General features: G+C 72.6%; 102 protein-coding genes, 1 pseudogene and 2 riboswitches (2 of these 105 cut by a window edge). Of the genes and pseudogenes, 43 read left to right on the forward strand and 60 right to left on the reverse strand.

Annotation, left to right across the window (positions count from 1 at the left end):
• From CTE05_RS00255 to CTE05_RS00300, 10 genes are all read left to right on the forward strand, one after another.
• Positions 1-22, forward strand: the end of a protein-coding gene (locus CTE05_RS00255) for a DeoR/GlpR family DNA-binding transcription regulator (protein ID WP_146844135.1). It extends 764 nt beyond the left edge of the window; only the last 22 of its 786 coding nucleotides appear in the window; its start codon lies off the left edge, out of view; the stop codon is at positions 20-22.
• A complete protein-coding gene (gene galT, locus CTE05_RS00260; RefSeq protein WP_146844136.1) occupies positions 19-1,200 on the forward strand; it encodes a galactose-1-phosphate uridylyltransferase in 1,182 nt (393 codons plus the stop codon). Before CTE05_RS00255 ends, galT begins: the two co-directional genes overlap by 4 nt.
• Positions 1,197-2,402 (forward strand): galactokinase, encoded by a 1,206-nt coding sequence (gene galK / locus CTE05_RS00265; protein WP_146844137.1) that lies wholly within the window; start codon positions 1,197-1,199, stop codon positions 2,400-2,402. The genes galT and galK overlap by 4 nt, the downstream gene beginning before the upstream one ends.
• A 214-nt stretch (positions 2,403-2,616) precedes the next feature.
• Positions 2,617-3,636, forward strand: coding sequence for a permuted SH3 domain-containing protein (locus CTE05_RS00270; protein ID WP_146844138.1), 1,020 nt, complete (start codon positions 2,617-2,619; stop codon positions 3,634-3,636).
• A complete protein-coding gene (locus CTE05_RS00275) occupies positions 3,633-4,412 on the forward strand; it encodes an ABC transporter ATP-binding protein (RefSeq protein ID WP_146844139.1) in 780 nt (259 codons plus the stop codon). The genes CTE05_RS00270 and CTE05_RS00275 overlap by 4 nt, the downstream gene beginning before the upstream one ends.
• Positions 4,409-5,653 carry an ABC transporter permease gene (locus CTE05_RS00280; RefSeq protein ID WP_146844140.1) on the forward strand — a complete coding sequence of 415 codons (1,245 nt, stop codon included), beginning with the start codon at positions 4,409-4,411 and terminating at the stop codon, positions 5,651-5,653. Before CTE05_RS00275 ends, CTE05_RS00280 begins: the two co-directional genes overlap by 4 nt.
• A 258-nt stretch (positions 5,654-5,911) precedes the next feature.
• Positions 5,912-6,907, forward strand: a complete 996-nt coding sequence (locus tag CTE05_RS00285) for a hypothetical protein (protein ID WP_146844141.1) — start codon at positions 5,912-5,914, stop codon at positions 6,905-6,907.
• Entirely contained in the window at positions 6,904-8,508 is a 1,605-nt protein-coding gene (locus CTE05_RS00290; protein ID WP_246123167.1) for a hypothetical protein, read from the forward strand. Before CTE05_RS00285 ends, CTE05_RS00290 begins: the two co-directional genes overlap by 4 nt.
• On the forward strand, positions 8,505-9,224 hold the full coding sequence (locus tag CTE05_RS00295; protein WP_146844142.1) for an ABC transporter ATP-binding protein: 720 nt from the start codon (positions 8,505-8,507) through the stop codon (positions 9,222-9,224). The genes CTE05_RS00290 and CTE05_RS00295 overlap by 4 nt, the downstream gene beginning before the upstream one ends.
• Complete coding sequence (locus CTE05_RS00300; RefSeq protein WP_146844143.1) at positions 9,221-10,468, forward strand: ABC transporter permease; 1,248 nt, start codon at positions 9,221-9,223, stop codon at positions 10,466-10,468. Before CTE05_RS00295 ends, CTE05_RS00300 begins: the two co-directional genes overlap by 4 nt.
• On the opposite strand, the gene CTE05_RS00305 is transcribed toward CTE05_RS00300, so the two are convergent.
• A complete protein-coding gene (locus tag CTE05_RS00305; protein ID WP_146844144.1) occupies positions 10,408-10,974 on the reverse strand; it encodes an ArsR/SmtB family transcription factor in 567 nt (188 codons plus the stop codon). The two genes, CTE05_RS00300 and CTE05_RS00305, sit on opposite strands and share 61 nt — an antisense overlap.
• A 57-nt stretch (positions 10,975-11,031) precedes the next feature.
• Here CTE05_RS00305 and CTE05_RS00310 point away from each other — a divergent pair, with 57 nt between their 5' ends.
• A complete protein-coding gene (locus CTE05_RS00310; protein WP_246123168.1) occupies positions 11,032-12,315 on the forward strand; it encodes an MFS transporter in 1,284 nt (427 codons plus the stop codon).
• A gap of 20 nt (positions 12,316-12,335) precedes the next feature.
• Here CTE05_RS00310 and CTE05_RS00315 read toward each other — a convergent pair whose 3' ends face one another.
• The 7 genes from CTE05_RS00315 to CTE05_RS00345 form a co-directional block, all read right to left on the reverse strand.
• Entirely contained in the window at positions 12,336-15,002 is a 2,667-nt protein-coding gene (locus CTE05_RS00315; protein WP_146844146.1) for an Ig-like domain-containing protein, read from the reverse strand.
• Between the two features lie 139 nt (positions 15,003-15,141).
• A complete protein-coding gene (locus CTE05_RS00320; protein ID WP_146844147.1) occupies positions 15,142-15,954 on the reverse strand; it encodes an exodeoxyribonuclease III in 813 nt (270 codons plus the stop codon).
• Positions 15,955-15,988: 34 nt separating this feature from the next.
• Positions 15,989-16,468, reverse strand: a complete 480-nt coding sequence (locus tag CTE05_RS00325; RefSeq protein ID WP_146844148.1) for a VOC family protein — start codon at positions 16,466-16,468, stop codon at positions 15,989-15,991.
• A gap of 69 nt (positions 16,469-16,537) precedes the next feature.
• On the reverse strand, positions 16,538-17,419 hold the full coding sequence (locus tag CTE05_RS00330; RefSeq protein ID WP_146844149.1) for a bifunctional methylenetetrahydrofolate dehydrogenase/methenyltetrahydrofolate cyclohydrolase: 882 nt from the start codon (positions 17,417-17,419) through the stop codon (positions 16,538-16,540).
• Complete coding sequence (gene glyA, locus CTE05_RS00335) at positions 17,419-18,708, reverse strand: serine hydroxymethyltransferase (RefSeq protein ID WP_146844150.1); 1,290 nt, start codon at positions 18,706-18,708, stop codon at positions 17,419-17,421. Before glyA ends, CTE05_RS00330 begins: the two co-directional genes overlap by 1 nt.
• Before the next feature lie 65 nt (positions 18,709-18,773).
• Positions 18,774-18,863: riboswitch (ZMP/ZTP riboswitch) on the reverse strand.
• 82 nt (positions 18,864-18,945) lie between these two features.
• Positions 18,946-20,394, reverse strand: coding sequence for a hypothetical protein (locus tag CTE05_RS00340; RefSeq protein WP_146844151.1), 1,449 nt, complete (start codon positions 20,392-20,394; stop codon positions 18,946-18,948).
• A 103-nt stretch (positions 20,395-20,497) separates the two neighbouring features.
• Positions 20,498-21,001: a GNAT family N-acetyltransferase gene (locus tag CTE05_RS00345; protein ID WP_146844152.1), complete on the reverse strand. Its 504-nt coding sequence runs from the start codon at positions 20,999-21,001 to the stop codon at positions 20,498-20,500.
• A 48-nt stretch (positions 21,002-21,049) separates the two neighbouring features.
• Between CTE05_RS00345 and purU the strand changes: the two genes are divergently transcribed.
• A complete protein-coding gene (gene purU / locus CTE05_RS00350; protein WP_146844153.1) occupies positions 21,050-21,913 on the forward strand; it encodes a formyltetrahydrofolate deformylase in 864 nt (287 codons plus the stop codon).
• A gap of 104 nt (positions 21,914-22,017) precedes the next feature.
• Complete coding sequence (locus tag CTE05_RS00355; RefSeq protein WP_146844154.1) at positions 22,018-23,388, forward strand: extracellular catalytic domain type 1 short-chain-length polyhydroxyalkanoate depolymerase; 1,371 nt, start codon at positions 22,018-22,020, stop codon at positions 23,386-23,388.
• 46 nt (positions 23,389-23,434) lie between these two features.
• Here CTE05_RS00355 and CTE05_RS00360 read toward each other — a convergent pair whose 3' ends face one another.
• From CTE05_RS00360 to CTE05_RS00380, 5 genes are all read right to left on the reverse strand, one after another.
• On the reverse strand, positions 23,435-24,448 hold the full coding sequence (locus CTE05_RS00360; RefSeq protein ID WP_146844155.1) for a hypothetical protein: 1,014 nt from the start codon (positions 24,446-24,448) through the stop codon (positions 23,435-23,437).
• Positions 24,449-24,580: 132 nt separating this feature from the next.
• Positions 24,581-25,753, reverse strand: a complete 1,173-nt coding sequence (locus tag CTE05_RS00365; protein ID WP_146844156.1) for a sugar ABC transporter permease — start codon at positions 25,751-25,753, stop codon at positions 24,581-24,583.
• Entirely contained in the window at positions 25,750-26,490 is a 741-nt protein-coding gene (locus CTE05_RS00370; protein WP_146844157.1) for an ATP-binding cassette domain-containing protein, read from the reverse strand. Before CTE05_RS00370 ends, CTE05_RS00365 begins: the two co-directional genes overlap by 4 nt.
• Positions 26,487-27,563 (reverse strand): substrate-binding domain-containing protein, encoded by a 1,077-nt coding sequence (locus CTE05_RS00375; RefSeq protein WP_222595388.1) that lies wholly within the window; start codon positions 27,561-27,563, stop codon positions 26,487-26,489. The genes CTE05_RS00370 and CTE05_RS00375 overlap by 4 nt, the downstream gene beginning before the upstream one ends.
• A complete protein-coding gene (locus CTE05_RS00380; RefSeq protein WP_146844158.1) occupies positions 27,560-28,744 on the reverse strand; it encodes an ROK family transcriptional regulator in 1,185 nt (394 codons plus the stop codon). The genes CTE05_RS00375 and CTE05_RS00380 overlap by 4 nt, the downstream gene beginning before the upstream one ends.
• 406 nt (positions 28,745-29,150) lie before the next feature.
• Between CTE05_RS00380 and CTE05_RS00385 the strand changes: the two genes are divergently transcribed.
• The 3 genes from CTE05_RS00385 (at position 29,151) to CTE05_RS00395 (ending at position 32,365) form a co-directional block, all read left to right on the forward strand.
• Positions 29,151-30,443, forward strand: a complete 1,293-nt coding sequence (locus tag CTE05_RS00385; RefSeq protein WP_146844159.1) for an ABC transporter substrate-binding protein — start codon at positions 29,151-29,153, stop codon at positions 30,441-30,443.
• Between the two features lie 123 nt (positions 30,444-30,566).
• Complete coding sequence (locus CTE05_RS00390) at positions 30,567-31,469, forward strand: carbohydrate ABC transporter permease (RefSeq protein ID WP_146844160.1); 903 nt, start codon at positions 30,567-30,569, stop codon at positions 31,467-31,469.
• On the forward strand, positions 31,469-32,365 hold the full coding sequence (locus CTE05_RS00395) for a carbohydrate ABC transporter permease (RefSeq protein WP_146844161.1): 897 nt from the start codon (positions 31,469-31,471) through the stop codon (positions 32,363-32,365). The genes CTE05_RS00390 and CTE05_RS00395 overlap by 1 nt, the downstream gene beginning before the upstream one ends.
• A gap of 97 nt (positions 32,366-32,462) precedes the next feature.
• Here CTE05_RS00395 and CTE05_RS00400 read toward each other — a convergent pair whose 3' ends face one another.
• From CTE05_RS00400 to CTE05_RS00455, 12 genes are all read right to left on the reverse strand, one after another.
• Positions 32,463-33,245, reverse strand: a complete 783-nt coding sequence (locus tag CTE05_RS00400) for an ATP-binding cassette domain-containing protein (RefSeq protein ID WP_146844162.1) — start codon at positions 33,243-33,245, stop codon at positions 32,463-32,465.
• A gap of 59 nt (positions 33,246-33,304) precedes the next feature.
• Positions 33,305-34,513: an ROK family transcriptional regulator gene (locus tag CTE05_RS00405; protein ID WP_146844459.1), complete on the reverse strand. Its 1,209-nt coding sequence runs from the start codon at positions 34,511-34,513 to the stop codon at positions 33,305-33,307.
• Between the two features lie 70 nt (positions 34,514-34,583).
• Positions 34,584-35,765 carry a multiple monosaccharide ABC transporter permease gene (gene mmsB / locus CTE05_RS00410; RefSeq protein ID WP_146844163.1) on the reverse strand — a complete coding sequence of 394 codons (1,182 nt, stop codon included), beginning with the start codon at positions 35,763-35,765 and terminating at the stop codon, positions 34,584-34,586.
• Positions 35,762-37,300 carry a multiple monosaccharide ABC transporter ATP-binding protein gene (gene mmsA / locus CTE05_RS00415; protein WP_146844164.1) on the reverse strand — a complete coding sequence of 513 codons (1,539 nt, stop codon included), beginning with the start codon at positions 37,298-37,300 and terminating at the stop codon, positions 35,762-35,764. Before mmsA ends, mmsB begins: the two co-directional genes overlap by 4 nt.
• Positions 37,301-37,420: 120 nt before the next feature.
• The gene (gene chvE / locus CTE05_RS00420) at positions 37,421-38,563 is read right to left on the reverse strand and encodes a multiple monosaccharide ABC transporter substrate-binding protein (RefSeq protein WP_146844165.1); all 1,143 of its coding nucleotides are present in this window, start codon (positions 38,561-38,563) and stop codon (positions 37,421-37,423) included.
• A 341-nt stretch (positions 38,564-38,904) separates the two neighbouring features.
• Entirely contained in the window at positions 38,905-44,694 is a 5,790-nt protein-coding gene (gene pulA, locus CTE05_RS00425) for a pullulanase-type alpha-1,6-glucosidase (protein WP_146844166.1), read from the reverse strand.
• A gap of 245 nt (positions 44,695-44,939) precedes the next feature.
• Positions 44,940-45,668 carry a biuret amidohydrolase gene (biuH, locus tag CTE05_RS00430; RefSeq protein WP_146844167.1) on the reverse strand — a complete coding sequence of 243 codons (729 nt, stop codon included), beginning with the start codon at positions 45,666-45,668 and terminating at the stop codon, positions 44,940-44,942.
• On the reverse strand, positions 45,665-46,225 hold the full coding sequence (locus tag CTE05_RS00435) for a cysteine hydrolase family protein (protein ID WP_146844168.1): 561 nt from the start codon (positions 46,223-46,225) through the stop codon (positions 45,665-45,667). The genes biuH and CTE05_RS00435 overlap by 4 nt, the downstream gene beginning before the upstream one ends.
• A 50-nt stretch (positions 46,226-46,275) precedes the next feature.
• Positions 46,276-47,427: a BMP family ABC transporter substrate-binding protein gene (locus CTE05_RS00440; RefSeq protein ID WP_146844169.1), complete on the reverse strand. Its 1,152-nt coding sequence runs from the start codon at positions 47,425-47,427 to the stop codon at positions 46,276-46,278.
• Positions 47,428-47,459: 32 nt separating this feature from the next.
• Positions 47,460-48,371: an ABC transporter permease gene (locus CTE05_RS00445; RefSeq protein WP_222595389.1), complete on the reverse strand. Its 912-nt coding sequence runs from the start codon at positions 48,369-48,371 to the stop codon at positions 47,460-47,462.
• Positions 48,368-49,459 carry an ABC transporter permease gene (locus tag CTE05_RS00450; RefSeq protein WP_146844170.1) on the reverse strand — a complete coding sequence of 364 codons (1,092 nt, stop codon included), beginning with the start codon at positions 49,457-49,459 and terminating at the stop codon, positions 48,368-48,370. Before CTE05_RS00450 ends, CTE05_RS00445 begins: the two co-directional genes overlap by 4 nt.
• The gene (locus CTE05_RS00455) at positions 49,456-50,973 is read right to left on the reverse strand and encodes an ABC transporter ATP-binding protein (protein WP_146844171.1); all 1,518 of its coding nucleotides are present in this window, start codon (positions 50,971-50,973) and stop codon (positions 49,456-49,458) included. The genes CTE05_RS00450 and CTE05_RS00455 overlap by 4 nt, the downstream gene beginning before the upstream one ends.
• A gap of 136 nt (positions 50,974-51,109) precedes the next feature.
• On the opposite strand from CTE05_RS00455, the gene CTE05_RS00460 reads away from it, so the two are divergent.
• The gene (locus CTE05_RS00460) at positions 51,110-51,766 is read left to right on the forward strand and encodes an alpha/beta fold hydrolase (RefSeq protein ID WP_146844172.1); all 657 of its coding nucleotides are present in this window, start codon (positions 51,110-51,112) and stop codon (positions 51,764-51,766) included.
• A 119-nt stretch (positions 51,767-51,885) separates the two neighbouring features.
• Here CTE05_RS00460 and CTE05_RS00465 read toward each other — a convergent pair whose 3' ends face one another.
• From CTE05_RS00465 to CTE05_RS00475, 3 genes are all read right to left on the reverse strand, one after another.
• Complete coding sequence (locus CTE05_RS00465; RefSeq protein WP_146844173.1) at positions 51,886-52,275, reverse strand: hypothetical protein; 390 nt, start codon at positions 52,273-52,275, stop codon at positions 51,886-51,888.
• A 2-nt stretch (positions 52,276-52,277) separates the two neighbouring features.
• Entirely contained in the window at positions 52,278-53,267 is a 990-nt protein-coding gene (locus CTE05_RS00470; protein ID WP_146844174.1) for a malate dehydrogenase, read from the reverse strand.
• Positions 53,268-53,369: 102 nt separating this feature from the next.
• A complete protein-coding gene (locus CTE05_RS00475; protein ID WP_146844175.1) occupies positions 53,370-54,587 on the reverse strand; it encodes an NADP-dependent isocitrate dehydrogenase in 1,218 nt (405 codons plus the stop codon).
• 270 nt (positions 54,588-54,857) lie between these two features.
• Between CTE05_RS00475 and CTE05_RS00480 the strand changes: the two genes are divergently transcribed.
• A complete protein-coding gene (locus CTE05_RS00480; RefSeq protein WP_146844176.1) occupies positions 54,858-55,889 on the forward strand; it encodes an aquaporin in 1,032 nt (343 codons plus the stop codon).
• 63 nt (positions 55,890-55,952) lie between these two features.
• Here the strand turns inward: CTE05_RS00480 and CTE05_RS00485 are convergent, their stop codons facing one another.
• Positions 55,953-56,384, reverse strand: coding sequence for a DUF3017 domain-containing protein (locus CTE05_RS00485; protein WP_146844177.1), 432 nt, complete (start codon positions 56,382-56,384; stop codon positions 55,953-55,955).
• A gap of 53 nt (positions 56,385-56,437) precedes the next feature.
• On the opposite strand from CTE05_RS00485, the gene CTE05_RS00490 reads away from it, so the two are divergent.
• Positions 56,438-57,697: an NAD(P)/FAD-dependent oxidoreductase gene (locus CTE05_RS00490; RefSeq protein WP_246123169.1), complete on the forward strand. Its 1,260-nt coding sequence runs from the start codon at positions 56,438-56,440 to the stop codon at positions 57,695-57,697.
• A 13-nt stretch (positions 57,698-57,710) separates the two neighbouring features.
• Here CTE05_RS00490 and purH read toward each other — a convergent pair whose 3' ends face one another.
• The gene (gene purH / locus CTE05_RS00495) at positions 57,711-59,303 is read right to left on the reverse strand and encodes a bifunctional phosphoribosylaminoimidazolecarboxamide formyltransferase/IMP cyclohydrolase (RefSeq protein ID WP_146844178.1); all 1,593 of its coding nucleotides are present in this window, start codon (positions 59,301-59,303) and stop codon (positions 57,711-57,713) included.
• Positions 59,304-59,341: 38 nt separating this feature from the next.
• A riboswitch (ZMP/ZTP riboswitch) is annotated at positions 59,342-59,429 on the reverse strand.
• Between the two features lie 24 nt (positions 59,430-59,453).
• Positions 59,454-60,101, reverse strand: a complete 648-nt coding sequence (gene purN / locus CTE05_RS00500) for a phosphoribosylglycinamide formyltransferase (protein WP_146844179.1) — start codon at positions 60,099-60,101, stop codon at positions 59,454-59,456.
• Positions 60,102-60,163: 62 nt separating this feature from the next.
• Here purN and CTE05_RS00505 point away from each other — a divergent pair, with 62 nt between their 5' ends.
• The gene (locus CTE05_RS00505; RefSeq protein ID WP_146844180.1) at positions 60,164-60,691 is read left to right on the forward strand and encodes a hypothetical protein; all 528 of its coding nucleotides are present in this window, start codon (positions 60,164-60,166) and stop codon (positions 60,689-60,691) included.
• 1 nt (position 60,692) lies between these two features.
• Here the strand turns inward: CTE05_RS00505 and CTE05_RS00510 are convergent, their stop codons facing one another.
• From CTE05_RS00510 to sucC, 3 genes are all read right to left on the reverse strand, one after another.
• Positions 60,693-61,976 (reverse strand): cell division protein PerM, encoded by a 1,284-nt coding sequence (locus CTE05_RS00510; protein WP_146844181.1) that lies wholly within the window; start codon positions 61,974-61,976, stop codon positions 60,693-60,695.
• A 109-nt stretch (positions 61,977-62,085) separates the two neighbouring features.
• Entirely contained in the window at positions 62,086-62,961 is an 876-nt protein-coding gene (gene sucD / locus CTE05_RS00515) for a succinate--CoA ligase subunit alpha (protein ID WP_146844182.1), read from the reverse strand.
• Between the two features lie 32 nt (positions 62,962-62,993).
• Positions 62,994-64,175: an ADP-forming succinate--CoA ligase subunit beta gene (gene sucC, locus CTE05_RS00520; protein WP_146844183.1), complete on the reverse strand. Its 1,182-nt coding sequence runs from the start codon at positions 64,173-64,175 to the stop codon at positions 62,994-62,996.
• A gap of 212 nt (positions 64,176-64,387) precedes the next feature.
• Here sucC and CTE05_RS00525 point away from each other — a divergent pair, with 212 nt between their 5' ends.
• The 3 genes from CTE05_RS00525 to CTE05_RS00535 all read left to right on the forward strand — a co-directional run bounded on the left by CTE05_RS00525 (position 64,388) and on the right by CTE05_RS00535 (position 66,025).
• Positions 64,388-65,080 carry a nucleoside/nucleotide kinase family protein gene (locus tag CTE05_RS00525; protein WP_246123170.1) on the forward strand — a complete coding sequence of 231 codons (693 nt, stop codon included), beginning with the start codon at positions 64,388-64,390 and terminating at the stop codon, positions 65,078-65,080.
• Between the two features lie 184 nt (positions 65,081-65,264).
• Positions 65,265-65,477, forward strand: a complete 213-nt coding sequence (locus CTE05_RS00530; RefSeq protein ID WP_146844185.1) for an RNA polymerase subunit sigma-70 — start codon at positions 65,265-65,267, stop codon at positions 65,475-65,477.
• Entirely contained in the window at positions 65,477-66,025 is a 549-nt protein-coding gene (locus CTE05_RS00535) for a Clp protease N-terminal domain-containing protein (RefSeq protein ID WP_146844186.1), read from the forward strand. Before CTE05_RS00530 ends, CTE05_RS00535 begins: the two co-directional genes overlap by 1 nt.
• Positions 66,026-66,145: 120 nt before the next feature.
• On the opposite strand, the gene pcrA is transcribed toward CTE05_RS00535, so the two are convergent.
• From pcrA to CTE05_RS00550, 3 genes are all read right to left on the reverse strand, one after another.
• Positions 66,146-68,584: a DNA helicase PcrA gene (pcrA, locus tag CTE05_RS00540; protein WP_146844187.1), complete on the reverse strand. Its 2,439-nt coding sequence runs from the start codon at positions 68,582-68,584 to the stop codon at positions 66,146-66,148.
• A 70-nt stretch (positions 68,585-68,654) separates the two neighbouring features.
• Positions 68,655-69,137 (reverse strand): DUF456 domain-containing protein, encoded by a 483-nt coding sequence (locus tag CTE05_RS00545; protein WP_146844188.1) that lies wholly within the window; start codon positions 69,135-69,137, stop codon positions 68,655-68,657.
• Between the two features lie 29 nt (positions 69,138-69,166).
• Positions 69,167-69,514: a hypothetical protein gene (locus tag CTE05_RS00550; RefSeq protein WP_146844189.1), complete on the reverse strand. Its 348-nt coding sequence runs from the start codon at positions 69,512-69,514 to the stop codon at positions 69,167-69,169.
• A gap of 105 nt (positions 69,515-69,619) precedes the next feature.
• Between CTE05_RS00550 and CTE05_RS00555 the strand changes: the two genes are divergently transcribed.
• The 9 genes from CTE05_RS00555 (at position 69,620) to CTE05_RS00595 (ending at position 77,472) form a co-directional block, all read left to right on the forward strand.
• Positions 69,620-70,372, forward strand: a complete 753-nt coding sequence (locus tag CTE05_RS00555; RefSeq protein WP_146844190.1) for an SDR family oxidoreductase — start codon at positions 69,620-69,622, stop codon at positions 70,370-70,372.
• Positions 70,373-70,397: 25 nt separating this feature from the next.
• On the forward strand, positions 70,398-70,973 hold the full coding sequence (locus CTE05_RS00560; RefSeq protein WP_146844191.1) for a TetR/AcrR family transcriptional regulator: 576 nt from the start codon (positions 70,398-70,400) through the stop codon (positions 70,971-70,973).
• A 22-nt stretch (positions 70,974-70,995) separates the two neighbouring features.
• Entirely contained in the window at positions 70,996-71,955 is a 960-nt protein-coding gene (locus tag CTE05_RS00565) for an NADPH:quinone oxidoreductase family protein (RefSeq protein WP_246123171.1), read from the forward strand.
• Positions 71,952-72,683: a glucose 1-dehydrogenase gene (locus CTE05_RS00570; RefSeq protein ID WP_146844193.1), complete on the forward strand. Its 732-nt coding sequence runs from the start codon at positions 71,952-71,954 to the stop codon at positions 72,681-72,683. The genes CTE05_RS00565 and CTE05_RS00570 overlap by 4 nt, the downstream gene beginning before the upstream one ends.
• A 98-nt stretch (positions 72,684-72,781) precedes the next feature.
• Positions 72,782-73,525 carry an ABC transporter ATP-binding protein gene (locus CTE05_RS00575; protein WP_146844194.1) on the forward strand — a complete coding sequence of 248 codons (744 nt, stop codon included), beginning with the start codon at positions 72,782-72,784 and terminating at the stop codon, positions 73,523-73,525.
• Complete coding sequence (locus CTE05_RS00580) at positions 73,522-74,232, forward strand: ABC transporter ATP-binding protein (RefSeq protein WP_146844195.1); 711 nt, start codon at positions 73,522-73,524, stop codon at positions 74,230-74,232. The genes CTE05_RS00575 and CTE05_RS00580 overlap by 4 nt, the downstream gene beginning before the upstream one ends.
• Positions 74,232-75,110: a branched-chain amino acid ABC transporter permease gene (locus CTE05_RS00585; protein WP_146844196.1), complete on the forward strand. Its 879-nt coding sequence runs from the start codon at positions 74,232-74,234 to the stop codon at positions 75,108-75,110. Before CTE05_RS00580 ends, CTE05_RS00585 begins: the two co-directional genes overlap by 1 nt.
• Entirely contained in the window at positions 75,107-76,201 is a 1,095-nt protein-coding gene (locus CTE05_RS00590) for a branched-chain amino acid ABC transporter permease (protein WP_146844197.1), read from the forward strand. The genes CTE05_RS00585 and CTE05_RS00590 overlap by 4 nt, the downstream gene beginning before the upstream one ends.
• Positions 76,202-76,206: 5 nt before the next feature.
• Positions 76,207-77,472 (forward strand): ABC transporter substrate-binding protein, encoded by a 1,266-nt coding sequence (locus CTE05_RS00595; protein ID WP_146844198.1) that lies wholly within the window; start codon positions 76,207-76,209, stop codon positions 77,470-77,472.
• 53 nt (positions 77,473-77,525) lie between these two features.
• Here the strand turns inward: CTE05_RS00595 and CTE05_RS00600 are convergent, their stop codons facing one another.
• Genes CTE05_RS00600 through CTE05_RS00620 form a run of 5 tightly spaced genes read right to left on the reverse strand, consistent with a single transcriptional unit; the run spans position 77,526 to position 82,458 of the window.
• Positions 77,526-79,106: a long-chain-fatty-acid--CoA ligase gene (locus tag CTE05_RS00600; RefSeq protein WP_146844199.1), complete on the reverse strand. Its 1,581-nt coding sequence runs from the start codon at positions 79,104-79,106 to the stop codon at positions 77,526-77,528.
• Positions 79,103-80,311, reverse strand: a complete 1,209-nt coding sequence (locus CTE05_RS00605) for an acyl-CoA dehydrogenase family protein (protein ID WP_146844200.1) — start codon at positions 80,309-80,311, stop codon at positions 79,103-79,105. Before CTE05_RS00605 ends, CTE05_RS00600 begins: the two co-directional genes overlap by 4 nt.
• Complete coding sequence (locus CTE05_RS00610) at positions 80,311-81,360, reverse strand: phosphotransferase family protein (protein WP_246123172.1); 1,050 nt, start codon at positions 81,358-81,360, stop codon at positions 80,311-80,313. Before CTE05_RS00610 ends, CTE05_RS00605 begins: the two co-directional genes overlap by 1 nt.
• Positions 81,361-81,418: 58 nt before the next feature.
• Entirely contained in the window at positions 81,419-81,823 is a 405-nt protein-coding gene (locus tag CTE05_RS00615) for an acyl-CoA thioesterase (protein WP_146844201.1), read from the reverse strand.
• Positions 81,820-82,458, reverse strand: a complete 639-nt coding sequence (locus tag CTE05_RS00620) for a QsdR family transcriptional regulator (RefSeq protein WP_146844202.1) — start codon at positions 82,456-82,458, stop codon at positions 81,820-81,822. The genes CTE05_RS00615 and CTE05_RS00620 overlap by 4 nt, the downstream gene beginning before the upstream one ends.
• A gap of 101 nt (positions 82,459-82,559) precedes the next feature.
• On the opposite strand from CTE05_RS00620, the gene CTE05_RS00625 reads away from it, so the two are divergent.
• Together CTE05_RS00625 and CTE05_RS00630 are read left to right on the forward strand one after the other, a co-directional pair.
• Positions 82,560-83,753 carry an acyl-CoA dehydrogenase family protein gene (locus CTE05_RS00625; RefSeq protein ID WP_246123173.1) on the forward strand — a complete coding sequence of 398 codons (1,194 nt, stop codon included), beginning with the start codon at positions 82,560-82,562 and terminating at the stop codon, positions 83,751-83,753.
• A complete protein-coding gene (locus CTE05_RS00630) occupies positions 83,753-84,976 on the forward strand; it encodes an acetyl-CoA C-acetyltransferase (RefSeq protein WP_146844204.1) in 1,224 nt (407 codons plus the stop codon). The genes CTE05_RS00625 and CTE05_RS00630 overlap by 1 nt, the downstream gene beginning before the upstream one ends.
• A gap of 60 nt (positions 84,977-85,036) precedes the next feature.
• Here the strand turns inward: CTE05_RS00630 and CTE05_RS00635 are convergent, their stop codons facing one another.
• From CTE05_RS00635 to CTE05_RS00645, 3 genes are read right to left on the reverse strand one after another with little or no spacing between them, the layout of a single operon-like run.
• On the reverse strand, positions 85,037-85,492 hold the full coding sequence (locus CTE05_RS00635; protein ID WP_146844205.1) for a MaoC family dehydratase: 456 nt from the start codon (positions 85,490-85,492) through the stop codon (positions 85,037-85,039).
• On the reverse strand, positions 85,489-86,238 hold the full coding sequence (gene fabG, locus CTE05_RS00640; RefSeq protein ID WP_146844206.1) for a 3-oxoacyl-ACP reductase FabG: 750 nt from the start codon (positions 86,236-86,238) through the stop codon (positions 85,489-85,491). The genes CTE05_RS00635 and fabG overlap by 4 nt, the downstream gene beginning before the upstream one ends.
• The gene (locus CTE05_RS00645; RefSeq protein ID WP_146844463.1) at positions 86,235-87,347 is read right to left on the reverse strand and encodes an alcohol dehydrogenase catalytic domain-containing protein; all 1,113 of its coding nucleotides are present in this window, start codon (positions 87,345-87,347) and stop codon (positions 86,235-86,237) included. Before CTE05_RS00645 ends, fabG begins: the two co-directional genes overlap by 4 nt.
• 100 nt (positions 87,348-87,447) lie before the next feature.
• Between CTE05_RS00645 and CTE05_RS00650 the strand changes: the two genes are divergently transcribed.
• The gene (locus CTE05_RS00650) at positions 87,448-88,581 is read left to right on the forward strand and encodes a serine hydrolase domain-containing protein (RefSeq protein WP_146844207.1); all 1,134 of its coding nucleotides are present in this window, start codon (positions 87,448-87,450) and stop codon (positions 88,579-88,581) included.
• Positions 88,582-88,673: 92 nt separating this feature from the next.
• Here CTE05_RS00650 and CTE05_RS00655 read toward each other — a convergent pair.
• The 4 genes and pseudogenes from CTE05_RS00655 to CTE05_RS00670 form a co-directional block, all read right to left on the reverse strand.
• A pseudogene (locus CTE05_RS00655) lies at positions 88,674-89,084 on the reverse strand (NUDIX hydrolase); the annotation flags it as partial.
• Positions 89,085-89,125: 41 nt separating this feature from the next.
• Positions 89,126-89,602, reverse strand: a complete 477-nt coding sequence (locus CTE05_RS00660; protein ID WP_307724274.1) for an NUDIX hydrolase — start codon at positions 89,600-89,602, stop codon at positions 89,126-89,128.
• A gap of 14 nt (positions 89,603-89,616) precedes the next feature.
• Positions 89,617-90,273, reverse strand: a complete 657-nt coding sequence (locus CTE05_RS00665; RefSeq protein WP_146844210.1) for a LuxR C-terminal-related transcriptional regulator — start codon at positions 90,271-90,273, stop codon at positions 89,617-89,619.
• Positions 90,270-91,574: an ATP-binding protein gene (locus tag CTE05_RS00670; RefSeq protein ID WP_146844211.1), complete on the reverse strand. Its 1,305-nt coding sequence runs from the start codon at positions 91,572-91,574 to the stop codon at positions 90,270-90,272. Before CTE05_RS00670 ends, CTE05_RS00665 begins: the two co-directional genes overlap by 4 nt.
• A 136-nt stretch (positions 91,575-91,710) precedes the next feature.
• On the opposite strand from CTE05_RS00670, the gene CTE05_RS00675 reads away from it, so the two are divergent.
• Positions 91,711-93,138 carry a PspC domain-containing protein gene (locus CTE05_RS00675; protein ID WP_186814685.1) on the forward strand — a complete coding sequence of 476 codons (1,428 nt, stop codon included), beginning with the start codon at positions 91,711-91,713 and terminating at the stop codon, positions 93,136-93,138.
• A complete protein-coding gene (locus tag CTE05_RS00680) occupies positions 93,138-93,779 on the forward strand; it encodes a hypothetical protein (RefSeq protein ID WP_146844213.1) in 642 nt (213 codons plus the stop codon). Before CTE05_RS00675 ends, CTE05_RS00680 begins: the two co-directional genes overlap by 1 nt.
• A gap of 72 nt (positions 93,780-93,851) precedes the next feature.
• Here CTE05_RS00680 and CTE05_RS00685 read toward each other — a convergent pair whose 3' ends face one another.
• From CTE05_RS00685 to guaA, 4 genes are all read right to left on the reverse strand, one after another.
• A complete protein-coding gene (locus tag CTE05_RS00685; RefSeq protein WP_307724275.1) occupies positions 93,852-94,424 on the reverse strand; it encodes an aromatic ring-opening dioxygenase LigA in 573 nt (190 codons plus the stop codon).
• A gap of 139 nt (positions 94,425-94,563) precedes the next feature.
• Positions 94,564-95,703, reverse strand: a complete 1,140-nt coding sequence (locus CTE05_RS00690) for a glycosyltransferase family 4 protein (RefSeq protein WP_146844214.1) — start codon at positions 95,701-95,703, stop codon at positions 94,564-94,566.
• Positions 95,704-95,754: 51 nt separating this feature from the next.
• The gene (locus tag CTE05_RS00695; protein ID WP_246123174.1) at positions 95,755-96,147 is read right to left on the reverse strand and encodes a DUF3817 domain-containing protein; all 393 of its coding nucleotides are present in this window, start codon (positions 96,145-96,147) and stop codon (positions 95,755-95,757) included.
• A 7-nt stretch (positions 96,148-96,154) separates the two neighbouring features.
• Positions 96,155-97,759, reverse strand: coding sequence for a glutamine-hydrolyzing GMP synthase (gene guaA, locus CTE05_RS00700; protein ID WP_146844215.1), 1,605 nt, complete (start codon positions 97,757-97,759; stop codon positions 96,155-96,157).
• An 88-nt stretch (positions 97,760-97,847) separates the two neighbouring features.
• On the opposite strand from guaA, the gene CTE05_RS00705 reads away from it, so the two are divergent.
• From CTE05_RS00705 to arfB, 3 genes are read left to right on the forward strand one after another with little or no spacing between them, the layout of a single operon-like run.
• Complete coding sequence (locus tag CTE05_RS00705) at positions 97,848-99,668, forward strand: ABC transporter ATP-binding protein (RefSeq protein ID WP_146844216.1); 1,821 nt, start codon at positions 97,848-97,850, stop codon at positions 99,666-99,668.
• A complete protein-coding gene (locus CTE05_RS00710; RefSeq protein ID WP_146844217.1) occupies positions 99,665-101,398 on the forward strand; it encodes an ABC transporter ATP-binding protein in 1,734 nt (577 codons plus the stop codon). Before CTE05_RS00705 ends, CTE05_RS00710 begins: the two co-directional genes overlap by 4 nt.
• 1 nt (position 101,399) lies before the next feature.
• Positions 101,400-101,828 carry an alternative ribosome rescue aminoacyl-tRNA hydrolase ArfB gene (gene arfB / locus CTE05_RS00715; protein WP_146844218.1) on the forward strand — a complete coding sequence of 143 codons (429 nt, stop codon included), beginning with the start codon at positions 101,400-101,402 and terminating at the stop codon, positions 101,826-101,828.
• A gap of 15 nt (positions 101,829-101,843) precedes the next feature.
• Here the strand turns inward: arfB and CTE05_RS00720 are convergent, their stop codons facing one another.
• The gene (locus CTE05_RS00720; RefSeq protein WP_246123175.1) at positions 101,844-102,749 is read right to left on the reverse strand and encodes an SURF1 family protein; all 906 of its coding nucleotides are present in this window, start codon (positions 102,747-102,749) and stop codon (positions 101,844-101,846) included.
• Positions 102,750-103,028: 279 nt separating this feature from the next.
• On the opposite strand from CTE05_RS00720, the gene CTE05_RS00725 reads away from it, so the two are divergent.
• The 3 genes from CTE05_RS00725 to CTE05_RS00735 all read left to right on the forward strand — a co-directional run bounded on the left by CTE05_RS00725 (position 103,029) and on the right by CTE05_RS00735 (position 108,952).
• A complete protein-coding gene (locus CTE05_RS00725; protein WP_146844219.1) occupies positions 103,029-105,506 on the forward strand; it encodes a phosphoketolase family protein in 2,478 nt (825 codons plus the stop codon).
• Between the two features lie 81 nt (positions 105,507-105,587).
• On the forward strand, positions 105,588-107,660 hold the full coding sequence (pta, locus tag CTE05_RS00730) for a phosphate acetyltransferase (RefSeq protein ID WP_146844220.1): 2,073 nt from the start codon (positions 105,588-105,590) through the stop codon (positions 107,658-107,660).
• Entirely contained in the window at positions 107,657-108,952 is a 1,296-nt protein-coding gene (locus CTE05_RS00735) for an acetate/propionate family kinase (protein WP_146844221.1), read from the forward strand. The genes pta and CTE05_RS00735 overlap by 4 nt, the downstream gene beginning before the upstream one ends.
• Before the next feature lie 158 nt (positions 108,953-109,110).
• Here CTE05_RS00735 and CTE05_RS00740 read toward each other — a convergent pair whose 3' ends face one another.
• The 6 genes from CTE05_RS00740 to pfkB form a co-directional block, all read right to left on the reverse strand.
• Complete coding sequence (locus CTE05_RS00740; RefSeq protein WP_146844222.1) at positions 109,111-110,742, reverse strand: succinic semialdehyde dehydrogenase; 1,632 nt, start codon at positions 110,740-110,742, stop codon at positions 109,111-109,113.
• A 108-nt stretch (positions 110,743-110,850) separates the two neighbouring features.
• Positions 110,851-112,569 (reverse strand): phosphoenolpyruvate--protein phosphotransferase, encoded by a 1,719-nt coding sequence (gene ptsP, locus CTE05_RS00745; protein WP_146844223.1) that lies wholly within the window; start codon positions 112,567-112,569, stop codon positions 110,851-110,853.
• The gene (locus CTE05_RS00750) at positions 112,566-112,844 is read right to left on the reverse strand and encodes an HPr family phosphocarrier protein (protein ID WP_146844224.1); all 279 of its coding nucleotides are present in this window, start codon (positions 112,842-112,844) and stop codon (positions 112,566-112,568) included. Before CTE05_RS00750 ends, ptsP begins: the two co-directional genes overlap by 4 nt.
• A gap of 26 nt (positions 112,845-112,870) precedes the next feature.
• A complete protein-coding gene (locus tag CTE05_RS00755) occupies positions 112,871-114,385 on the reverse strand; it encodes a PTS fructose transporter subunit IIC (RefSeq protein ID WP_146844225.1) in 1,515 nt (504 codons plus the stop codon).
• A complete protein-coding gene (locus CTE05_RS00760; protein WP_146844226.1) occupies positions 114,382-114,837 on the reverse strand; it encodes a PTS sugar transporter subunit IIA in 456 nt (151 codons plus the stop codon). Before CTE05_RS00760 ends, CTE05_RS00755 begins: the two co-directional genes overlap by 4 nt.
• Position 114,838: 1 nt before the next feature.
• Positions 114,839-115,343 carry the 3' portion of a 1-phosphofructokinase gene (gene pfkB, locus CTE05_RS00765; RefSeq protein WP_146844227.1) on the reverse strand. 443 nt of this gene lie beyond the right edge of the window, so the window shows 505 of its 948 coding nt (coding positions 444-948); its start codon lies beyond the right edge, outside the window; it ends in the stop codon at positions 114,839-114,841.

Genomic DNA, 115,343 nt, shown 5'->3' on the forward strand with positions numbered 1-115,343 from the left:
CATCCCCGGAGCCGCCCCGTGACCGCACCCGTCCGCATCACCCCGACCACGCTCGCCGACGGCCGCGAGCTGATCTACTTCGACGACTCCGAGCCGTACGTCTCGGGCGGCGCGACGCGCACCCTGACCGACGCGCGGCCACTCGTCGACCGGTTCGCCCCCGTGCCCGACGCGGACGGCGTGCCGCAGCCGGTCACCGGCCCGGAGCTGCGCCGCGACCCGCTGACCGGCGAGTGGATCCCGATGGCGGCGCACCGGATGAACCGCACGTTCCTGCCCCCGGCCGACGCCAACCCGCTGGCACCCGCGAAGCCCGGTGCGGTCTACCAGGACGGCGAGATCCCCGCCGAGGACTACGACGTCGTCGTGTTCGAGAACCGCTTCCCGTCGCTGCTCGCCGTCCCCGGCGTCCCGGACGCACCCGTGCAGCGCGACGGTGAGCCGCTCTGGACCGTCCGGCCCGCCGCGGGCCGCTGCGAGGTCATCTGCTTCTCGTCGGACTCGACCGCGTCGCTCAGCACCGTGACCCCGCGCCGGATGCGCACGATCGTCGAGGCCTGGGCGCAGCGGACCGAGGCGCTGAGCGCGCTGCCCGGCATCGAGCAGGTGTTCGTGTTCGAGAACCGCGGCAAGGAGATCGGCGTCACGCTGCACCACCCGCACGGGCAGATCTACGCGTTCCCGTACGTCACGCCGCGGACCACCGCGATGCTCGCCGAGGCGAACGCCCACCACGAGCGGACCGGCCGCCTGCTGGGCCGGGACGTGCTGGACGCCGAGCTGGCCCACGGGGAGCGCATCGTCCTGGAGTCGGAGCACTGGGTGGCGTACGTGCCGTTCGCGGCGCGCTGGCCCGTCGAGGTGCACCTGGCCCCGCGGCGCGACGTGCCCGACCTGCCGGCCCTGACCGACGCGGAGCGCGAGGACCTCTCGACCGTCTACCTGTCGCTGCTGCAGCGGCTGGACCGGTTCTTCGTCGGCCCCGACGGCGAGGCCATCCCCCTGCCCTACATCTCCGGCTGGCACCAGGCCCCGACCCGCGAGGGTCGCGACGTCTCCCGCCTGCACCTCCAGCTGTTCTCGGTGCTGCGCGCACCGGGCAGGCTCAAGTACCTGGCCGGCGTCGAGTCCGGCATGGGCGCCTGGATCAGCGACACCACCCCCGAGCGCATCGCGACCCGACTGCAGGAGCTGGCATGACCGCCGAGGTGACCTGGCTGGACGTCTGGACCCCGCAGGAGGGCGCCGACCGGGTCCGCGCCCTGTTCGCGGGCACGTTCGAGGCCGAGCCGGAGGGCACGTGGTCGGCGCCCGGCCGCGTGAACCTCATCGGTGAGCACACCGACTACAACGGCGGCCTGTGCCTGCCCATCGCGCTCCCCCACCGCACGTACGCGGCGGTGCGGCGCCGCGACGACGGCGTGGTGCGACTCGTCAGCGCGCAGGAGCCGACCGGCATCCGGACCGTCGACCTCGCAGACGTGGCCCCGGGCACCGTCGACGGCTGGGCGGGCTACGCCGTGGGTGTCGCGTGGGCGCTGCGGCAGGCGGGTCACCCCGTCGCCGGCTTCGACGTCGCCGTCGACTCGTGCGTGCCGTACGGCGCCGGGCTGTCGTCGTCGGCGGCGCTGGAGGCGTCCACCGCGGTCGCGCTCGATGAGGTGTTCGGCCTGGGTCTGACCGGCTCGGACGAGGGACGCGCCGCGCTGGCCGCCCTGTGCGTGCGCGCCGAGAACGAGATCGCCGGGGCGCCCACCGGCGGCATGGACCAGGCGGCGTCGCTGCGCTCGCAGGACGGGCACGCGCTGCTCCTCGACTGCCTCGACGGCTCCGTCCGTCAGGTCCCGTTCGACCTCGCGGCGCACGACCTGGCGCTGCTCGTGGTGGACACCCGCGCCGAGCACGCCCTCGTCGACGGGCAGTACGCCGCCCGGCGGGCGTCGTGCGAGGCGGCGGCCGCACGGCTCGAGGTCGCGACGCTGCGCGAGATCTCCGACGACCCGCGCGGGCTGGAGTGGGCCCTGGACAAGCTCGACGACGAGGTCCAGGTCCGCCGCGTCCGGCACGTCGTGAACGAGATCGACCGCGTGACCTGGTTCGTCGCACTGCTCGACGCCGGGGAGGTCGGTCTGGTCGGGACGCTGATGAACGCGTCCCACGCCTCGCTGCGCGACGACTACGAGGTGTCGTGCCGCGAGCTGGACCTGGTGGTCGACACGGCCCGGGCGACCGGTGCCGTGGGCGCGCGGATGACCGGCGGCGGGTTCGGCGGGTCGGCGATCGCGCTGGTCGCCGCCGACGAGGTGGACCGGGTCGCGCAGGCGGTCGCCGACGCGTTCGCGGCGGAGGGTCTGCGAGCGCCGGCGTTCCTGGTGGCGACGGCGGCCGGCCCGGCCCTCTGAGACCAGGCAGGCACCGTGAGCTCGCGGGGCGTGCAGCCACGGCCTCCGACACGCGCGATCGGCGCTTGACCGCTAGTGCGCGTCGCACAGTAGTGTCTGGCGCACGGTAACGGGCTCGCTCCTCGACCACGTCATCCTCACGACGGATCCCCTGGTCACGGCGCACTCGGTACGTTCCGTCGCAGCCCGTCCCACCAGCCAGAGGAGCCCGACCGTGGGGGTCACCCGCCGGATCATCTTCCCGACCGTCCGCCTGATCCTGTGGGCGGTCATCGCGGCCGCCCTGGTGAAGATCGCCTTCGCCGGAGCGGACGTCAGCACGGTCGACACGTCACTGCAGCCCACCGGCGCCGTGGTCGAGCCCACGGTCGAGGTGTCCACCGCGACCGTGACCAACGCGGTCACGGTGCAGGCCTCGGTGACGGCAGACCCGTCCGTCGTCGTGCGCGCCACGCTCGCCGGCACGGTGTCCAAGCTGCTCGCCGCCGACGGCGCCGTGGTCGCGGCCGGGGCGCCGGTCCTCGAGATCCGGCAGGAGACCCCGCAGGACCCCGTCGTCCGGACGGACCCCACGACGGGCGAGCAGACCACGACCGAGCGACGGCCCAAGGTCACGGTCGAGACCGTGAAGGCGCCCGTCGCCGGCACGCTGACCCTGCCGACCCTGAAGGACCAGGTGGTCTCCGTCGGCGACGAGGTCGGTAAAGTCGCACCCGGCACGCTGTCGGTGACGGGCACGCTGACGCCCGACCAGCAGTACCGGCTGGTCGGCGCACCGACACAGGGCGCCGTGACCCTCACGGGTGGGCCGGCGCCGTTCGAGTGCACCGGCCTGCGCGTGGGCGCGGCACCCACCACCGAGACCCAGCAGGTCGCCGAGGGGACGACGAGCGCGTCCGGCACCGTCACCTGCGCGATCCCCGCAGGGATCACGGCGTTCCCCGGCCTCGGGGCGACGATCGAGATCACGAACGGCACGGCGGCCGACGCCGTGGTCGTCCCGGTCACCGCGGTGCAGGGTACCGTGCAGGCGGGGAACGTCTGGGTCGTCTCCGCCGACGGCAGCAACGAGAAGCGCGCGGTGGCGCTGGGGCTCACCGACGGGAAGAACGTGCAGGTCACCGAGGGCCTGGCCGCCGGCGACACCGTCCTGGAGTTCATCCCGGTGCCGGGCGGCACGGGCAAGCAGGTCGACTGCAGCGTCGACTACGACCCGACGGTCTGCGGCGGATGAGCCTCCTCGAGCTCACCGACGTCACCCGGTCGGTCCGGCTGCCCGACGAGCGGCTGCTGCACATCCTGCAGGGCGTCACCGTCGCGGTCGACGCCGGCGAGCACGTCGCGATCGTCGGCCGCTCCGGGACCGGCAAGTCGACCCTGCTCAACATCCTCGGCCTGCTCGACGCGCCGACCTCGGGGCAGTACCTGCTCGAGGGCGTGCCCATCGGGACGCTGTCGAACGGGGCGCGCACCAAGCGCCGCGGTCGCGACTTCGGCTTCGTGTTCCAGCAGTTCAACCTGCTGCCCGGCCGCACGGCCCTGGAGAACGTGTCCGCTCCCCTGCTCTATGCGCGCGGGCGCCAGTTCTGGTCCCGCACGCGGTTGGCCGCGGAGATGCTCGAGCGGGTCGGCCTGGGCGACCGCGTCGACACGTTGCCCGACAAGCTCTCGGGAGGCGAGCAGCAGCGTGTTGCCATCGCGCGCGCGCTCGTGCGCGGACCCCGGGTGATCCTCGCCGACGAGCCCACCGGCGCGCTCGACGTCGAGACCGGCGGCGAGGTCATGGACCTCCTCGACGAGATCGCGTCGCAGACCGGCGCCGCCCTGGTGACGATCACGCACGACCTGGCCGTCGCCGCCCGCGCCGAGCGCCAGTACCGGCTCGCCGACGGGATCCTCGTGCCCATCAGCCTGGACACGACGGCCGAGTGGGTGGGCGACGTGCCGCTCGTCGCCGACCGGTCGTCGCACACCGAACGGCGCCTGCCCGACGCGGGGGTGCGCGCGTGACCGGCGTCGTGGGTGCGATCGTCGAGGCCTGGGGCGAGCTGCGGATCCACAAGCTGCGCGTGCTGCTGGCGCTCGTCGGGGTGGCGTGCGCGGTCACCGCCATCACCGGCGTCACCGCGCTCGTGTCCATGCTCAACCAGTCCTTCACCGAGCAGACCGAGCGCCAGTCGGGTCGCAGGGTGACGCTCAACGTCAACGCCTGGCCCCAGGGCGCGCAGGCCACGACGCCGGCGGGGTGGGACGAGGCGTTCGGGCGCGTGCTCGAGCGCTACGACATCACCTATGCCAGCCGCGACGAGTGGACGCAGGCGACGATGCGGTTCCCCGACGGCACCCGTCCCACACAGGTGCGCGCCGTGGACGCGGACCTGGGCGTCATCAACCGGATCGTGCCCGAGCAGGGCCGCTGGTTCACCGCGGCCGACGAGGAGGCCCTCGCGCCGACCCTCGTCGTCAACCGGGCGTTCCTGCGCGCGTACGGGCTCACGGACCTGTCGTCGCACCCGACGGTGCCGCTGGGCGACCGGGCGCCGGTCACGGCGACCGTCGTCGGCGTCCTGCGCGACGAGTGGCCCGGCGCCGAGCCGCAGGCCTTCGTGCTGTACGAGCAGTTCCACCGCTGGATCGGCGCGGACGGTTCTGGAGCGCAGTCGGGCGGTCCGGGGCCGGGGGTCGTGGACCCGATGATGGGCGTCCAGGTGCCGGCGATGCTCCTGTGGGTGCCCGCCGACCGGTCCGCGGAGATCGGGGAGAGCGTCCGGCGCGACCTGCAGGCGACCGCCCCGGGCTGGCAGGTGGAGGTCATGGACAACCACTGGGACGACGGCGGGCTCGACCGGGCGACGACGTGGGTCGGCATCGGTGTCGGGGGCTTCGCTCTGCTGCTCGGGGGACTCGGGCTGGTCAACATCGCGCTGGTGACCGTGCGGTACCGGATCCGGGAGATCGGCATCCGCCGCTCGTTCGGCGCGACGTCCGGACGCGTGTTCTTCGGGGTGCTGCTCGAGTCGGTCGTGGCGACCGTGGTGGCCGGGCTCGTCGGTGTGGTGCTGGCCGTCGCGATCATCAAGAACATCCCCGTCGAGCGGGTGTTCGGCGGGGGGATCCAGGACATGCCCCCGTTCCCGTTCAGCGCCGCGATGGTCGGGATGGCCGCCGCCGTCGCGGTCGGCGCGCTGGCCGGCCTGATCCCCGCGACGTTCGCCGTCCGGGTCAAGGTCATCGACGCCATCCGCTACTGACGTATGACGTCCCGGAAAGGTTGTGCACCCTGCGGTGGATGTCTCGCCGCCGACCCTCTCCCTACGCTCGGACCTGCACGGCGGCACACCTGAGGACCGCGCCGGGCGCCCGCGGAGGGCGGGTGCCCGGCGTCCTCCCGGCGGTGCAGCGAGATCACCCCACGGGATGATCTTTGTCCCGTTCTCGCCCGATATCGTCCTGGGCGACACACCAGTGAGAGCGACTGTGACTCCCCCCTGCCGAAAGGGCACGCCACGATGAGAACGACGCCGACCTTCACCGCGATCGCCACGGGGGTCGTCGCCCTGGCCCTCCTCACAGGGTGCTCCTCCGGCGGCGGACCGACGGGTGACGCGACGCTGACGTACGAGGACAGCCCGCTCGCGGCGTACTGGGAGAAGCTCGGCGGGTCGCAGGACGAGGCCGAGATGGACGCCCAGATGGCCCGCTCCGAGGAGATCGTGGCCGCCTGCATGCAGGACGAGGGCTTCGAGTACACGCCTCAGGACACCTCGGGCATGAGCAAGGCCGTGGAGGACAGCGACGACGAGATGCCTGCGTGGGACTCGCTGGAGTACGCCGAGCAGTACGGGTACGGCGCCACGACGTCGCAGGACATGCCGATGAACGACGGCGCCGACGAGGAGTGGGTGGACCCGAACGCCGACTACGTCGCCACGATGAGCGAGTCCGAGCAGCAGGCGTTCTGGGAGGCCCTCTACGGCGCCCAGGCCATGTCGGAGGAGCCCGTCGACGAGGAGACCGCCGAGGCGGAGGTCGAGGAGTACGACTGGACCACCGCCGGCTGCCAGGGCAAGGCCCAGCACGAGGTCTACGAGGCGGGCCAGGTCTGGGACGACCCGGAGTTCGCGGACCTGACGGAAGCGATGAACGAGCTGTGGCAGGACACGCAGACCGACGAGCGGACGACGCAGGCGTACGCGAAGTGGGCCGACTGCATGGCCGACGAGGGCTACGACTTCGCCAACCCGCAGGAGGCGCAGGACAGCATCTACAAGCTGACCGGTGAGATCCCCTACGACGAGGAGACCGGGACGCAGGACGAGGCCGCCCTGGCCGAGATCCGCGACCAGGAGATCGCCACCGCCGTCGCCGACCGCACCTGCCAGGACAGCACCGGTGCGGCCCGCGCCGCTCTCGAGGCGCAGTTCGCCATCGAGCAGGAGTTCATCGACGCGCACAAGGACGAGCTCGACGCCATGGTCGAGAAGGCGGCCCAGGCGTCCAAGTGAGCAACCGCATCGTGAGCACGCAGGTCACCGGAGGGCGTCGCACCATCGTGGTGATGGCGGTCGTCGCCGTCGTCTGCCTCGCCGCAGGGGTCCTCCTGAGCCGGCTGATCGTGTCGCCGGGCAAGGCCGCCGCCGACGCGGCACCCCCGACGGCCGGTCCCATCACGGTGCCGGTGGAGAGCCGGGTCATCGCGAACGAGCTCGTCATCCGTGGTGACATCGGGTACGACGACCCCGTCGCCCTGCGGGTGGAGACCGGGGACCTGGGCGGCCCGGCCGTCGTCACCGGCCAGGTGCCGGTGGTCGGCGCGGAGATCGGCCCGGCGTCGGTCGCGCTCGAGATCGTCGGCCGGCCGGTCATCGTCCTGCCCGGCGACCTGCCGACGTACCGCTCGCTGCGGGCGGGGGTCTCCGGGCCCGACGTCCGCCAGCTCAAGGCCGCGCTCGTCGGCCTCGGCATCGACCCCGGCAACGCCGGGAGCGACGCGTACGACGCCGCGACCGCTGCGGGCGTCCGCGCGCTGTACCAGAGGGTCGGGTACGAGCCGCCGTCCGCGGGTGAGGAGCTCCAGGACGCGGTCGCCGCGGCACGCGACGGTGTCCGGGCGGCGCAGGACGCCCTCAGCGCCGCCCAGCGCGAGCTGGCCGCCGCGGCCGTGGGCCCGCTGCAGTCGGAGATCATCGGCCTGGACACGTCGGTCACGGTCGCCCAGGCGACGCTCGACCAGGAGCAGGCCCGGTGCACCGCCCCGACCGAGGAGGCCCCGTGCAGCCCCGTCGCGGTGGTGGAGGCGCAGGGCGCGCTCGCCCAGGCGAAGGCGGCGCGGGCCGAGGCGGGCAACCCGGCGGACACCGGTGCGCAGCGGGCCGCCGTCGCGTCGGCGCAGTCGCAGCTGGCGGCGGCCCGGGAGGACCAGTCCGAGGCGCAGGCCGCGACGCTGACCCCGCTGCCGGCGAGCGAGATCGTGTTCGTGCCGTCGCTCCCCCGCCGCGTGGACGTCGTCGACGCGACCCGCGGCGGGACCATCACCGGTGAGTTCATGAGCGTGTCCGGGGCGACGATCCAGATCACCGGCAGCGCGACGCGTGCGGACGCCGAGCTCCTCGCGGTGGGCACGGTCGGGTCGATCGTGCTCGACGACCAGGAGCTGCCCGTCACCGTCGCCGAGGTCACCGACCCCAGGGCGACGCCCACGTCGACCGAGGGCGAGACGGAGGGCGAGGAGCAGGAGCAGGAGAACGAGCCGAAGGGTGACCGCCGGACGGTGGTCTTCACGCTCGGCGACCTCACGCAGGAGCAGGTCCTCGCGCTGCAGAACACCAACGTCCGTGTCCGGGTGCCGGTGAGCTCGACGGAGGGCGAGGTTCTGGCCGTGCCGCTCGCGGCGCTGACCGCCGGACCGGGCGGGGAGTCGCGCGTCGAGCTCGCCGGGAGCGGGGGCACGGCCAGCTCGCTCGTCACGGTCACCACCGGGCTCGCCGCCGACGGGTACGTCGAGATCGTGGGCTCGGAGACACCGCTCACCGCGGGCGACCTGGTGGTGGTGGGCGTGGCCGGAACCGACGAGAAGTCGGCCGACGCCGAGGCGGGCGACGAGTGACGGTCCTCGACCTGCTCGGCCCCGCCGAGAGCCTCGAGCCGGTCCCTCCGGTGCTGGAGCTGCGCGGCGCTGCCCGGCAGTTCCCGGGCGACCCGCCGGTCCACGCGCTGCACCCGGCCGACCTCGTGGTGGGCTCCGGCGACTACCTGTCGGTCGTCGGACCGTCGGGCTCCGGCAAGTCCACGCTCCTGAACCTCCTCGGCCTGCTGGACAAGCCGACCGACGGCGAGTACCTGCTCGACGGCATCCCGACGGCCGGCGCCGGCGAGCGCGAGCGCGCCGCCCTGCGGGCCGGTCACATCGGGTTCGTGTTCCAGGCGTTCCACCTCATGCCGCACCGGACCGTGCTGGAGAACGTGCTGCTCGCCACCCTGTACAGCGGGGTGCCCCGGGCGGAGCGGCGAGACCGCGCACTGGCCGCGCTGGACCGGGTGGGGCTGAGCCACCGCATCGACTTCGTCCCGACCGTGCTGTCCGGTGGTGAGCGGCAGCGGGCGGCCGTCGCGCGGGCGGTCGTCGCCCAGCCTCGCGTGCTGCTGGCCGACGAGCCGACGGGCAACCTCGACTCGGAGAGCTCGGCGAGCGTCCTCGACCTGTTCGACGAGCTGCACGCGGGCGGGCTGACCCTGCTGGTCATCACGCACGACGACGAGGTGTCGGTGCGCGCTCAGCGCCGGGTCCGGATCGCCGACGGGTACCTGCAGGAGATCGCATGACCGCGGTGACCGAGCGCGTGGCGCGGTCCGACCGGTTCGGGCTGCGGGACCTGCTCGCGGAGGCCGCCGCCGGCATCGGTGCGCGGCCGGGACGGCTGCTCCTGACCATCCTGGGCACCGTGCTCGGCATCGCCTCGGTCGTGGTGACGGTCGGGCTGGCGCAGACCGCGTCGGGGCAGATCAACAAGCAGTTCGACGCCGTCGCGGCGACGCAGGCGGTGGCCGAGCCGGAGACCAGCAACGGCTGGGACGGTTCCGCGCGCGCCCTCGGGTCGCTGCCGTGGGACGCGTCGGCCCGCGCGGAGCGGCTCGCCGGCGTCGAGGCCGCCGGGACCTTCTCGACCGTGGACGTCGGCGGCGCCGAGATCACCGCGGTCCCCGTGCACGACCCGTCGGCCGCCCGGACGGTCGCGCCGGACGTCGTCGCGACCTCCCCGGGGGCGCTGGAGGCCGTGCGCGGCCGCATCGTGCAGGGCCGCTACTTCGACGCGGGTCACGACGCCCGCGCCGACCGGGTCGTCGTGCTGGGTGCCGCCGCGGCCGAGCGGCTCGGCGTGGTCCGGGTGGATCGGCAGCCGTCGATCTTCATCGGCGACCGCGCCTACCAGGTCATCGGCATCGTCGACGACGTGCAGCGACGGTCCGACGTGCTCACCTCGGTCCTGATGCCCGAGGGGACCGCTCGCGCGGACTTCGCGCTGGCGTCACCGGACCAGCTGCACCTGCACCTCGCGGTCGGCGCCGGTCCCGTCGTCGGCAGCCAGCTGCCGACCGCCCTGAGCCCGAACGCCCCCGAGACGATCGACGTCCAGACCCCGCCCGCCACCTCCACGGTGCGGCAGAGCGTGCAGGCGGACGTCAACACGATCTTCCTGGCCCTCGGTGGCGTAGCGCTGCTGATCGGTGGGGTCGGGATCGCGAACGTGACCCTGCTGTCGGTGCTGGAGCGCGTCGGTGAGATCGGTCTGCGGCGGGCGCTCGGGGCGACGCGGCGCGACATCGGTGCGCAGTTCATGGTCGAGTCGGTGGTGGTCGGGCTGCTCGGCGGGATGCTGGGCGCCGCGCTCGGGGTCGCCGTCGTCGTCGGGGTCAGCGCCGCCCAGGAGTGGACCCCGATCCTCGACCTGCGGATGGTCGGGGTCGCCGCGCTGGCGGGTGGGGTGATCGGTCTGCTGGCCGGGCTCTACCCGTCGCTCAAGGCCGCGTCGATCGAGCCCATCGCGGCCTTGCGCGGCGGGGTCTGACGCGACACGTCCTCGTGCAGGGCCCAGAAGATCGAGTACGGGGTGCCGTCCGGGGTGGGTGGCCGCTGGGCGAAGTCGTCGAAGACGGCGCCGACCCGGGTGGCCAGCTCCTCGTACCCGGCGGCGTCGAGCCGCAGGCCGAGGCGGGTGGCGACGATGTCCTGCGGGTCGACGAGCGCGACCTCCTCGAGGAACGCGTCGATGAGGACGCGGCCCATGCCGGGGCCGCCGGGGGTCCGCCACGACTTGCCGGTGGCCCGGTAGGGCACCTCGCGCGACCCACGGGTCCCGCGCCGGGCGGGCTGCGCCGCGAGGAAGCCGCGGTCGACGAGCGTGCGGACGTGGTGCAGGACGGTGGCGGGGTTGCGGTCCAGGCGCTCGGCGATCTCGCGGTTGGTCAGGGCCTCGTCGAGGCACAGCCGCAGGATGCGGATGCGGACGGTGCTCGCGAGGGCGCGCGCGTCGGCGTCGATCTCCGCCGTGTCCCGGGGGGCTGGCTCGGTCATGGGTCGATCCTCCCACAGTGATTGACATTTCCCAATCAGTTGTCGATGCTGGGCCGCGTGAGCACCCCCGACGCCACGGCCACCCGGTCGCTGATCCACCACCCGGACTTCCGCCGGCTCTGGACCGGAGACGCCCTGGGTCAGCTGGGCGCGCAGCTGACCGCTCTGGTGCTCCCGATCTTCGCCGTCCAGCAGCTCGCCGCGACCGAGTGGGAGATGGGCGTCCTCAACGCCGCCGAGCACGCCGCGTTCCTGGTCATCGGCCTGCCCGCGGGCGCCTGGGTGGACCGGATGCGCAAGCGGCGGGTGCTCATCGTCGCGGACCTGGTGCGCGCGGCCGTGCTCGCCACGGTCGTCGTGACCGCGGCCACGGGGCACGCCACCGTCCCCCTGCTGATCGTCGCTGCGCTGATCATCAGCGTGGCGACCGTGTTCTTCGACGTGTCCCATCAGAGCTACATCCCCGGCCTCGTCGGCCTCGACCACCTCGTCGAGGGCAACTCCAAGCTGCAGGCGACCGCGTCCGTCGCCCAGGTCGTGGGACCCGCGCTCGGCGGCCTGCTGCTGCGGGTCATCGCGGCACCGGCGCTCATCGCGGTGACCGTGGTGACCTACCTGGTCTCCGCGTTCGCCGTCGGGCGGATCCGGCAGCAGGAGACGCCGCCGCACCCCGACACCCGCCGCCCGCTGCGCGTCGAGATCGCCGAGGGCCTGCGCTTCGTGGTGCACGAGCCGTACCTGCGGCGGATCGTCGCCTGCACGTCGCTGGCCAACTTCGCGAACGCGGTCGGCGGCGCCGTCCTCGTGATCTACGTCCTGCGGACCCTCGGCCTGGGGACCGCCGCCTACGGTGCGATCCTGTCCGCGTCCGCGATCGGCGGACTGGTCGGCGCCGTCGTCGCGGGCCGGCTCGCCCAGTGGGTCGGGGAGGGCCGGATCATCCCGCTGTCCGCGCTCGTCACCGCACCCGCGGTGGCCCTCACCCCGCTCGCCGCCACGGGCGTGGCCCCTGCGTGGCCGCTGCTCGTCGCGGGAGGCGCGACCTTCGGCTTCGCCGTCATCGTCTACAACGTGGCGCAGGTCAGCTTCCGGCAGCGCGTGTGCCCTCCTCCGCTGCTCGGACGCATGAACGCCTCCGTGCGCTTCATCGTGTGGGGCTCGATGCCGATCGGCGGGCTGCTCGGCGGCTGGCTGGGCACCTCCTTCGGCGTGCTGCCGACGCTGTGGGTGTCCGTCGGCATCACGGCGCTCGCCGCGCTGCCCGTCGTCTTCTCGCCCCTGCTGCGGATGCGCGACCTGCCGGGCGCTCCCGTCGTCGACGAGGTGCCGCCCACCGCCTGAGCCCGACCAGGGACCGACAGCTACGCGCGACGGCGGGCCACCACGAGCAGGACCCCGCCGACGAGGAGGAGCACCGCGCCCGCCAGCAGCAGCGGTGCGGGCCCGGCCCCCGTCACCGCCAGTGCGCCGCCACCCGCGGGCGGAGCCGGGGTCGGCTCCGGTGCGGGCGGCGCCGGCGCGGCGGCGACCGTGACCGTCACGGTCGTCGTCGCGCAGAGGTCCGGGGCAGTCGAGGCGCAGATCGTGTACGTGAACGTGTCGGTCCCCACGAACCCTGCGGCAGGCACGTACCGAGCCGTCCCCCCCGCGAAGGCCACCGTCCCGCGGGAGGGCGGCGAGGCGAGGGACGGAGCCGCGACGTCGCCCAGGTCGTTGCCGATAACGGCGACGTCCACCGCGGTGTCCTGCTGCGTCGTCGCGGCGTCCGGTGCGGCCACCGGGTAGACGTCGACCGTCGCGGGGCCCGTCGTGCACAGCTGCGGCGTCCCGTCGTCGCAGACGAAGACACCGAACGAGTCGCGGCCCGCGAAGCCCGCGCGGGGTGCGTAGGTCGTCGTCCCGTCGCCGGCCACGACCGCCGTGCCGGTGCGGGGCGGCACCCCGCGGAACGACGTCACCACGTCCCCGGCGTCGGGGTCACCGACGACGAGGCTGCCGGTCACCGGCGTGCCCGTCGTCGTCACGAGCGCGAGCGGCTCGACCGTCGGCGGGTTGTTGGCGGGTCGCACCGTGATCGTCACGGTCGCCGTGTCGCACAACGCGGGAGCCGTGGGCGAGCAGATGCGGTACACGAACGTGTCGACCCCCTCGAAGCCCGGGTCGGGCGTGTACGTCGCCTGCCCGGTCGCGGGGTCGAGAGTCACGGAACCGTTCGCCGGTGGCGTCGCGGGTGCCGCGTCGAGCGGTGCCCCATCGGTGTCGTTCGTGAGCACCGGGACCGTCACGGGGACGTCGACGAACGTCTCCGCGAGGTCGTCCGACGCCCGCGGCCGGACGTTGATCGTCACCGTCGCCGTGTCGCACGCCACGGGAGTCCCGTTGTCGCAGACCTGGTAGGTGAACGTGTCGATCCCGGCGAAGTCCGAGTCCGAGACGTAGACGAACCCACCGCTCGGGCCGAGGTAGAGCAGCCCGTTCGTAGGCCGGACGAGCGCCGTGAACGTGAGCTCCTGACCGACGTCGGGGTCGCTCGCGGTCACCGTCCCGACCACGAGCGCCCCGGTCACGGTGTCGCGGACCAGGTCGTCGGCGACGGGCGGGTTGTTGACGGGCGGCGGTGTGCCGACGACCTGCGTGGTCACGCGGCCCGACTCCGCGCTCCCGTCGTTGTTGGACGGCGACGGGTCCGTCGTGGAGGACGTCCCGCTCACCACGTTGACCAGGGTCGAGCCCGCGGCCGCCGTGACCGTGCCGGAGAAGGTCAGCGGGACGGTCGCTCCCACGGCCAGGGTCCCGAGCTCCCACGTCAGGGCACCGTCGACCACCGTGCCTGTCGTGGACCCCGGGACGAGCGTGAAGCCCGCCGGCAGCGCGTCGCTGACCACGACGTCCTGCGCGACGGCGGGACCGTGGTTGGCGACGACGACCTCGTACGTGACCGTGCCACCCTCGAGCACCGTCGCCGGGCCGGACTTGCTGACCTCGAGGTCGGCGGTCGTGTTCCCCGGGACCGCACAGTCGGGCAGCTCGGCGGCCGACGGCACCGTGGTCCGGACCACGTTGGTCACCGTGCCCGTCGCGACGTCGAAGATCTGCCCCGGCGGCGCGACGGTCTGCACGCGGATCGGGTCGACCGCGGAGTCCCCCACGAAGCTGCCCTGGACCGTCGTGGTCCCGGAGAACCGATAGCCACCGAAGCCGCCGACCGACCCGTCGTCGGTCAGGCCCGCCGCGGTCAGCACCGCGACGCCCGACTGCCGCCACCCGCCGTTGTTCAGGAACACGCCCTCGACGGTCATCACGCCGGAGTTCCCCGACACCGGGCTGTCGTTGACGAAGTTCCCGGCGGTGCTGAGGACGCAGACGTTCTGCAGCGCACCCGAGCCGTTCACCGTCAGCCCGCCGCCGAACGTCACGAGGCCGGCGTTGTCGAGCGTGCCGTTCACGGTGCCGCTGCCGGCGACGGTCAGCGATCCGCTGTTCTCGACGTGCGCAGCGGTGTTGAGGATGAGGTCGCCCTGCACCTCGAACGCACCCTCGTTGAGGTAGCCGCCGCCCGCAGGCGTGAAGCTCCCGGCCACGACGAGCTCGGCGCCCGCGTAGACGTGCACGTCGGCGCTGCCGTTGACACCGAGGCCGTCGACGCTCGCCGTCCCCTCGAGGTCGAGGGAGAACCCGGCGTTGACGACGACGGACGGCAGGTCGAGGGTGGCGCCGGCCGCGACGACGAGCGCGCCCGCGGCGTTGTTCATGTACTGCCCGGTCAGGGTGGCGCCCGGTGCCACGCACAGCGTCCCGCCGGCGGGAAGGACGTCGATCCCGGCCGTGACGTCCGCATCGACGAGCACCACCTCGCCCGGCGCGACGGTGATCGACGTGGCACCGGCGTCGACGGTGCGCGTGGGGGCAGCGCACTGGGACGCGAAGTCCGCGTGCGCGGCGGTCGACGGCACGAGCACCAGGCCGGCCAGCACGACGAGGGCAGACACCAGCACGGCCACGCCCCGCCCCGCCCCGCGCTGCGTCACAGGCCCTCCTGTCGCGCTCCCCCGCCTGCGGCCACGCTAAGCGATTCACCCGAGACCGGCACGGCCAGACGTGGCGAGACGCGCTCGACGTCGGGAGCTGCCCGGTCGGCGGCGTACGGAGCGCCGGACGCGCCGCGCCTCAGAGGTCGTACTCGACCACCACCGGCGCATGGTCGGAGAACCGCTCGGCGTAGGTGGCCGCACGGTCCACGGTCGCCCTCACGGCAGCGTCGGCCAGGTCCGGGGTGGCCAGCTGGTAGTCGATGCGCCAGCCGGCGTCGTTGTCGAACGCCTTCCCGCGCCACGACCACCAGGTGAACGGCCCCGGTCCCTCGCCGCCTAGCTCGCGGCCCAGGTCGCGCCAGCCGAGGTCGTCGAACCAGCGGTCCAGGTAGGCGCGCTCACGCGGCAGGAACCCGGCGGACTTCAGGTTGCCCTTCCAGTTCCTGATGTCCGCCTCGCGGTGAGCGATGTTCACGTCCCCGGCGACGACCGCATAGCCGCCCTGCTCCGCGATGTCCGCCAACCGGCCGGTGACGTGGTCGAGGAACGCGTACTTCTCGTCCATCGACGGCGTCCCCAGAGTGCCCGAGTGCAGGTACGTGGACACGACGGTGATGCTCCGCGCCGGAGCGCCCTCGTGCGCGGGAAGCTCCAGGTCGGCCTCGACCCAGCGCCCGGAGTCGCCGGTGACACCGGTCTTCAGCCCGATCCGGACCGCGGACATCGGCAGCCGGCTCGCGATCGCGACGCCCGCCCGCCCCTTGGCCTCGCTCGCCTCGTGCGCGAGGTGCCACTCGCCGGCCGGGAGGTGGTCCGCGAGGATCTCGTCCGTCGCACGCACCTCCTGCAGCAGGACCACGTCCGGCTTCCGGGCCTCCAGCCAGGTCCCCATCCCCCGCTTGTAGGCGGCCCGGATCCCGTTGACGTTCACGCTCGCGATGGTCAGCACCGGACCATCCAACCCGATCCCGCCGACAGTCCTGTCACTCGCCGCGGTACGCCCGCTCCAGCCGGTCGATGTCGAGCTTGCCCATGGTGAGCAGCTCCGCCGTGGCGCGCGCGACTCCCTCGGCGTCGGGCCGGGACATGAGGTCGTCCAGCTGCGCGGGCACGATCTGCCACGAGACGCCGAACTTGTCGACGAGCCAGCCGCACTCGCTCGGACGGCCCCCGTCGGCGGTGAGGACCTCCCAGTAGTGGTCGATCTCAGCCTGGTCGGCGCAGTCGAGGACGAACGAGAACGCCTCGTCGAGCGTGAACGAGGGGCCGGCGTTGAGGAAGGTCGCGCGCATGCCGTCGAGGGTGAGCTCGACGAGGAACTCGGTGCCCTTGGCGACGCCCGGCACCCCCGCGGGCGCCGTCGCGACGGAGTGGACCACGGTGTTCGGGATGACCTCGGCGTAGAAGCGCGCGGCAGCGACGGCCTGGTCGTCGAACCAGAGGTGCGGACGGACGATGCCCATGGGTGGGCTCCCTTCCGACGACCGGGGCCGGCCGTCACCGAACCAGCCTGGCCCCGGTCGCAGGAGATGTCAGCCCAGCAGGCGCTCCGCGGTGTCCACCACGTTGCTCAGCAGCATCGCGCGGGTCATCGGCCCGACGCCGCCGGGGTTGGGCGACACCCAGGAGGCGACCTCGCGCACGCCGGGGTCCACGTCGCCGACGACACGGCTCTTGCCGGTCTCCGGATCGGTGGACCGCGAGACGCCGACGTCGATGACGACCGCCCCCGGCTTGATGATGTCCGCCGTGATGATCCCCGGCACGCCCGCGGCCGCGATGACCACGTCGGCGTTGCGGGTGTGCTCCGCGAGGTCCGCGGTGCCCGTGTGGGTCAGCGTGACGGTCGCGTTGATCTCCCGGCGGGTGAGCAGCAGCCCGATCGAGCGGCCCACCGTGACCCCGCGCCCGACGATGACGACGTCGGCGCCGCGCAGGTCGATGTCGTGCCGCTGCAGCAGGTCGATGATGCCCCGCGGCGTGCACGGCAGTGGCGAGGTCACCGGCTCGTTGACGCGCAGGACCAGGCGACCGAGGTTGGTCGGGTGCAGCCCGTCGGCGTCCTTGTCGGGGTCGACGAGCTCGAGCACCCGGTTGGCGTCGATGCCCTGGGGCAGCGGCAGCTGCACGATGAACCCGGTGCACTCCGGGTCCTCGTTCAGCCGCTGGACCGCCGCCTCGATCTCGTCCTGCGTGGCCGTGGCCGGCAGGTCCTCCCGGATCGAGGCGATGCCCACCTCCGCGCAGTCCTTGTGCTTGCCGGCGACGTACCAGCGTGAGCCGGGGTCGTCGCCGACGAGCAGCGTGCCGAGCCCGGGGCGGACGCCCCGGGCCGCGAGCGCCACGACCCGCTCGGTCAGCTCGGCCTTGATCCGGGCCGCGGTGGCGGTCCCGTCGAGGATCTGGGCCGTCATCAGTACTGCTGCAGGTCGGAGTACAGCGGGAAGCCGTCGGTGAGCTTGAGCACCCGGGCCTTGAGCGCCGCGACGTCGGTCGACGCACCGTTGATCAGCGCGGTCGCGATGATGTCCGCCACCTCGGTGAACTCGACGTCGCCGAAGCCGCGGGTGGCCAGCGCGGGCGTACCGATGCGCAGGCCCGAGGTGACGCGCGGGGGGCGCGGGTCGAACGGGACCGCGTTGCGGTTCACGGTGATGCCGGCGGAGTGCAGGAGGTCCTCGGCCTGCTGGCCGTCCAGGTCGGAGTGGCGCAGGTCCACGAGGACCAGGTGCACGTCGGTGCCGCCCGTGAGGACGGAGACACCGGCGGCCGCGACGTCCGGCGCGGAGAGGCGCTCGGCGATGAGGCGGGCGCCGTCGAGCGTGCGCTGCTGGCGGTCCTTGAACTCCTCGCTCGCGGCCACCTTGAACGCGACGGCCTTGGCGGCGATCACGTGCATGAGGGGGCCGCCCTGCTGGCCCGGGAACACGGCCGAGTCGATCTTCTTGGCGTACTCCTCGCGGCTGAGGATGAAGCCCGAGCGCGGGCCGCCGATCGTCTTGTGCACCGTGGAGGACACCACGTCCGAGTGCGGCACGGGGCTCGGGTGCAGGCCCGCGGCCACGAGGCCGGCGAAGTGCGCCATGTCGACCCAGAGCTTGGCCCCCACCTCGTCGGCGATGGACCGGAACGCCGCGAAGTCGAGCTGGCGCGGGTACGCGGACCAGCCGCCGATGATGACGTCGGGACGCTGCTCGAGCGCCTTCTCGCGGACGACGTCCATGTCCACGAGGAACGTCTGCGGGTCCACGCCGTACGCGCCGACCTCGTAGAGCTTGCCCGAGAAGTTGATCTTCATGCCGTGCGTGAGGTGGCCGCCGTGGGCCAGCTCCAGGCCGAGGATCTTGTCGCCCGCGCTGATCAGGGCGTGCAGCACGGCGGCGTTGGCCGTCGCGCCGGAGTGCGGCTGGACGTTCGCGTGCTCGGCGCCGAACAGCTCCTTGGCGCGGGTGATCGCGATGGTCTCCGCGATGTCGACCTGCTCGCAGCCACCGTAGTAGCGGCGGCCCGGGTAGCCCTCGGCGTACTTGTTGGTGAGCACGGAGCCCTGCGCCTGCAGGACGGCGCGGGGGACGAAGTTCTCGCTCGCGATCATCTCGAGCGTGCCCTGCTGGCGCGCGAGCTCACCGTCGAGGACGGCGGCGATCTCCGGGTCCAGCTGGGCGATGTTCTGATCCATCAGAGGGATCTGGTCGGCGCTCATGAAGCACTCCTGTCGGCAGTCAGCGTGTACGCGCGCGTCCGGCACCCGCACACTCGTGTGTGGTGACCGGGGGCCCAGGCGTCCGACCCGTTGGTCTGCTGCTGCGTCGCTCCCCGGTGGTGACCCACCTTGCTGCGCCAGTCGCGACCGGCACAGGGTAGCAAGCCGAACGCCGTGCCGGGAGTCTCACCGGTCCTGCGGAACGTGCCGCCCCGCGACGTGCCGCCGTCCGACTACTCAGAGGTACCCGCCGGAGCCGGTCCAACCGGTGGGGGCGTCCGAGGCAACGCGTGGCGTCCCGCGCAGCAGGAGCGCCGAGATGCCGCTCTCGGTCGTGGTCGAGAGCCAGCGGACCCCGGACAGAGGGCACTCCAACGTGACGGTCGTCCGCCCCGCCGGCGGCGTGCTCAAGCCGGGGTCCGGGCTGGGCCGCAAGTGGACCGACGCGTAGGCGGCCGCGAACGGTCCGGTCAGGCCAGAGGACTCCCAGCATCGGCAGCTGGTGGCTCCCGCGAGGCGGGCGCGGTCCTCGTCCGCGTCTCGTCGGAGGATGGCTCGGGCGTCGAGGAGGCGGACGGCCCGCACCCCGAGCACCCCGCCGAGGACGGGCAGCGCGACGAGCGGCACGAGCCAGAGCCCGACCGCGATCGCGTCGGGCGCGGTCGGCCAGTAGTCGGAACCGAGCCCAGAGAGACCCGCCGCAGCGACACTGCCTGCGATCAGGCCGACCAGGACGAGCAGGACGACGAGCCCTCGGACCTGCGTGGTCCCGTCCGTGGTCCGCTGCTTGCGCGCGTCGAACTGGAGCCGGTCGAGACCGAACCAGGCCCGCTCGTCGACGAGGGACATGCTCGGAATGATGCGCCAGCTCCGCCGGACGAGCCGAATGAGCACCACGCCGGCGAGCAGCCCGAGCACACCGGCGGCCAGCGTCGCCACGGCGGCGACGAGGAACGGCACGACGACGGCGGCCTTCGAGGCGGCGGGCCGGATCCTCTCACCGAGCTCCGCGAGTCGTGGCTGCGGCGGGCTGGTCCGGACCACGGCAGCGACCAGCATCGCGGCCCCTGCGGTGTCGCCCCGCTGCACCAGAGCGTCAGCCGTGCGCTTCGTCGTGCTCGCGTCCTCCCACGGTCGGGGGGACGTGGCGCGCAGCGACTCGGCGGCCTCGATGACCCGGACCGCCGCCCGGTTCCCGTCCTGCGTGTCCCGGCCGGCGACCCAGCCGGCCAGGAACCGGCTGAGCACGAGCGGGGTGTGGACCCCGTGGTCGACCGCCAGAGCGCGCCAGGCCTCGTCCGCCACCCCGACCTGCCCTAGACGGTCGCCCGTCACCGCCAGCACGTAGAGGTACATCGACCGGTACGCGCCCGGGATGGCTGCGCCGACGGCGACCAGCCGCGCGAACGATGCGTGATCGCCACCGACCGCGCGAGCCCCCAGGGCCACGACGTGATCGAGGTGCTGCGGGCCGCCGGCCGGGACGTCGGCGCGGCCGACGTCCGTCAGGATCGCCATCGCCCCCGCCGCATCGCCACGCAGGAAGGCGATGCCGGCGCGACGCGACGCGGTCTCCTGCGCAGGCAGGCCCGACTCCTCGATCAGCCGAGTCGCCAGGTCGAGCTCGTCGGCGTTGTCGGCCGCTCCCGCCCAGGCCATGACCAGCTGGCGGCGGTCGTCGTCCACGGCTTCTGGTGCCCGGGCGTCTGACAGGGCTTGCTCGCTCGGATCGGGCACACGTCAGCATCGGCGGCGCCGGCGTCGCACTTGAGCGAGGCCGGGTCTGGGATCAGGCGTCGACCTGCGAGCCGTCTCCGTCGCCCAGGATCTTGCGCAGGTACGCGTACGTCAGGTCGCCCGCGGTCTGGTCGTGCTGGTGCTCGTAGCCGTGCTTGGCGTAGAGCGCGAGGTTGTGGACCGAGTCGCGGCCGGTGAACACCCAGACCTCCTCGATGCCCTCGGGCAGGTGCGGCAGGATCGCCATGAGCAGCTGGGTCCCGAAGCCCTGGCCCTGCAGGTCGGGGGCGACGGCGAACCGTCCGAGGGTGGCCTTCGGGCCCTCGATGAGCATGCGGATCGAGCCGACGAGGCGGTGCCCGTACCAGCCGCCAAGAGTGATGACGCCCTCGCGCTGCAGGTCCTCCTGGAGCTCTTCGAGGGTCTGCGTGAGCGGCGGGATGTGGGGATCCCCGTACTGCTGGGCCTCGGTCACGAACGCGGCGCGGCGCAGCGTCAGCAGCTCACCGGCGTCGTCGATCGTCACGGAACGGATGTCGAGGTCGGGCTGCGTCATGCGGCCCATCGTGTCAGCCGATCCGCCCGACCACTACTCTCGGACCTCGTGTCCCCCGTCTCGCTGGATCCCACCCACCTGGTCCTGACGCTGTCCTGCCCCGACCGCCCCGGGATCGTGCACGCGGTGGCCGGGCTGCTGGCGGAGCACGGGGGCAACATCACCGAGTCGCAGCAGTTCGGGGACCCGTTGTCGGGGCTGTTCTTCATGCGCGTGCAGGTCACGGCAGCGACGCCGCGCGCCGAGCTCGAGGCGGCGTTCGCCCCGGTGGCGCGGCAGTTCGAGATGGACTGGTCGCTCGACGTGGTGGGCCGGCCCGTCCGCACCCTCGTCATGGGCTCGACGGCCGCGCACTGCCTGAACGACCTCGCGTTCCGGCAGCGGTCGGAGAACCTGCCGATCGAGCTGGTCGCCGTGGTGTCGAACCACACCACGCTGGCGCCGCTGGCCGAGTTCTACGGCATCCCGTTCCACCACGTGCCGGTGACGGCGGCCACCAAGGCGCAGGCCGAGGCGCGGCTGCTGGACCTCGTCGAGGAGCTCGACGTCGAGCTCGTCGTGCTCGCGCGCTACATGCAGATCCTGTCCGACGACCTGTGCCGCCGGCTCGCGGGACAGGTCATCAACATCCACCACTCGTTCCTGCCGTCGTTCAAGGGCGCCCGCCCCTACGCGCAGGCGCACGACCGCGGCGTCAAGCTCATCGGCGCGACGGCGCACTACGTGACGGGGGACCTCGACGAGGGTCCGATCATCGAGCAGGACGTCGAGCGCGTCGACCACAGCCGGCACGTCGAGGACCTGGTCGCGCTCGGGCAGGACGTCGAGCGGCGCGCGCTGGCGCGGGCGGTGCGCTGGCACGCGGAGCACCGGGTGCTCCTCGACGGGCACCGCACGATCGTGTTCCGCTGAAACGCTTCGCGCCCTGACCTGCGCGGTCGTCGGCGGGCATGCTCCGAAGGTCGATTCCGATAGATGGCTCGAAACTATCGGTCGCACTCTTCCGGAGGACACCGATGAAGCCGTCCCTGCGCCGCACCGTCGCGGCCGCCACCACCCTCGCGCTCGGAGTGCTCGGTCTCGCGGCCGCCGCCCTGGGCACCGCGCCCGCCGCGCAGGCCGCGTCCCTGGTCACCGTCTCCAGCTTCGGCAGCAATCCGGGCGGGCTCGGCATGAGCCTGTTCGTGCCCGACTCGCTACCGGCCAGGCCGGCCGTGGTCGTCGCGGTGCACTACTGCACGGGGTCGGCACAGGCGATGTACAACGGCTCGCAGTTCGACGAGCTGGCCACGCGGTACGGCTACATCGTCATCTACCCGCAGGCCAACCGGAGCGGGAGCTGCTTCGACGTGAGCTCGTCGGAGGCGCTGCGGCACGGTGGCGCAAGCGACCCGACGAGCATCGTCTCGATGGTCCGGTACGTGCAGCAGCGGTACACGACCGACACGAGCCGGGTGTTCGTCGCAGGGGTCTCGTCGGGCGCGATGATGACGCAGGTCCTGCTGGCCACCTACCCCGACGTGTTCGCCGCTGGCTCGGCGTTCGCGGGCGTCCCGGCCACCTGCTTCTCGACGACCTCTCCCCCGCCCGGAACCGGGGCGCAGGCACCCTGGAACAGCGACTGCTCCGGCGGGCGACTGGTGCGGACCGGCCAGCAGTGGGGTGACCTCGCGCGCGCCGCGTACCCCGGCTACACGGGTGCACGGCCTCGCGTGCAGCTCTGGCACGGGTCGCAGGACACGACGCTCAGCTACGTGAACCACGGCGAGGCCATCAAGCAGTGGACCAACGTGCTCGGTGTCAGCGCGACGCCGGCGTCGACCGACTACCCCGCGAGCAACCAGGTCCGGACGCGCTACGGCGCGACGGGCGACCGGGCGCCGGTGGAGGCGACCACGTTCCAGAACGTCGGCCACAACCTCCCCGTCGACGCCGCCGCGGCGATCCGCTTCTTCGGGCTGGACTCGACGACGACGCCCTCGCCGACGACCCCGGCACCGACCACCCCGGCACCGACCACCCCGGCTCCCACGACCCCCGCACCGACCACCCCGCCGCCCAGCCCGACGCCCTCGATCGGCTGCACCGTCACCTACACCGTGAACCAGTGGAACACCGGCTTCACCGGGAACCTCACCGTGCGGTCGAACGTGGCGCTCACCGGGTGGACGCTCACGTGGACGTGGCCGTCGGGTCAGGTCGTGACGCAGGCGTGGAGCTCGGTCACCACGCAGACCGGGTCGTTCGTCTCGGCGAAGAACGCCGCGTGGAACAGCTCGATCCCGGCGGGCGGCTCGTTCCAGTTCGGCCTCAACGGCTCGCACCCGGGCACGAACACGGCACCGACGGACTTCGCCCTCAACGGAGCCCCCTGCTCACGGGGCTGAGGGACGCTCGCGTGATGACATCGTTCCCCTCAGCGGAACGATGTCATCACGCGAGCACAAGGCAGGTGGGCGAGCACCGCCGTGGGCTGCCGGTCCAGCCGCGCGAGCGCAGCGCCGCCGCCACCTGCGCGGCCGTCGCGCACGGTTGCGCCACGACGTGCTGCCACCGGTAGCGCAGCGTGATCTCGGACCGCTCGATCAGGACGGCGTTGTCGCGCCAGGTGTCGAGGTCCGTGCGTCCCGATGGATGCGCGAGCTGCCCGTCCAGCTCGATCCGCACCCCGAGTCCGACGTGCACGCGGTCCGCGCGGATCCAGCGTCCACCGACCCGCTCACGCACCTGCGCATGCGCGACCGGCAGCCGGTGCGGCCGTTCGACGTCACGCACGTACCGGTGCTCGAGCGGGGACTCGACGCCTGACCCCTCGTCCCCGAGCAGAGCGCGGACCAGGCCCCGGTGCCGGAGGAAGCGCCGCTGACCGGAGTGCACCAGGAGTCGACCCGGCAGGACGCCGGCGCGGACCGCCGCACACACCAGACCGACCACGTCATCCTCCGAGTCGAGCTCGTGCACGAGGTCCAGCACCGTGACGTCGACGCCGATCGCACGCAGCCGCCCGCCTGCGTGCGGCATCTGCCGTCGGCGTCGGACGTCCAGGCCGGGCTGCTCCGACACGGTTCTGCGGGCCGGGATGCTCACCACGATGCGGGATCCGGGCGTCGCGACGATCCCGTGCACGAACGCCGCCGAGGAGTGCGACAGGGCTGCCCCGTCGCCGCAGTACTGCAGGGCGCCACGCGCGCGCTCCCGCCACGTGATCGTGCCCGAGTGCAGGACGACGACGCCACGCCACGGCTGCTGCCAGTCACCGCGGGCGATGCGTCGCGACGTCACCGCCCGGCCCACCCCCCACGAGCGCAGCTGCGCGGACGTCACCACGCTCTCCTGCCGCGCGATGAGGATCCGTGCTGCCGCGTCCACCTGCGGTGGGACCCGAGCTGCGGTCGCGTGGGACGGCTGTCGAGCCGCGGGGCGCTGGGGTCGTCGACCGTCGCTCATCAGCGCAGCGTCCCGCAGCACCAGCCTCTGGGAGACCCACGGTCCACAGGCCCCGGGGCGGCACGGTCGTGTGTGCACTTCGTTCCCCTGAGCGGAACGAAGTCCTCACACGAGCGCCGAGCGGGCGTGCCGTCAGGCCTCGCGGGCCCGGCGCTGGAGGGCGTCGATCGTGACGGCGACCGCCAGGACCAGGCCGGTGACGACCAGGCGGGCGGACTGGTCGAGGTTGAGCAGGGTGAGCCCGGTGGAGATGGACTGCACGACGAGGATGCCGACGAGGGCGGACCACGCCGACCCGCGCCCGCCGAACAGGCTGGTCCCGCCGATCACGGCGGCGGCGATCGCGGTGAGGTTGGTGTCCCCGGCGCCGCTGCCCTGGTTCGCGGCCGCGAGCCGGCCGACGGCCAGCACCCCGCCGAGCGCGGCGAGCGTCGAGCACGCGACGAAGGCGGACACGAAGACGCGTCGCACGGGCACCCCGGCCTTGCGCGCCGCCTCGGCGTCCCCGCCGACGGCACGGACGAACCGGCCCCAGCGGGTCCGGCGGAGCATCAGGTCCGTGAGCGCGACGAGCCCGACGAACAGCGCGAACACCGCGCCGACGCCCCGGTTGGTGCCGAGGTAGGCGACGACGACCGAGAGCCCGGCGGCCAGGGCGACGACCCGGGCCACGACCTGCCACAGGGGCGCGACGGGCAGCTCGGCGCGGACGCGCCGGACCCGGTCGGTCACCCGGCCCGCGGCGTACCCGGCCACGACCAGCGCGACGATCGCCCACGACGTGGCCGGCGCCAGGAACGCCGTCTGGCAGAACCGCACCAGCCACCACTCGAACGGCAGGTTCACGGAGCCGGTGGGGCCGAGCACGCGCATCTGCAGCCCGGTGATCACCAGGAGACCGGCGAGGGTGAACACGAAGCTGGGCACCGCCAGCCGGGTGTGCAGCGCCGCGTAGATCGACCCGACGAGCACCCCGACCGCGAGCGCGGCGAGGACCGCGAGCCACAGCGGCCAGCCGAGCTGGACCGAGCCGACGGCCACGACGGCCGCGGCCAGCCCGGAGACGGCGCCGACCGACAGGTCGATCTGCCCCACGTGCAGCGTGAGCACCACGCCGAGCGCGATGACGCCGGTCGCGGCGGCCTGCTGCGTGAGGTTGACCAGGTTGTCCGCGGACAGGAAGTGCGGGTTGAGCGCCTGGAACACGAGCCCGATCAGGACGAGCACCACGGCGACGGGCAGGACGCCGAGGTCGCCGGTGCGCAGCCGCTGCCACGTGGAGGCGGCCAGCCCGAGGTCGTTCATCGCTGGATCCCCGTCACGGCGGCGAGCAGCTCTTCGTAGCTGGTCCTCGCGGCGTCGAACTCCCCGTTGGTGCGGCCGAGCCGCAGGACGACGATGCGGTCCGCGACGGCCTGCACGTCGGCGAGCGAGTGGCTGGTCAGCAGGACTCCGTGGCCCCGCTCGCGCAGCCGCTCGACCAGCGTGAGGAACTCGGCGGTCTGCCGCAGCCCGAGGGCCGCGGTGGGCTCGTCGAGCACGATCACGCGCGGCTCCCCCAGCAGGGACCGGGCGATCGCGACAGCCTGGCGCTGCCCGCCGGACAGGGCGGCGACAGGCACGCGGACCGACGGCACCCGGGCGGCGAGCTGGTTGAGCAGCTCCCACGCGTGCTTCTCCATGGTGACCTCGTCGAGCAGCGGACCGCGCTGGGCCTCGTGCCCGAGGTACAGGTTCTCGACGACGTCCAGGTTCGCGCACAGGGCGAGGTCCTGGAACACCGCGGCGATGCCGAGGCCGCGCGCGACCGACGGGTCCGACAGCGTGACGGGACTCCCGTCGACGAGCACCTCGCCCTCGTCGGGGACGAGGGCTCCGGTCAGCGCGCCGACGAGGGTGGACTTGCCGGCACCGTTGTCGCCGATGACGGCCACCACCTCGTGGGCGTGCACCTGCAGGTCGACGTCGACGAGGGCGCGTGCAGCGCCGTAGCTCTTGGACACTCCCAGGAGCGCAAGGACGGGAACGGTGGACCCGGTCATGACGTCCCCCCGTCGAGCAGGCCTGCGGCGGTGCAGGCGTCGGTGTAGGGCTCCACGCAGATCTCCTCGGTGGTGTAGACGCCGCCGTCGACGATGACGCGGCGCACGTCGTCCAGGGTCACGGGCACGGGGCTGAGCAGCAGGGACGGCACTCCCTGCACCCGCGCGGTGGTGACCGGCACCTCACCGCGCAGCACGCGGACGGCGAGCTCGGCGGCGGTGCGCGCCTGCTCGCTGATCGCCTTGTAGACGGTCATGGACTGGTCGCCAGTGACGATCCGCTGGATGGCCGCGAGCTCGGCGTCCTGCCCGGTGACGGGCGGGACGGGGTCGAGCCCGGCGGCCTTCATCGCCGAGATCGCGCCACCGGCGGTCCCGTCGTTGGCGGCGTACACGGCGTCGACCTGTCCGGCGTACTGGGTGAGCTGGCCGGTCACCCACTCCTGCGCCTTGTCGGGGCTCCAGTCGGGGGTGTCGTAGGCGGCCAGCACCTCGATCGGGGCGCCCTCGAACGCGTCCGCGACCCCGGCCTCGAGCGCCGCGGAGTTCGGGTCGGTGGCGGAGCCGTTGACCAGGAGGACACCCTGCGGCGGATCCTGCGGCCCGGACCTCTCGGCCGCCAGGTCCCGGACGAGCGCGTCGCCCTGGAGGCGGCCGATCCGTCGGCTGTCGAACGAGACGTAGTAGTCGAGGTCGGCGTCCTGGATGAACCGGTCATAGGCGATGACGGGGACGCCGCGACGGTGCGCCTGCCCGACGATGCTCACGGCCGCCGCGGCGTCGACCGCGTCGAGCACGAGCACGCCGGCGCCCTGCGTGAGCGCGGACTCCGCCTGCTGCTGCTGCGCCGCCGCGTCCTGGTTGGCGTTGGCGTAGATGACGGTGCAGTCGGGGCAGCGGTCGGCCACGACCTTCTCGAACTGGGGGCGGTCGACGGCCTCATACCGGGCGGTCTTCGACTCCGGGAGCAGCAGGGCGATGACCAGGTCGGACGGGGCCGGGCCCTGGGGAGGTGGGGCGCACCCGGCGAGGGCGAGGAGCAGGGCCAGGGCGGCGAGCGGCGCGCGGGTCACACGACCACCGCCCCGGCGCCGGCGATCGTGACCGTGTCGAGCGCGACGGCGAGCGCCCCGCGCACCTCGGCCGCGGCACCGAGCTCCGCACCGACGACGGGTACGGGTCCGGCCGTGCTGGGGATGGTGCGCTGGGTGAGCGCCGTGCGCAGGGGCTCCAGGAGCATCTCCCCGGCGTCCGCGAGCTCCCCTCCGACGACGAGGAGCTCGGGGTCGAACAGGTTGCAGACACCCGCGGCGGCCACGCCGAGGTGGTGCCCGGCGTCGGCGATCACGCGCCGGCAGCCGGCGTCCCCGGCCTCGGCGCGCGCGATGACGTCGCGGAGGGTGAGGTTGCCGTGGCTGGGCCGCAGCATGTCGAGCAGCACCGGCGCGCCGACGTACATCTCCAGGCAGCCGCGGTTCCCGCACCGGCAGATGGGGCCCTGGTCGTCGATCGTCGTGTGGCCGATCTCCCCCGCGGCGCCGACCCGGCCGTGGAACACCTCGCCGCCGAGCACCAGGCCGCCGCCGACGCCGTGGGACGCCCGCACGTAGACGACGTGCTGCTTGCCGCGGGCGGCACCGAGGCGGACCTCGGCGAGCGCACCGAGGTTGGCGTCGTTGTCGATGTAGACGGGCAGGCCCAGCCGCTCGCCGAGCAGCTGCGGCACCGCGGCGCCGTCCCACCCGCGGAGCATGCCGAGGGAGGACAGCTGGCCTGTGCGGACGTCCACGGGCGCGGGCACGCCGACGCCGACGGCGAGCACCTCGGACAGCACGGCGTCGACGGAGTCCACCATCTCGGTCAGGAGCAGCGCCGCCCGCTCGAGCCCCTGGTCGGCGCGGTGGTCGGGCGGCAGCGGCATCCGCTGCTCGGCGACGATGCGGTGCGCCACGTCGGACAGTGCCACGCGCAGCGAGCGCGTGCCGAAGTGCATGCCCGCGACGAGCCCGAGGTTGCGGGCCAGCGTCACCTGCTGCGCACGGCGGCCGCTGCGCGAGGTGGGGGCCGTGTGCAGGACGCCGGCGCTCGTGAGCTCCTTGACGATGTTGGACACGGTGGCCGGGGACAGGCCGGTGACACCGGCCAGCTCGACCTGCGTGAGCGACCCACGCTGCTGGACGGCGCTGACGATCCGCGCCCGGTTGGCTTCACGCAGTGAAGTCTGGGAGCCCGGAGTAACCCGGTCATTGCCCACGCGCGAAGGATACACAGGCCATTGCGGGCAGCTCGTGGATCGCACCGGACCCGCGGCAGATCGCGGGTCAGGGCTCCGCCGACACGGACCGGACAATGCGCCCACCTGCGCAGATACGTCGGAAATGCGCCCGTTGGGGCTTGCGTCGGCATCGTCTCGAAGCGCCTGGCTCCAGAGGGTGAACCTCAGATCACGATTCGGCCTCGCATGCGTTCACTTCTTGACTTCAATGGTGGCACGCCTATGAGATGTGACCCGGATCGGCCGAGGCGCACCCAGGAGCGTCCGGCCGATCGTCCGGCCGGCGCTCTGCGCGGCCGGGCGAGCACACCGGGCCGCGGGACCTCCCACCCACGGCCAGCAGGACCAGTACCCCTTTCCACGGCAACGAAGGCGTAGGAGTCACATGCGTACAGCACGCAAGTTCACCGCCATGGCCGCAGGTCTCGCCGTCGCCAGCCTCGCGCTGGCAGCGTGCAGCTCCGGCGACACGGGCGACGACACGGGCAGCGGCAAGAGCGAGGAGGTCGAGGTCTTCACGTGGTGGGCCAGCGGCTCCGAGAAGCTCGGCCTCGACGCCCTCGTGGGCGTGTTCGAGGTCCAGAACCCGGACGTCGAGTTCGTCAACGGTGCCGTCGCCGGTGGCGCCGGCTCCGCAGCCAAGGACCTGCTCCAGTCGCGCCTGCAGGCCAACGACCCGCCGGACACGTTCCAGGCCCACGCGGGCGCCGAGCTGACCGACTACATCAACGCCGGCCAGGTCGAGGACGTCTCGGGCCTGTACGACGAGTTCGGTCTGCGCGACGCGTTCCCGGCCGACCTGGTCGAGCGCCTCACGGTCGACGGCAAGATCTACTCGATCCCCTCGAACATCCACCGCGCGAACGTCGTCTGGGCCAACACCCAGCTCCTCACGGACTCGGGTCTCGACCCGGCCGCGACGTACGCCACGCTCGACGACTGGTTCGTCGCGCTCGACGCCGTCCGGGAGAAGACGGGTCGCACGCCGCTGTCGCTGGCGACCACGTGGACGCAGGTCAACCTGCTGGAGACCATCCTGCTCTCCAGCCTCGGCGCCGACGGCTACACCGGTCTCTGGGACGGGTCGACGGACTGGTCCAGCCCCGAGGTCACCGAGGCGCTCGCCGACTTCGAGAAGCTCATCGGCTACACCAACGAGGACCGTGACGGCCTCGACTGGCCCGACGCGACGCAGCAGGTCATCGACGGCAACGCCGCGTTCAACGTCATGGGCGACTGGGCCGTCGCAGCGTTCGAGGAGGCCGGCAAGAAGTCTCCGGCCGACTACGTCTACATGCCGGTCCCCGGCACGGACGGCGTCTTCGACTTCCTCGCCGACTCGTTCACGCTGGCCGTGGGTGCCCCGCACCCCGTCGGCGCCAAGGCGTGGCTGAAGACGATCGGGTCGCTCGACGGCCAGGTCGCGTTCAACAAGGCGAAGGGCTCCATCCCGGCCCGCAACGACGCCAAGCCCGAGGACTTCTCGGCCTACCAGCAGTCCGCCATGGCGTCGTTCAGCCAGGACACCATCGTGTCCTCGCTCGCGCACGGTGCCGCGGCGCCGACCGCCTGGGTCAACGCGATCTCCGACGCCACCAGCAAGTTCACCACCGGTGGCGGCGACCTCGCCGGCTTCCAGGCGGACCTCGTGGCCGCCGCCGAGGCCAACGCGAGCTGATCCGGCTCCCCGCGTGACCGGTCCCGTCCCGGTCCTGGTGATCCAGGACCGGGACGGGGCCGCGTCCCGCACCCGCACAGCATCAGGACCGTCCGCTCGCTCGTCACGACTCAGGAGGCACTCGTGCCCCGACAGATCCGCCGGTGGGGCCCACCCCTCCTGCTCATCTCGCCGACCTTGATCCTGCTCGGCGTCTTCGTCTACGGACTCCTCACCATCAACGCGACGACGTCGATGAAGGACATCCACAACGCCGCCCAGGCGAACGGACGCGAGCCCGTCAGCTTCGTGTGGTTCCAGAACTACGTCGACCTGTTCGGCTCCGAGGAGTTCCAGCACTCGCTGAAGAACCTGGTCATCTACACGGTCGTCTTCCTGGCGGGGACGATGATCTTCGGGTTCCTCTGGGCGTGGCTGCTGGACCGCCCGGTGCGGTTCGAGGGTGTCTTCCGCTCCATCTACCTGTTCCCGATGGCCGTGTCGTTCGTCGCGTCCGGCGTCGTGTGGCGCTGGCTGCTGAACTCCAACCAGGGCGAGGACGCGTCCGGGCTGAACCGGCTGTTCCAGATGATCGGCCTGCCGTTCCTGCAGAACAACTGGTGGAACAACGTCGACGTGGGGATCGCGGCGATCGCCATCCCCGCGATCTGGCAGCTGTCCGGCTACGTGATGGCGCTGTTCCTGGCCGGCTTCCGGGGCGTCCCCGAGGAGCTGCGCGAGGCCGCCCGCATGGACGGCTCCACCTCCTGGCAGATGTACCGCCACGTGATCTTCCCGCAGCTGAGCCCCGTCGCCCTGTCCGCGGTGATCATCGTGGGTCACATGTCGCTCAAGGCGTTCGACCTGATCATGTCGATCTCGAAGCCGGCGAACTACCAGACCAAGGTGCCCGCCATCGACATGTACGTCTTCAAGTCGAGCTTCGACTACTCCAACGCGGCAGCCGTCGGCGCGATCCTGCTCGTCATCGTCGCGGTGCTGATCGTCCCGTACCTGGTGCACCTCAACCGGACGGAGAAGCACTGATGACCGTCGTCACGCCCGCGGAGCTCACGGCTCCCCTCGGCGCCCCGCTCACCCTCGAGCCGGCGAAGGGAACGAGCCGCTTCTCGAAGGGCCGGACTGCCAAGTACGCCCTGCTCATCTTCTTCACGCTGCTCGTCCTGATCCCGGTCTACGTGCTCATCGTGACCAGCTTCAAGGGCCAGGGCGACGCCTCCCCCGCACGCGCGTGGAACCTCCCGCAGGTGTGGACCATGGAGAACTGGACCGGCGCGTGGCAGGCGCTGTCGCCGTCGCTGTGGCGCACGTTCCAGATGGTCGTCCCGGCCGCGATCATCTCGTCGTTCCTCGGCTCGATGAACGGCTTCGTGCTCGCACGCTGGCGCTTCAAGGGTGCGGACATCGTCTTCACCCTGATCCTGTTCGGGATGTTCATCCCCTACCAGGCCGTGATGATCCCGCTGCTGCAGCTGATGCTCGGCGCCGGGATCCCGTCGGGCGTCCCGTCGCTGATCATCCTGCACGTCATCTACGGCCTGCCGATCACGACGCTCATCTTCCGCAACTACTACATGTCGATCCCCGACGAGCTGGTCGAGGCCGCCCGCGTCGACGGTGCCGGGATGCTGCGGACCTACTGGTCCGTCGTCCTGCCCATCTCGATCCCGAGCTTCGTGGTCGTCCTCATCTGGCAGTTCACCTCGGCCTGGAACGACTTCCTGTTCGCGGTGTTCTTCTCCTCCAGCCAGAACGGCCCGGTCACCCTGGCCCTGAACAACCTGGCCAACGGTGCGCTGCTCACCAACTACGGCATCTCGATGGCGGGCGCCCTGCTCGCGTCGCTGCCCACGCTGCTGGTGTACGTCCTGCTCGGGAAGTACTTCATCGGCGGTCTCATGTCCGGGTCGGTCAAGGGCTGACGCCCCTGGCACGACCGTCCGCCGCGGTCTCCGCAACCCGGCACAGCCGAAGGGCCCCCGACAGTCACTGGTCGGGGGCCCTTCGTGCGTGCGGTGCTCAGCGCAGCGCGGCCATCCGGCGCATCATCTCGTTGTCCTGCGTCGTCGCCCCGGTGATCGCCGCGAGGATCGACTCGTAGCTGGCCGTGTCGGCGTCGAACGACCCGTTGTTGCGACCGTGCCGCAGGACGACGATCCGGTCCGAGACCGCGCGGACGTCGTTCATGTTGTGGCTGATGAGGATCACGCCGTGCCCGAGGTCGCGCAGCCGCTCGATGTAGGTGAGGACCTCGGCCGTCTGGGCGACGGACAGTGCCGCGGTCGGCTCGTCGAGGACGACCAGGCGCGGGGAGCCGATCAGGGTGCGCGCGATCGCCACCGCCTGCCGCTGCCCGGCGGACAGCTCGGACAGCGGGGTGCGCACCGACGGGATCCGCAGCGTGAGGTCCCGCAGGATCGAGCGTGCCATCTGCTCCATCCGGCCGTCGTCGAGCAGCGCGCCGTCGGTGAGCTCGCGGCCGAGGAAGATGTTCGACGTCACGTCGAGGTTGCCGCACAGCGCGAGGTCCTGGAAGACCGTCGCGATGCCGAGGGCGTGCGCCGCGGAGGGCGACGGGATCGTCTGCTCCTCGCCGTCGATCTCGATCAGGCCGGAGTCGGGGGTGAGCACCCCCGAGATCACCTTGGCGAGGGTCGACTTGCCGGCGCCGTTGTCGCCGACGAGCGCCACCACCTGGTGGGCGTGCACGTCGAGGTCGACGCCGACGAGCGCCTCGACGGCGCCGAACCGCAGGCTGATCTGCCGGAGGGACAGCAGCGGGACCCGTGGGTTCTCGCTCATGACCTCACCTGCTCCTCGTTGGGCACGTACGTGCAGTGAAACCCCGACCGGTGCGTGCGTCAATGCGTCGCCTCCTCTTCACCCGCGCGCTCGTCCGCGGAGCGCGCCTGCTCGTCGGACCGCACCACGAAGTCGGTGGACCGCAGGACGAGCTCCAGCGCGCCGACGACCTCCGCGCGCTGGCCGAGCTCGGCGGGGACCACCTCGAGCGGAGCGATCTGGTTGAGCAGCACCCGCTGGCGGATCGCCTCGCGCAGGGGGCCCAGCAGCAGCTCTCCCGTCTCGGCGAGCTCTCCCCCGACGACGATGCACTGCGGGTTGACCGCGGTCGCCAGGCCGGAGACCACCTCACCGATGATCGAGCCGGCGTCCGCGACGACGCGGGCGCAGCCCGGGTCGCCGTCGATCGCCCGCTGGATCACGTCACGCAGCGCGAGCGTGCCGTGGCTGGACCGCAGCGGCTCGAGCAGGGCGGGACCGCCGACGACGGTGTCGAGGCACCCGCGGCTCCCGCACCGGCAGATGTCCCCCTGCGGGTCCACCTGCACGTGACCGATCTCGCCGGCCGTCCCGCCGAACCCGCGGTGCACCTGGCCGCCGATCACGATGCCGGCACCGGTGCCGTGCGACGCCCGCACGTAGACGGAGTCGCGGTACGCCCGGGACGCACCGTGCGTGCTCTCGGCGAGGGCACCCAGGTTCGCGTCGTTGTCGACGAACACCGGGCAGCCCAGCCGCTTCGACAGGACGTGACCGACGTGGACCTCGTCCCAGCCGCGCATGATGCCGCGCACGGAGACCATGCCGGTGGCGCTGTCGACGGGTGCGGGCAGGCCGATGCCGATGCCGACGACCTCGTCGAGCGTCGACCCCACCCGTTCCAGCAGGTCCGCCACGAGCAGCGCCGCACGGTCGAGGCTCGTGTCGAGGCGGTGCTCGTTCGGCAGCGGGAGGGTCTGCTCGGCCACGACCTCGTTCATGACGTCGCCGAGCGCGATCCGCATGTGCCGGGGGCCGATGTGGACGCCGACGGCCAGCCCCACCCGGTGGGCGATCGTGACCATCTGGGCACGACGCCCGCTCCGGGTGGTGTTGCGGGTGTCCACCACGCCGGCGGCGAGCAGCTCCTTGACGATGGTGGAGACTGTCGCCGCCGACAGGCCCGTCGACCCGGCGAGCTCGACCTGCGTGAGCCCGCCGTGCCGGTGGACCGTCTCGACGATCAGCGCGCGGTTCGCCTCACGGAGCGAGGACTGCGAGCCTGACATCGCAACCCGCCCTCTCACGCCCGCGAGCATAGCCGCGGGCCCCGTCCGTGCTGGTCAACGAGCCCTTCTGTCAGCGCGCCGCGCCCGCGCGCCGCTTGTTGTAGATGTCGAACGCGACGGCCAGGAGCAGGACCAGTCCCTTGACCATCTGCTGCACGGACTGGTCGATGCCCATGAGCTGCATGCCGTTGCTCATGACGGCCATGATCAGACCACCGACCATCGCCCCGGTCACGCGGCCGACGCCGCCCGTGGTCGACGCGCCACCGATGAAGCACGCGGCGATGGCGTCGAGCTCGAACATCTCACCGGCGCTCGGCTGGGCGCCGTTGGACCGGGACGAGTAGACCACCCCGGCGACGGCGGACAGGATGCCCATGTTGACGAAGATCCAGAAGTTGACGTGCTTGACCTTGACGCCGGACAGCTGCGCGGCGGACAGGTTGCCACCGATCGCGTAGACGTGGCGGCCGAAGACGGTCTTCGTGGTGACGATCTGGTAGGCGATGATCAGGACGCCGAGGATGATCAGGACGATCGGCAGGCCGCGGCTGCGGGACAGCTGGTAGGTGAAGGCCATCCCGACGAGGCCGACCAGGACGAGCTTCGTGACGAAGATCGGCATCGTCTCGACGACCTGCTGGTACTTGATCCGGCCCAGCCGGGCGCGGTACTGGCTGAATGCGTACCCGAGCACGGCGATCGCCCCGATGAGCAGGGTGAACACGTCGATCCCCTGGCCACCCAGGAACCCGTTGAGGAAGCCGCCGGCGATCTTCTGGTACTCCGCCGGGAACGGCGACAGCGAGATGTTGCCGAGCACCTGCAGGGTCATGCCGCGGAAGAGCAGCATGCCGGCCAGGGTCACGATGAACGCCGGGATGCCGACGTACGCGACCCAGAAGCCCTGCCACATCCCGACCAGGAGCCCGACGGCGAGCCCGGCGAGCACGCCGACCCACCAGGGCAGTCCCCGCTGGATGACGACCACCGCCGAGACGGCACCCGTGAGCGCGACCACCGACCCGACGGACAGGTCGATGTGACCGCCGATGATCACGATGACCATGCCGATCGCGAGGATCAGGATGTAGGAGTACTGCAGGACGATGTTGGTCACGTTGCCCGGGCTGAGCAGCACCCCGTCCGTGAGGATGGTGAAGAGACCCACGATCGCGACGAACGCGACGTAGATCCCACTCTGGCGCAGGTTCCTCGTGAAGAGGTCCTTCAGGCCTGCCATGGCGGTCATCGAACCTGGTCCCTTTCCTTGGTCATGAGCTCCATCAGGTTCTCCTGAGTCGCCTGCTCCCGCGGCAGCGAACCGGTGATCCGGCCGGCTGAGAGCGTGTAGATCCGGTTGCAGATGCCGAGCAGCTCAGGCAGCTCCGAGGAGATGACCAGAACGGCCTTGCCCTCCTCGGCGAGGCGGTTGATCAGGGTGTAGATCTCGTACTTGGCACCGACGTCGATGCCGCGGGTGGGTTCGTCGAGGATCAGCACCTGCGGGTCCGTGTAGAGCCACTTGCTCAGCACGACCTTCTGCTGGTTGCCGCCGGACAGCTTCCCTGTGAGCGCCAGCACCGTCGGCGCCTTGATGTTCATGCTCTGGCGGAAGCTCTCGGCGACCTTGATCTCCTCGTTGCTGTTCACCCAGCCACCGCGCGACACCTTCGACAGGTTCGCGGCGGAGACGTTGGTCCGGATGTCCTCGATGAGGTTCAGGCCGTACTTCTTGCGGTCCTCCGTGGCGTACGCGATGCCGTGGTTGATCGCCTCGGACACGGTGCCGACGTTGATCTCCTGGCCGTGCAGGAAGACCTTCCCGGTGATGTGGCTGCCGTAGGAGCGCCCGAACACGGACATCGCGAGCTCGGTGCGCCCGGCGCCCATGAGCCCGGCGAGCCCGACGATCTCACCCGCGCGCACGGTGAGGTTGGCACTGTCGACGACCACCCGGCCGGGGTCGGTCGGGTGGTGCACGGTCCAGTCCTCGATCCGCAGCACCTCGTCGCCGATGTGCGACTCGTGCGGAGGGAACCGGTGCCCGAGGTCGCGGCCGACCATCCCGCGGATGATGCGCTCCTGGGTGACCTCGTCGGCCACCATGTCGAGCGTCTCGACGGTGCGGCCGTCGCGGATGATCGTCGTGGTGTCGGCGATCTCGGCGATCTCGTTGAGCTTGTGGGAGATCATGATCGACGTCATGCCCTGCGCCTTGAGCTGGCGCAGGAGGCCGAGCAGGTGCTCGGAGTCGTTGTCGTTGAGCGCGGCGGTCGGCTCGTCGAGGATCAGCAGCTTGACCTGCTTGGACAGCGCCTTGGCGATCTCGACGAGCTGCTGCTTGCCGACGCCCAGCTGGCCGACCGGGGTGACCGGCAGCTCGTCGAGCCCGACGCGCGCCAGGAGGGCGGCCGCCTCGGAGTTGGCGACGTTCCAGTCGATCAGCCCGCGGTGCGAGCGCTCGTTGCCGAGGAAGATGTTCTCCGCGATGGAGAGGAAGGGCACCAGCGCGAGCTCCTGGTGGATGATCACGATGCCCTTGGACTCGGAGTCGTTGATCGACCCGAACTCGACCTCCTCCCCTTCGAAGAGGATCGAGCCGTCGTACGTGCCGTGCGGGTACACACCCGACAGCACCTTCATCAGCGTCGACTTGCCGGCGCCGTTCTCACCGCAGATCGCGTGGATCTCGCCACGCTCGACCGACATCGAGACGTCCTGCAGCGCCTTGACGCCGGGGAAGGTCTTCGTGATGGCTCGCATCTCGAGAATGGGGTTGGCCATGGGGCTTCCACCGTCCTTCGTCGTGCAGGGTGCCACCGTCGGCACCCCTCGCTGATGGGGCGACCCGGGCCGGCCGGCACCGCGTGGGTGCCGGCCGACCGTGGGTCAGGACGGTACGGGTCAGGCCTGGCCGCTGGCGACCTGGTCCTCGGTCCAGTAGCCCGAGTCGATCAGGAGCGACTGGATGTTGTCCTTGTAGACGATGTCCGACTCGAGCAGGAAGGACGGGACGACCTTGACGCCGTTCTCGTACGTCTCGGTGTCGTTCGCCTCGGGCTCCTCACCGGCGAGGAAGGACTCCGCCGAGACGACGGCCTGCTCGGCGAGCTTGCGGGTGTCCTTGAAGATCGTCGAGAACTGGACGTCGTCGTTGATCAGCTTGACCGACGCGATCTCCGCGTCCTGGCCGGTGACGATCGGCAGACCCTGGGCGATGGTCGGGCCGTAGCCGGCGTTCTGCAGCGCGGTGATGATGCCGCGGGACAGGCCGTCGTACGGGGACAGGACGCCCTGCACCTTGCTGCCGTCGGAGTACGTCGACGTGAGCAGGTCCTCCATGCGCTTCTGCGCGGTCTCCTGCAGCCAGCGCAGCGTCGCGACCTGCTCGATGTCGGTCTGGCCCGACTTCACGACGAGCGTGCCGGCGTCGATGTGCTCCTGCAGCGTGTCCATCGCGCCCTGGTAGAAGAAGTGCGCGTTGTTGTCGTCCAGCGAGCCCGCGAAGAGCTCGATGTTGAACGGGCCTGCGGCGTCGCCCTTCGAGCCGTCGGCCTTGAGCACGCCGAGCCCGACGAGCAGCGACGTCGCCTGCTGGACGCCGACCTTGTAGTTGTCGAACGTGACGTAGAAGTCGACGTTCTCGCTGTCGCGGATCAGGCGGTCGTACGCGATGACCGGGATGTTCGCGTCGGCGGCGGCCTGCAGCTGGGTGGCCAGCGCGGTGCCGTCGATCGACGCGATGATCAGCAGGTCGGCGCCCTTGGTGATCATCTGGTCGATCTGCTGCTGCTGGGTCGGGATGTCGTCGCCGGCGAACTGCAGGTCGACCTGGTATCCGGCCTCCTTCAGACCCTTCTCGACCGCGTCGCCGTCGGCGATCCAGCGCTCGGAGGTCTGCGTCGGCATCGCGACGCCGACCGTGAGGTCGCCGGGGTCTGCCGCGGCGCCCGACGAGTCGTCGGTGCTGCCGGCACCGCTGCCCGAGCAGGCGGCCAGTCCGAGTGCGACGACCGCACCCATTGCCGCGATGGTGATCCGTCGCATTGCTGTGCTCCTTCTCATCGTTGAGAGGTCCGGTGATCGGACCTGACGAGCTCGGGTTCGTCGGCCGGGGTCAGCGTCTGCGCTGCCTCGGCCGGTGTCCCGGCTGCGTTCTCCGGCGGTGCCGGTGATCGCTGCGGTGATCACTTTCTTCTCTTCGAGTCTCGAAGTCAAACCCAGGGGAACGGGGAGATGATTACGAATCCATCACGATGTGAGCGTGAACATCACAGTTATCTCACGATCGTCGGGCCGATTGGCTTCGTGACGCGAACCTATCGCGGTCCAGAACCGGACAGCACGACGGGCCCGTGACCGAGGTCACGGGCCCGTCGAGGGAGCCGTCAGCTGCGGTGCGTGCCCCACCAGCTGCGGACCGAGTCCCACCAGCCGTGGCCGTGGCCCCAGGTGGAGCGGTTCTCCACCAGGACCGCCACGGTGCGCGGCGGGACCGTCACCGAACCGGTGGCCTTGTCCCAGGTCGTGCCCTTGACCACCGGGTCGCTCCCCTTCGCCTGGACCGGCGACAGGGAGAGCTTGTGGCCGGCCAGCGACGACACCGTCTGGGTGGTCGCCTCGTCGGACGCGTTGACGACGACCAGGACACCGTCCAGCTTCTTGTCCACGTCCTTGACCCACCGCCGCGTCGACGGGTCCCAGCCCGGCTCGTCGTCGATGGTCATGACGACCACCCCGGGATCGGCGTCAGGGCCGGAGCCCGGGAACCCGACCTTCTGCTCGATCAGGTCGGCGGACCCGAGCCGGAACAGCGGCGTCGAGAACCGCAGCCGCAGCAGGTCGTCCGCGGCCTTCGACGCCGTGGCGATGTCCGCCGGGGTGGGCTTGAGCGCCGGGTCGGCCAGCAGCGGCTGCTGGAACGACCACTTGGCCTCGTTGTCGGCCGCCGGGGGCAGACCGCGGCCGAAGCCGTTGTCCTGGCCGGACAGGTCGAGCAGGTTGAACCAGTCGCCCGAGTTGTAGCTGTTCCGGTCGAGCGACTTGCTGCGCAGCAGGTCGGCGCCCGCGTGCCAGAACGACGGCGTCTGGGCCAGGGCCGTCGTGGCCAGGGAGACGGTGTTCATGCGCACGCGGTCCGCCATCGGGGTGTCCGTCGGCAGCTTGTACGTGAGCGAGTCCCACAGCGTCTCGTTGTCGTGGGCGTCGACGTAGGTGATGACCTCCTCCGGCGAGTCGGCGTACCCGGCCGGCTGGCCGTTGTAGTCGAGCTCCTCCCCGGTCTGGACCGTGCCCGCGCTGCTGAGGAACGCGAAGTCGCGCAGGTTGCCCGCCATCCCGAGCCGGACCAGGTCGCCGTCGTGCGCCGCCCTGGCCAGCTGGTCGGCCGTCGACCCGTTGATCGGGTCGCCGTTCGGGTCGGTGCCGCCGCCGGAGCCGAAGCCCTGGATCCGCGGGTTCTCGTCGAACGGGCCACCGCCACGGACCGAGTCGCGCAGCCGGTCGGAGAACGTGCCGATCCCCGTCCCGCCCAGCTGACCCTGCGTGGCCTGCGTGAAGAGCCGGTTGTCGGCCACCTCGCCGAAGTTCCAGCCCTCGCCGTACAGGTAGACCCTCTTCCCGTCGACGCCGTCCTTCTTCGGCGTCAGCTTGTCGAGGGCGGACCGCACGGCCTGCATGTTCTCCACCGAGTGGTGGCCCATGAGGTCGAACCGGAAGCCGTCGACCTTGTAGTCCCGGGCCCACGTCACCACCGAGTCGACCATCGCCTTCTCGGCCATCGCGTGCTCGGTGGCGATGTTCTGGCAGCACGTGGAGGTCTCGACGTTCCCCACCGCGTTGAGCCGCTGGTAGTAGCCGGGCACCACGCGGTCCAGCACCGACTGCGGCGACTGGCCGCTGGCGGTGGTGTGGTTGAACACCTGGTCGAGCACGACCTGCAGACCGTCGGCGTGCAGCGCCCCGACCATCGTGCGGAACTCCGCCACACGGGCACCGCCGTGCGCGTCCACCGCGTACGAGCCCTCGGGGGTCGTCCAGTGCAGCGGGTCGTAGCCCCAGTTGAAGCCGTCCGCGTCGGCGACGGCCGCCACGCACGCCTGCTGCTGGTCGGAGTCCGGCGCGAACGACGCGAGGTCGCAGTCCGGGGTCTCCTGCAGCGCCTTGTCCTCCTGGATCGAGGCGATGTCGAACGTCGGCAGCAGGTGGACCGTGGTCAGGCCCGCCTTCTCGAGGTCCCGCAGGTGCGCGCGACCGTCGCCGTCGCGGGCGAACGCGAGGTACGTGCCGCGCTCGGCGGCCGGAACCGTGAGGTCGTTGATCGAGAAGTCCCGCACGTGCAGCTCGTAGATCGTCTGGTCCACGGGCCGCACGACCGGCTGCTTCGCCTTCTCCCACCCGCGCGGGCGGAACGCCTTGTCGGCGAGGTCCACGAGCACCGAGTGCGTGGAGTTCAGCGTGAGCGCCACCGAGTACGGGTCCGTGACCCGGTTGACCTCGACCTGGTCGGTCGTCGGCGCGTACACCGTGACCTCCCAGAGGTACTCGGCGCCCTTCCACGACTTCTTCCCGTCCACCGTCCAGGAGCCGTCGGACTGCCGCTTCGCTGCCACGCGCTGGTCGGCGACGAGCAGGTCGACCTTCTGGGCGGTCGGCGCCCAGAGGGCCAGCGACGGGACACCCTTCGTCCAGGTCGCGCCGAGCGTGCGCTTGACGGCCTTGGCGGCGTACACGTCGTCCAGCACGCCCGGGATCTGGACCCCGGTCGCGGCCTGGTAGGTCCCGTCGGCCGCGGCCTGGGTGACCAGGAGCGCACCCCGCAGGAGCTCCGCGACGGGTGTGCCGTCGGGCACGCGCAGGGCGACGTAGCCCGCGAGCGCCGGGAACCGGTCGAGCTGCGCCTCGGTGAGCCCGGCGGCGTCGTACGAGAGCGCCACGGGGTCACCGTCGCCGAGGTCACCCACGGACAGCCCACCGGTCGGCGAACCGTGCAGCGTGAAGGTGCTGGTCGCCGGGGTCGGCGCCCAGGCGGCCGGCCACGCGATGGTCCGCGCGTCGATCCAGTGCGCGCGCGCCTCCCCCGTGCCGGGCAGCGGCGGGTCGGTCACCTCGACGGTCAGGACGTGCGTGGCCAGGACGTAGGAGAACGTCACCGGCTTGCCGCCCGGTGCGCTGAACGGGATGTTCGCACCGCCGGGCACACCGCCCGCGCCGTAGTTCTCGTCCCAGCTGAGGTTGTGCGCCACCTTGGCCTCGTACGCGCCCTCGGGCAGCGCGTCGGTCGTGAACGTGTAGGTGCCGTCCCCGTCGAGGTCCTGCAGCCACGTCGCCATGCACTCGGGCGCCCAGTCACCGGCACACCCGACCTCGCTGTTGTGCGATCCCGGGACCGTGAGGATCGGACCCTGCGCGGTCGACGTGAAGTAGTGCGTCGATGCGTCGTAGTAGAACGTCACCGGACCGGTCGTCGCGACGGTGTACGCGACGTTCGCGCCACCGGGTGCGCCGCCCGCACCGTAGTTCTCGTCCCACGAGCCGCCGACGGCGACCTTGTACTCGTAGCTGCCGGCGGGGATCGTGAACGTGCCCGCGTAGACGCCGTCGTCGCGCTTGGTCAGCTGGGCCTCCTCGCAGTCCGGCTGCCAGTCGCCCGGGCAGCCCATCGCGGCGTTGTGGCTGCCGGGGACGGTGACGAAGAGGTCCTCACCCGGGTCTGGGCCGGGGTCGACCACACCGTTGATCGCTCCCCCGACGCCGCCGAACGTGGACGCGGCGGACTTCTGGCCCGCGGCGTCGACGGTGACCGCGCGGTACTCGACGACAGCACCGTCGGGCAGGTCCGCGATCGTGTGGAACACGCGCGGCGACGTCGTCTCCGCGGTCCCGAGCGGTGTCCAGTCGTCGTCGCCGAGCACCCGGTAGGCGAACGACGTCTGGCTCCACACGTCGTCGGCCACGTCCGCGGTCACCGCGACGTCGCCCGTCAGGCCGGCGCCGGGGGCCGGTGCGGTCAGGGTCAGGTCGCCGGCGGTGGCCGGTGCGCCGACGGTGGCGCCCGCCTTCAGCACGATCGCGCTCAGGGCAGGGATCGTCACGGAGACGGTCCCGTCCGCGCCCGCCGTCACGGTCGTCGACGTCCCGTACAGCGGCGCGAACGTCGCGCCCGGCGTCAGGGTGTCGATCGTGACGGTCGCCGGGGCGGTGCCGTTGTTCGTCGCGACGAGGTGCTCGACCTTCTCCTGCGTGTCGACGCGGCTGAACGCGTAGACCGGGCCGTCGGCGTACCGCTCGATCTGAGCACCCGTGCGCAGCGCCGGGTGCGCGCTGCGGAGCGCGGCCAGCTCGGCGATGTGCTCGTACAGGGCGGAGTCCGTGTCGTACCGGTCGACGGAGCCCGCGAGGGTGCCGTCGAGGAGGTTCTGGTTCGCGTACTCGTCCACCTGCGTCGCGAACAGCGACTGGCGGGCGTCCTTGTCGCCACCCGTGCCGGCGAAGCCCTGCTCGTCGCCGTAGTAGACGACGGGCTGGCCGCGCGTGAGGTACATCAGCGAGTGCGCGAGCTCCGAGCGCTGCTCCGGGTTGCCCGCGTCCTTGACGAAGTACCCGATGCGTCCCATGTCGTGGTTGCCGAGGAACGTGGGCAGGGCCTGCGCGTTCGTCGTCGGTGTCGTGTACCGGTCGTCGCCCGCGTACAGCGACGTGAGCCCGCCCGCCGTGAAGCCCTTGGCGTAGTTGCTGGCCGCCGACTGGAACGTGAAGTCGAGGACCGCGTTCATGTCGCTGTCGCGCAGGTACGGCGCGAGCTTGACCGGGTCGGCGTCGTAGACCTCGCCGAACATGAAGAAGTCGTCGTTGCCGATCGCCGCCGCGTGGTCGCGGACGCCCGTCGTGAACTTCTCCCAGAACTCGAAGTTGACGTGCTTGGCGGTGTCGATGCGGAAGCCGTCGACGCCCAGGTCGACCCACTGGTTGTACACGTCCACGAACCCGTCGACCACGCTCGGGTGCTCGGTCATCAGGTCGTCGAGACCGTCGAAGTCGCCGTAGGTCACCGACTCCCCCGACCACGTCGAGTTGCCGCGGTTGTGGTAGAGCGTCGGGTCGTTCAGCCAGGCGGGGACCTTGACGTCCGCGTCCGCGGGGTCGATGACCGGGGTGTACGGGAAGGACGTCGCCGGGTCCAGCGTCGGGAAGGTGTCCGTGCCCGCGTAGGTGTCCGGGTCGAACGGCGCGCCGGCGGAGTCCTTGTACGGCCGCGTCGCCTTGTCGACGTACGAGTACTGGCCCTCGGCGTAGTCGATGACGTCGGCCGTGTGGTTCGTGATGATGTCGAAGTAGACGTCGATGCCGCGCGCGTGGGCGTCGGCGATCAGCGCCTCCAGCTCCGCGTTGGTGCCCAGGTGCGGGTCGATCTGCGTGAAGTCGGTGACCCAGTACCCGTGGTACCCGGCCGACGCGTTCGCGCCCGAGCCCTGCACGGGCCGGTTCTTGAACGACGGGGTCAGCCAGATCGCCGTCGTCCCGAGGCCCTCGATGTAGTCGAGCTTCTCGTGCAGGCCGGCCAGGTCGCCGCCCTCGTAGAAGCCCTTGTTCGTGGGGTCGAAGCCCGTGACCAGCCGGTCGCCCGTGAGCCCGCCGGTGTCGTTGGTGTCGTCGCCGTCCGCGAACCGGTCGGTCATGACGAAGTAGAACTGCTCGTCCGCGCCCGGGTCACGCACCGGGTCCGCGACGAGGGCGTCGTCCGCCGGGGTGTACTCGCCGCCCAGCTCGAGCGGGGTCAGCGCGATGCGGTGCGTGGTGTCGTCGTACGTGAACCGCAGGCTGGAGGGGCCCGCGACGACGAGCGGGATGTTCGCGTCCCCGCCGTCCTTCCCGTAGGCCTCGTCCCAGCTGTCGTCGATGGCGACCTTGTACTCGTAGCTGCCTGCCGGGACCGTGAAGTCGGCGGCGTACACGCCTGCCGTGCCGGTCGGGGCGAGCTCGGTCTCGGCGCACGCGGGCTGCCAGTCGTCGGCGCAGCCGAGCTCGCTCTGCAGCGAGCCGACCAGCGCGACCGTGCGGTCGGCGGCGACGGACGGCGATGCGACGACGGCCACGAGCCCGACGCCGGCGACCGCGACGGCGGTCAGCGCAGCGAGCGCTCGGGAGAGGGGACGGACGGGGGCGTCGGCGGGCGACATGGCGACTCCTTCGTCTCCCCGCACGTCGATGTGCGGGGCAGGTGTCGCCGACCGTATCCGCTTGCAGCAACTTGCAGCAAGCGATACGGGCGAATTGCTGAGAGCAGGAGGGATCGGACACGCTCCGCCGTGGCGACCGAGCCGTCGGTGCCGCGTCGGGTCCAGCCGTCGTCACTCAGGGCATGGTCGCGGCCCCCACCGGCGGAAGCGTCGTCCCACCAGGCAGGACGTCGCCGGCGCGCGGGTCAGGTGGCGACCGGGTTCGCCAGCGACGCCAGGAGGGCCGCCGAGTCCGCGACCGCGCCGAACACCCCGCCCTGCATCGTCACCATCTTCAGCGCCGCCAGGTAGTTGCCGTAGTCCGTGGCACCCGTGCAGTCCGACAGCAGCAGGCACTCGTACCCGCGGTCGTTGGCGTCACGCATGGTGGTGTGCACGCAGACGTCGGTCGTGATGCCGGTGAGGATGATGTGCGTGATCCCCCGGCTGCGCAGGATCAGGTCCAGGTCGGTGGCGTAGAACGAGCCCTTGCCGGGCTTGTCGATGACCAGCTCGCCCGGCAGCGGCGCGACCTCGGGGACGATCTCCCACCCGGGCTCCCCGCGCGTGAGGATGCGACCGCACGGGCCGAGATCCCCGATGCCCGCGTCGATCCGCCGCGAGCGCCACAGCTTGTTCGCCGGCAGGTCCGACAGGTCCGGGCGGTGGCCCTCGCGCGTGTGCAGGATGTGGAACCCGAGCTCACGGGCGACCGCGAGCATCGCCGCCGTCGGGGCCAGGCCCGCGCGGGTGAGCGCCAGGTCGTAGCCCATCGCGTCGACGTAGCCGCCGGGGCCGCAGAAGTCGCGCTGCCAGTCGATGTTCAGCACGGCGGTGGTGGCCGCGGAGAACGTGCCGTCGTACGGCCAGGCGTAGGGGTCGGCCTCGACGGGACCGAAGGTGGTGGTGGTGGTGGTGGTCAGCTGCTCGGTCATCGCAGGGCTCCCAGAGGCTCGGGGACGGTGGTCAGGGCGGCGATGACGTCGGCGCTGGTGCCGACGGCGCCGAAGATGCCGCCCGACATCTCGATGCTCGACACCGACGCGGTCACCAGGTCGGGGTCGATCGGGACGCACGCGTCGAGGACCAGGAGGCACTCGTAGCCGCGGTCGTTGGCGTCGCGCATCGTGGAGTGCACGCAGGTCTCCAGACCCACACCCGCGAGCAGCAGGCGGCGGATCCTGCCGGTGCGGAGCACGAGGTCGAGGTCGCTGGCGTAGAACCCGTCGACACCGCCGGCGGTCAGGTCGAGGTCCGCGACGCCGGCCGCGGCCTCCGACGGGATGCCGGGTGGGCGCAGGGCGCCGGGGGCAGGGGCCGTCGTGCGCACGACGACGACCGTGCCGCCCGCGGCGCGCACCGCGGCGGCGAGCGGCTCGGTGGCCTCCGGCGGCTCGACGCCGCTGGGCAGGACGACGAGCAGTGCGGTGCCGCTCCCGGCGAGGTCGCCGTCGTACGGCCAGGGGTACGGCGTGGTGCCGGTGACGTGCATGGTGCCCCTCCAGGTGGAGGCGGGGGCCGGCGCACCGGCCCCCGCCGGGATCAGGAGACTGTGCCTGTCACGCCCTGCACGAAGTAGTCCATCTGCTCGATGGTCTCGATCGGCGGGGTCTCACCCTCGGGAACCGTGACGGTCCCGTCCTGCGCGGTGACCGGCCCGGCGAAGGGGCTGCCACCCGCCTCGAGGTCCGCGGCCGCGGCGGCGATGAGCGCCTTGGTCTCCTCGGTCACGCTGGACCCGAAGGCCGAGGCGACGAACGGGTTGGCGCCGCTGGCCATGTTCGCGCGGTAGTTGGCGTTGTACTCGCTGCCCGTGAAGTCGCCGTCGATCGCCGTCTGCACGATGTCCGTGTACAGCGGACCCCAGTCCCACTCCGACCCCGTGAGCCATCCCTCGGGCGCCAGCGACGACGCGTCGGCGTGGTACCCGACGGTGAACGCGCCCGCGGCCTCGGTCGCCTCGATGATCGTCTTCGTGCAGTCCTGGTGCTGCGTCATCACGTCGACCCCGGAGCTGAGCAGCGACGCCACCCGGTCGGCCTGCGTGGCCGGGTCGCACCAGCTGGTCGTCGACACCGCGGTGACGTCGACGTCGGGCCGCACCGACTGGGCACCGAGCGTGAACGCGTTGATGTTGGCGAGCGTCTGCGGGATCGGGATGGCGTAGACGTACCCGAGCTTGCCCGTCTGGGTCGCGGCGCCCGCGGCGATGCCCGCCAGGTACACCGGCTCGAACACGCTGCCGAAGTACGTGCCCATGTTGGCGGGCACGGGGTCGAGCAGCCCGCCCTGGTGGACGACGACCACCTCGGGGTGCGCCTCGGCCACCTGCTTGGCGGCGTCCAGGTGCCCGTAGCTGGTGGCGAAGATGATCGTCGCCCCCTGCGCGACCATGCTCTCCATCGTCGTGGCGGCGGTGTCGTCCTCGGGGATGTTGTACGCCTCGAGGACGTCCAGGTCGGGGAACTGTTCGCGCAGCGCCTCGACGCCCTGGAAGACCGCCTGGTTGTAGCCGAAGTCGTCCTTCGGTCCGACGGCGATGACGCCGACGGTCGTGGCACCGGCTCCGGGTGCCGAGTCACCGGCGGGCGCGGAGCCGTCGCCCTCCGGGGCGCTGACGGCGGGGCTGCACGCGGCGAGGACCGCGACCACCGCCGCGACGAGACACACGCGTGCAGTTCGGGAGATGCGCATGGTGGACCTTCCGTTCAAGGGGGCGGGGACCGTCAGGTGGTGCGGCTGTTGTCGAACACCTTGAGCAGCTCGTCCGGGGCGGCGAGCATCGTGCGCCGGCCCAGCACGGCCAGGACCACGAGGGTGAGCACGAACGGCACGGCGTTCAGCGCGAACTGGTTCACGGCGATGCCCGAGGTCTGCAGCACGGACGCCAGCGACAGGGCGGCACCGAACAGGTACGCGCCGGCCATGATCCGGATCGGGTTCCACATCGCGAAGATCACGAGGGCCACCGCGATGAACCCTCGACCGGCGATCATGTTCTCGAACCAGCTGTTGGCGTACGCGATGGAGATGTGCGCGCCACCGATGCCGGCCAGCGCACCGCCCGCGACGGTCGCGCAGTAGCGGACGGCCTTCACCGAGTACCCGTGCACCTCGAGCGCCTCTGTGCGCTCCCCGGCCGTGCGGACCAGCAGGCCGACGCGGGTGCGGAACAGCACCCACCAGATGACGGGCGCCGCGACGTACGCGAGGTACACCAGCGGGTCGTGGTCGAACAGGATCGGGCCGAGGCCCGGGATCTCGCTCAGCCCCGGCACCGGCACCGGGGTGAACGCGTTGATCTGCCGGCTCACGTAGCCGACGCCGAACAGCGCCGTCACGCCGAGCGCGAGGAAGTAGAGCGTGAGGCCGCTGGCGAACTGGTTGGCGCGCCGGCTCACCACGAGGACCGCGTGCGTCAGGCTCAGCAGCGCACCGGCCAGCGCGCCGCCCAGGACGCCGAGCCACGGGTTGCCCGTCTCGGCCGTCACCGCGTACCCGCCGAGGGCTCCGAGGAGCATCGCTCCCTCGGTGCCGAGGTTGATGACGCCGCCGCGCTCGGAGATCGTCTCCCCCAGGCCCGCGTACATGATGGACGTGCCGCCGCGGACCGCCCCGGCCAGGATGTCGATGATCACGAGCGCACCTTCCGCGGGCTGGTCCAGCCGAGGACGGCCAGCAGCACCAGGCCCATGAGGATGTTGACGCTCGCGGCCGGCAGGCCCGAGCCGATCTGGAGGCTGTTGCCGGACACCGCGATCGCCGCGAGCACCAGCGACGCGACCAGCAGCGGCAGGGGCTTGTGCCGCGACAGCCAGCTGGCCAGGAACGCGACGTAGCCGATGGTCAGGCCGAAGGTCGGCCGCAGCTTGTACTCCATCCCGGCGAGCTGGATGAAGCCCGCCAGCCCGGCCAGCGCGCCACCGATGAGCAGTGCGGTGAGCAGCAGCGTGACGACCGGCAGGCCGGCCCGGCGGGCCGCCTCCGCGTTGCCGCCCACCACGGAGAGCCGGAAGCCCCACGTGGTCCGCGTCAGCGCGAACCACACGGCTCCGGCCGCGACCACCGCGAGCACCACCCCGACGTGGATCGCGGTCCCGGCGAACACCGGGAGCTTCATCGCGTCGTGCAGCTCCACGCTCGTGGACTGCCCGAGGGCCGCCGGGTCCTTCCAGGGGCCGAGGATGAGGAAGAGCATCGAGTACAGGGCGACGTAGTTGAGCAGCAGCGTGGTGACGGCCTCGTTCACCTTGACGACGAGCCGCATCGCCGCGGCGATCCCCGCCCAGGCAGCGCCCGCCACCACCGCGGCCACGACCATGAGCAGCATCACCAGCCACGGTGACGCGACCGGGGTGAGCCAGAGCGCGACACCGGCCGCCGCGACAGCGCCGATGATGAGCTGCCCCTCACCGCCGACGTTCACCAGGCCGGCACGCGCGGGGACGACGACGGCCAGCCCGGCCAGCGCGATGGGTGCGGCCCGCAGCACGATCTGCTGGAACTGCCCCGGCTGTGTGAGGGTGGACGTCCAGATGTCGGCGTAGACCGCGAACGGGTCGGCGCCGTTGGCCAGCACGAACGCCCCGAACACCACGAGCCCAGCGATGAGCGCACCGAGCCAGCGCAGGAGTGCGGTACCCCTGGTCAGCAGCCGGCGCGAGCGCTCGACCGGTGGCGCGGGAGCGGGCAGCGCGGGTGCCTCCTTCGTCACGTCCTGGCTCATGCCACGCCTCCGAGCATCAGTCGTCCGATGGACATCCGGTCGGCACCGGCGGTGTCGACGACCCCGACCAGGTGCCCGTCGTGCATGACGGCGATCCGGTCGGCCACCGCGATGAGCTCGTCGAGGTCCTCCGAGACCATGAGCACGCCCGCGCCGCGCGCCCGGTGCTGGAGCAGCAGCTCCTGCGTGCGCCGGGTGTTCGCGACGTCCAGCCCGCGGCTCGGGTAGGCGGCGACGACGAGCGACGCGTCCTGACCCAGCTCCCGCGTGAGCACGACGCGCTGGATGTTGCCGCCCGACAGCGACGAGAGCGTCCGCTTGGTGGGCGCCATGTGCAGCCCGACGCGCTCGTCGAGCACCGCCGTCCGGGCACCCACGGCCGGCCAGTCGATCCCGAGCCCACGCCGCGGCACCGCCCGCCCGTCGAGCACCATGTGCTCCAGCACGGTCAGCCCGGGCACCACCGAGTCGGCGACGGGGTCCTCCGGCACCGCGACCGCGCCGCCGCCGGTGTCGTCCACCCGGACCGAACCCGAGGTCACCGGCCGCAGCCCGAGCGCGACCTCGCACAGCTCCTTCTGCCCGCTCCCGGCGACCCCGGCGACGCCCACCAGCTCGCCCGGGTGCACGTCGAGGTCGACCCCCTTGAGCGCGACGTGCCCGCGGTCGCCGAGCGCCGTGGCGCCCCGCAGCTCCAGCACGGCACGCTCGCGCGGCGGCACCGCGACGCGCTCCACCGCGAGCGGCGGCACCCGCCGGCCGACCATCGCCTCGACCAGCTCGGCGTCGGAGAAGTTCCCGGGATCCTCGGCGTTGAGGATCACCTGCCCGCCGCGGAGCACCGTGACCTGGTCGGCGATCGCGCGGACCTCGCCCAGCTTGTGCGTCACCAGCACCACGCCCAGGCCCCGGTCGCGCAGCTGCGCGACGACGCCGAACAGCGCCTCGACCTCCTGCGGCGCCAGCACGCTCGTGGGCTCGTCGAGGATGACCAGCCGCGCACCGGTCATGAGGACCTTGAGGATCTCCGCCCGCTGCCGCTCGCCGATGGACAGGTGGCGGACCTGCGCGGACGGGTCGACGGCGAGCCCGTACGCCTCCGACGCCTCGGTGATCCGCGCAGCCAGGCGCGCGAGGCGCAGCGTCGGCCCGTCGGGGAGCGCGAGGGCGATGTTCTCGGCGACCGTGAGTGCGGGTACCAGTCGCAGGTCCTGGAACACCATGCCGATGCCGAGCGCGCGTGCGTCGGCGGGGCTGCCTGGCGACACCGGGGCGCCGTCGACGAACATGCGTCCCTCGTCGGGCGTGTAGACGCCGTAGATCATCTTGAGCAACGTGCTCTTGCCGGCCCCGTTCTCCCCGATCAGGCCGTGCACGGTGCCGGGCAGGACGGTGAGGTCCACGTCCCAGTTGGCCTGCACCTCGCCGAAGCGCTTGGACAGGCTGCGCACCTCGAGGAGCGCGGCGGGCTTGCCCACCCGACCGCGGGCACGGGCGACGGCGTCGGTGGTCATGCGCGTGGCCGCTGCGTATCCAGAGCCGTATCCGCTCGCGTATCCATGACGGGAGGCTAGGAGCGCGATGTTTCGGACATTCGAGACATAGGTAACGCTTGCGTGTCTGACCTGGGACGCCGCCTACGCTCACGCCATGGCGACCACCCGCGTGCTCCTCGTGCACGGAGCAGCGACGACGTCCCGCGTGTGGGACCGGGTCCGCGGTCTCCTGCGCGAGGACGACCTCGACCTCGTCACCCCCGACCGCGCGAGCAGCGGCACCCTCGGCACCGAGCTCGCCGCGCTGGCCGACGACGCGGACGGCGCGGTCGTCGTGGGCGTCTCCGGTGGCGCGACCCTCGGTCTGGCGCTCGCCGCGACGGACCGCCCCCTGGCCGCGGCGGTCCTGCACGAGCCGGCCGTCGGGTCCTTGGTCCCCGGCCTGCTCGACCACGTCGTCGCCGGGTTCGCCTCCGGGGGCGTCCCCGGCTTCGGTGCCGCGCTCTACGGGCCGTCGTGGACGCCGGCCATGGCGCCCGCCGACCCGGACGCGGTCGCGCGCGACCTCGCGATGTTCCGCCGCTTCGAGCCCGCCGCGCCGCACCCCGGGCAGGGGCCGGTGGTCGTGACCGTGGGTGAGCTCTCACCTCCCGCGCGCCACCGCGCGGCCTGGGCTCTGCACGACCTGCTCGGCGTCGAGGTGCGGGTGCTTCCCGGCACCGGGCACTTCGTCCAGCACGACGCACCGGAGGCGCTGGTCGACGTGGTCCGCTCGGTCGTCCGCCGCGCTCAGCCCCACCCGCCCGGCTGACCTCCCCCGGTCGGGACGGCCCCCGTGTCGACGCGCACCGCGAGCGAGACCCGGACGTCCTCGTCGACGCCGCCGAACCCATGCTGCGCGGCGGACCCAGGGACGCGCTGCGCCCCGCCTCAGACCCTGCGAGTGCGGACGAAGAGCACGACCCCCACGACCACCAGGGCCACGCCGACGAGCACGTACGGCCACGGGTTCGACTGCACGACGCATGCGGACGCACCGGTGACCCCGCCGCTGCAGAACGGCCCCGGACCGCGCCGGTTCAGCCACGCGAGCGCGAACGGGAGAGCGGCCAGACCCGTCACGACACCGAGCTGCGCGGGACGCAGACCCTGCCGCACGACGAGCAGGCCGCCGACGAGCACCAGCGCCAGCGCGACGAACAGCCCGCCGGGGATCCCGAGCCCCAGGCCCGCACCGACACCGGCACCGAGCAGCGCCCAGCCGAGGAACGCCGCGCCGCTCGTGCCCGGACGCGGGACCCGGACCTCCTCGGCCCACAAGGTCAGAGCAGGCCCAGCGCCTGCACGGCGTCGCGCTCCTCGACGAGCTCCGCGACGGACGCGTCGATCCGGGACCGCGAGAACTCGTCGACGGACAGGTCGGGGACGATCTGCCAGCGGCCGTCGACCGACGTCACGGGGAACGACGAGATGAGCCCCTCGGGGACGCCGTAGGAGCCGTCCGACACGATGCCGGCCGACGTCCAGTCGCCCGCCGGAGTGCCGTGCACCCACGTGTGCACGTGGTCGATGGCCGCGTTGGCCGCCGACGCCGCCGACGACGCCCCGCGCGCCTCGATGATCGCCGCGCCGCGCTTGGCCACGGTCGGGATGAACGTGTCGCGCACCCACGTGTCGTCGCCGACGACCTCGAGCGCGGGCCGCCCGCCGACCGTGGCGTGCGACAGGTCGGGATACTGCGTCGCGGAGTGGTTGCCCCAGATGGTCAGCTTCGCGATGTCGCCGACCTTCGCGCCGGTCTTCGTCGCGAGCTGCGAGACCGCGCGGTTGTGGTCCAGGCGGGTCATCGCCGTGAAGCGCTCACGCGGCACGTCCGGAGCGTGCGACGCGGCGATGAACGCGTTGGTGTTCGCGGGGTTGCCGACCACGAGGACCCGGACGTCGTCCGCGGCGCCCGCGTTGATGGCCGCGCCCTGCGGCTTGAAGATGCCGCCGTTGGCGGAGAGGAGGTCGCCGCGCTCCATGCCCGCCGTGCGGGGCCGCGCTCCGACGAGGAGCGCGACGTTGACGCCGTCGAACGCGGCTGTCGCGTCGTCGTAGATCTCGACGCTGTCCAGCGTGGTGAACGCGCAGTCGTCGAGCTCCATCGCCGTGCCCTCCGCGGCCTTGACGGCCTGCGGGATCTCCAGGAGGCGGAGGCGCACGGGGGTGTCGGGGCCGAGCAGCTGGCCCGACGCGATGCGGAAGAGCAGCGCGTAGCCGATCTGCCCGGCAGCTCCGGTGACGGTGACGGTGACGGGCGAGCTGGCCACGGAACGGGCTCCTTCGATCGGCGACGACGGCGCCCTCACGCTACCCCGCAGACGACCGACGGCGCCCACCCAGCCGGGTGGACGCCGTCGTGTTCCGCAAGGTCAGGCGAGCTTCGCCGCCAGGTTGGCGTCGAGCGTCGCGAGGAACTCCTCGGTGGTCTGCCACGCCTGCTCCGGGCCGACCAGCGATGCGAGGTCCTTGGTCATGGCGCCGGACTCGACCGTCTCGATGACGACCTGCTCGAGCGTCTCGGCGAACTGCGTCACCTCGGGGGTGCCGTCCAGCTTGCCGCGGTGCTTGAGGCCGCCGGTCCAGGCGAAGATCGACGCGATCGGGTTGGTCGACGTCGGCTTGCCGGCCTGGTGCTGGCGGTAGTGACGTGTGACGGTGCCGTGCGCGGCCTCGGCCTCGACGGTCTTGCCGTCGGGCGTCATCAGCACGGACGTCATGAGGCCGAGCGAGCCGAAGCCCTGGGCCACGGTGTCGGACTGCACGTCGCCGTCGTAGTTCTTGCAGGCCCAGACGTAGCCGCCCTCCCACTTCATGGCCGCGGCGACCATGTCGTCGATGAGGCGGTGCTCGTACGTGAGGCCGGCGGCGGCGAAGTCCGCGGCGTACTCGGCGTCGAAGACCTCCTGGAAGATGTCCTTGAACGCGCCGTCGTAGGCCTTGAGGATCGTGTTCTTCGTCGACAGGTACACCGGGTAGCCGCGCTGCAGGCCGTAGGCGAACGACGCGCGCGCGAAGTCGCGGATCGAGTCGTTGAAGTTGTACATGCCCATCGCCACGCCGCCGCCCTCGGGGTACGTCACGACGGTCTGGTGGATCGGCTCCGAGCCGTCCTCGGGCGTGTACGTCAGCGTGAGCGTGCCGGCGCCGGGGACCTTGAAGTTGGTCGCCTTGTACTGGTCGCCGTGGGCGTGACGGCCGATGATGATCGGCTTGTTCCAGCCCGGCACCAGGCGCGGGATGTTGCTGATGATGATCGGCTCACGGAAGACGACGCCGCCGAGGATGTTGCGGATCGTGCCGTTGGGCGAGACCCACATCTTCTTCAGGCCGAACTCCTCGACGCGCGCCTCGTCGGGCGTGATCGTCGCGCACTTCACGCCGACGCCGTGCTCCTTGATGGCGTTCGCGGCGTCGATCGTCACCTGGTCGTCGGTGGCGTCGCGGTGCTGGATCGACAGGTCGTAGTAGCGCAGGTCGATGTCGAGGTACGGGTGGATCAGGCGGTCCTTGATGAACTGCCAGATGATGCGCGTCATCTCGTCGCCGTCGAGCTCGACGACCGGGCCGACAACCTTGATCTTCGCCATGCGGGGATCTCCTGTGCTGGGGACGGAAGGGGGCACGGCACGAGGGAACGTCTGCCGGCGCGGGTCCGGGGACAAGATTACTCGACGTCGAGAGATCTGCGTGAGTCCGCCCTTCGGCGTCCACCGTGACCGCAGCCACCAGGACTGGCATGCTGGCACCCGCCTGGGGCGCGACGCCGACCGATCGCGTCCGTCACGACCGAACAGCCGGACGTGGCACGCTCCGCGCGCACCGCCCTTCCACCGACGAATACTGACGACAGGATCGACATGTCACAGGACAACCCCGACAAGGCCGCAGGCTCCCCGGAGCCCGACGAGGCCACCGCTGCCGGCTCGCCCACCCCCGAGGAGACGACCGCCGCGGCCGACGCGGACGCCACCGCGCCCGTCGTCGAGCCGGCAGCCGAGCCCGACACCGACGAGGACGTCGTCGTCGAGGAGCTCGACGCCTACGTCGTCCCCGCCGGAACGGTGGTCGTAACCGGCCCGAGCCTGGTCGCCCGCCTCGGCGCGGAGTCCTTCGGCACGTTCGCGCTCGTTCTCGTCGGTCTGGGCATCGCGCTCTACGCCGACATCAGCCGCGTCGGCACGCTCGCGGTCGGCCTCGGCTTCGGCATCGCGGTCCTCGCCGCGATCATCGCCGTCGGCCACGTCTCGGGCGGGCACTTCAACCCGGCCGTCACGCTCGGTGCGGCCATCGGTGGCCGGACCGCATGGAAGGACGTCCTGCCGTACTGGCTGGCGCAGCTCGTCGGCGGCATCCTCGCCGCGGCGATCCTGTTCATCACGATCCCGAAGACCCTGCCCTCCCTGATCACCCAGACCGAGGGCACCACGGCGCGCAACTTCTTCAGCAACCTGGCCAACGGCTACGGCGAGCACTCGCCGCTGGCCACCGCCTCCACGGGCGCGGTCGAGTTCTCCCTCGTCGTCGGGCTGCTCGTCGAGATCGTCGTCACCGCGGTGTTCGTCGGCATCATCCTCGGCGCGACGGACCGCCGGTCCGCGAACGTCCAGGCGCCGTTCGCGATCGGCCTGTCGCTCGCGGTGCTCATCTTCGTGGCGATGCCCGTCACGAACGCCTCGCTCAACCCGGCGCGCTCGTCGGCGGCGGCGATCTTCTCCGACAGCTGGGCCCTCAGCCAGCTCTGGCTGTTCTGGGTGGCCCCGCTCGTCGGCGCGGCCCTGGCCGGCCTGATCTACCGCGCGTTCGCCGCGGAGCCGGTCGAGGACAACCTGCTCGAGGAGGACGACGCGTACGTCACGACGGACGACGTCCTGGTGGTCACGGAGCGCTGACGCCCTCCCGACACGCACGACCCGGACGCCCGGGACCTTCGTGGTCCCGGGCGTCCGTGCGTGTCAGCGGGGCAGGATCTGCGCGAGCACCGCCAGGCCCGCCCCCAGCAGGACGAGCACGGCGACGTCGAGCGCCTTGGCGCGCACGGTGATCGCGACGGGACCCGCCGACGGCAGCACGGCGCGCACCACGGCGCAGACCAGCACGACGCCCGCGAGGACGAACGCACCGGCGCGGGTGCCGACGACGAGCGCGACGACGGTGGCGACGACGATCCCGGAGCTGGTCCACCACAAGGACACGTTGCGCGCGGCGTCGAGCGACGCCCGTGCGATGGCCCGCGGGTCCAGGGGCGCCTGCTCGACGGGGATCGGACCGGTCGAGGGAGGCTGGCCGGGAGTCGGCCGGTCGGGCACCGGGGGCTCCTGGCGGACGGGGTCGACGGTGTGCGGGTGAGCGCCAGCGGCGCGGCGAACTCCGGCTGCCCCGCTCATGCGCTCCTTCACCATCTCGCTCGTGCCTCCCGACGGGAGACTACCGTTGCCGGGTGACCGACCGGACCCACGACGACCCCCTGGACATCCGACCACCCGGTGAGGTGCTCGTCGTCGGTGCAGGTCTCGCGGCGACGCAGACGGTCGCGGCGCTGCGGGAACGAGGGTACGACGGGCGGGTCGTCGTCCTCGGTGCCGAGGGTGTCGCTCCGTACGACCGCCCACCGCTGTCGAAGCACCTCCTGGACCGGCTGCACCCGACGTGGCTCGCCGACGAGCTGGGGGCCGACCTGCTCAGCCTCGCGGACGAGGTCCACCTGGGCTCCCCGGCGCGCAGCCTGTCGCTGTCCGGGGCACGGCCGCAGGTGCTCACCGACGACGGCACCCGGACCGCCGACGCCCTCGTCGTGGCCAGCGGTGCGCACGCGGTCCGCCCTCCGGGCTGGGAGGCCGCCCTGACCCTGCACACCGCCGCCGACGCGGAGCGCCTCCGCGCGGCGCTCGTGCCGGGCGCCCGGCTCGTCGTGATCGGTGCGGGGTGGATCGGCGCGGAGGTGGCGGGCGTCGCCGCCGCTGCGGGGGTCGACGTCGTGGTGGTCGAGGCGAACGGTGCCCCGCTCGCCGCGGCGCTCGGTCCGACCGTCGGGGAGCTGACCGCGCCCTGGTACGCCGCCGCGGGCGTCCGGCTGCTGACCGGCGAGCACGTCGTCGAGGTCGGCACCAACGGGGTGGGCCTCGCGGACGGCAAGCTGGTCGCGGCCGACGTCGTGCTCGCGGCGGTGGGCGCGCGCCCGACCACCGACTGGCTGGCCGGAGCCCTCCCCCGGGAGGCGGACGGCTCGCTGCGCGTCGACGAGCACCACCGGGTCGTGGGTGCGCCGCACAGCGTCCGGGCCGTGGGCGACGTCGCGCTGCGCCGCTCCCCGCGGCACGGCTGGGTGCCCGGCGGCCACTGGGACGGCGCGCTCCGGGGACCGGCCGCGCTCGTCGCGGCCCTGCTCGGCAGCCCGGACGAGGTCACCGACGTCGCGCCCTACGTCTTCTCGACGCAGCTGGGCCACGAGCTGGCCCTGTTCGGCAGCCCCCACGTCGACGACGAGGTGGTCCTGCGCGGGGACCCGGACGCCGCCGAGGGCTGGGGCGCCCTGTGGTTCCGGCGGGGTTCGGACGAGGTCGGCGCGATCCTCACGGTCGACCGGCCGCGCGACGTGGGGGCCGCGCGGCGGCTGTTCACCGCGACGGGGCTGCCCCGGCTCGACCGCACGCTCGCGCTCGACCCGGGGCGGCCCCTGCGGGAGGCGTCCCGCGTGTAGTGCCGTGCCGTGCTCAGTGCGCGAAGTGCCGGGTGCCCGTCAGGTACAGCGTCACGCCGGCCGCCTGCGCGGCAGCGACGACCTCCTCGTCGCGGACCGACCCGCCCGGCTGCACGATCGCGCGCACGCCGGCGTCGATGAGGACCTGGGCGCCGTCGGCGAACGGGAAGAACGCGTCGGAGGCCGCCACCGCACCCCGGGCCCGCTCGGTCTCCCCCGCGTTGGCCCGCTCGACCGCGAGCCGGCACGAGTCCACGCGGTTGACCTGCCCCATCCCGACCCCCACCGAGGCTCCGGCGTCGGCGAGCAGGATCGCGTTCGACTTCACGGCGCGCACGGCCCGCCAGGCGAACGTGAGGTCCGCCAGGGTGGCGTCGTCGGCCGCGGCGCCCGCCGCCAGGGTCCAGCCCGACGGGTCGTCACCGGCGGCGTCCACCTGGTCGAGCTCCTGCACGAGCAGGCCGCCGCTGACGGCCCGCCGCTCGGTGCGCACGCCGTCCACGGGCGTCACCTGCAGGAGCCGGATGTTCTTCTTGCGCGCCAGGACCTCGATCGCCTCGGGCTCGAACCCGGGCGCGACGACGACCTCGGTGAACACCGGCGCGATCTGCTCGGCCGCCGCGGCCGTGAGGGTGCGGTTGGTCGCGATGACGCCGCCGAACGCCGAGACAGGGTCGCAGGCGTGCGCCTTCGCGTGGGCGTCGGCCACGTCGGTGCCCACCGCGATGCCGCACGGGTTGGCGTGCTTGATGATCGCGACGGCAGGGTCGGTGTGGTCGTGCGCGGCGCGCCAGGCGGCGTCGGCGTCGACGTAGTTGTTGTAGCTCATCGCCTTGCCGTGCAGCTGCTGCGCACCGGCCAGCCCGCGTCCCGCGGCACCGTCGGGCGTCAGGTAGAGCGCCGCCTGCTGGTGCGGGTTCTCGCCGTAGCGCAGCACCTCGCCGCGCACCCACGTGGTCCCGGTGAACGCCGGGAAGCCGGAGCCCACGGCCTGGTCGTCGGGCGCGTAGTCGGCGGCGAACCAGCTGGCGACCGCGGCGTCGTACGCGGCGGTGTGCGCGAACGCGTCCGCCGCGAGCAGGCGACGCGCGCCGAGCGTGAACCCGCCCGCCTGGACGGCGGCGACGACCTCGGCGTACCGCGCGGGGTCCACGACGACCGCGACGCTCGGGTGGTTCTTCGCGGCCGCGCGGACCATCGACGGACCGCCGATGTCGATCTGCTCGACGCACTCGTCCGGTCCCGCGCCGGACGCGACGGTCGCGGTGAACGGGTACAGGTTGACGACGACCAGCTCGAACGGCGCGATGCCCAGCTCGTCCAGCTGCGCGAGGTGCTCAGGGAGACGCGTGTCCGCGAGCACGCCCGCGTGCACCCGCGGGTGCAGCGTCTTGACGCGGCCGTCGAGGCACTCCGGGAAGCCGGTGAGCTCCTCGACGCGCGTGACGGGGACGCCCGTGGCGGCGATGGTGGCGGCGGTCGAGCCGGTGGAGACGATCTCGACACCGGCGGCGTGCAGGGCGCTCGCCAGCTCCGTCAGGCCGGTCTTGTCGTAGACGCTGACGAGGGCGCGACGGACGGGGCGCTGGTTCTCGGGGGATGACATGGGCGGCGGCTCCGTGAGGCAGGGTCGGCTAGGGCGGACCCATGCACCCAGGCGGGCGGTGCGAGGCGGGGTACTGCGGCCGCTCCCCGGTGGTTGCACCCACCTGCGCCAGTCACGACCGGGGCCGAGTCTAGCCGAGCCCGCCGGGCGTCAGCCGACGATCGCGTGCCGGCCCTCGACGCGCAGCCCGCCGCGCGCGATGCGGCCCACCCACTCGACGAGCAACGGCTGCTCGACGGCCTTGATGCGCTCGTGCAGCCTCGCCTCGTCGTCGTCGGGCTCCACCGGGACGGTGGCCTGCGCGAGGATCGGCCCGGTGTCGACGCCCTCGTCGACCACCATGACCGTGCAGCCCGTCACCTTGACGCCGTAGGCGAGCGCGTCCCGCACGCCGTGCGCGCCGGGGAACGACGGCAGGAGCGCCGGGTGGGTGTTGACGATCCGCCCCCCGAAGCGCGCGAGGAACGACGCGCCGAACAGCTTCATGAACCCTGCCAGCACGACCAGGTCCGGTGAGAACACCGCCACGGTCTCCGCGATCGCCGCGTCCCAGGCCGCACGGTCGTCGAAGTCCTTGACCGACACGACCGCCGTCGGGACGCCCGCCTCGAGCGCGATCTCGAGCGCCCGGATGTCGCCCCGGTCCGCGACCACGGCCACCACCCGCGCACCGTAGGCAGGATCCTCGTGGGCGGCCAGCAGGGCCGCCAGGTTCGAGCCGGTCCCGGACACGAGGACCACCAGCCGTCCGGACCCGCGAGTGGTCGGGGCGGGAGGCGGGGGCGTCTCGGGCGTCACGCGCCGACCCTACCGGCGGACGGACCGTCCGGTGCCCGGCGTCCGTGGGCGAGAATGCACGGGTGAGCAACCCGTACGCGCCGCCCGAACACCGTCCCGGCACCCAGGACGACGCCCCGGCTCACCCGACCCCGGTCTGGCCCCCTGCCGGCGGTCCGCAGCCGGCCCCGGTCGCCCCGGAGCGACCGCCGGCCGACCCGGAGGGCACCGCACGTGCGACGAGCCTCACCCGGTTGTTCGCCGTGCTCGTGCTCGCGTCGGTGCTCGTCGAGACGCTGCGCCTGCCGTGGCAGGCGGCCGCGCTCCCCTTCGCGCTCGCCGCGGTCGTCGTCGGTGTGCGCGCGCTCGTCGTCGCCGTGCGCGCCCGGTCGCGCGGGCTCGCGCCCCTGCTCGCCGTCGGACTGTTCGTCTCCCTGTCGTGGTCACTGCTCCTGGTCGGCCAGGTGGCCACGTGGCCGGCACAGGTGGCCAAGGAGGAGTGCCTGGACGGGGCTCTGACCATCGGGGCGCGGAGCGCCTGCGAGACGCAGTACGAGCAGGACGTCGAGGAGCTGCTCCCGTCGATGGGCGGACGCAGCACCGGGTCCTGAGTCAGGACGGGTCGCGGCGCAGCACCGCACGCAGCCTGCTGACGACCTCCGCGCGCAGCACCGGGTCGGTGGGCAACGCCACGAGCAGCGCCCCCGCAAGCAGCCCGGCGCCGGCCAGCAGCCCGACGACACCTCCCTGCGCACCGACCTCCGCCAGCCGGTCCGGACCGATCCCACCGCTGGCCAGCGTGACGAGGACCGCGACGACGAGGACACCGCCGACCGCGGCCGTCACGCACGCCAGCGCCGTGTCCCACCAGCGCTGCGGCACGAGCCTCCGGTGGACGTAGAGCCCCACCAGCGCGCCGACCCCCACGAGCACGAGCGGCACCAGGCTCGTCGCCGGTCCGACCACGTCGGAGGGTGGGAGCGCGCCGAGCATCGGCACCGCCGGCAACGCCCCGCCGATGACCTCGTCGGGCGCGAAGTGCGTCCCCGCACCGACCGCGAACCCGGCACCCGTCAGCCACGCGACCGCCCACACCACCAGGTTCGGCAGGTAGGCCAGCTCCGCGACGGCCAGCACGACGCCACCGACGGCGTCGAGCCCGAGGCCACGCACGACGTCGCTGATGGTCGCGCGGCCCGCCAGGACCCACACCGTGGTCACGAGGGCGGCGACGAGCACGAGCGCCGCCGCGCCGAGCACCCCGCCCGCCGCACCGGTGCGCACCGGCGCCGGGAAGCGGGACCAGGCAGGCCGGGTGAGGACGCGCAGCGACGGCGCCTCCGGGCGGGCCAGCAGGCCGGCTCCGAGACCGGTGGCGGACACCGCTGCACCGCCGGCGACCGCTCTCGCCAGGTCCGCGCCCCCGACCCCGGTGACCAGCGCCAGCAGCACCGCGACGAGGGTGTACGTCGCGACGCCCGCCGCGTACCCCGACCACGTGGCCAGGCCAGACCGGCGCGCCGAGGCATAGCAGACGAAGACCGCGACCACCGTGACCCCGAGCGGCACCAGGGTCACCACGGCGGGACCGACGTGGGCCGGGACCCCGTGCCCGAGCAGCCACAGCGCCGACCCGACACCGACGGAGCGGAACCACCCGACCCCGCTGTTCGACGGGTCGGCCGACGTCGCGACGTAGGCCGCGACCGCCGGCAGCGCCAGGACGAGGAACGACAGGAGCGCGGCCTGCAGCGCGGACAGCACGCCCGCGACCCAGCGCGGGGCGCCGTCGAGCGCACTCGTGACGAACGTCGGCGCCGGCTCGTCGGACAGCGTGCGACGACGGCGACGGTCGACGACGGGGGTACCCCCCGTCCGGGGGCCGGTGGCGCTCACCGTGCCATGGTCGCTGCCGCGCTCGCCCGAGCGGCGAACCCGGCACGGCGCGTCGGCGTCCGGGTACGCGAAAGGCGCCGGCCCCGTGGACCGGCGCCTCGCGGACGGGCTAGGAGAGCAGCTGGCGGGCGAGCTCGGCCGTCTCGGACGGCGTCTTGCCGACCTTGACGCCCGCGGCCTCGAGGGCCTCCTTCTTGGCCTGCGCAGTACCCGACGAGCCGGAGACGATGGCGCCGGCGTGGCCCATCGTCTTGCCCTCGGGAGCCGTGAACCCGGCGACGTAGCCGACGACGGGCTTGGTGACGTGCTCGGCGATGTAGGCCGCCGCACGCTCCTCGGCGTCCCCGCCGATCTCACCGATCATCACGATGACCTCGGTGTCCGGGTCCGCCTCGAACGCCGCGAGGGCGTCGATGTGCGTCGTGCCGATGATCGGGTCGCCGCCGATGCCGATCGCCGTCGAGAACCCGAAGTCCCGCAGCTCGTACATCATCTGGTAGGTCAGCGTGCCGGACTTCGACACCAGGCCGACGCGGCCGGGGCCGGTGATGTCCGCCGGGATGATGCCGACGTTGGACTTCCCGGGGCTGATCAGGCCGGGGCAGTTCGGGCCGATGAGCCGCACGTTCTTCTCCAGCGCGAGCGCGAAGAACTCGGCGGTGTCCGCCACGGGGACGCCCTCGGTGATGATGACGACGAGCGGGATCCCCGCCTCGATCGCCTCGACGACCGCGGCCTTGGTGTGGGCCGGCGGCACGAAGACGACGGAGACGTCCGCGCCCGTGGCGTCCATCGCCTCGGAGACGGAGCCGAAGACGGGGACGTCCACGTCACCGAACGCGACGGAGGTGCCCGCCTTGCGGGGGTTCACCCCGCCGACGACGGACGTGCCGGACGCGAGCATGCGGGTCGTGTGCTTCTGGCCCTCGGAGCCCGTCATGCCCTGGACGATGACCTTGGATGCCTCGGTCAGGAAGATCGCCATGGTGGTGTCTGCTTCTCTCTGCGTCAGGGGGTTCAGGCCGCGGCGTGGGCGAGCTCGGCCGCCTTGTCGGCGCCGCCGTCCATCGTGTCCGCGATCGTGACCAGCGGGTGACCGGCCTCGGCGAGGATGCGACGACCCTCGAGCACGTTGTTGCCGTCCAGGCGGACGACCAGCGGCTTGGAGGCCTCGTCGCCGAGGATCTCGAGGGCGGCGACGATGCCGTTGGCGACCGCGTCGCACGCCGTGATGCCGCCGAAGACGTTGACGAACACGGCCTTGACCTGCGGGTCCGTGAGGATGATGTCGAGGCCCGCGGCCATGATCTCGGCGCTGGCGCCGCCCCCGATGTCGAGGAAGTTGGCCGGCTTCACGCCACCGTGGGCCTCACCGGCGTACGCGACGACGTCGAGCGTGCTCATCACGAGCCCGGCGCCGTTGCCGATGATGCCGACCTCGCCGTCGAGCTTGACGTAGTTGAGGTCCTTCTCCTTGGCGCGCGCCTCGAGGGGGTCCGTCTCGCCGGCGTCCTCGAGCTCGGCGTGCTCCGGGTGCCGGAAGTCCGCGTTGGCGTCGAGCGTGACCTTGCCGTCGAGCGCGACGATCTCGCCGTCCTCGGTGAGGACCAGGGGGTTCACCTCGACGAGCGTGGCGTCCTCGCTGCGGTAGACGGTCCACAGCGTCTGGAGGACCGCCGCGACCTTGGGGGCGATCTCGGCGTCGAAGCCGGCGGCCGCCACGATCTCGTCGGCCTTCGCCTGGTCGATGCCGGTGCGCGGGTCGACCGCGACCTTGGCGAGCGCGTCGGGGCGCTCCACCGCCAGCTGCTCGATGTCCATGCCGCCCTCGACCGAGCACATCGCCAGGTAGCGGCGCTCGGCGCGGTCGAGCAGGAGGGAGAAGTAGAACTCCGTCGCGATCTTGGCGCCTGCGGCGATCATCACGCGGTGGACCGTGTGGCCCTTGATGTCCATCCCGAGGATCTCGGCAGCCTTCTCGGCCGCGTCGTCGGCGGACCTGGCCAGCTTGACGCCGCCGGCCTTGCCGCGGCCACCGACCTTGACCTGTGCCTTGACGACCACGACGCCCGGCTGACCGCCCAGGAGCTGCTCCGCGCCGGCGCGGGCCTCCTCGGGAGTCGTGGCGACGACGCCGCCGAGCACGGGGACGCCGTGCTTCTCGAAGATGTCACGTGCCTGGTACTCGAACAGGTCCACCTGGTCTGGGTCCTCTCATCACCGGCGTTCGACGGCCTCTGTACGGCCGAAACGCCCCGGTCGATGGTAGCGGGCACGCACAGATATCTTCACATCGAGAGATGTGGCGTACGCGAGGCCGGATCATCCACACATTCTTCGCAACCCCTCCCCCGAATCGTCCCGATCCGCTACGTTCCCGGCATGGCTGCTCTGCTCCGCACGGACGTCCGGTGAGCGCCCCCTCGGACACGGCGCCGACGGCGTCGGTCGCGCGCCTCGCGGTGCTGCGGGAGGTCGCGAGCAGGATCGCCGACCCCCGCGCGCTCGGCCGTCCCGTCCTCGTCGGGATCGACGGCATGGACGGCGCCGGCAAGACCCGGTTCGCCGACGAGCTCGCCGCCGAGCTGCTGCGGGAGGGGCGCACCGTCGTGCGGATCAGCGTCGACGGGTTCCTCCGTCCGCGCGACGAGCGCTACCGCCGCGGTCGGCACTCCCCCGAGGGCTTCTGGGCGGACTCCTACGACTACGACGCGCTGCGCACCCAGGTCCTGGAGCCGTTCGCGCCCGGCGGGTCACGGCGGTTCCGTCGGGCCGTCCGCGACGTCGCCACCGACACCGCGCTCGACCTCCCGCGCGAGCACGGTACGGACAGCACGGTGCTCGTCGTCGACGGGATCTTCCTGCACCGCGACGAGCTGGCCGCCTGGTGGGACTTCTCGGTCTACCTCGACGTCGACTTCGCCGAGACGTTCGCCCGCATGGCCGTCCGCGACGGCTGCCCGCCGGACCCGATGCACCCGGCGAACGCCCGCTACGTCGAGGGGCAGCGCCACTACTTCGCGGCGTGCCGGCCCGCGTCCCGCGCCACGGTCGTCATCGACAACCGCGACCTCCGCCACCCCCAGGTCATCCCCCACCACTGACCGGCTCACCGCGAACCCCCACCGCCCCGCGCGCCCGACCCCGGACGTCCGCGCTCCGGTGGGGTCAGGGCACCGGGAGCGCGGTCGCTGCGCGTCGGGTGGGTTCCGGGCTCCGGGAGCGAAGACGTCGTAGCGCGTCAACATCGGTTGACATCGCAGCGAGCGTCAATGTAGGTTGACGAGCATGTCCGATGAGCTCATGACCGCAGCCGCGAGTGCGGCCGAGCCTGCCGACGGCCTGCGGGCCGTCCGGTCGCTGCGAGCGCTGGCCGACCGGTTGGAGGCCCTCCACGTCGAGCGCGCCCGCCGGCTCGGCTGGTCCTGGCAGCAGGTCGCCGCCGCCCTGGGGGTCTCCCGGCAGGCGGTCCACAAGAAGTACGGGAAGAGGTTCGGCTGATGTTCGAGAAGTTCGCCAAGGACGCCCGCGAGGCGGTCATCCAGGCCCAGGACGAGGCCCGGGCGCTCGGCGCCGACCGCGTCGGGCCGGAGCACGTGCTGCTCGGCACCGTACGGTCGCCGGACACCGTCGCCGCGCAGGCGCTCGGCCGGCTGGGCGTCGGCCACGCGACGCTGCTCGCCGCGGTCCGCGCACTGCCGGCGCACACCATCGACGCGGACGCGCTGGCGGGGATCGGCGTCGACCTGGACGCCGTCCGGGCACAGGTCGAGGCCTCGTTCGGGCCGGGGGCGCTCGACGCGATCACCAGGTCGGCACCCAGGAAGGGTCACCTGCCCTTCGAGACGGACGCCAAGAAGCTGCTCGAGGTCTCGCTGCGCGAGGCCATCCGGTGCAAGCACCGCCGGATCGACAGCGGCCACCTGCTGCTGGCGGCGGTCCGGCTGGACGACACCACCGCCTACCGGGCGCTCGCCGCGGTCGGGGTCGGACCGGCGGCAGTGCGCGAGGCCGTCACCGCCGTCTGGGCCGACGTGCCGGTGGGCTGAGGTGACCGCCTGGACGCTCTCGACCGTGCTCCGCACCCGCGCATGGGGCGTCCGCGCACCGCGCGCAGCCGGGCACGACGCCGTCCCGGGGACGCGGCGGCCGCGGTCGTGCGGGTCGCGTCAGAGCTTGGTGACCGGCGAGAACCGCAGCAGCAGCCGCTTGACGCCGTCGGTGCCGAAGTCGACCTTGGCCACCGCGTTCGGTCCAGCTCCTTCGAGCGCGATCACCGTGCCGAGACCGTACGAGTCGTGCGTGACGCGGTCCCCCACCGACAGCTGCGGGATCGCGGAGTCGGGCCGCGGCTTCGCGGAGCCGAAGGTCGCTCCCGTGGAGGGCAGGACCGGGCGCGTCTCGCGCTCGACGCGCGGCGCCGACGCCCGGTAGCCGCCCCCGCCCGAGCCGTAGCCCGAGCCCCATCCGCCGCGGAGCTGCGAGGTCGAAGACTCGCGCCGACGCCAGTCGATGAGGTCGTCGGGCAGGTCGTCGAGGAACCTGCTGGGCGGGAACTCGTTGGGCACGCCCCACGCTGTACGGACAGCAGCACGGGAGATGTACAGACGCTCGCGCGCTCGGGTGAGCCCCACGTAGGCGAGGCGCCGCTCCTCCTCCAGCTGCTGGGAGTCCGACAGGGACCGCTGGTGCGGGAAGGTGCCGTCCTCCATCCCCGTGAGGAAGACGACGGGGAACTCCAGGCCCTTGGCGGTGTGCAGGGTCATCAGGGTGACCACGCCCGGGTCCGGACGGGTCTCACCGTCGTCGTCCCCGCCGTCGTCGTCCGGGATCTGGTCGGAGTCGGCGACGAGGGAGACGCGCTCGAGGAAGTCGGCGAGGACCCCCTCGGGGTCGCTCTGCTCGAACTCGGAGGCGACCGCGTGCAGCTCGGCCAGGTTCTCGACCCGGGAGCCGTCCTGCGGGTCGTCGCTGGCCCGCAGCTCGGCGAGGTAGCCGGAGCGCTCGAGCACGGCGCCGAGCACCTCGGCGGGCCCGGCGCTCGCTGCGAGCTCGCGCAGCTCCGCCATCATCGCCGCGAACGCCGACAGCCCGGTGATCGCGCGGGTGCCCAGTCCCGGGACCTCGTCGAGGCGTTCGAGCGCCGCACCGAACGAGATGCGCTCCCGCTCGGCGTACGACGCGACCATCGCCTCCGACCGGTCCCCCAGCCCGCGCTTGGGCACGTTGAGGATGCGGCGCACGCTGACGTCGTCGTCGGGGTTGTCGAGCGCGCGCAGGTAGGCGACCGCGTCCTTGATCTCCTTGCGCTCGTAGAACCGCGTGCCGCCGACCACCTTGTACGGCAGCCCGACCCGGATGAGCACCTCTTCGAGCGCGCGGGACTGTGCGTTCGCGCGGTAGAACACGGCGACGTCGCCGGGCCGGACGCCGTCGGAGTCGCCGAGCCGGTCGATCTCCTCGGCGACGAACCGGGCCTCCTCGTGCTCGGTGTCCGCGACGTACGCGACGATCTGCGCACCCGCGCCGGAGTCGGTCCAGAGGCGCTTGTTCTCCCGGCCGGGGTTGCGGCTGATCACCGCGTTGGCGGCCGAGAGGATGGTCTGCGTCGACCGGTAGTTCTGCTCCAGCAGGATGGTCCGCGCGTCCGGGTAGTCGACCTCGAACTCCAGGATGTTCCGGATGGACGCACCCCGGAACGCGTAGATCGACTGGTCCGCGTCACCGACGACCGTGAGCTCGCCGCGCGGCAGCTCCATGTCCGTCGAGTCGTCGACGATCCCCCGCGAGGAGCCGACGAGCTCGCGCACCAGGGCGTACTGGGCGTGGTTGGTGTCCTGGTACTCGTCGACCAGGACGTGGCGGAACCGCCGCCGGTAGTGCTCCGCGACGGCCGGGAACGCCCGCAGCAGGTGGACCGTGGTCATGATCAGGTCGTCGAAGTCGAGGGCGTGCGCCTGCTTCAGCCGGGCCTGGTAGCGCGTGTAGACCTGCGCGAGCGCGGTGTCGAACTCGTTGGCCGCGCCGCCCCCGGACGTGGCGGCGAAGGTCTCCGGGTCGACCAGCTCGTCCTTGAGCGAGGAGATCTTGTTCTGCAGCGCCTTGGCCGGGTAGCGCTTGGGGTCGAGGTCCAGCTCCCGCGCGACGAGGGTGAGCAGGCGCTGGGAGTCCGCGGAGTCGTAGATGGAGAAGCTGGACCGCAGGCCCAGCGTCCCGGCCTCCCGGCGCAGGATCCGCACGCACGCAGAGTGGAACGTGGAGACCCACATGCGGCCGGCGGCCGGTCCGACCAGGCCCTCGACGCGCTCGCGCATCTCCGCCGCGGCCTTGTTGGTGAACGTGATCGCGATGACCTCACCCGCGCGCGCCCGGCCCGTGGCCAGCAGGTACGCGATGCGGTTGGTCAGCACCCGCGTCTTGCCCGAGCCGGCGCCGGCGACGATCAGCAGCGGCCCGCCCTGGTGCAGGACGGCCTCGCGCTGCTGCGGGTTGAGCCCGCGGAGCAGGGCCTCTGCCTCGCTGCGGCGACGGGCTGCGGCCACCTCGCCCGAGGGGTCCGCGGAGGCGCCCGGGAGGGGCAGGGCGAGGTTCTCGAAGAGCGACGTCATGGCCCCTCAAGGATAGGCGCCGCGACTGACAGCGACGTGCTCCCTGTGGATCTCGCCTGACGGTCGGCGGTCAGGTCATCGCCAGCGCGGTCAGCCAGGCGCCCGTCGAGACCAGCGCCGCGGCGAGCTCCACGAGGATGGTCAGGCCTGTGGCCTGCAGCGCCGCCACCGTGGCCCGCCAGGCGGGGCGAGGCTCCCGCGAGCGCAGCCACTCGGCGAGGTAGATGCCGAGCACGAAGCCGACGAACAGGCCGACGACGGGGATCGCGAAGAACCCGACGACGCCCGCGACCCCGCCCCAGATCAGCGTGGACGACGGCACGCCCGCACGCTTGAGGTGCCGCCCGGCCAGCAGGTACTTGCCGATGCCCGCGAGCACCGTGACCACCACGGTGATCGCGACGACCGTCCACCCCGCGACTCCCCCGGTGACGACGCCCCAGACGATGATCGCGCCGGCGACGAGCAGCCCGCCGGGCAGCACCTGGACGACGACGCCGAACAGCCCGACGAGGACGACGAGCCCGACCAGGAGGTCACCGACGGAGTTCACGGGGTGGACAGTACTGCCCGGTCAGCGCCTCAGCGCCACAGGACGGCGATCGCGACGTTCAGCGCGGTCAGGCCCGCGATGGCGCCGAGGTAGCCGGTGGTCACGCGCGACGGCTTGCGCACCCCGAGGATCACCAGCGTGGCCACGACGAGCGCGACGACGAGCTTGACCGCGACCTTCGTGGTGTTGGGCTCGTGGCCGGCGAGGCCCGCGGACGCGATGCCGACGATGAGGATGCCGGTGACCAGCGCGGTGAGGATGCCGTGCAGCACGCCCGTCGCGATCTTGGGGGTGCGCAGGTTGACCAGGGTGCCGCCGAGCACGATGGCCCAGCCGAGCAGGTGGAGGACGACGAGCAGGTTGTAGACGAGATCCATGACGCGCAGCCTAGTCGTATCTGACGCAGAGTCAGAAAACGCCGACGACCGATGCGCTACTGTCGGGCGACATACCGAACAGTCGGTATCGAGAAGGGTGCAGGGATGCGCAGGTTCGAGGGCAGGGTCGCCCTGATCACCGGGGCGAGCCGCGGGATCGGTCTGGCCGTCGCCGAGCGACTGGTGTCCGAGGGGGCCTCCGTCGTCCTCACCGGACGCAAGCCGGACTCGCTCACGGCGGCCGTCGAGCAGCTCGACGCGGTCGCGCCGGGGCACGCCGTCGGCATCGCGGGCAAGGCCGACGACCCCGAGCACCGCGCGGACGTCTTCGCCCAGGTCACCGAGCGTTTCGGCCGCCTCGACCACCTAGTCAACAACGCCGGGATCAACCCCGCGTACGGCCCGGCGCTCGAGATCGAGAGCGCGGTCGTCCGCAAGATCCTCGAGGTCAACGTGGTCGCGGCCCTCGACTGGACGCGATCCGCGGTGGACGCCGGGCTGAGCCGGTCGATCGTCAACACCGGCTCGGTGGCGGGCCTGTCCGCCAGCCCGGGCGTCGCGTTCTACGGCGTGTCCAAGGCCGCGCTCCTCAACCTCACGCAGCAGCTCGCGGTCGAGCTCGCCCCCGGCCTCCGCGTCAACGCGGTCGCCCCCGCCGTGGTCCGCACGCGGCTCGCGCAGGCGCTCTACGAGGGCGACCGCGAGGCGGCGCTCGCGAAGGTCTACCCGCTCGGCCGCATCGGCGAGCCCGAGGACGTCGCCGGACCGGTCGCGTTCCTGCTCTCCGACGACGCCGCGTGGATCACCGGTCATACGCTCACCATCGACGGCGGCGCCAGTGCCGTCGCGGTCGGCTAGAGCCCGAAGAACGAGAGAGGCACCCATGGCACCCTCCAGCGTCGTCGACGACATCACGAAGGCGGCCGTCGACCTGTTCTCCACCCAGGGGTACGCCAACACCTCGGTGCAGCAGATCGTCGAAGCGGCCGGCGTCACCAAGGGCGCGATGTACCACTACTTCGAGTCGAAGGACGACCTCCTCTTCTCGGTCTACGAGCGGATGCTCTCGCTGCAGACGAGCCATCTCGAGGAGATCGTCGGCCGAGGTGCCCCGACCGCGCAGACGCTGCACGACGTGTGCGTCGACGTCATCGAGACGTCGATCGACTTCCTGCCCGAGGGCACGGTCTTCTTCCGGAGCGTGCACATGCTCTCCGAGCCGCGCCAGAAGGAGGTCACGCGCCGCCGTCGGCAGTACCACGACGTGTTCGCGGGCCTCATCGAGCGCGGCCAGGAGGAGGGGCTCTACCGCACGGACATCCCCCGCGCCGTGCTGGTCGCGCACTTCTTCTCCGACGTCCACTACCTGTCGAACTGGTACTCCCCCGAAGGCCCGGAGGACAAGGTGCTCCTCGCGCAGCAGCTGACCGACCTCTTCCTCGTCGCGATCAAGGCCTGAGCGGGTGCGCGCGTGGCAGGTGGTGCGACACGGGGAGCCGGCCGAGGTCCTGGAGCTCGTCGAGGTCCCGGACCCGATGCCCGGTCCCGGGCAGGTGCTCGTCCGCGTCCGGGCGGTCGCGGCGAACTTTCCCGACGTGCTGCTCGCCCGCGGCGAGTACCAGGTCCGGCCGCCGCTGCCCTTCTCCCCCGGCATCGAGCTCTGCGGCGAGGTGGTCGCGCTCGGTGACGGCGTCACGCGTGCGGCGCTCGGCGACCGCGTCGTCGGGTCGAGGATCGGGGTCCTGTCGGAGCTGGCCGTGCTCGACGAGCGCGAGGTCTTCCCGGCTCCCGTCGCGCTGGACGACGCCGGGGCCGCCGCACTGACCATCGGCTACCAGACCGCCTGGTTCGGCCTGCACCGGCGGGCGGAGCTGCAGCCGGGCGAGACCCTGCTCGTGCACGCCGCGGCCGGGGGCGTCGGCAGCGCGGCGGTGCAGCTCGGCGCGGCCGCGGGTGCGCGCGTGATCGGCGTCGTCGGCAGCGCGGCGAAGGCAGAGGTCGCGCGGAAGGCGGGGGCGGACGTCGTGGTCGACCGGTCGGCGCAGGACGTCGTCGCGGTGGTCAAGGCGGAGACCGGCGGTGCCGGGGCCGACGTGGTGTTCGACCCCGTCGGCGGCACCGCGTTCGAGCAGTCCACCAAGTGCATCGCGTTCGAGGGCCGGATCGTCGTGGTCGGCTTCGCGGGCGGGACGATCCAGGCCGTCAACGCGGGCCACGCGCTGGTGAAGAACTACAGCGTGCTCGGCCTGCACTGGGCGCTCTACGCGCAGCGCCGGCCCGAGCTCGTCGACGCGGCGCACGCCGAGCTCACGCGGCTGGTCGACGCCGGTCAGGTCCGGCCGGTGGTCGGTGACGTCGTCGCCTTCGAGGACGCGCCCGCCGCGGTGCAGCGGCTCGCCGACGGCACCACGACCGGCCGTCTCGTGGTGCGCGTCCCGTGAGGCTCGACGGACGCGTCGCGATCGTCAGCGGCGCCGCACGAGGGCTCGGCGAGGCGTTCGCCCGGGCACTGCACGCCGCGGGAGCGCGCGTGGTGGTCGCGGACCTGCTCGACGACGACGCCGGCGAGCTGGCCGCCGAGCTGGGCGACCGTGCGCTGCCGACGCACCTGGACGTGACGTCGCCGGAGAGCTGGGCCGCCACGGTCGACGCGACCCGCGCGAGGTTCGGCACCGTCGACGTCCTGGTCAACAACGCGGGCATCGCGAACGCGGGGCCGATCGACCACTACCCCCTGGCGAAGTGGGACGCGGTCATCGCGGTCAACCTCACGGGCGTCTTCCTCGGCGTGCAGGCCGTGGTGCCGACGATGAAGGCGGCCGGCCGCGGCTCGATCGTCAACATCTCGTCGGTCGAGGGCATGCTCGGCGGCTCCCACCTGCACGGCTACGTTGCCTCCAAGTTCGGCGTCCGGGGCCTGACCAAGTCCCTCGCGGTCGAGCTGGGTCCCGACGGCATCCGGGTCAACTCCGTGCACCCCGGCTTCGTCCGGACGACGATGACCTCGCGTCTGGACCCGACCGCGGTGCCGATCCCTCTCGGTCGACCGGCGCTCCCGGCGGACGTCGCGGGCACCGTGGTCTTCCTCGCGAGCGACGACTCGGCGTACACGACGGGCACCGAGCTCGTGGTCGACGGCGGCATGATCGCGGGCGTCCCGCACTCCTGATCCTGTGCGCGAAGGCGTGATCGAACCGTGTCCTCAGGAACATACCGTCCGGTCGGTTTCTGTTGTACTTTCGTCCTCACCGACACGAAGAGGTGCCGATGTCTGCACAGACGACGCCCGTCCGCACGGGTGACCCCCGCTTGGCGGTGCGCAGCCTGAGCGTGCGCTTCGGGGGCCTGAGCGCCCTCGACGACGTGAGCCTGGACGTGCACGAGGGCGAGGTCGTCGGGCTCATCGGCCCGAACGGCGCGGGCAAGACGACGCTGTTCAACGCGGTCTGCGGGCTGGTCCGCGCGAGCGCGGGCGCGATCACCGTCGGCGGCGTCCCGCTCCCGCCCGACCCGACGCGCCTGTCTGCCCGCGGCGTCGCCCGCACGCTCCAGGGCCTGGGCCTGTTCCGCGGCCTGACCGTCCGGGAGAACGTGCTCGCCGGGTGCCTCGGCGCCACGGACCCCGGCACGGACGCGCAGCGGCAGCTCGACGCGCTCGACCTCGCCGCGCACGCCGACCGGTCGGTCGGCGACCTGCCCTACCCCGAGCAGAAGAAGGTCGCGCTCGCCCGGGCGCTCGTCGCCGAGCCGCAGCTGCTCCTGCTCGACGAGCCTGCCGGCGGCCTCGGCCCCGACGACATCGCCGCGCTCGGCGACCTGGTCCGGCACACCGCCGCCACCGGCTGCGCGGTGCTGCTGGTCGAGCACCACGTGGACTTCGTGATGGGCGTCTGCGACCGCGTCGTCGTCCTCGACTTCGGGCGGGTCATCGCGACCGGCACCCCCGACGAGGTCGCGGGGGACCCGGCGGTCGACGAGGCGTACCTGGGGATCGAGGTGACGACCCCGTGAGTGCGCTCCTGGAGGTGCGGGGACTGACCGTCGGCTACGGCGGCGCACCGGTGCTCCGCGACGTCGACCTCGACGTGCCCGCGGGCAGCATCGTCGCCCTGGTCGGCGCCAACGGTGCCGGCAAGACGACCCTGCTGCGGACCCTGTCCGCCCTGGTTCCCCTGACGCGCGGCAGCGTCCGGCTCGCCGGGCAGGACCTCGCCGGGGTCAGCGTCGAGGACCGCGTCCGGCGCGGGCTCGCTCACGTCCCGGAAGGCCGCGGCGTCGTCGCGGAGCTGACGGTCGACGAGAACCTGCGGCTCGGCGGGCTGTGGCGCGGTCCCGACCGGCGCGCGGCGGTCGCGGAGGTCTACGAGCTGTTCGAGCCGCTCGCCCGGCGCCGGGACAACCCCGGCCACCAGCTCTCCGGCGGCGAGCGCCAGATGCTCGCGCTCGGCCGGGCGCTGGTGGCACGGCCCACGGTCCTGCTGCTCGACGAGCCGTCCCTCGGGCTCGCGCCGCGCGTCGTCGCCCAGATCATGGGCGTCCTGCGATCGCTGGCCGATCGCACCGGGCTGACCGTGCTGCTCGCCGAGCAGAACGTCGTCGGGGCGCTGTCCGTCGCCGACCACGGCGTCGTCCTCGGGCTCGGTGAGGTCGTCGCGTCCCGGCCCGCGCACGAGCTCGCGGCCGACGACCGCCTCCGCCACGCCTACCTGGGGTTCTGATGGACCGACTCGTCTTCCTCCTGGGCACCGGCCTCGCGCGCGGTGCCGTCCTCGCGCTCTTCGCCCTCGCCCTCGTGCTCATCTGGCGCGGGGCGCGCGTCGTGAACTTCGCCCAGGGCGCCATGGCGGTGGTCAGCACGTACGTCGCGTTCGAGGTGACGTCGCTGACAGGCAGCTACTGGCTCGGTCTGCTGGCCGCGCTGCTGGCGGGCGGGCTGCTCGGGTTCGCAGTCGAGCGCGGGGTCATGCGGTTCGCGTCGCCTGCGTCGCCGCTGTCCGGTGTCATCCTGGCCATCGGGCTCGTGATGGTGCTGCAGTCGGCGCTCGGGATCCTCTTCGGGCCCGACTACCGGCCGATGCGGGTGCCGTTCGACGACCGCGCGATCGTCGTCGGCGGGGTGCCGCTGCTCTCCCCGTACGACCTGTTCGTGCTGGTCGTGGCGGTGGTCGTGATGGGCGCGCTGGCGGTCCTGTTCCGGTGGACGTCGCTCGGGCTGCAGATGCGCGCCGCGGCGTTCGCCCCCGAGGTCTCACGCCTGCTCGGCGTCCGCGTGTCGCGCACCGTCACCGTCGGCTGGGTCCTGTCGAGCGTCGTCGGGTCCCTCGCGGCGCTGCTTCTCGTGCCGACGAGCCTCGGCCTGAACCCGCACGCGACCGACTCGCTGTTCGTGCTCGGCTTCACCGTCGCGGTGGTCGGCGGGCTCGACTCGCCGGTCGGCGCCCTGGTCGGCGGGGTGGTCGTCGGCGTCGCGATGAGCCTGGTCACCGGCTACCTCGGCGCGGGTCTGGTGCCGATCGCGGTGCTCGTCCTGCTCGTGCTGGTGCTCCTCCTGCGACCGGCGGGCCTGTTCGCGGCGGCGGAGGCGAGGCGCGCATGACCGGGCGACAGCGGCTGCCGGGACAGCGCCCGCTCCTGCGCACCCTCCTGGTCGCGGCGGGCTGGACGGTCGTCGCCCTCGGCGGCACGTTCGCGCTCGACCCGTTCCGCAACTACCAGCTCGCGCTCGTCGCGGCGTACCTGTGCGCGACCGCCGGGCTCACCGTGCTCGTCGGGGCCACCGGTCAGCTGTCGCTCGGGCACGCCGCCCTCATGGCCGTCGGCGGGTACGGGTTCGCGCTCACCAGGAACGCGCTGCCGTTCGACGGCCTCCCGGCCTTCGTGGTCGCCCTGCTGGCGGGGGCGCTGGCCAGCGCCGTCGTCGGCCTGCTCCTCGGGCTCGCCGCCGCGCGGCTGTCCGGGCCCTACCTGGCCGGCCTGACGCTCGCCGTCGTGATCGCTCTTCCCGCCGTGGCCTCCACGTGGTCGACCGTGCTGCACGGCGACCAGGGGGTCCACATCGCGTTCGAGGGCGTGCCCGACGCGCTGCGCCGGGTGGTCGCGCTCGAGCAGTGGCAGGCGATGGTGGCGGTCGTCGTCACCTCCGCCGTCGTCACCGGCCTGACGGTGCTGCGCGGCGGGCGGTTCGGGCTGCGGATGCTCGCCGTCCGGGACGACGAGGTGGCTGCCCGACTCAGCGGCATCCCCGCCGGCCGCGTCAAGGTGCTCGCCTTCACCGCCAGCTCGGTCGCGGCCGGGGTGGGCGGTGCGGTCCTGTGCTTCGTCGCCCAGACCGTGAGCCCGGGCGCCTACACCGTCGGGTTCTCGCTGCTGCTCGTCGTCGCCGTCGTCGTCGGCGGGCTGGGCAGCATCCTGGGCGCCGCGCTCGGGTCGGTGGTCATCGTGCTCCTGCCCTGGCTCATCGGCAGGCTCACGGCGAACCTCCCGGCCGACGCCGCCCAACGACTGGACGGGAACCTCGCGGTCCTCGTCTTCGGGCTCCTGCTCATCACGGTGATGGCGGTCGCCCCGCACGGTCTCCACGGAGCGCTCGTCGCCCGACGGCGCCGCCGCCCCAGCCCCGACGTTCCCCGTCCCACCGCAGAACCCGCACCGCGCAAGGTCCTCGTCCCTACCGAAGAACAGAGGTGACACCGATGTCACAACGCTCCCGGTCCGTCGCGCTGATCGCCACCACCGCCCTCGCCGCTGCGGGCCTCGCCGCCTGCAGCACCCCGGAGCCGTCCCCCGGCGTCACCGAGGACACGGTCACGGTCGGCACCCACACGCCCCTCACCGGCCCCGCCGCGGCCGGATACTCCTCCATCTCGGCGGCCACGAAGGCGTACTTCGACTACGTCAACGACAACGGCGGCATCAACGGCCGCAACATCGAGTACATCGTCAAGGACGACGGGTACAACCCGGCGACCACGTCGACCGTGGTGCGCGAGCTGGTCCAGGAGGACGAGGTCTTCGCGGTCATCAACGGCCTCGGCACGCCCACGCACTCCGCGGTGGTCGACTACCTCAACGAGAACGACGTGCCGGACCTGTTCGTCGCCTCGGGCAGCCCCAAGTGGGACCAGCCCGACACGTTCCCGAACACCTTCGCCTACAACGCCAACTACATCGTCGAGGCCAAGGCGCTGGCCACCTACGCCCAGGAGACCTGGCCGGACAAGACGTTCTGCGTCCTCGGCCAGGACGACGACTTCGGGACCGACTTCACCACCGGTCTCGTCCAGGTGCTCGGTGCCGACGGGCTCGCCTCGACGCAGACCTACTCCGTCTCCGTGCAGGACGTCGTCGCGCAGGTCGGGGCGATGCAGGCGGCCGGCTGCGAGGTCAACTTCCTGGCCACCGTCAACGGGTTCACGGCGCTCGCGCTCGGCACGGCGGCGAAGATGAAGTACGGCGCCCAGTGGGTGTCGTCGTCGTCGGGCGGTGACTATCCGACCCTCGTCGGCTACCTCGGCGAGGACGTCGCCCCCCTGCTGCTCCAGGGCTTCGTCAGCTCCAACTACCTGCCGTTCAGCCCGGACGACGCGTGGGTCGCGCTGTTCCAGGAGATCAACGACGAGTACAACGACGGCGCCCCGTTCAGCGGCAACAAGATCTACGGGATGTCCGTGGGCTACCTGTTCGCACAGGCGCTGGCGAAGGCCGGCGACGACCCGACCCGCGAGAGCCTCCTCGACGCGCTCGAGGTGGGCGCCCTGACGGGCAACGGCATCGTGCCGCTCGGCTTCTCGACGGACAGCCACGCGGCGTTCGAGGGCGTCGGCATCACGGTGGTCGACGAGGGTGTCCAGGACTACGTCGACGGCGAGATCTACACGACGGACGCCGGCAACGGTCCGGTCGAGCCCTACACGGGCGAGGCCGTGGCGCTCGAGGGTGACGGCATCCCGACCGCCTGACGCCCGCATGCCGCAGGCCCGGTCCCCCACGAGGGGACCGGGCCTGCGGTGTGTCAGGCGCGTGCCGTGCTGGCGGAGAACTGGGCGACGAGCTCGCGCTTGAGCACCTTGCCGCTGCCACCGAGCGGGAGGGCGTCGACCAGGTGGACGACGCGCGGGAACTTGTAGGCGGCGATCCGCTCCTGCACGAACGCCACCAGCTCCTCGGGCGTGGCCTCGTGCCCGTCGAGGAGCACGACCGCGGCGTGCACCTCCTGGCCGCGCGCCTCGTCGGGAAGCCCGAACACCGCGGCGAACGCGACGGCGGGGTGCCGCATCATCACGTCCTCGACCTCGCTCGGGTACACGTTGTAGCCGTTGCGGACGATCATGTCCTTCTTTCGGTCCACGATCGTGACGATGTCGTCGGCGTCCTTGGTGCCCAGGTCGCCGGTGCGGAACCACCCGTCGACGACGGCGGCGGCGGACGCGTCGGGGTTGCCCAGGTACCCCTTGAACAGGGCGTGGCCGCGCACGACGATCTCGCCCAGCTCGCCGACCGGCAGGTGGACGATGCGGTCGTCGATGTTCGCGTCGGCGATCTCGATGTCGACGCCCCACAGCGGGCGGCCGACGGTGCCGGGCCGGATCGGCTCGCCGACGTGGTTGAACGCCACCGCCGGCGAGGTCTCGGTCAGGCCGTAGCCCTCGTGGACCTCGGCGCCGAACTCCCGGTCGAACGCCTCCAGCACCGCCACGGGCAGGGCGGCACCCCCGGAGACCGCGTACCGCAGCGGCGGGCGGTCGGTGCTGCGTGCGGCAGCCTGGATCAGCCCGATGTACATCGTCGGGACCGCCGTGAAGACGGTCGCGCCGTGCTGCACCATCTGCGCGAGCGCCTGGTCCGGGTCGAACTTGGGCAGCAGGATCACCGCGGCACCGCGCCGGAACGCGGTGTTCATCACCGACACCTGGCCGAACGTGTGGAACAGCGGGAGGCCGCCGAAGACGACGTCGTCGCGCACCATGTCGAACAGGTCGATCAGGGCCACGTTGACCTGCTCGACGATCGCCAGGTGCGACCCGACGGCCCCCTTGGGCCGGCCCGTGGTGCCGCTCGTGTACAGGATCGTGGCGGGGCTGATCGGGTGCACGGACTCGTACCGGTCGATCGCCCGGGCAGCCGCGGCCTCGTCCTCCAGGCGCGGGAACGGCACGTCCATCCCGTCCGGGACGAGCACGGTGAGCAGCGAGATGCCGGCCCGCGCGGCCGCAGGGGCGGCCTCGGCGAGCATCGGTGCCGCGGCGACGAGGACCGTGGCGCCCGAGTCGCGCAGGACGAACTCGATCTCGTCGGCCTTGAACAGCAGGTGCACCGGCACGACGACCGCGCCGAGGGCGAGGACGCCGTAGTAGACGCGGGCGAAGTCGGGCACGTTCGGCACGATCATCGCGACGCGGTCGCCCGGTCCGATCCCGCGGGCGCGCAGCGCTCCCGCGTACGCGCGGGTCTGGTCCCACAGGTCGCCGTAGCGGACCACGTGGTCCCCCAGGAAGAACGCCGTGCGGTCGGGCATGCGGTGGGCGGTCTCGGCGAGGATCGCCGCGACCGACATGCTCCCGTAGCCCGCACCGTCGAGGGCCTGATCGGTCATGTCACTGTCCCTTCTCGTCGTCGAAGCTGGGCTCGCCCGAGGGAGGCGAGGTGGACCTCGTCCGGACCGTCCGCCAGGCGCAGGGCCCGGGCGGCGGCGAACATCTCGGCCAGCGGCTGGTCACCGGACAGGCCGGCCGCGCCGAACAGCTGGATGGCCCGGTCGAGGATCTGCTGCACGGCCCGCGGGACCGCGATCTTGATGGCCTGGATCTCGGTCATCGCCGCGCGGTTGCCGACGGTGTCCATGAGCCAGGCGGTCTTGAGCACCAGCAGCCGCAGCGCCTCGACCTGGAGGCGGGACTCGGCCACCCACTCGCGCACGACGCCCTGGTCCGCGAGCGGCTTCCCGAACGCGATCCGCGATGTCGCACGCTCGACGACCAGGTCCATCGCCCGCTCGGCCATGCCCAGGGAGCGCATGCAGTGGTGGATCCGGCCCGGACCGAGCCGGGCCTGCGCGATCGCGAACCCCTGCCCCTCCCCGGCGAGGATGTTGCCGACCGGCACGCGCACGTCGTCGAACACGATCTCCGCGTGCCCCCCGTGGTCACGGTCGTCGTAGCCGAACACGGTCAGCGGCCGCACGATCCGCACCCCCGGCGCGTCCCGCGGGACCAGGACCATGCTCTGGCGACGGTGCCGCTCCGCGGTCGGGTCGGTGGCGCCCATGACGACCAGGAGCGCGCAGTCGGGGTTCATCGCGCCCGTCGACCACCACTTGCGGCCGGTGATCACGTACTCGTCGCCGTCGCGGACGATGCGGGTGGCGATCTGGGACGCGTCCGACGAGGCCACGTCCGGCTCGGTCATGCAGAACGCGGACCTGATCTCGGCGTCCAGGAGCGGCTCGAGCCACTCCTCCTTCTGCTCGGGCGTGCCGAGCTCGGTGAGCAGCTCCATGTTCCCGGTGTCCGGGGCGGCGCAGTTGAACGCTGCCGGGGCCAGGCGCGGGCTGCGGCCGGTGAGCTCGGCGACGGGGGCGTACTGGAGGTTGGTGAGCACGGACGGCAGGAAGAGGTTCCAGAGCCCCTGCTCTCTGGCCAGGCCCTGGAGACGCCGGACCACCGGCCGTGTGCCCCACTCCGTGGGGGTCGCCGCCAGCTCCGCCTCCAGCACGGGCTCGGCCGGGTAGACGTGCTCGTCGAGGAACCGCTGCGTGCGGGCGACGACGTCGACCGTGGTGGCGTCGGGCGCGAAGTCCATCAGCGCCCCACCCCCGCCAGCTGCGCGAGCCCCTCGTCGGCCAGCGGCGCGACGAGGGCGCCGATCCGGTCGAAGCCGTCTCCGACGGTGTCCCCGCCGAGGAAGCGGACGTGGATGCCCTCGAGGATGACTGCGAGCTTGTAGGCGGCGAACGCCCGGTACCAGCCGAGGTCGGGCACGCTGCTGCCGAGCCGGGCGCTGTAGGCGTCGACCAGCTCGTCGAACGACGGGTAGCCCGCGGCCTGGTCCACCGCGCTGGGCGCGACGCTGCCGCCGCCCTCGATCTCCCGGATGTGCCAGTAGAGCCCGAGCATGCCCAGGTCCACGGCGGAGTCCCCGAGCGTCGCCATCTCCCAGTCGAGGATCGCAGTGATGCGGGGACCGCCCCCGACCAGTGCGTTGTCCAACCTGTAGTCCCCGTGCACGATGCTGCTCCGGCGCGTGGTCGGGACGCGCTCCGCCAGACGTTCCTGCAGGTCGTCGAGGCTGGGCACCGGCCGCGAGCGGGACCCGTCGAGCTGCGTCCGCCACCGCCGCAGCTGCCGGTCGAGGTATCCGTCGGACCGCCCGAGGTCCGCGAGCCCGACGTCGGCCGGTTCGATCGCGTGCAGCTCCGCCAGCAGGGTGGCGAGCTCCAGGCTCACGGTGCGCAGCTCGTCGGCGGTGTAGGTGGTGTTCTGCGACGGGTGGGCCAGGACGGTGCCCTCGACGAGGTCCATGACGTAGAACTCACCACCGGTGCCCGCGGACGGGTCGTCGACCAGCGCGACCACGGGCGGGACCGGGACGCTCGATCCCTGCAGCGCCGAGATCACGCGGTGCTCCCGTGCCATGTCGTGCGCGGTGGTCTGCACGTGCCCGAGCGGTGGCCGGCGGACGACGAGCGGCCGCAGGCCCCCGTCGACCCGGTACGTGAGGTTGCTGCGCCCCCCGGCGATCACCCGCGCGGACAACGTGCCGTCGCCCACCACGTCCGGGTGCTCACGGCGCAGGTACGCCTCGAGCTGCGCCACGTCGAGCCCGGGTGGGTCCGGCATGCGTCGGGTCATCGTCGACCACCTCTCCGGGTGGCACCTCGTCATACCGCCCGGTCGGTATGCTACCGGATCAGACGACCAGGTCGCGCTCGATCGCCGCACGGATCCCGTCCGGGATCGGCACGGGACGGCGGGTCGCGTCGTCGACGAACACGTGCACGAACCGCCCCTCGGCCACCAGCTCCCCGTCGCGCAGGATGCCGAGCTCCCAGGTCACGCTCGACGTCCCCAGCCGGCCCGCCCGCAGGCCGACCTCGAGCGGCTCCGGAAAGGCTGCAGAGGCCTTGAACTCGCACGACGACGACACGCAGACGCCGATCGGCTCGCCGGCGGCCGGGTCCAGCCCCGCGACCGACATGAGCCAGACGTTGATCGTCGTGTCCATGGCCTCGTAGTAGACGGTGTTGTTGAGGTGGCCGTAGACGTCGTTGTCGTTCCAGCGCGTCGCGAAGGGAGCGGTGTGCGGGTAGGTCACGGGCGCAGCACCAGCTCGAAGGCCGCACGCGCCCGGTCCGCGCTCGGCCGGTCGCCGTTGATGAGGTCCGCGTACGTGAACGACTCCGAGATGCGGACCAGCAGATAGGCGAGGTCGTGCGCGCTCACCCCGCGACCGAACGGCTGCTCGCCCAGCTCCTGGCGCACGAGCGCCTCGACGACCGCGACGTACCGCCGCTGGATCTCGCTCTCCTTCGTCGTCAGCAGCCGCAGCGCCCGGGCGGGCTCGCGCTGGAGGAAGCCACGGAAGTAGTCGGCGGTGATGAGGTCGCCGGCGAAGTGCGTGAGGACCGCGGACACGCGCGCGGCACCCTCGGTGCCACGCGTCGCCGCCTCGGCCTGCTCGAGCGTGGGGACGGCCAGCGACCACAGGACCTCGGACAGCAGCGCGTCGCGGTTCCCCACCCACCGGAACAGCGAGGTCCGGTCCACGCCGAGCTTCGTCGCGAGGCGGCCCATGTCGATGCGAGCACCCTCGATGAACGTCGCGCGGGCGGCGACGAACGCTCGCACCGCCTCCGCGTGCTCCCCGTCCTCCAGCCGTTGGGACAGCCACGAGGGCGCGACCTGCGTACCGATGCGGCCGAGGCTGAGGGCGGCGTCAAGGTTCGACATGGCGGCAACCTACTCCTCCTCGCTGGAGTCTATGCAACATCTCAGAAAATGATGCACACTCGGGGATGAGATCAGAGCCGATCCCCGAGCGGAGCCATGACGTGACTCAGACCGATGTTTCCCACGCCCTCCTGACGAGTGACTTCTACTCGTTCCAGGACCTCCTCACCCCCGACGAGAACGCGCACGTCATGGAGATCCGGGAGTTCCTCGAGCGTGACCTGCGGCCCATCGCGGACGACTACTGGGACCGCGCCGAGTTCCCCGTGCACCTCATCCCCGAGGTCGGCCGGCTGGGCATGCTCGGACCGGTGTGGCCGGAGACCCAGCGCTTCGAGAACAGCGCGCTCTACCGCGGCTGGGTCGCGCTCGAGCTCGCACGGGTCGACCCCGGCTTCGCGACGTTCGTCGGCGTCCAGAACGGGCTGACGATGGGCGCGATCGGCGTCGGCGGCTCCCCGGAGCAGCGCGCCGAGTGGCTCCCGCCGATGGCCACGGGCGAGGTGATCGGCGGCTTCGGGCTGACCGAGCCGCTGTCCGGCTCCGACACCGCCCGCGGGCTGCGCACGACCGCGCACCGCACCGGCGACACGTGGGTGCTCAACGGCGCCAAGCGCTGGATCGGGAACGCCACGTTCGCGGACGTCGTCGTCATCTGGGCGCGGGACACCGCGGACGACCAGGTCAAGGGCTTCCTCGTCCGCCGCGGCACGCCCGGGTTCACCGCGACGAAGATCGAGCGCAAGCAGGCGCTGCGGTCCGTGCAGAACGCCGACATCCTGCTCGACGGCGTGGTCGTCGACGAGGCCGACCGGCTGCCCAACATCCACTCGTTCAAGGACGTCGCCATCGTCCTGCGCCTCACCCGCGCGGAGGTCGCGTGGCAGGCCGTCGGGGTCGCCGTCGGCGCCTACGAGGCCACGGTGAGGTACGCGTTGGCGCGCGAGCAGTTCGGCAAGCCCATCGCGTCCTTCCAGCTGGTCCAGGACCGGCTCGCGCGCTGCCTGGGCAACATCACCGCGAGCATCGCGATGTGCGTGCGCGTGTCCCAGCTGCAGGACGAGGACCGGCAGCACGACCAGCACTCCGCGCTGGCCAAGGCGCACACGACCAGCGCGATGCGGGAGACCGTGGCGCTCTGCCGCGAGACGCTCGGCGGCAACGGCATCCAGCTCGACCACGGCGTCGCGCGCTACATGGCTGACGCCGAGGCCGTGTTCTCGTTCGAGGGCACCCACGACATGAACAACCTCATCGTGGGGCGTGCCATCACCGGCATCGCGGCGTTCGTCTGATGGCCGAGGCGTACATCGTCGCGACGGCCCGCTCCCCCATCGGCCGCGCGTTCAAGGGCTCACTGAAGGATCTGCGTCCCGACGACCTCGCCGCGTCGATGGTCCGGGCGGCCCTCGCGCAGGTGCCGGACCTCGACCCCGGCCGCGTCGAGGACCTGCTGCTCGGCTGCGGCATGCCCGGCGGCGAGCAGGGCATGAACATGGCCCGGATCGTCGCGGTCCTCCTGGGGCTCGACGGCGTGCCCGGCACGACCGTCAACCGGTACTGCTCGTCGTCCCTGCAGACGACGCGCATGGCGTTCCACGCGATCAAGGCCGGCGAGGGCGACGTGTTCGTCTCCGCGGGCGTGGAGTGCGTGAGCCGGTCCGCGATCGGGAACAGCGACTACATCCCCGGGGCGTCTCTGGAGAACCCGCGGTTCGGCGACGCCGTCGCCCGGACGGCCGCACGCGCCGTCGACTCGTCGCCGTGGACCGACCCGCGCGAGAGCGGCCTGCTCCCCGACGCCTACATCGCGATGGGCCAGACGGCGGAGAACGTCGCCGCCCTGACCGGCACCACGCGCGCCGCGCAGGACGAGTTCGCGGCGCTCTCGCAGAACCGCGCGGAGAAGGCGCTGGCCGACGGGTTCTGGGCCGAGGAGATCACCCCGGTGACCCTGCCGGACGGCAGGGTCGTCTCCGCCGACGACGGCCCCCGCGCGGGCGTCACCGTGGAGTCGCTCGCCGGCCTCACCCCGGTGTTCCGACCCGACGGCACGGTCACCGCGGGCAACTGCTGCCCGCTCAACGACGGCGCCGCTGCGATCGTCGTCGTCAGCGACCGGGTCGTCGACGAGCTGGGCCTCACGCCGCTCGCCCGCATCGTGTCCACCGGGGTCAGCGGCCTGTCGCCCGAGATCATGGGCCTCGGACCCGTCGACGCGTCGCGGATGGCGCTGGCGCGTGCGGGGCTGACCATCGACGACATCGACCTGGTCGAGCTCAACGAGGCGTTCGCGGCGCAGGTGCTGCCGTCGGCTCGGGCGCTGGGGATCGACCACGAGAAGCTGAACGTGCACGGCGGCGCGATCGCCGTCGGCCACCCGTTCGGCAGCACGGGTGCGCGGCTGACCACCACGCTGCTGCACGGGCTGGCCACCCGCGACGCGACGTTCGGCCTGGAGACCATGTGCGTGGGCGGCGGCCAGGGCATGGCGATGGTCGTGGAGCGCGTCTCGTAGACGGCACCACAACGTCCGAGGACGTGGTCGCTCCGGCGACCACCTCCTCGGACGTTGCGGTCAGGCGGCGAAGTACAGGACGACCGTCTCCGCGATCAGCGCGGGCTTCGTCGCGCCCTCGATCTCGACCGTGACGGTGAACGTCGCGCGGACGCCCTGCGGGGTCGGCTCGGCGGACGTCACCGTGGAGGTCGCCCGGATGCGCGAGCCCGCCGTGACCGGCTGCAGGAAGCGGACCTTGTCGAGCCCGTAGTTGACCACCAGCCCGGTCCCGCCGACCTCCACGAGCCCGTCGGTGAGCGCCGGGATCAGCGACAGGGTCAGGTACCCGTGCGCGACGGTCGCGCCGAAGGGGCCCTGCGCCGCCCGGACCGGGTCGACGTGGATCCACTGGTGGTCGTCGGTGGTGTCGGCGAACGCGTCGATGCGCGTCTGGTCGATCGTGAACCACCCGTCGGCGGTGACGGACTGCCCGATGACGTCGGCCAGCCCGGCCGGCGTCGCGACGGCGATCATGCCTTCGGACCGCCGGCCACGTAGAGGACCTGCCCGTTGACGAAGCCCGCGGCCTCGGAGCAGAAGAACGACACGGCGTTCGCGATGTCCTCGGGCACCCCGATGCGCCCGACGGGGATCTCCTTGGCGGCGGCCTCGACGAACTGCTCGTACGTGAGGTGCATGCGCTCGGCGGTCTGCCGGATCATGTCGGTGCCGATGAACCCGGGCGCCACCGCGTTGGTCGTGATCCCGTACCGGCCCAGCTCGAACGCGAGCGTCTTGGTGAACCCCTGGATCCCTGCCTTGGCCGTGGCGTAGTTGGCCTGCCCGCGGTTGCCCAGCGCCGACGTGCTCGACAGGTTCACGATCCGCCCCCAGCCGGCCTCGACCTGGTGCGTCTGCACCGCGCGGCTCATGAGGAACGCCCCGCGCAGGTGCACGGACATCACGGAGTCCCAGTCGTCCTCGGTCATCTTGAACAGCAGGTTGTCGCGCAGGATCCCCGCGTTGTTGACCAGGACGGTGGGGGCGCCGAGCTCGTCGACGACGCGCGCGACGGCCTCTGCGGCGTCCTGCGTGCTGCCGACGTCGGCCCCGAGACCGATCGCGGAACCTCCGGCGGCCCGGATGGCGTCGACCGTGTCCGCGCAGTCCTCCTCCCGCAGGTCGAGGACGGCGACGTGGAGGCCGTCGGCGGCCAGCCGGATCGCGGTCGCGGCGCCGATGCCACGGGCGGCTCCGGTCACGAGGGCGGTTCTGGTCACAGGTGGGTCCTTTCGTCGAGAACGATCAGCTGGCGGAGCTCGCCACCGGCCGCGAGGCGGTCCATGGCGACGTCGAGGTCGTGCAGGGTGATGCGGGAGGAGACCAGGCGTTCGAGCGGCAGCCGCCCGGAGCGCCACAGGTCGACGTAGAGCGGGATGTCGCGGGCCGGGACGGCCGACCCGAGGTAGCTGCCGACGACCGTCCGCGCCTCGGCGGTGAGCGTCAGCGGGCTCAGGGAGGCGCGGGCACCGGGCGCCGGCAGGCCGACGGTCACGGTCGTGCCGCCCGGCGCGGTCGCCGCGAGCGCGGTCTCGAAGGCGCGGGCGCTGCCGGCCGCCTCGATCACGACCGGTGCCCGGACCGAGCCCAGCTCCGCGGGCGTGCAGGCGGCAGACGCGCCGTTGGCCCGGGCCGCGTCGAGCTTGTCCGCGAGCGCGTCCACCCCGATGACCTCGAAGCCGAGCGCGACGGCGACCAGCAGGGCAGCCATGCCCACACCCCCGAGCCCCACGACCATCACCGTGTCACCCTCCCGCGGACGGCCCGCGTTGACCACCGCGCCACCCCCGGTGAGCACCGCGCAGCCGAGCAGCGCGGCGACCTCGGGCGGGACGTCGGGGTCGACCCGGACGACGGAGGTCCGGCTGACCACGGCGTGGCTGGCGAAAGCGGACACGCCGAGGTGGTGGTGGACGGGCGCACCGTCGCGCGAGAGCCGTCGGTGGTCCCCGACGAGCACGCCGAGCCCGTTCGCCGCGCTGCCCACCCGGCACGGCAGGCGCCCGTCGGTCGCGCACTCCGGGCAGGCGCCGCAGCGGGGCAGGAACGTCATGACGACGCGGTCACCCCGCGCGAGGTCGTCGACGCCGTCGCCCAGCGCCTCGACGATCCCTGCGGCCTCGTGTCCCAGCAGCATCGGCGTGGGCCGGACGCGGTTGCCGTCGACGACGGACAGGTCGGAGTGGCAGACCCCGGCGGCCTCGATGCGGACCAGCAGCTCGCCGGGTCCCGGGCCGTCGAGCTCCAGCGGCCCGACGGTGAACGGCCTCGACCGCGCGAAGGGCGCGGGCGCGCCGGAGCGCTCGAGCACGGCACCCACGATCTGCACCAGGACCTCCCAGGACGACGCCGTTGTCTTCCACACATACCGACCGCGCGGTATGTTGCAGCCACACAGTACACACGATCCGCCGATGCAGGAGGGCTCGATGACGAGCACACCGGTCCAGGGCGTCGCCGACGAGCGGTTCGCCGCCCTGCGCGACGCGTTCCAGCAGCACCTCGACACCGCCGAGGAGCTGGGCGCGAGCCTCGCGGTCGTCGAGCACGGCACGCTCGTGCTCGACCTCTGGGGCGGCTGGGCCGACCAGGCACGGACGACGCCGTGGGCCGCGGACACCCTGACCAACGTCTGGTCGATCTCCAAGACCATGACGTCCCTGACGGCGCTCCTCCTCGTCGACCGCGGGCTCCTCGACCCCGACGAGCCCGTCGGCACCTACTGGCCCGAGTTCAAGGCCGCAGGCAAGGAAGGCGTGCTCGTCCGCCACCTGCTGAACCACACCTCGGGCGTCTCCGGCTGGGACCAGCCCGTGACGAGCGACGACATCCTCGACGTCCCCGCCGCGACCGCCCGCCTCGCCGCGCAGGCGCCGTGGTGGCCGCCGGGCACGCTGTCCGGCTACCACCTGCTCGACTACGGGCACCTGGTGGGTGAGCTCGTCCTGCGGGTCACCGGCCGGACGCTCGGCGAGTACTTCCGCACCGAGATCGCCGAGCCGCTCGGCGCCGACTTCTGGCTCGGCCTGCCCGCGTCGCAGGACGGTCGCGTCAGCCACGTCGTGCCGCCACCGCCGTCGCAGCTCGACCTGTCCCAGCTGCCTCCTGAGTCCCCGGCGCGACGCACGCTCGGCGGCCCTGGGCTCGACGCCTCGATCACGTGGACCCGGGCCTGGAAGGCCGTAGGAATCGGCGCCGCCGGTGGCCACGGCAACGCTCGCTCGGTGGCGACCGTGCAGTCCGTGCTCACCCACGGCGGCGGCCTGCTCTCCCCCGAGACGATCGACCGGGTCTTCGCGCAGCACACCGACAACGTCGACCTCGTCCTCGGCGTCCCGCTGCGGTTCGGCCTCGGCTACGCGGTGTCGAACCCCGCCAGCACCCCGTACGTCCCCGAGGGGCGCGTCGCGTTCTGGGGTGGCTGGGGCGGCTCGCTCGTCGTCAACGACGTCGACCGCGGGCTCACGTTCGCCTACGTCATGAACCGCATGTCCCCGGGCATCCTCGGCTCACCGCGCTCGGACGCCTACCTGCAGGCGCTCTACGGCTCGCTCGACGCCTGAGCCGGGTCGCCGACGTCCCCGGTCCGGCGGGCGAGCGTGAGCAGACCGTGCGCACCGGTCGGCCGACCGTCGTCGTCCCCCGGCACCGCGAACCCCGCCATCCGCAACGCGATGTCGACCAGCTCCACCCGGTCGAGCGCCGGCACGTCGGCCAGGTCGAACCACGCCACGGTGTCGGTGCTGCCGTCGACCTCGTCGCGCAGCTCTCCGCCCACGACGTGCGCGCGGTACACGATCCGCAGCCCGTGCAGGGGGCCGTCGCTCGGGTCGAGGCGCATCGCAGCCGGCACGACGATCGAGTCGATGCCGAGCAGCTCGTCGAGCTCCACGTGGTAGCCGGTCTCCTCGAGGACCTCCCGCACCGCGGCGTCCGCCGGGTCCTCGCCCGGGTCGATGCCACCGCCGGGCAGCGTCCACCCCGACCGCCCACCCTCGACCCAGTGCGGGAGCAGCACGCGCCCGGCCTCGACAACGACGGCGTAGGCGGCGACGCGTTGCTTCACCGGCAAGAGCCTAGGGGGTCCGACGTCTCGCCGACCCACGCTCAGACGTCGACGGGGTGCGCACTCACGGCGGCGCGCGGCGGGTCGACCACGATGTCGTCGGTGCCGTCGATCGACTCACCGGCCAGCCGCAGCCCGACGTCCACGAGAGACACCCGCCGCAGGCTCGGCACCTCGGCGAGGTCGAACCAGGCCACCGCATCGGTGCTGCCGTCGGCCTCGTCGCGCAGCTCGCCTCCGACGACGTGCGCGCGATAGAGGATGCGCAGCCACTGGAAGGCGCCGAGCGACGGATCGACGAGCTCGCCCGCCGGGACCAGGACCGAGTCGATCCCCAGCAGGCCGTCGAGCTCGACACGGTAGCCCGACTCCTCGAGGACCTCGCGCACGGCCGCGTCGGCCGGGTCCTCCCCCGGCTCGATGCCTCCGCCGGGCAGCGTCCACCCGCCGACGACCTCGTCGGGCCAGTGCGGGAGCAGGACGCGCCCGTCCTCGACGATCACGGCGTAGGACGCCACGCGCAGCCGCACCGTCACAGCAGGCGTCGCGCCGCCGCCCAGCGCGTCAGCTCGTGCCGGCTCGACAGCTGGAGCTTGCGCAGCACCGCGGAGACGTGGGTCTCGACCGTCTTGATCGAGATGAACAGCTCCGAGGCCACCTCGCGGTAGGAGTACCCGCGGGCGATGAGGCGCATGACCTCGCGCTCCCGGGCGGACAGGCGGTCGAGCTCGTCGTCGCCGATCGCCACGTCCCCCGCGGCCGCGCCGAACGCGTCGAGCACGAACCCGGCCAGCCGTGGGGAGAAGACCGCGTCCCCGCCGGCCACGCGGCGGACCGCGTCCGACAGGTCCGTGCCGTCGATCGCCTTCGTGACGTACCCGCGGGCGCCCGCGCGGATGACCGCGACGACGTCCTCCGACGCGTCCGAGACGGACAGCGCGAGGAACCGGGTCTCGCCCAGCAGGTCGGTGCAGGCCTTGATGACCTCGGCGCCACCGCCACCGTCGCCCCCGGGCAGGTGCACGTCGAGCAGCACCACCGGCGGCTTGAGCTCACGGACCAGCCGGATCGCCTCGTCGACCGAGTCCGCCTCGCCGACGACACGGACCCCCGCGTCGAGGGACGCCTTCACACCGGTCCGGAACATGTGGTGGTCGTCGACCAGCACCACGTCGACCGCTTCGCTCATGACACGACTCCTTGTTCGTCCCCCGCGCGGACCGGCACCACCAGGTGCACCTCGGTCCCACGCTCCGGGCTGCTCGTCACCTTCGCCGTACCTCCACGACGCCGCACGCGCCCGATGATCGACTCGCGCACCCCGAACCGGTCGGTGCCCACCTCGTCGAGGTCGAACCCGTCGCCGTGGTCCCGCACGAACACCTCGACCTCCGACGACCCGACCTCCAGGTACAGCGAGACGGGCGGGCGCCCGTGCACCACCGCGTTGACCAGCGCCTCGCGCGTGGCCTGCAGCAGGGCCTCGGTGTCGGCGTCGGGCACGCGGTCGCCGACGACGACCGACTCGATCGCCACCGGGTCCCCCGTCGGGCCGGACCGGGAGTCCTCGACCTCGGCGACGATCCCCCGCAGCGCCGCCGCGACCGACGTGCCCGGCGCGGGACGGTCGTCGTAGAGCCACTCGCGCAGCTCCCGCTCCTGGGCGCGCGCCATGCGGGCGACCTCCGCGGAGTCGTCGGCCCGCGAGCGGATGAGGGCGAGGGTCTGCAGCACGGAGTCGTGCAGGTGGGCGGCGATGTCGGCACGCTCCGACTCCCGCGCGCGGGCCGCGCGCTCGTCGCCGAGCTCGCGCACCAGCCGCAGCCACCACGGCGTCAGGACGAGGGCGACGCCGAAGAGCATCACGACGGCGGCGATGATCGACTGCGCCAGGGTCGCGGCCTCGACGCCCTCGCCCGACGCGAGGCCGACGAACAGCAGCACCCCGACACCGGCCAGCAGGATCCCCCCGGCGACCCGCAGCAGGCTGACCGGCGTCCGGCCGCCCGCGCGGTCCTTGAGGCGGCCGCGCTGCACGGCGTCCAGCTGGCTCCACGCGAGCCAGAGGCCCGCCAGGACGATCACCGCGGGCAGCAGCCAGTCCGCCTGCACGTCCGCACCGGACCGGACCGCGATCAGCAGGGTCGCCGCCACGACGAGGACGCCGCCGATGGCGATATCCGTCACGGGGAGGCGGCGGCCCGGCTCGACGATCGCCTGCCGTCGCGCGAGCCTCGTCAGCGTGCTCGGTCGCACCTCCTGCGCCGCATCCGCCGGGTCGCCGGCCGGGATCGCGAGCCACCAGAAGACGTACAGCACGAGGCCGACGCCGGCGACGGGGGTGAACAGGACGAACGCGAGCCGCACCAGCGCGACCGGAACGTCGAGGTGTGCGGCGAGCCCGAGCGCGACACCACCGACGACCCGCCCGCGCGCGGGTCGGCGCAGCGGGAGCCGGCGGGTCGCGGCGACGGTCGGAGCGGGGTGCACGGTCCGATCGTCACATGCCCTGAGCCGTTCCGGGGTCGCGTCCGGGGTCGGTTCAGGGGTGCCGCGCACCAGGTTCAGGGTGAGGTCAGGGGACCACCCGATGCCGCGCGCTGGCCGCGAGCGTCAGGATCGAGACATGGACACGACCACCCCGACCGGCCCTGCCGGACCCGACCCGGCGCCGGGCAGCTCCGCACCGGACCCGACCCCGACGCCGGGGAACGCGCCGAACAGCTTCTTCGCCGCGGTGCGCCGCCTCGCGATCACCCGCTCCGACGACCGCTGGATCGGCGGCGTCAGCGGCGGCCTCGGAGACCGGTTCGGCATCGACCCGCTGCTGGTGCGCGGCATCTTCTTCGCGACGCTCCTGCTCGGCGGGCTCGGGCTCGTCGCGTACGGCGTCGCGTGGGCACTGCTGCCCGAGCGTCGCGACGGCCGCATCCACCTCGAGGAGATGATCCAGGGCCGCTTCGACATCGCCCTGCTGGGCGCGCTGACGTTCGTCATCGTCGGCTTCGGCCGCGGCGACAACTGGTTCTTCTTCTGGGCCCCGCCCGAGTGGGTCCAGGCCATCCTCTGGGTGTCCTTCATCGGCGGCGTCGTGATGCTGATCGCCATCGTCTCCAACCAGGCCTCGAAGCCGCGACCGCCGAGCGCCCCGTACGCGCCTCCGGCGACGTACCCGGCGGCGACGTACCCCGCGGCGACCTACCCGGCCGCGACGTACCCCACCGCGCCCGCCAGCTCCTCGGTCCCCGCCTACGGCGTCCCGCCCGTGCAGCCCGCCCCGCCGGTCGGGGACACCCCGCCCGCGCCCCCGGCGTGGTCGGCCTCGTACGCTCCCGCGCCGCCCGCCCCCGCACCGCGACCGGTGCACCAGCGGCCCGTGACCCCGCCGCGTCCCCGCACCCCGGGTGCCGGGGTCGGCACGGTCGGCGTGGTCGTCGCGCTGAGCCTGCTCAGCCTCGCGGTCCTGCTCGTCGCGGAACGCCAGGGCGAATTCACCGGACCCGTCGGCCTGACGGCGCTCGGCATCGGGATCGTGCTCTGCGGCCTGGGCATCATCGTCTCCGGCTTGCGTGGCCGGACCAGCGGTGGCCTCGGCGGGCTCGCCGTGGTCGGCATCCTCGTCGCGGTGCCCGTCGGTGCCGTGCAGAACGCCACGTGGGTCTGGTCGGGCGACTCGCAGCACGACTTCTCCGCCGACGGCACCGTCGTCGTGACCGACCGCACCGACGCCGAGAACGGCTGGTCGGTGGGCTTCGGGGACGTCACGATCGACCTCACCGGGGTGCCCATGACCTCCGAGACCCTCGAGGTCCCCATCTCGCTCGCGGCCGGTGACCTCACGGTCGTCGTCCCCAGCGACGCCAGCATCTCCGCCGACGTCGACGCCGGCGCCGGCACCGTGCGCTGGGACGTCGACGGGGAGACCAAGAGCGTGGACGGCGTCGGCCTGAGCCCTCGCACCTTCACCGCCGGCGCCATCGACGACGACGGACCCCAGCTCGCGCTGCAGGTCCAGATCGGCGCCGGCGACGTCTCGATCATCGAGGAGAACTGATGTCCACCGAGAAGACCCCGCGCGACGCCGACGAGACGCTCGCCCTGCCGGTGACCAACCCGGAGCCCACGACGGACACGTCGACCGACGACGACACCACCGTGATCGCCGCCGACGACACCGCGGTGCTCCCGACCGACGCCGACACCACCGTGATCGCCGCGGACGACACCGCGGTGCTCCCGACCAACGCCGAGCCGACCGCACCGCACGTCGAGGACACCGCGGTGCTCGCGACCGAGGAGTCCGAGCCGCGCGTCGACGAGACGCGAGCGCTGCCGGCGGCGGACGAGTCCCGCCCGTACCCGAGCACCTCGGCGTGGTCGACGCCGGAGGAGCCCGCCGCGTACACGTCGCCCATCGGGGCGCTCTACACGCCGACCGACCGGGTCGCACCCGACCCGGTCACCGATCCCGCCCCCGTCGTGGAGCCGGCACCGGCGGACCCGCCCCGCCGCCGGCTCCGCGTCGGGACCGTGGTCTGGGGCCTGGTCATCGCCGCGATCGGCGTCGGCCTGCTCGCGTGGGCGGCCGGCTTCGCGATCGACCTCCAGCTGGCGATGATCGTGCTGCTCGCGGTCGCCGGCACGTCGCTGCTGGTCGGCTCGATCGTCAGCGGAGCCCGCGCCGCCCGCCGCTGACCGGCCTCAGACGCACGACGTCCGAGCGGGGACGGCTTCGGAGCCGTCGCCGCTCGGACGTCGTCGTGCAGGTCAGGCCTTCGGGCCCGTGGGGGCCGGTGGTGGCGTCGTCGACGAGGTCGGTGCCGGCGGCGCGGTCGGCCTCCCGGCAGGGACCGGGTCCGGGTAGCTCGACGACCCGCCGGACGCCGTGGCCGACGAGATCACGGCACCGCCGGCGGCGGCCGCCTTGCGCAGGGCCCACCCGATGAGGATGAACACCACGCCGATGCCCACCACGAGCAGCGCGACCCCGAACGCGACCACGGACGTGAACAGCGAGGCCCGCAGGAACGACGCCGTCATGACGGTCTGCCGGGTCGGGTCGTCCTGGTCGAGCTCGGCGTAGGTCTTGCCGTCCGAGGCCTCCAGCGCGTGCGTGTTGATGATGTCGGCCTGGAACCAGGCCTCCCACGGCGTGTCGACCAGCTGGCCGCCGAACGCCTGGGCGTCGTCCGAGACGGTGATCTTCTCGGCGGCGAGGTTGCTGGCAACCGCCCCCCAGGTCACACCACCGGCGATGATGAAGATGATCCCGAAGATGATCGTCAGCAGCCCCAGAACGCGGACCGTCTTCGAGCTCCCCGTGGTCGTGGTCGTCGTCATGTCTCCCCTTCCGAACCCCAACGGACGGGTCCGAACCCCCTGGACCCGGATAGGCCGCGAGCGACCCATGACAAAGCGTCCAACAGCACGACTGTAGTGGGATCTGACCTGGACGAATACGGCGAATCGCCGGGAGTCGTCAGACGCGGGCGAGGTCCCGCGCGCGGCCGTACTCCGCCTCGGCGGCAGCCAGCACGTCCTCCCAGCCGAACCGCGGTCGCACGACGCTGTTGTGCGCGAGCATCCCGTCGAGCAGCCGGCCGTCGCGCGCGAGCTGGACGACGGCCTCGGTCATCTCCGCGTCGTCGGACACGAGCAGACCGTCGATGCCGTCCTCGACGAACTCGGCGATGCCCGTGCCGCGCCGGGCGACGATCGCGAGCCCTGCGGTGCGGGCCTCGAGCGCGGCGATGCCGAACGCCTCGAGCTCGGCCGGGGCGAGGAACACGTCGGCCTCCGCGTACGCGGCGCGCACCTGCGGCCGGGTCAGCCGGCCGCGCAGGTCCACCACGTGCTGCAGGCCCTGACCCGCCACGGCGGACCTCACCCTGGCCTGCGCGGGTCCGGATCCGATGACGGTCAGCCGCAGCCTGTCCGGCGGCAGCCGCCGGGCGGCCTGGCCGACGAGCTCGATCAGCGGGACGGCGCGCTTGCGGGGCGCCAGGCGCATCGTCGACACGAGCCGCAGCGGCCCACGCTCGCCGGGACGACCCCGCCCCTCGGGGAGGGTGGTCGGCGCCCAGAGGTCGAGGTCGATCCCGTTCGGCATCACGGACACCTCGGTGCCGAACACGTCCTGCACGCGTGCCGCGGCCGCGTGGCTCACCGCGCTCAGGGCGGCCGGCGTCCGCTGCCAGCGGGTGCGCTGCACGAGCGTCCGCAGGGTGCCGACGACGCCGTCGAGCATGCAGTGCCAGGTGATCGCCGTGGGCAGGCCCGCGTCGAGCGCGGTCCGGGCACCGTCGTACGCGAACGGCGAGAGCACCCCGGCGTGCACGTGGACGACGTCGGGCCGCAGGTCGTCGAACGCCGACCGCATCAGCCGCGGGCCGACGGGGTTCACCGGGAGGTCGAAGGGGATCCTGGCCCCGAGGCGGTGGACGTGCACCCCGTCCTCCAGGTCGACGACTCCCCCGCGCTCGCCGCCGACGCCCAGGGTGGCCGTCAGCACGTGCACCTCGTGCCCGGCGGCGACCTGGCGCGCGGCGAGGTCACCCACCTGGGACTCGATCCCGCCGGTGCGTGGTGCGTAGCAGTCGGAGACGTGGACGATCAGCACGGGGTCACCGTATCCGCGCGAACCGGACGACCGTTCACGATCCCGCCCACATCACCCGCGTGCGCCCCCGGCAGCCTCGATGCGCGCGAGCGCCTGGGCGTGCACCGTGCGCTCCAGCACGAACGACATGACGGGGACGACGCCGGCCGCGGCCATCGTCGCGAGCCGCCCGAGCCGCCACCGCATCTTCGACCAGAGGTCGAAGACCGTCACGAGGTAGACGACGTAGATCCAGCCGTGCGCGTACGCGATCCAGGCGCCGATCACCGGGTTCGGCGTGCCTGCGGCGTCGACGCCGTTCGCGTGGAACACGTACTTGAGGACCAGCTCGACGCACAGCAGGACCAGCAGCGTGCCGGTGATCCACGCCATCACGCGGTAGCGCAGCGTGGCGCCCCGGGCCTTGCGCACCCAGGGGTCGACGCTCGTGGTGGTGTCGCTCACGGTCTCTTCACTCCCACTCGATCGTGCCCGGGGGCTTGCTGGTGACGTCGAGGACGACCCGGTTGACCTCGGGCACCTCGTTGGTGATGCGCGTCGAGATGACGGCCAGCACGTCGTACGGCAGGCGGGTCCAGTCGGCGGTCATCGCGTCCTCGGAGGACACGGGCCGCAGCACGACGGGATGCCCGTACGTCCGGCCGTCGCCCTGCACGCCCACCGACCGCACGTCCGCGAGCAGCACCACCGGGCACTGCCAGATGTCCCGGTCCAGGCCGGCGCGGGTCAGCTCCTCGCGGGCGATCACGTCGGCGGCGCGCAGGATGTCGAGCCGCTCGGCCGTGACCTCGCCGATGATCCGGATGCCGAGGCCGGGACCCGGGAACGGCTGTCGCCAGACGATGCCCTCGGGGACGCCCAGCTCCAGCCCGACCGCGCGGACCTCGTCCTTGAACAGGGTGCGCAACGGCTCGACCAGCTCGAACTGCAGGTCGTCGGGGAGCCCGCCGACGTTGTGGTGGGACTTGATGTTCGCTGCACCCTCGCCGCCACCGGACTCGACGACGTCCGGGTAGAGGGTGCCCTGGACGAGGAACTTCACAGGGTGGGCGGAGGCGTCGGAGTGCCCTGCGTCGTCGATGACCTCCCGCGCAGCGTCCTCGAACACCCGGATGAACTCGCGGCCGATGATCTTGCGCTTGGTCTCGGGGTCGGTGTGCCCGGCGAGCGCGCGCAGGAACCGCTCGCGGGCGTCGACGACCTTGAGCTGCACGCCCGTCGCGGCGACGAAGTCCTTCTCGACCTGCTCGGCCTCCCCCGACCGCAGCAGGCCGTGGTCGACGAACACGCAGGTCAGCTGGCTGCCGACGGCCTTCTGCACGAGCGCCGCGGCGACCGAGGAGTCGACCCCGCCGGACAGCCCGCAGATCACCCGGGCGTCGCCGACCTGCGCGCGGATCTTCTCGACCTGCTCCGCGACGACGTTGCCGGCGTTCCAGTCGGGGGTCAGCCCGGCGCCCTCGTAGAGGAAGTTCTCGAGGGCCTTCTGGCCGAGCGGGGAGTGCTTGACCTCGGGGTGCCACTGCACGCCGAACAGGCGACGGGTGCGGTCCTCGAAGGCCGCGACCGGGCTGCCGGACGACGTCGCGAGGACCTCGAAGCCCTCGGGCGCGGCGTGCACCGCGTCCCCGTGGCTCATCCACACGGTCTGCGAGGCCGGGCTGCCCGACAGGACCGTGCCGGCCGAGGTGACCTCGACCGCCGTGCCGCCGTACTCGCGCTGGCCGGTCTGGGCGACCGTGCCGCCGAGCGCAGCGGCCATCGCCTGGAACCCGTAGCAGATGCCGAGCACGGGGACCCCGGCCTCGAACAGCGCCGGGTCGACGAACGGGGCACCCGTCGCGTAGACCGACGACGGGCCGCCGGACAGGATGATCGCGGCCGGGTCCTTGGCCAGCAGGTCCGCGACGGACGCGGTGTGCGGGACGATCTCGGAGTAGACGTTGGCCTCGCGGACCCGTCGAGCGATCAGCTGCGCATACTGCGCGCCGAAGTCGACGACCAGGACGGGGCGGTGGGCGGCGGTGGCGGGAGCGGTCTCCGGCGTCTGCGTCACGCCCTCAGGGTAGTCGGCGCGGGGGCGTGACCCGTCCCACCACAAACAGCTCGATCGGTGTCAGTACCGCCCCGTAACGTTGCTCCTCGTGCGTTCTCTCCCCCTCGACGACCCCGGCACCCCGCCTCTGAGCGGGCCCGTCGCGCTGCTCTGGTGGCTGGCCGGTCGGCAGTGGGGCATCCTCCTCGCGGCCGTCGGCCTCGGCATCCTGCAGTTCGCTGCCCAGGCGTTCACCCCGTTCGTCGTCGGCCGCGCGGTCGACGACGGGCTGGAGTCCGGATTCGGTCCGGACCTCTGGCGCGCGTGCGGCACCCTGCTGGCGCTCGGCGCGGTCATCATCACGACGTCGGCCATCGGCCACCGGTACGACGTGAACAACTGGCTGCGTGCGGCGTTCACGTCGTCGCAGCTGGTCGGCCGGACCGTCGCCCGGTCGGGCCACACGATCACCAAGGAGCTGCCGACGGGTGAGGTCGTCTCGGCCGTCGCCAACGACGCGCTGCGCATCGGTGAGGTCTTCGCGCTCGCCGCCCACTTCCTCGGCAGCCTGGTCGCGTACGGCATCGTCGCGGTGCTGATGCTCCGCGTGTCGGTCCCGCTGGGCCTCGTGGTCGTCCTGGGCCTGCCGACGGTCGCCGCGATCCTCGGGCTGCTCGTCAAGCCGCTGTCCCGCCGGCAGTCGGCACAGCGCGAGGCGTCGGGCCGCCTGACCACGCTCGGCTCCGACACCGTCTCCGGCCTGCGCATCCTGCGCGGCATCGGCGGCGAGGAGGTCTTCACCGGCCGCTACCGCGCGCAGTCGCAGGAGACGCGTCGCCGCGGGGTCGAGGTGGCCCGGACGCAGTCGGTGCTCGACGCGCTCCAGGTCCTGCTGCCCGGCGCGTTCGTGGTCACGCTCATCTGGCTCGGCGCCCACATGGCCCTGGCGGGCACCATCACACCCGGCCAGCTGGTCTCCACGTACGGGTTCGCGGCGTTCCTGTCGTGGCCGGTCCAGAACGCCACCCAGATGCTCCAGGCGGCGACGCGCGCCCACATCGGCGCGACCAAGGTGGTCAAGGTCCTGCAGGTCGTCCCGGCGACGGGCGCGACGCCCGGTACGGCCACCGCCCCGCCGCCGCACGTGGCGCTGGTCGACGAGGTCAGCGGGCTGCACCTGGAGCCGGGTCGGGTGGTCGCGCTGGTCAGCGCCGACCCCGACGAGTCGGCGCGCATCGCCACGCGGCTCGGCCGGTTCGACGACGAGGCCGAGAAGGACACCCCGGTGCGCCTCGGCGGCGTGCTGCTGTCCGACCTCGACAAGGACCTCGTGCGGGAGCGGATCGTCGTGGCGGAGGCCACCCCGCACCTGTTCTCCGGGCTGCTGGAGGAGGAGCTCGACGTGCGCGGCTCGGCCACCGAGGACGACCTGCTGCGCGCCATCGCGATGGCCGACGCCCAGGACGTGCTCGACTCGGTGCCCGACGGTCTCGCCGGCGAGCTGCCCGAGAAGGGCCGCTCGCTGTCCGGCGGCCAGCGCCAGCGTGTCGCCCTCGCGCGGGCGCTGCTCATCGACCCGGAGATCCTCGTCCTGGTGGAGCCGACCAGCGCGGTCGACGCCCACACCGAGGCCCGGATCGCCGCGCGGCTCGCCGACGTCCGGCGCGGTCGCACGACGCTCGTGGTCACCGCCAGCCCGCTGGTCCTGGACCACGTCGACGAGGTCGCGTTCGTGCAGGACGGCGTCGTGCGCGCCCGCGCCAACCACGACGAGCTGCTCACCCACGGCGCCGACGACCTCGAGGTCGCGCTCGCCTACCGGGCCGTCGTGGGGCGGCACATGGACGAGGAGCCCGTCGAGGACCTGGCGGACGACGAGCGGTTGCACGAGGAACTGATGGCCGAGCAGCAGAGCGGAGGACAGTCATGAAGCTCCCCATCGCCGACACGGCGACGGTCCGGGCGTACACGGGCGTCCTCTTCCGCAAGCACCGGCGCCCGCTGGTCCTCATCGCGGTCCTGCACACGCTCGCCGCGACCGCGGGGCTGGCGGGTCCGTGGCTGCTCGGCATGCTCGTCGACGCCGTCACCGACGGCACCACCGCGGGGTACATCAACACCCTGATCGCCGTCGGCGCGGTCGCCGTCCTCGCGCAGACCGTGCTCATCCGGTTCGCGCAGCGGGCGTCGATGGTGTTCGGCGAGGAGGTGTTCGCCGAGCTGCGCGAGGAGTTCATCGAGAAGGTCACGGCCCTGCCGCTGTCCGTCGTCGAGCGGGCCGGTACGGGCGACCTCGTGGCGCGCACGACGAACGACGTCAACAAGCTGCAGCACGCGGTGCGCTTCGGCGTCCCGCGCGTGATCGTCGCCGTGGTCACCATCTCGCTGACGATCGTCGCGTGCCTGGTGCTGTCGCCGGTGGTGTCGCTCGCCATGTTCATCGGCGTGCCCACGCTGCTGCTGGTCGTGCGCTGGTACCTCAAGCGCGCGACGCCGGCCTACCAGCGCGAGTCGGCCGCGTACGCGGTGCTCAACGGGACGATCACGGAGTCCGTGGAGGGTGCTCGCACCGTCGACGCGCTCCGGCTCGGCCGGCGCCGGATGGGCCGAGTCGACGCCGACCTGCGGGAGGCGTTCGAGGCCGAGAAGGTCACGCTGCGCCTGCGCACGATCCTGTTCCCGGGCATCGACGCGACGTTCGTCCTGGCCCCCGCCGCCGTGCTGCTCTGGGGCGGGTACCTCGCCTCGGAGGGCTACGTGACGGTCGGCGCGGTCACCACGATCGTGCTGTACACGTACCAGATCACCGGCCCGGTGTGGGAGCTGATCTTCTGGGTCGACGAGATCCAGGTGGCGGCCACCTCGCTCGCCCGCATCGTGGGCGTGCAGCTGGTCGAGCCCGACCGCGAGTCGCGCCCGGGCACCCCGGTCGACGAGGACATCGCCTCCCGAGGTCTGACGTACGCGTACCGCGAGGGTCACAACGTGCTGCACGGGATCGACCTCGACCTGGCCGCCGGCGAGCGGCTGGCGGTGGTCGGACCGTCCGGTGCAGGCAAGTCGACGCTCGGGCGGATGCTCGCGGGCATCCACCCGCCCACCGACGGCACGGTCACGGTCGGCGGCGTCCCGCTGGTCGACCTGCCGCTGGAGGAGCTGCGCAGGCACGTCGCCCTGGTCACCCAGGAGCACCACGTGTTCGTCGGGTCGGTCGCCGACAACCTGCGCCTGGCGCAGGTGGACGCCGACGCGGCCGCGCTCGAGCGCGCGCTGCGGGCGGTCGACGCGTGGGAGTGGGTGCAGGCGCTGCCGGACGGCCTGGAGACCGAGGTCGGCTCGGGCGGTGCCTCGCTCACGCCTGCGCAGGCCCAGCAGATCGCGCTGGCCCGGCTGGTCCTGCTCGACCCGCACACGCTGGTGCTCGACGAGGCCACCTCGCTGCTCGACCCGCGAGCGGCCCGGCACCTGGAGCGCTCGCTGTCGGCGGTGCTGTCGGGGCGGACCGTGGTCGCGATCGCCCACCGCCTGCACACCGCGCACGACGCGGACCGGGTGGCGGTGGTCGACGGCGGCCGGATCACGGAGATCGGCCCGCACGACGAGCTGGTCGCCGCCGGCGGCGACTACGCGGCGCTGTGGCACTCGTGGCAGCACGACTGACATGACCGGTCCCCTGGTGCTGCGCGGGGGTGTCGTCGTTCCCGACGACGCCCTCGCGTGGCGCTTCTCGCGCTCCAGCGGCCCGGGCGGTCAGTCCGTGAACACGACCGACTCCCGCGTCGAGCTCACGGTCGACCTCGCGCGGGTCCCGTGGACCAGCCCGACGCAGCAGGACCGGGTCATGGAGCGCCTCGCGAGCCGCCTGCGCGGCTCGCTGCTCACGCTCAGCGCCCAGGAGTACCGGTCCCAGCTGCGCAACCGCGAGGCCGCGCTCGCCCGCGTGCACGCGCTGCTCGACGACGCGCTCGCTCCCCCGGGACCGACGCGCCGCGCCACCCGGCCGAGCCGGGGGTCGCAGGTGCGCCGCGTGCAGGGCGAGCAGAAGCGCCGCGCGGTCAAGGAGCTGCGGCGTCGTCCTCCGCTGGGCTGATCCGAGAGCGGGGCGTCAGGCCGGCGGGGCGCTCTCGTCGGGACCCGGCGCCGGCTGCGACCCGCGGGCCTCGTCGCGGACCAGGCGGAGCCAGAGCAGCACGGCGAACGCGCCGAAGATCCACCACTGGGCGGCGTACGCGAGGTTCTGGAGGTTCAGTCCCGCGCCGGGCATGGTCGGCGGATCCAGCAGCGCGACCGAGCCGGACTGCGCCGGGTCCGACGACGCGACCACGAGGTACCCGGTGTAGATCGGCCCGCCCCAGGAGTTCAGCAGCTCGGCGGAGCTGATCGCGTCGGTCTGCCCGTCGGCGACCCCGGTGCCGGCCTGCTCGGACGCCTGCAGGTACCCGGTCACGTCCACGGTCCCGGCGGGAGGCGCGTCGGCGTCGGCGGGAGTCGCGACCCAGCCGCGCACGACCGGGAGGACGGCGCCGTCGGTCGTGGTCAGCGGGGTCAGGACGAGCAGGCCCGTGGTGCCGTCGTGCGCGCGGCCGGTCACCAGCAGCTGGCCGCCCGCGTCGTACGTCCCGGTCACCGCGACCTTGCGGCCGACGAGCTCGCCGGTGAACGTGGTCTGCGGGACGAGCACGTCGTCGATCGGGACGGCGTCGACGGCGACGAGCTCCGCGGTGCGCCGTTCTGCCGCGGCGGCGCCGTGCACCTGAGCGCGGTCCAGCTGCCACGCCCCGAGCCGGGCGCACAGGGCAGCGGCGGCGAGCAGCAGGACGAGCAGGACGATCATCCGAGGGCGCACGGCCGCGCGGAGCATCGTGGTCGGCGGTCGGCGCTCGGACTGCTCCCAGGCGGGACGAGCGTGCACCGGGTCCGGCGCGTCGACCGCGGGCGGCGGGTCCGGGTGGCCGCGCCCGGGTCCCGCTGCACGCTCGCGCGCGACGGTTGCGGGGCTCGGCTCGGTCACGCCTCACGGTACCTCGCAGCGCGCGGCCCGTCGGAACGCTCCGGAGCCCTCGCGAGCGCGCACAACCCCGCTGACCTGCGCAGCGACCTCTCGCGGACGCCCCCCGACGTTCGTGGTGCGTTCGCCCACACCTCCTGCGCCGAGGCGCGGAGTGCGGTTGTATGACATGTGGGCCCGTCGCACGCGACACAGGACCAACGACCCTCGTCCGGGACGTGCGCCCGACGGAAGGCTGACACCGCGCCGGTGGCACGCCGGAACGACGACTGGGGAGCGCGCATGAGCACGACGACGTCGGCACGGAGCACGTGGCAGACCGGGAGCGGCACGGTGGTCGACGCCGAGACCGTGGCCCGCATCGACAAGTGGTGGCGCGCCGCCAACTACCTGTCGGTGGGCCAGATCTACCTCCTGGACAACCCGCTCCTGCGGGAGCCCCTCACGCGCGACCACGTCAAGCCGCGGCTCCTCGGCCACTGGGGCACGACGCCCGGGCTCAACTTCCTGTACGCCCACCTGAACCGGGCGATCATCGAGCGCGAGCAGTCGACCATCTACGTGACCGGACCGGGTCACGGCGGACCGGGGCTCGTCGCGAGCGCCTACCTCGACGGCACGTACTCGGAGTTCTACTCGGACATCACCGAGGACACCGAGGGCGTCCGCCGGCTGTTCCGGCAGTTCTCGTTCCCGGGTGGCATCCCGAGCCACGTCGCGCCCGAGACGCCGGGGTCGATCCACGAGGGCGGCGAGCTGGGCTACGCGCTGAGCCACGCGTACGGTGCCGCGTTCGACAACCCCGACCTGCTCGTCGCGACCGTCATCGGCGACGGCGAGGCGGAGACCGGGCCGCTGGCGACGAGCTGGCACTCGAACAAGTTCGTCAACGTCGAGAACGACGGCGTCGTGCTGCCGATCCTGCACCTCAACGGGTACAAGATCGCCAACCCGACGGTGCTGGCGCGCATCCCCGACGAGGAGCTCGAGTCGCTCATGGTGGGCTACGGGCACAAGCCGCACATGTTCGTCGCCGGCTTCGACGACGAGTCGCACGAGGACATCCACCGCCGGTTCGCGACGCTGCTGGACGAGGTGCTCGACGAGATCGCGGAGATCAAGCGCAGCGCGCACGCGGGCAACGAGCAGCGCCCGCAGTGGCCGATGATCGTGTTCCGCACCCCCAAGGGGTGGACCGGGCCGGACTACATCGACGGCAAGAAGACCACCGGCTCGTGGCGGGCGCACCAGGTGCCGCTCGCCAACGCGCGGGACACCCCGGAGCACCTCGACGTCCTGCGGCAGTGGCTCGAGTCGTACCGGGTCGACGAGCTGTTCGACGAGAACGGCCGGCTGCACGACGACGTCCGCGCGCTCGCCCCGAGGGGTGCCCTGCGGATGAGCGACAACCCGCACGCCAACGGCGGGGTGCTCCTCAAGGACCTGCGCCTGCCGGACTTCCGCGAGTACGCGGTGGACGTGCCGGTGCCGGGCGGCTCGATCAGCGAGGCCCCGCGCGTGCTGGGCGACTGGCTCACCGACGTCATCCGCCTCAACCCGGACAACTTCCGGATCTTCGGCCCGGACGAGACGGCGTCGAACCGCCTGCAGTCCGTGTTCCAGACGACGGACAAGCAGTGGAACGCGGAGTTCTTCGGCGCCGACGTCGACGAGCACCTGGCGCGCGCCGGCCGCGTGCTGGAGATGCTCAGCGAGCACCAGTGCCAGGGGTGGCTCGAGGGCTACCTGCTCACCGGGCGGCACGGCCTGTTCAACTGCTACGAGGCGTTCATCCACATCATCGACTCGATGTTCAACCAGCACGCCAAGTGGCTGAAGGTCACCAACGACATCCCGTGGCGCCGCCCGATCGCGAGCCTCAACTACCTGCTGTCCAGCCACGTCTGGCGCCAGGACCACAACGGCTTCAGCCACCAGGACCCGGGGTTCATCGACCACGTGGTCAACAAGAAGGCCGAGGTCGTCCGCGTCTACCTGCCGCCGGACGCCAACACCCTGCTCTCGACGTACGACCACTGCCTGCGCAGCCGGCAGTACGTCAACGTGGTCGTGGCGGGCAAGCAGCCGGCGCCGAACTTCCTGACCATGGACCAGGCGATCGCGCACTGCACGCGCGGTCTGGGCATCTGGGACTGGGCGGGCTCGGAGGTGCCCGGCGAGAAGCCGGACGTCGTGCTCGGAGCAGCGGGTGACGTGCCGACGCTCGAGGTGCTCGCGGCGGCGGACATCCTGCGTCGCGAGCTGCCCGACCTCAAGGTCCGGGTCATCAACGTGGTCGACCTCATGCGTCTGCAGGACGCGCGGGAGCACCCGCACGGGCTGACGGACAAGCAGTTCGACGGGCTGTTCACCGAGGACCGGCCGGTGATCTTCGCGTACCACGGGTACCCGTGGCTCATCCACCGGCTGACGTACCGCCGCCACGGCCACAGCAACATCCACGTGCGCGGGTACAAGGAGGAGGGCACGACGACGACCCCGTTCGACATGGTCATGCTCAACGACCTCGACCGGTTCCACCTCGTCATCGACGTCATCGACAACGTGCCGTCGCTCGGCAGCTCGCAGGCCAACCTGCGCCAGAAGATGGTCGACGAGCGCCTCCGTGCCCGCGAGTACACCCGCGCGTTCGGCGACGACCTGCCCGAGGTCCGGGACTGGGTGTGGCCCGACGCGCAGGACGAGTCCGACTCGGGTCAGGTGGCGGCGACGCTGTCGACCGGCGGAGACAACGAGTAGTCCCAGCCGTCCGTGGGGCGGGCGCCGCTGCCCGCCCCACGGTCCCGCACCATCGCTCAACCCGCATCGGAGACGCCCACCGTGGCCCGCAGCATCTACGTCACGTCCCCCGAGGGGGACTCCGGCAAGTCCATGGTCGCGCTCGGCCTGGTGGACCTGCTGGCCCGCACGGTCCAGCGGGTCGGGGTGTTCCGCCCGGTCGCCCGGTCCACGGACGTCCGCGACTACGTGCTCGAGCTCCTGCTCCACCACGACGGCGTCGACCTCACGTACGACGAGTGCGTCGGGGTGACGTACGAGCAGGTGCTCGACGACCCGGAGGCCGCGCTCGCGCAGATCGTGTCCCGGTACCACGACGTCGAGCGGCGCTGCGACGCGGTCGTCGTGGTCGGCACCGACTACACCGACGTCGCCGGCCCCACCGAGCTGGCGTACAACGCCCGCATCGCCGCCAACCTGGGCGCACCGGTGGTGCTCGTCATCAACGGCAGCCACCGCAAGCCCGCCGTGGTCGCGCAGGTGGCCGACGTGGTGGTCACGGAGATGCACGCCAACCACGCCCAGGTGGTCTCCGTCGTGGCCAACCGGTGCGCCCCCGGCTCGGTCAGCGGGGTCCGCGACGCGCTGCGCGACGGCACCGGGCTCCCCGCGTGGGCGGTCCCGGAGAACCCGCTGCTCACCGCCCCGACCGTCCGGCAGCTGTCGGAGGCGGTGCGCGGGACGCTCATCGCGGGCGACGAGGACCTGCTCTCGCGCGAGGTGCTCGACGTCATCGTCGGCGCGATGTCCGTGGAGCACCTGCTGGGCAAGCTCACCGACGGGTCGGTCGTGATCACGCCGGGCGACCGGTCGGACGTCCTGCTGGGACTGCTCATGGCGCACCAGGCCGACGGGTTCCCGTCGCTCGCGGGGATCATCCTCAACGGGGGGTTCCGCCCGGCGCCGCTCATCACCCGCCTGGTGACCGGGCTCGGGAGCAGGCTGCCGATCCTGTCCACCGAGCTGGGCACCTTCCGGTCGGCGAGCGCCGTCGGCGACACGCACGGGCGCCTGACCGCGGACTCGCAGCGCAAGGTGGACACCGCGCTGTCCCTGTTCGAGCAGCACGTCGACGGCACCGCCCTCCTGGCTGCGCTCGACGTGGAGCGGCCCGAGGTGGTCACGCCGCTCATGTTCGAGTTCGCGCTGCTGGACCGGGCACGGTCCGACCGTCAGCACATCGTGCTCCCCGAGGGCAGCGACGACCGGATCCTGCGGGCGGCGTCGACCCTGCTGCAGCGCGGGGTCGCGGACCTCACGATCCTCGGCGACGAGCAGGCGATCCGCGCCCGCGCCACGGAGCTGGGCCTCGACCTCGACGCGGCCGCGATCATCGACCCCCACGACGGCGAGCTGCTCGAACGGTTCGCCGTCGAGTACACCGAGATGCGCAAGCACAAGGGCATGACGGTGGACCGGGCGCGGGAGATCGTCTCGTCGGTGTCCTACTTCGGCACGATGATGGTGCAGCTCGGGCTGGCCGACGGCATGGTCTCCGGCGCGGCGCACACCACCGCGCACACCATCAAGCCGTCGTTCGAGATCATCAAGACCACCCCCGGCGTCGGCAGCGTGTCGAGCGCGTTCCTCATGTGCCTGGAGGACCGCGTGCTCGTCTACGCCGACTGTGCGGTCATCCCGGACCCGACGGCGGAGCAGCTGGCGGACATCGCGATCTCGTCGGCGGGGACCGCCCAGCAGTTCGGCATCGAGCCGCGCATCGCGATGCTGTCCTACTCCACGGGCGAGTCCGGCTCGGGCGCGGACGTCGAGAAGGTCCGCACGGCCACGGCCCTGGTCCGCGAGCGCCGGCCGGACCTGTCGGTCGAGGGGCCGATCCAGTACGACGCCGCCGTCGACGCCTCCGTGGCCAAGACCAAGATGCCGGACTCGGCGGTGGCCGGACGCGCGACGGTGTTCGTCTTCCCCGACCTGAACACCGGCAACAACACCTACAAGGCCGTGCAGCGCTCCGCGGGTGCCGTCGCCATCGGCCCCGTCCTGCAGGGGCTGCGCAAGCCGGTCAACGACCTGTCCCGCGGCGCGCTGGTGCAGGACATCGTCAACACCGTCGCGATCACGGCGATCCAGGCGCAAGCGGAGGACCCCTCATGAGCCCCGTCTCCCAGCCGACCCCCGGATCGGCCCACGGGGCGCACGGCAGCGTGCTCGTCGTGAACTCGGGCTCGTCGTCGATCAAGTACCAGCTGGTCAACCCCGTCGGCGGCGAGGCGATCGCGTCGGGGATCGTCGAGCGGATCGGCGAGGACGAGGGCTCGGTCCGGCACACGTACGGCGGCAACACGACGACGCGCACGGACCCGGTCCCCGACCACGGCGCCGGCCTGCGGGCGGTGCTCGCGCTGTTCGAGGAGGTCGGCCCGGACCTCGCGCAGGCGCACGTGGTGGCGGTCGGTCACCGGGTGGTGCACGGCGGGGCGGTCTTCGGCGCGCCCGTGGTGGTCGACGACGAGATCGTCGCCCAGATCGACGCCCTGTCGCCGTTGGCGCCCCTGCACAACCCGCCGAACCTCACGGGCATCCAGGTGGCTCGCGAGCTGCTGCCGGACGTGCCGCACGTCGTGGTGTTCGACACCGCGTTCTTCCGCACCCTGCCCGAGGCTGCCGCCACGTATGCGATAGACCGGGAGGTCGCTCGCGAGCACGGGGTGCGCCGGTACGGGTTCCACGGGACGTCGCACCAGTACGTCTCCGGCAAGGTCGCCCGCGTGCTCGGGCGCCGGCTCGAGGACATCAACCAGATCGTGCTGCACCTGGGCAACGGGGCGTCCGCGTCGGCGGTCCGCGGCGGGGTCGCGGTCGAGACGTCGATGGGCATGACCCCGCTGGAGGGCCTGGTCATGGGCACGCGGTCCGGCGACATCGACCCTGCGGTGCTCATCCACCTGCAGCGCAACGCGGGGCTGTCGGTCGACGACGTCGACGACCTGCTCAACCGCCGCTCCGGGCTCAAGGGGCTGGCGGGCGAGAACGACTTCCGCGAGCTGCACACCCTGGTGGACTCGGGCGACGAGGACGCGTCGCTGGCGCTCGACGTCTACCTGCACCGGCTCCGCAAGTACGTCGGCGCCTACTACGCGGTGCTCGGCCGCGTGGACGTCATCACGTTCACGGCGGGCGTCGGCGAGAACGACCCCGTGGTCCGCGCACGCGCGCTCGAAGGGCTGGAGCCGCTGGGCATCGCGGTGGACCCGGAGCGCAACGCCGGCCGCAAGAAGGAGCCGACGATCATCTCCCCGGACTGGACCAGCACGCTGGTGATGGTCGTCCCCACCAACGAGGAGCTGGCGATCGCCCGGCAGGCGATCGCCACGATCGAGGCGGCCGGTTACGAGGGCACGAGCGACGAGTCCGACCCCGCCCCGGCGGCAACGGGCCACGCCTGAGGCCCACGCGCACGCTCACGCCAGCACGTCATGGTTACCGCTGCACGCACGAGGAGCAGCACTCATCGCGTGCTCGACGTCGAGCGGGCCAGTCGGACGAGTCATGAGTGTCGCCGCCGCCACGGGGAGCAGCACTCAGGGCGTGCTCGCGCGCGTTGCTACGGGAGGCGGAGGCGTTTCATCGTGCGCAGCACCTCCGTGTAGACGCGGGGCCAGGTGTCCGTGCCCAGGTCGAACAGGCGGTGCAGGCCCACGCCGGGGGCGCCCAGGACGCCGTGCGCGCCGTGCTGGACCGCGACCGTCTGGACGCGCGTCGTCTCCCAGAGGCCCTCGCGTCCGTGGCGACTGCCGATGCCCGACGCGCCGATGCCGCCCTGCGGCGCACCGACCGACCCCCAGGTCGCCACGTAGCCCTCGTTGACGTTCACCGTCCCGGCGCGGACCCGGGCGGCGATCGCGGCGCCGCGGCGGGTGTCCGCCGTCCAGACGCTCGCGTTCAGGCCGAGGTCGCTGTCATTCATCGCCGCGACCGCCTCGTCGTCGGAGGCCACCCGGTAGATGCTCACGACGGGACCGAACGTCTCCTCGCGCACCAGCCGGGCCTCGTCGGGCACGTCGGTCAGGATGGTCGGCTCGTAGAACCACGGCCCGAGGTCGGTGCGGTGGACGGCGCCGGTGAGCACCGTCGCGCCGTGCCCGACGGCGTCCTCGACGTGCTCGACGACGGTGGCCAGCTGAGCCGCGGACGTCAGCGAGCCCATGTCCGAGCGGTAGTCGAGCCCGGACCCGAGGCGCACCTCGCGGGTCCGCCGGACGAACGCCTCGATGAACTCCTCGGCCACGTCCTCGTGCACGTAGATCCGCTCGATGCTCACGCAGACCTGACCTGCGCCGACGAAGCACGCCCGGACGGCACCCTCGGCGGCGACCTCGACGTCGACGTCCTCCGCGACGTACATCGGGTTCTTGCCACCCAGCTCGAGGGTGACCGGCACCAGCCGCTCCCCCGCCTGCGCGGCGACGACCCGACCGGTGCGGGTGGACCCGGTGAAGCTCACGTGGTCGACGTGCTCGACGACGGCGGACCCGATCGTCGGGCCGTCGCCGACGACCACCTGCAGGAGCCCGTCGGGGAGCCCGGCCTCCTCCATCAGCTCCGCCGCCCACAGCGACGTCAGGGCGGTCTGCGGGTCGGGCCGCAGGAGGACGGCGTTGCCGGCCACCAGCGCGGGCAGCACGTCACCGAGCGTGAGGGCGAGCGGGAAGTTCCAGGGCGCGACGATCCCGACGACTCCGACGGGGTGCCGCAGCACGCGCACGCTCGTCAGCCCGGGCAGCAGGCCAGGCACGCGGCGGGGCGCGAGGTAGCGACCGGCGCGTGCGGCGTAGTGCCGCGCGACCAGGGCGATGTCGCAGACCTCCTCGAACGCCGAGACGCGGGCCTTGCCCGACTCCAGCTGGATGAGGTCGAGCACGTCGCTCTGGCGTTCGAGCACGAGGTCGTGCACGCGGGACAGGACCGCCGTCCGGTCGCGCAACGGTCGGGCCGCCCAGAGCCGCTGCGCCGCGCGAGCGCTCTTCGCGGCCCGCGCCACGTCGTCACGCGTGGACAGCGGGACCGCGGCGATCGGGCTGCCCGTGAACGGGGCGTGGGACGTGAACGTCCCCGCGCCGGGTGACGACACCACCCGGCGCAGCAGCGGTCGGACGTCGTCCGGCTCGAGCACGTACGTCGCGAGCGGGTCGGTCTCGGGGTCGTGGAGCTCGATGTGTCCCGGGTCGTGGGCCATAACCGCGAGAGTACGCGCGCGACCGCAGAATTCCGCGCGCGGACCGTCCCGGCCTGTCGCGTTCACCCGTGAGGTGCGGAGCGACCGCCCCGCGCCGGGCTGGTGGGCCTACACGCCCAACGTCTCCCGCACGTCCGCGTGCAGCAGGCCGACGACCGCGCTCCGCCCCTCGGCCGCCGACGGTGCCGCGAGCGCGGCGGCCGCCATCGTGGCGCACTCGGCGGTGGTGTGGTGCCGCAGGGCGTACCGGACCGCGGGGACGGCCCCGGCGGACATCGACAGGCTGGTCACGCCGAGCCCGACGAGCACCAGCGCGAGCACCGGGTCCGACGCGGACTCCCCGCACACGCCGACGGGCTTGCGCGCCTGCTGCCCCGCGCGGGCCGTGGCGTCGACGAGGTCGAGGACGGCCGGCTGCCACGGGTCGAGCAGGTCGGCGAGCTCGCCGCGCAGGCGGTCGGTCGCCATCGTGTACTGCGCGAGGTCGTTGGTGCCCAGGGAGACGAAGTCCACCTCGGCGAGGATCTCCTGGGCGCGCAGGGCGGCGGCGGGCACCTCGATCATCACGCCCACGGTCGCGACGCCGGCGGCGCGTGCCCGTCGCGCGAACTCCCGCGCCTCGGCCGCGGTGGCGATCATCGGCGCCATCACCCAGGGCGTGGTCCCCGTCGCGGTCTGGGCGTGCGCGAGGGCCTCGAGCTGGGTGTCCAGGAGCTCGGGGTGCGTCCGCACCAGGCGGTAGCCGCGCACGCCGAGCGCCGGGTTCTCCTCGTCGGGCTGCGTCGCGAACGCGAGCGGCTTGTCCGCACCGGCGTCGAGCGTGCGCACGACGACCTTGCGGTCGCCGAACGAGCGCAGCACCCGCGTGTAGACGGCCGCCTGGGCCTCCTGCGACGGTGCGGCGGTGCTCTCCAGGAACAGCACCTCCGTCCGGAACAGTCCCACTCCCTCGACGCCCCCTCCGGCGACGCGGGCGGCGTCCTCGGCGGTGCCGATGTTGGCCAGCAGCGCGACCGCACGACCGTCGGCGGTGGCTCCGGGAGCCGTGTCGGACTCCAGCGTCCGCTCGACGGTCGCCCGCCGCTCGAGCTCGGCACGCTGGTCCTCGGACGGGTCGACCGTGACCGTGCCGTCGGCCGCGTCGACGGCCACGTCGGCACCGTCCGCGAGCGCGGTGGCACCGGCGACCCGGACGATGCACGGCAGCCCGAGCTGTCCCGCGATGATCGCCGTGTGACCGGTGGGACCGCCCAGCTCGGTGACGATGGCGAGCACGTTGGCCAGGTCGAGGGCGGCGGTGTCGGCGGGGGCGAGATCCTTGGCGACGATCACGGACGGGCGTTCCAGCGAGGGGACGCCCGGCGCGGGCAGGCCCATCGCGGCCGCGACCACCCGGTCACGGACCGAGCGCAGGTCGGTGACGCGTTCCGCGAGGTACCCGCCGGCCTGCTCGAACATCGTCGCGAACATCTCGACGATCCCGTCGATCGCACCGACGACGGGCTCCCCCGCGTCGATGCGGGCGAGCACCTGGGTGCGCAGCGCGCGGTCGTCGGCCATCTGCGCGGTGGCGGCGAGGACGTCCTTCACCGTGCCGGTGGACCGACCCGACTGCTCCCGCAGCCGGGCGGCGACGTCGGCGAACGCCTGCTCGACGTGGGCGTGCGCGGTGGCGACGTCCGCGGGGACGCCGTCGACCAGCAGAGGGGCGTCCGCGGCGACGTGCGGCGCGGGCCGGACCTGGGCGACCGGCCCGACGACGGCCCGGCGCCCGACCCCCACGCCCTGGAGGACGTGACCGACGGCGGCCGTGCTCGCGGCACTCATGACGCCTCCTCCGCGTCGAGGTCGGTCGCCAGGAGGTCCACCAGCGAGTCGAGCGCGGCGTCGGCCCCCTCGCCCTCGGCGGTCAGGGTGACCTCCTCGCCGCTCGGCACGCCGAGCGACATGACGAACAGGATGCTGCCGGCGTCGACCGGCTCCCCGCCCGGGCGGGCGATGGTGACGGGCAGCCCGGTCTCGGCGACGGCCTGCGTGAAGAGCATGGCGGGGCGGGCGTGCAGGCCGACGCGGGAGGCGACGGCGACGGTGCGCTGCGGCATGGGACTTCTCCGATCGAGGGTCAGGGTCAGGCGGCGGTGGAGACGAGCGCTTGGGCGTCGGCGGCCTGCTCGGCCTTGACGATCTCGTTGGGCTTGGCGCTCTTGAGGGCGACCACGAGGCCCGCGGTGACGACCATGCCGACGGCGACGGCCATGACGAAGCCGAGCGGGTTCGAGATGAGCGGCAGCACCCAGATGCCGCCGTGCGGGGCGCGGACGCCGGAGCCGGCCGCCATGACGATCGCCCCGGTGACGCTCGAGCCGACGAGCGAGGACACGATGACGCGCCACGGGTCGGCGGCCGCGAAGGGGATGGCCCCCTCGGAGATGAACGACAGGCCCAGCAGCCACGCGGCCTTGCCGTTCTCCTGCTCGGCGTGCGTGAACAGCTTCTTGCGCACGGTCGACGCCAGCGCCATGGCCAGCGGGGCCACCATGCCGGCGGCCATGACCGCGGCCATGATCTGGTACTGCACGGCGTCGGCGCCGATGCCCTCGGTGGCCAGGCCGGTGACCGCGAACGTGTAGGCGACCTTGTTGATCGGACCCCCGAGGTCGAAGCCCATCATCGCGCCGAGCAGGGCGCCGAGCAGGACGAGGTTGGCGCCGGACAGGCCGTTCAACCAGTCGCTCAGGCCGGTCATGAGGCTCGCGATCGGCTGCCCGATGATGAGGAACATCACGAGCCCGACGACGAAGGTCGACAGCAGCGGGATCACCACGACGGGCATCACGCCACGGACGCCCTTCGGCACCTTCCAGCGGCTGATCCACAGGGCGAGGAACCCGGCCATGAAGCCGGTGACCAGGCCACCGAGGAAGCCGGCGCCGACGGCGACGGAGATCGCGCCACCGACGAAGCCGGGCACCAGGCCAGGCCGGTCGGCGATCGCGTAGGCGATGAACCCGGAGAGCACCGGGACGAGGAACCCGAAGGCGACGACACCCGTCTGGAAGAGCAGCGCCGCCCAGTCCATCCCGACGGTCGCGTTGAAGTCGTTCAGCAGGTGCGAGACCGGGATCGCCGTGACCTCGATGACACCCTCGGAGCCGCCCGCGAACTGGGCGACCATGAACCCGAGGGCGATGAGGATCCCGCCGGCGGCGACGAACGGGATCATGTACGAGACACCCGTCATCAGCCACTGCCGGATCCGGGTGCCGACCCCGGCGTTCCGGTCGACCTTCGTCACCGGAGCTGCCGCAGGTGCAGCCGGGCCGCCTGCGGGCACGCCCGCCTCGACGGCGGCGACGGCGGCCGCGATGACGCCCGGGGCGTCGTGCACGGCCTTCTTCACACCGACGTCGACGAACGGCTTGCCGGCGAACCGGTCCTTGTCCTTGACCTCGAGGTCGGCGGCGTAGATGACCCCGTCGGCCGCGGCGATGATCGCCGGGTCGAGCGGCGTCGAGCCCGCGGCCCCCTGGGTCTCGACGTGGACCTCGTGCCCGGCGGCCTTGCCGGCCTGCTCGAGCGCCTCGGCGGCCATGTAGGTGTGGGCGATGCCCGTGGGGCAGGAGGAGACGGCGACGAGCTTCATGAGGGGACCACCTCTCGGGTGACGATCTCGGCGACCGTCTCGGCGTCGGGGGCGTCCTTGAGGGACGTGCGGAACGACTCGTGGACGAGGCGGCGCGCGAGCGCCGCGAGGATCTTGAGGTGGTCGCCGTCGCCCGCGTCCGGGGCGGCGATGAGGAACACCAGGGTGGCGGGGCCGTCGGGGGCGCCGAAGTCGACGCCGGCGGCGACCTTGCCCACCGCGAGGCTGGGCACGGTCACGTGGCTCGACCGGGCGTGCGGCAGGCCGATGCCGCCGGGCATGCCGGTGGCCATCTGCGCCTCGCGGGCACGCACGTCGGCGTGGAACCCGTCGGCGTCGGTCACGCGACCGGCGGCGAAGAGGAGGTCGATCAGCTGGCGGGTCGCGTCGTCGCGGTCCGTGGCGACGAGGTCGACGGCGACCAGGTCCGGGGTGATCAGCGGGGTGCTCACGTCACAGCTCCTTGAGGGCGAGTCGGGGATCGGGGTTCTCCACGACCCGGACGGCGTCCAGGTCGATGTCGGTGGGGTCGGGGACGGCGGTACCGGGCAGCAGGACCGCCGCGCGGCCGAAGGCGACCGCGGTCCGCAGGCGGTCGCCGGGCGACCCGTCCGCGGTGAGAAAGCCGGCGAGGGTCGAGTCCCCCGCGCCGACGGTGGACAGCGGGACGAGCGGCGGCCCGCCCGCCCACCACACGCCGTCGGCGAGCACGAGCAGCGCGCCGTGGGCGCCGAGGCTCACCAGGACCGCCCGCGTGCACGCCGCGATGACCTCGCGGGCGGCGTCGACGACGTCCCCCACGGTCGTGAGCTCGCGCCCGACGAGCTCGGCGAGCTCCTCGTCGTTGGGCTTGACGAGGGTGAGACCCCCCTGGCGGACGGCTCGGGTCAGCGGCACCCCGGAGGTGTCCAGGATGAACGGCACGCCGTACCGGGCCGCGAGACCGGCGACCTGCACG

Origin of the sequence: Cellulomonas terrae (assembly GCF_007990265.1) — a bacterium.
GTDB classification, from domain to species: domain Bacteria; phylum Actinomycetota; class Actinomycetes; order Actinomycetales; family Cellulomonadaceae; genus Cellulomonas; species Cellulomonas terrae.

Excerpts from the sequence above, each read along its gene's own strand:
- CTE05_RS00725 (WP_146844219.1), top strand. The coding sequence starts at position 103,029 with ATGAGCACGACGACGTCGGCACGGAGCACGTGGCAGACCGGGAGCGGC.
- CTE05_RS00275 (WP_146844139.1), top strand. The coding sequence starts at position 3,633 with ATGAGCCTCCTCGAGCTCACCGACGTCACCCGGTCGGTCCGGCTGCCC.
- CTE05_RS00455 (WP_146844171.1), bottom strand. The coding sequence starts at position 50,973 with ATGACCACCGACGCCGTCGCCCGTGCCCGCGGTCGGGTGGGCAAGCCC.
- CTE05_RS00450 (WP_146844170.1), bottom strand. The coding sequence starts at position 49,459 with ATGAGCCAGGACGTGACGAAGGAGGCACCCGCGCTGCCCGCTCCCGCG.
- CTE05_RS00400 (WP_146844162.1), bottom strand. The coding sequence starts at position 33,245 with ATGAGCGAGAACCCACGGGTCCCGCTGCTGTCCCTCCGGCAGATCAGC.
- pcrA (WP_146844187.1), bottom strand. The coding sequence starts at position 68,584 with ATGACGTCGCTCTTCGAGAACCTCGCCCTGCCCCTCCCGGGCGCCTCC.
- CTE05_RS00365 (WP_146844156.1), bottom strand. The coding sequence starts at position 25,753 with ATGAACGACCTCGGGCTGGCCGCCTCCACGTGGCAGCGGCTGCGCACC.
- purH (WP_146844178.1), bottom strand. The coding sequence starts at position 59,303 with ATGTCATCCCCCGAGAACCAGCGCCCCGTCCGTCGCGCCCTCGTCAGC.
- CTE05_RS00650 (WP_146844207.1), top strand. The coding sequence starts at position 87,448 with ATGACGAGCACACCGGTCCAGGGCGTCGCCGACGAGCGGTTCGCCGCC.
- CTE05_RS00600 (WP_146844199.1), bottom strand. The coding sequence starts at position 79,106 with ATGACCGATCAGGCCCTCGACGGTGCGGGCTACGGGAGCATGTCGGTC.
- ptsP (WP_146844223.1), bottom strand. The coding sequence starts at position 112,569 with ATGAGTGCCGCGAGCACGGCCGCCGTCGGTCACGTCCTCCAGGGCGTG.
- CTE05_RS00535 (WP_146844186.1), top strand. The coding sequence starts at position 65,477 with ATGTTCGAGAAGTTCGCCAAGGACGCCCGCGAGGCGGTCATCCAGGCC.
- CTE05_RS00685 (WP_307724275.1), bottom strand. The coding sequence starts at position 94,424 with ATGACGACGACCACGACCACGGGGAGCTCGAAGACGGTCCGCGTTCTG.
- CTE05_RS00330 (WP_146844149.1), bottom strand. The coding sequence starts at position 17,419 with ATGACGGCCCAGATCCTCGACGGGACCGCCACCGCGGCCCGGATCAAG.
- biuH (WP_146844167.1), bottom strand. The coding sequence starts at position 45,668 with ATGACCGAGCAGCTGACCACCACCACCACCACCACCTTCGGTCCCGTC.
- CTE05_RS00675 (WP_186814685.1), top strand. The coding sequence starts at position 91,711 with ATGGACACGACCACCCCGACCGGCCCTGCCGGACCCGACCCGGCGCCG.
- CTE05_RS00735 (WP_146844221.1), top strand. The coding sequence starts at position 107,657 with ATGAGCCCCGTCTCCCAGCCGACCCCCGGATCGGCCCACGGGGCGCAC.
- pulA (WP_146844166.1), bottom strand. The coding sequence starts at position 44,694 with ATGTCGCCCGCCGACGCCCCCGTCCGTCCCCTCTCCCGAGCGCTCGCT.
- CTE05_RS00530 (WP_146844185.1), top strand. The coding sequence starts at position 65,265 with ATGTCCGATGAGCTCATGACCGCAGCCGCGAGTGCGGCCGAGCCTGCC.
- CTE05_RS00460 (WP_146844172.1), top strand. The coding sequence starts at position 51,110 with ATGGCGACCACCCGCGTGCTCCTCGTGCACGGAGCAGCGACGACGTCC.
- CTE05_RS00550 (WP_146844189.1), bottom strand. The coding sequence starts at position 69,514 with ATGGATCTCGTCTACAACCTGCTCGTCGTCCTCCACCTGCTCGGCTGG.
- glyA (WP_146844150.1), bottom strand. The coding sequence starts at position 18,708 with ATGAGCGCCGACCAGATCCCTCTGATGGATCAGAACATCGCCCAGCTG.
- CTE05_RS00560 (WP_146844191.1), top strand. The coding sequence starts at position 70,398 with ATGGCACCCTCCAGCGTCGTCGACGACATCACGAAGGCGGCCGTCGAC.
- CTE05_RS00605 (WP_146844200.1), bottom strand. The coding sequence starts at position 80,311 with ATGGACTTCGCGCCCGACGCCACCACGGTCGACGTCGTCGCCCGCACG.
- mmsB (WP_146844163.1), bottom strand. The coding sequence starts at position 35,765 with ATGACCGCCATGGCAGGCCTGAAGGACCTCTTCACGAGGAACCTGCGC.
- CTE05_RS00630 (WP_146844204.1), top strand. The coding sequence starts at position 83,753 with ATGGCCGAGGCGTACATCGTCGCGACGGCCCGCTCCCCCATCGGCCGC.
- CTE05_RS00620 (WP_146844202.1), bottom strand. The coding sequence starts at position 82,458 with ATGTCGAACCTTGACGCCGCCCTCAGCCTCGGCCGCATCGGTACGCAG.
- CTE05_RS00360 (WP_146844155.1), bottom strand. The coding sequence starts at position 24,448 with ATGAGCGACGGTCGACGACCCCAGCGCCCCGCGGCTCGACAGCCGTCC.
- mmsA (WP_146844164.1), bottom strand. The coding sequence starts at position 37,300 with ATGGCCAACCCCATTCTCGAGATGCGAGCCATCACGAAGACCTTCCCC.
- sucD (WP_146844182.1), bottom strand. The coding sequence starts at position 62,961 with ATGGCGATCTTCCTGACCGAGGCATCCAAGGTCATCGTCCAGGGCATG.
- CTE05_RS00345 (WP_146844152.1), bottom strand. The coding sequence starts at position 21,001 with ATGACGCAGCCCGACCTCGACATCCGTTCCGTGACGATCGACGACGCC.
- CTE05_RS00385 (WP_146844159.1), top strand. The coding sequence starts at position 29,151 with ATGCGTACAGCACGCAAGTTCACCGCCATGGCCGCAGGTCTCGCCGTC.
- CTE05_RS00300 (WP_146844143.1), top strand. The coding sequence starts at position 9,221 with ATGACCGCGGTGACCGAGCGCGTGGCGCGGTCCGACCGGTTCGGGCTG.
- CTE05_RS00750 (WP_146844224.1), bottom strand. The coding sequence starts at position 112,844 with ATGCCGCAGCGCACCGTCGCCGTCGCCTCCCGCGTCGGCCTGCACGCC.
- CTE05_RS00610 (WP_246123172.1), bottom strand. The coding sequence starts at position 81,360 with ATGACCCGACGCATGCCGGACCCACCCGGGCTCGACGTGGCGCAGCTC.
- CTE05_RS00595 (WP_146844198.1), top strand. The coding sequence starts at position 76,207 with ATGTCACAACGCTCCCGGTCCGTCGCGCTGATCGCCACCACCGCCCTC.
- CTE05_RS00590 (WP_146844197.1), top strand. The coding sequence starts at position 75,107 with ATGACCGGGCGACAGCGGCTGCCGGGACAGCGCCCGCTCCTGCGCACC.
- CTE05_RS00285 (WP_146844141.1), top strand. The coding sequence starts at position 5,912 with ATGAGAACGACGCCGACCTTCACCGCGATCGCCACGGGGGTCGTCGCC.
- CTE05_RS00480 (WP_146844176.1), top strand. The coding sequence starts at position 54,858 with ATGTCACAGGACAACCCCGACAAGGCCGCAGGCTCCCCGGAGCCCGAC.
- arfB (WP_146844218.1), top strand. The coding sequence starts at position 101,400 with ATGACCGGTCCCCTGGTGCTGCGCGGGGGTGTCGTCGTTCCCGACGAC.
- CTE05_RS00585 (WP_146844196.1), top strand. The coding sequence starts at position 74,232 with ATGGACCGACTCGTCTTCCTCCTGGGCACCGGCCTCGCGCGCGGTGCC.
- CTE05_RS00680 (WP_146844213.1), top strand. The coding sequence starts at position 93,138 with ATGTCCACCGAGAAGACCCCGCGCGACGCCGACGAGACGCTCGCCCTG.
- CTE05_RS00475 (WP_146844175.1), bottom strand. The coding sequence starts at position 54,587 with ATGGCGAAGATCAAGGTTGTCGGCCCGGTCGTCGAGCTCGACGGCGAC.
- CTE05_RS00740 (WP_146844222.1), bottom strand. The coding sequence starts at position 110,742 with ATGGCCCACGACCCGGGACACATCGAGCTCCACGACCCCGAGACCGAC.
- chvE (WP_146844165.1), bottom strand. The coding sequence starts at position 38,563 with ATGCGACGGATCACCATCGCGGCAATGGGTGCGGTCGTCGCACTCGGA.
- CTE05_RS00440 (WP_146844169.1), bottom strand. The coding sequence starts at position 47,427 with ATGCGCATCTCCCGAACTGCACGCGTGTGTCTCGTCGCGGCGGTGGTC.
- CTE05_RS00370 (WP_146844157.1), bottom strand. The coding sequence starts at position 26,490 with ATGACCGGGTCCACCGTTCCCGTCCTTGCGCTCCTGGGAGTGTCCAAG.
- CTE05_RS00405 (WP_146844459.1), bottom strand. The coding sequence starts at position 34,513 with ATGTCAGGCTCGCAGTCCTCGCTCCGTGAGGCGAACCGCGCGCTGATC.
- CTE05_RS00635 (WP_146844205.1), bottom strand. The coding sequence starts at position 85,492 with ATGATCGCCGTCGCGACGCCGGCCGGGCTGGCCGACGTCATCGGGCAG.
- galK (WP_146844137.1), top strand. The coding sequence starts at position 1,197 with ATGACCGCCGAGGTGACCTGGCTGGACGTCTGGACCCCGCAGGAGGGC.
- CTE05_RS00555 (WP_146844190.1), top strand. The coding sequence starts at position 69,620 with ATGCGCAGGTTCGAGGGCAGGGTCGCCCTGATCACCGGGGCGAGCCGC.
- CTE05_RS00395 (WP_146844161.1), top strand. The coding sequence starts at position 31,469 with ATGACCGTCGTCACGCCCGCGGAGCTCACGGCTCCCCTCGGCGCCCCG.
- CTE05_RS00710 (WP_146844217.1), top strand. The coding sequence starts at position 99,665 with ATGAAGCTCCCCATCGCCGACACGGCGACGGTCCGGGCGTACACGGGC.
- CTE05_RS00485 (WP_146844177.1), bottom strand. The coding sequence starts at position 56,384 with ATGAGCGGGGCAGCCGGAGTTCGCCGCGCCGCTGGCGCTCACCCGCAC.
- CTE05_RS00435 (WP_146844168.1), bottom strand. The coding sequence starts at position 46,225 with ATGCACGTCACCGGCACCACGCCGTACCCCTGGCCGTACGACGGCGAC.
- CTE05_RS00355 (WP_146844154.1), top strand. The coding sequence starts at position 22,018 with ATGAAGCCGTCCCTGCGCCGCACCGTCGCGGCCGCCACCACCCTCGCG.
- CTE05_RS00305 (WP_146844144.1), bottom strand. The coding sequence starts at position 10,974 with ATGACCGAGCCAGCCCCCCGGGACACGGCGGAGATCGACGCCGACGCG.
- CTE05_RS00325 (WP_146844148.1), bottom strand. The coding sequence starts at position 16,468 with ATGGGCATCGTCCGTCCGCACCTCTGGTTCGACGACCAGGCCGTCGCT.
- CTE05_RS00755 (WP_146844225.1), bottom strand. The coding sequence starts at position 114,385 with ATGAAGCTCGTCGCCGTCTCCTCCTGCCCCACGGGCATCGCCCACACC.
- CTE05_RS00665 (WP_146844210.1), bottom strand. The coding sequence starts at position 90,273 with ATGAGCGAAGCGGTCGACGTGGTGCTGGTCGACGACCACCACATGTTC.
- CTE05_RS00575 (WP_146844194.1), top strand. The coding sequence starts at position 72,782 with ATGTCTGCACAGACGACGCCCGTCCGCACGGGTGACCCCCGCTTGGCG.